Source organism: Microbacterium sp. Z6_144, assembly GCF_057197625.1.
The window spans coordinates 115,344-226,487 of the sequence record NZ_JBXVPT010000002.1; the positions used below are offsets into that span (position 1 = coordinate 115,344).

109 protein-coding genes, 4 tRNA genes and 1 pseudogene (2 of these 114 running past the window's edge) are annotated in these 111,144 nt (G+C 69.7%); 74 read left to right on the plus strand and 40 right to left on the minus strand.

All coding sequences use genetic code 11. The features are described 5' to 3' along the window. The 6 genes from AC2DGY_RS12655 to AC2DGY_RS12680 form a co-directional block, all read left to right on the plus strand. Nucleotides 1-414, plus strand: the 3' portion of a protein-coding gene (locus AC2DGY_RS12655; protein WP_484510111.1) for a PP2C family protein-serine/threonine phosphatase. Its footprint begins 447 nt before the window's first position; 414 of the gene's 861 nt are visible here — the last part of the coding sequence; its start codon lies beyond the left edge, outside the window; its stop codon occupies nt 412-414. After that, entirely contained in the window at nt 411-1,931 is a 1,521-nt protein-coding gene (locus tag AC2DGY_RS12660) for an FHA domain-containing protein (protein WP_484510112.1), read from the plus strand. The genes AC2DGY_RS12655 and AC2DGY_RS12660 overlap by 4 nt, the downstream gene beginning before the upstream one ends. Then, on the plus strand, nt 1,928-3,577 hold the full coding sequence (locus AC2DGY_RS12665) for a serine/threonine-protein kinase (RefSeq protein WP_484510113.1): 1,650 nt from the start codon (nt 1,928-1,930) through the stop codon (nt 3,575-3,577). Before AC2DGY_RS12660 ends, AC2DGY_RS12665 begins: the two co-directional genes overlap by 4 nt. A 540-nt stretch (nt 3,578-4,117) precedes the next feature. Further along, the gene (locus AC2DGY_RS12670) at nt 4,118-5,431 is read left to right on the plus strand and encodes a sensor histidine kinase (RefSeq protein WP_484510114.1); all 1,314 of its coding nucleotides are present in this window, start codon (nt 4,118-4,120) and stop codon (nt 5,429-5,431) included. Between the two features lie 49 nt (nt 5,432-5,480). Continuing rightward, entirely contained in the window at nt 5,481-6,158 is a 678-nt protein-coding gene (locus tag AC2DGY_RS12675) for a response regulator (RefSeq protein ID WP_484510115.1), read from the plus strand. Further along, nucleotides 6,155-6,988 (plus strand): hypothetical protein, encoded by an 834-nt coding sequence (locus AC2DGY_RS12680; RefSeq protein WP_484510116.1) that lies wholly within the window; start codon nt 6,155-6,157, stop codon nt 6,986-6,988. Before AC2DGY_RS12675 ends, AC2DGY_RS12680 begins: the two co-directional genes overlap by 4 nt. Before the next feature lie 80 nt (nt 6,989-7,068). Here the strand turns inward: AC2DGY_RS12680 and AC2DGY_RS12685 are convergent, their stop codons facing one another. Together AC2DGY_RS12685 and AC2DGY_RS12690 are read right to left on the minus strand one after the other, a co-directional pair. Continuing rightward, nucleotides 7,069-7,542 carry a dehydrogenase gene (locus AC2DGY_RS12685; protein WP_484510117.1) on the minus strand — a complete coding sequence of 158 codons (474 nt, stop codon included), beginning with the start codon at nt 7,540-7,542 and terminating at the stop codon, nt 7,069-7,071. Nucleotides 7,543-7,590: 48 nt separating this feature from the next. Beyond that, a complete protein-coding gene (locus tag AC2DGY_RS12690; RefSeq protein ID WP_484510118.1) occupies nt 7,591-9,339 on the minus strand; it encodes a cation:proton antiporter in 1,749 nt (582 codons plus the stop codon). A gap of 43 nt (nt 9,340-9,382) precedes the next feature. Between AC2DGY_RS12690 and ypfJ the strand changes: the two genes are divergently transcribed. Next, nucleotides 9,383-10,258 carry a KPN_02809 family neutral zinc metallopeptidase gene (gene ypfJ / locus AC2DGY_RS12695; protein ID WP_484510119.1) on the plus strand — a complete coding sequence of 292 codons (876 nt, stop codon included), beginning with the start codon at nt 9,383-9,385 and terminating at the stop codon, nt 10,256-10,258. Next, complete coding sequence (gene pip, locus AC2DGY_RS12700; protein ID WP_484510120.1) at nt 10,255-11,232, plus strand: prolyl aminopeptidase; 978 nt, start codon at nt 10,255-10,257, stop codon at nt 11,230-11,232. The genes ypfJ and pip overlap by 4 nt, the downstream gene beginning before the upstream one ends. A 96-nt stretch (nt 11,233-11,328) precedes the next feature. On the opposite strand, the gene AC2DGY_RS12705 is transcribed toward pip, so the two are convergent. From AC2DGY_RS12705 to AC2DGY_RS12730, 6 genes are all read right to left on the minus strand, one after another. Next, on the minus strand, nt 11,329-13,065 hold the full coding sequence (locus tag AC2DGY_RS12705; RefSeq protein ID WP_484510121.1) for an aldehyde dehydrogenase family protein: 1,737 nt from the start codon (nt 13,063-13,065) through the stop codon (nt 11,329-11,331). Between the two features lie 93 nt (nt 13,066-13,158). Next, nucleotides 13,159-13,416, minus strand: a complete 258-nt coding sequence (locus AC2DGY_RS12710; protein ID WP_484510122.1) for a glutaredoxin family protein — start codon at nt 13,414-13,416, stop codon at nt 13,159-13,161. Nucleotides 13,417-13,457: 41 nt separating this feature from the next. Further along, nucleotides 13,458-14,591: a glycosyltransferase gene (locus AC2DGY_RS12715; protein WP_484510123.1), complete on the minus strand. Its 1,134-nt coding sequence runs from the start codon at nt 14,589-14,591 to the stop codon at nt 13,458-13,460. Between the two features lie 104 nt (nt 14,592-14,695). Then, a complete protein-coding gene (locus AC2DGY_RS12720; protein ID WP_484510124.1) occupies nt 14,696-14,842 on the minus strand; it encodes a hypothetical protein in 147 nt (48 codons plus the stop codon). A gap of 206 nt (nt 14,843-15,048) precedes the next feature. After that, nucleotides 15,049-16,140: a polysaccharide deacetylase family protein gene (locus tag AC2DGY_RS12725; RefSeq protein WP_484510125.1), complete on the minus strand. Its 1,092-nt coding sequence runs from the start codon at nt 16,138-16,140 to the stop codon at nt 15,049-15,051. Nucleotides 16,141-16,403: 263 nt separating this feature from the next. Next, nucleotides 16,404-17,192: a class I SAM-dependent methyltransferase gene (locus AC2DGY_RS12730; protein ID WP_484510126.1), complete on the minus strand. Its 789-nt coding sequence runs from the start codon at nt 17,190-17,192 to the stop codon at nt 16,404-16,406. Between the two features lie 182 nt (nt 17,193-17,374). On the opposite strand from AC2DGY_RS12730, the gene AC2DGY_RS12735 reads away from it, so the two are divergent. From AC2DGY_RS12735 to AC2DGY_RS12745, 3 genes and pseudogenes are all read left to right on the plus strand, one after another. Continuing rightward, nucleotides 17,375-18,295: a helix-turn-helix transcriptional regulator gene (locus AC2DGY_RS12735; RefSeq protein WP_484510127.1), complete on the plus strand. Its 921-nt coding sequence runs from the start codon at nt 17,375-17,377 to the stop codon at nt 18,293-18,295. Between the two features lie 86 nt (nt 18,296-18,381). Further along, the gene (locus AC2DGY_RS12740; protein ID WP_484510128.1) at nt 18,382-18,867 is read left to right on the plus strand and encodes a DUF2975 domain-containing protein; all 486 of its coding nucleotides are present in this window, start codon (nt 18,382-18,384) and stop codon (nt 18,865-18,867) included. Continuing rightward, a pseudogene (locus tag AC2DGY_RS12745) lies at nt 18,868-19,074 on the plus strand (helix-turn-helix domain-containing protein); the annotation flags it as partial. A 296-nt stretch (nt 19,075-19,370) separates the two neighbouring features. Here AC2DGY_RS12745 and AC2DGY_RS12750 read toward each other — a convergent pair. Then, the gene (locus tag AC2DGY_RS12750) at nt 19,371-20,405 is read right to left on the minus strand and encodes a helix-turn-helix transcriptional regulator (protein WP_484510129.1); all 1,035 of its coding nucleotides are present in this window, start codon (nt 20,403-20,405) and stop codon (nt 19,371-19,373) included. Between the two features lie 102 nt (nt 20,406-20,507). On the opposite strand from AC2DGY_RS12750, the gene AC2DGY_RS12755 reads away from it, so the two are divergent. The 4 genes from AC2DGY_RS12755 (at nt 20,508) to AC2DGY_RS12770 (ending at nt 23,119) form a co-directional block, all read left to right on the plus strand. Continuing rightward, nucleotides 20,508-20,975 (plus strand): VOC family protein, encoded by a 468-nt coding sequence (locus tag AC2DGY_RS12755; protein ID WP_484510130.1) that lies wholly within the window; start codon nt 20,508-20,510, stop codon nt 20,973-20,975. Between the two features lie 116 nt (nt 20,976-21,091). Continuing rightward, nucleotides 21,092-21,526, plus strand: a complete 435-nt coding sequence (locus AC2DGY_RS12760) for a YciI family protein (RefSeq protein ID WP_484510131.1) — start codon at nt 21,092-21,094, stop codon at nt 21,524-21,526. Continuing rightward, a complete protein-coding gene (locus AC2DGY_RS12765; RefSeq protein WP_484510132.1) occupies nt 21,487-22,752 on the plus strand; it encodes an RNA polymerase sigma factor in 1,266 nt (421 codons plus the stop codon). Before AC2DGY_RS12760 ends, AC2DGY_RS12765 begins: the two co-directional genes overlap by 40 nt. A 103-nt stretch (nt 22,753-22,855) precedes the next feature. Further along, the gene (locus AC2DGY_RS12770; RefSeq protein WP_484510610.1) at nt 22,856-23,119 is read left to right on the plus strand and encodes a DUF4287 domain-containing protein; all 264 of its coding nucleotides are present in this window, start codon (nt 22,856-22,858) and stop codon (nt 23,117-23,119) included. A gap of 19 nt (nt 23,120-23,138) precedes the next feature. Here the strand turns inward: AC2DGY_RS12770 and AC2DGY_RS12775 are convergent, their stop codons facing one another. Beyond that, nucleotides 23,139-23,405, minus strand: a complete 267-nt coding sequence (locus AC2DGY_RS12775; RefSeq protein ID WP_484510133.1) for a hypothetical protein — start codon at nt 23,403-23,405, stop codon at nt 23,139-23,141. 59 nt (nt 23,406-23,464) lie between these two features. After that, nucleotides 23,465-23,725: an arginine deiminase-related protein gene (locus AC2DGY_RS12780; protein WP_484510134.1), complete on the minus strand. Its 261-nt coding sequence runs from the start codon at nt 23,723-23,725 to the stop codon at nt 23,465-23,467. Here AC2DGY_RS12780 and AC2DGY_RS12785 point away from each other — a divergent pair. The 5 genes from AC2DGY_RS12785 (at nt 23,607) to AC2DGY_RS12805 (ending at nt 28,292) form a co-directional block, all read left to right on the plus strand. Then, nucleotides 23,607-24,080, plus strand: coding sequence for an Lrp/AsnC family transcriptional regulator (locus AC2DGY_RS12785; protein ID WP_484510135.1), 474 nt, complete (start codon nt 23,607-23,609; stop codon nt 24,078-24,080). The two genes, AC2DGY_RS12780 and AC2DGY_RS12785, sit on opposite strands and share 119 nt — an antisense overlap. A 29-nt stretch (nt 24,081-24,109) precedes the next feature. Continuing rightward, on the plus strand, nt 24,110-24,511 hold the full coding sequence (locus tag AC2DGY_RS12790; RefSeq protein ID WP_484510136.1) for a DUF2255 family protein: 402 nt from the start codon (nt 24,110-24,112) through the stop codon (nt 24,509-24,511). 122 nt (nt 24,512-24,633) lie between these two features. Next, the gene (locus AC2DGY_RS12795) at nt 24,634-26,724 is read left to right on the plus strand and encodes a S9 family peptidase (protein WP_484510137.1); all 2,091 of its coding nucleotides are present in this window, start codon (nt 24,634-24,636) and stop codon (nt 26,722-26,724) included. A 132-nt stretch (nt 26,725-26,856) separates the two neighbouring features. Then, complete coding sequence (locus tag AC2DGY_RS12800; protein ID WP_484510138.1) at nt 26,857-27,807, plus strand: AAA family ATPase; 951 nt, start codon at nt 26,857-26,859, stop codon at nt 27,805-27,807. Nucleotides 27,808-27,893: 86 nt separating this feature from the next. Continuing rightward, nucleotides 27,894-28,292, plus strand: coding sequence for a hypothetical protein (locus AC2DGY_RS12805; RefSeq protein WP_484510139.1), 399 nt, complete (start codon nt 27,894-27,896; stop codon nt 28,290-28,292). Nucleotides 28,293-28,346: 54 nt separating this feature from the next. On the opposite strand, the gene AC2DGY_RS12810 is transcribed toward AC2DGY_RS12805, so the two are convergent. Further along, on the minus strand, nt 28,347-29,408 hold the full coding sequence (locus AC2DGY_RS12810) for an SDR family NAD(P)-dependent oxidoreductase (protein WP_484510140.1): 1,062 nt from the start codon (nt 29,406-29,408) through the stop codon (nt 28,347-28,349). Between AC2DGY_RS12810 and AC2DGY_RS12815 the strand changes: the two genes are divergently transcribed. After that, on the plus strand, nt 29,373-29,861 hold the full coding sequence (locus AC2DGY_RS12815) for a TetR/AcrR family transcriptional regulator (RefSeq protein WP_484510611.1): 489 nt from the start codon (nt 29,373-29,375) through the stop codon (nt 29,859-29,861). The genes AC2DGY_RS12810 and AC2DGY_RS12815 overlap by 36 nt on opposite strands. Here the strand turns inward: AC2DGY_RS12815 and AC2DGY_RS12820 are convergent. Beyond that, a complete protein-coding gene (locus AC2DGY_RS12820; protein WP_484510141.1) occupies nt 29,856-30,284 on the minus strand; it encodes a hypothetical protein in 429 nt (142 codons plus the stop codon). The genes AC2DGY_RS12815 and AC2DGY_RS12820 overlap by 6 nt on opposite strands. 268 nt (nt 30,285-30,552) lie before the next feature. On the opposite strand from AC2DGY_RS12820, the gene AC2DGY_RS12825 reads away from it, so the two are divergent. Both AC2DGY_RS12825 and AC2DGY_RS12830 read left to right on the plus strand, forming a co-directional pair. Further along, nucleotides 30,553-30,972 (plus strand): hypothetical protein, encoded by a 420-nt coding sequence (locus AC2DGY_RS12825; protein WP_484510142.1) that lies wholly within the window; start codon nt 30,553-30,555, stop codon nt 30,970-30,972. Nucleotides 30,973-31,028: 56 nt separating this feature from the next. Beyond that, nucleotides 31,029-31,802, plus strand: a complete 774-nt coding sequence (locus AC2DGY_RS12830; protein WP_484510612.1) for an SDR family oxidoreductase — start codon at nt 31,029-31,031, stop codon at nt 31,800-31,802. Here AC2DGY_RS12830 and AC2DGY_RS12835 read toward each other — a convergent pair. Further along, the gene (locus AC2DGY_RS12835) at nt 31,799-32,806 is read right to left on the minus strand and encodes an IS481 family transposase (protein ID WP_484510143.1); all 1,008 of its coding nucleotides are present in this window, start codon (nt 32,804-32,806) and stop codon (nt 31,799-31,801) included. The two genes, AC2DGY_RS12830 and AC2DGY_RS12835, sit on opposite strands and share 4 nt — an antisense overlap. After that, nucleotides 32,803-33,195: a DUF4345 domain-containing protein gene (locus tag AC2DGY_RS12840; RefSeq protein WP_484510144.1), complete on the minus strand. Its 393-nt coding sequence runs from the start codon at nt 33,193-33,195 to the stop codon at nt 32,803-32,805. Before AC2DGY_RS12840 ends, AC2DGY_RS12835 begins: the two co-directional genes overlap by 4 nt. A gap of 50 nt (nt 33,196-33,245) precedes the next feature. On the opposite strand from AC2DGY_RS12840, the gene AC2DGY_RS12845 reads away from it, so the two are divergent. After that, complete coding sequence (locus AC2DGY_RS12845) at nt 33,246-33,845, plus strand: TetR/AcrR family transcriptional regulator (protein ID WP_484510145.1); 600 nt, start codon at nt 33,246-33,248, stop codon at nt 33,843-33,845. Nucleotides 33,846-34,216: 371 nt separating this feature from the next. Here AC2DGY_RS12845 and AC2DGY_RS12850 read toward each other — a convergent pair. From AC2DGY_RS12850 to AC2DGY_RS12860, 3 genes are all read right to left on the minus strand, one after another. Continuing rightward, nucleotides 34,217-34,289: transfer RNA gene (locus AC2DGY_RS12850), tRNA-Phe, on the minus strand. A 67-nt stretch (nt 34,290-34,356) separates the two neighbouring features. Next, nucleotides 34,357-34,430 (minus strand) — tRNA-Asp (locus AC2DGY_RS12855). A gap of 29 nt (nt 34,431-34,459) precedes the next feature. Continuing rightward, a tRNA-Glu gene (locus AC2DGY_RS12860) sits at nt 34,460-34,532 on the minus strand. Between the two features lie 280 nt (nt 34,533-34,812). Between AC2DGY_RS12860 and AC2DGY_RS12865 the strand changes: the two genes are divergently transcribed. Further along, nucleotides 34,813-36,198, plus strand: a complete 1,386-nt coding sequence (locus AC2DGY_RS12865; protein ID WP_484510146.1) for a peptidoglycan DD-metalloendopeptidase family protein — start codon at nt 34,813-34,815, stop codon at nt 36,196-36,198. 60 nt (nt 36,199-36,258) lie between these two features. Here the strand turns inward: AC2DGY_RS12865 and AC2DGY_RS12870 are convergent, their stop codons facing one another. Beyond that, complete coding sequence (locus tag AC2DGY_RS12870; RefSeq protein ID WP_484510147.1) at nt 36,259-36,792, minus strand: inorganic diphosphatase; 534 nt, start codon at nt 36,790-36,792, stop codon at nt 36,259-36,261. 536 nt (nt 36,793-37,328) lie between these two features. Between AC2DGY_RS12870 and tilS the strand changes: the two genes are divergently transcribed. From tilS to lysS, 14 genes are all read left to right on the plus strand, one after another. Then, nucleotides 37,329-38,348 carry a tRNA lysidine(34) synthetase TilS gene (tilS, locus tag AC2DGY_RS12875; protein ID WP_484510148.1) on the plus strand — a complete coding sequence of 340 codons (1,020 nt, stop codon included), beginning with the start codon at nt 37,329-37,331 and terminating at the stop codon, nt 38,346-38,348. Nucleotides 38,349-38,358: 10 nt separating this feature from the next. Beyond that, on the plus strand, nt 38,359-38,910 hold the full coding sequence (hpt, locus tag AC2DGY_RS12880) for a hypoxanthine phosphoribosyltransferase (protein WP_484510149.1): 552 nt from the start codon (nt 38,359-38,361) through the stop codon (nt 38,908-38,910). Between the two features lie 182 nt (nt 38,911-39,092). Further along, nucleotides 39,093-39,842 (plus strand): SDR family NAD(P)-dependent oxidoreductase, encoded by a 750-nt coding sequence (locus AC2DGY_RS12885; protein WP_484510150.1) that lies wholly within the window; start codon nt 39,093-39,095, stop codon nt 39,840-39,842. 138 nt (nt 39,843-39,980) lie between these two features. Continuing rightward, nucleotides 39,981-41,984 (plus strand): ATP-dependent zinc metalloprotease FtsH, encoded by a 2,004-nt coding sequence (ftsH, locus tag AC2DGY_RS12890; protein ID WP_484510613.1) that lies wholly within the window; start codon nt 39,981-39,983, stop codon nt 41,982-41,984. 2 nt (nt 41,985-41,986) lie between these two features. After that, a complete protein-coding gene (folE, locus tag AC2DGY_RS12895; RefSeq protein ID WP_484510151.1) occupies nt 41,987-42,577 on the plus strand; it encodes a GTP cyclohydrolase I in 591 nt (196 codons plus the stop codon). Further along, nucleotides 42,574-43,374: a dihydropteroate synthase gene (gene folP / locus AC2DGY_RS12900; protein ID WP_484510152.1), complete on the plus strand. Its 801-nt coding sequence runs from the start codon at nt 42,574-42,576 to the stop codon at nt 43,372-43,374. The genes folE and folP overlap by 4 nt, the downstream gene beginning before the upstream one ends. Then, nucleotides 43,371-43,784, plus strand: a complete 414-nt coding sequence (gene folB / locus AC2DGY_RS12905) for a dihydroneopterin aldolase (protein ID WP_484510153.1) — start codon at nt 43,371-43,373, stop codon at nt 43,782-43,784. Before folP ends, folB begins: the two co-directional genes overlap by 4 nt. Further along, complete coding sequence (gene folK, locus AC2DGY_RS12910) at nt 43,781-44,272, plus strand: 2-amino-4-hydroxy-6-hydroxymethyldihydropteridine diphosphokinase (RefSeq protein ID WP_484510154.1); 492 nt, start codon at nt 43,781-43,783, stop codon at nt 44,270-44,272. Before folB ends, folK begins: the two co-directional genes overlap by 4 nt. Continuing rightward, entirely contained in the window at nt 44,269-44,760 is a 492-nt protein-coding gene (locus tag AC2DGY_RS12915; RefSeq protein ID WP_484510155.1) for a DUF3180 domain-containing protein, read from the plus strand. The genes folK and AC2DGY_RS12915 overlap by 4 nt, the downstream gene beginning before the upstream one ends. Continuing rightward, complete coding sequence (locus AC2DGY_RS12920; RefSeq protein WP_484510156.1) at nt 44,708-45,304, plus strand: PH domain-containing protein; 597 nt, start codon at nt 44,708-44,710, stop codon at nt 45,302-45,304. The genes AC2DGY_RS12915 and AC2DGY_RS12920 overlap by 53 nt, the downstream gene beginning before the upstream one ends. Continuing rightward, a complete protein-coding gene (locus AC2DGY_RS12925; RefSeq protein WP_484510157.1) occupies nt 45,301-46,866 on the plus strand; it encodes a PH domain-containing protein in 1,566 nt (521 codons plus the stop codon). The genes AC2DGY_RS12920 and AC2DGY_RS12925 overlap by 4 nt, the downstream gene beginning before the upstream one ends. Then, nucleotides 46,863-47,588: a Rossmann-like and DUF2520 domain-containing protein gene (locus tag AC2DGY_RS12930; protein ID WP_484510158.1), complete on the plus strand. Its 726-nt coding sequence runs from the start codon at nt 46,863-46,865 to the stop codon at nt 47,586-47,588. The genes AC2DGY_RS12925 and AC2DGY_RS12930 overlap by 4 nt, the downstream gene beginning before the upstream one ends. Then, a complete protein-coding gene (panC, locus tag AC2DGY_RS12935; RefSeq protein WP_484510159.1) occupies nt 47,585-48,442 on the plus strand; it encodes a pantoate--beta-alanine ligase in 858 nt (285 codons plus the stop codon). Before AC2DGY_RS12930 ends, panC begins: the two co-directional genes overlap by 4 nt. Nucleotides 48,443-48,517: 75 nt before the next feature. Beyond that, nucleotides 48,518-50,059, plus strand: coding sequence for a lysine--tRNA ligase (lysS, locus tag AC2DGY_RS12940; protein ID WP_484510160.1), 1,542 nt, complete (start codon nt 48,518-48,520; stop codon nt 50,057-50,059). 6 nt (nt 50,060-50,065) lie between these two features. Here the strand turns inward: lysS and AC2DGY_RS12945 are convergent, their stop codons facing one another. Then, nucleotides 50,066-51,241, minus strand: a complete 1,176-nt coding sequence (locus AC2DGY_RS12945) for a DUF4192 family protein (RefSeq protein WP_484510161.1) — start codon at nt 51,239-51,241, stop codon at nt 50,066-50,068. Nucleotides 51,242-51,384: 143 nt separating this feature from the next. Here AC2DGY_RS12945 and AC2DGY_RS12950 point away from each other — a divergent pair, with 143 nt between their 5' ends. The 4 genes from AC2DGY_RS12950 (at nt 51,385) to AC2DGY_RS12965 (ending at nt 54,914) form a co-directional block, all read left to right on the plus strand. Next, nucleotides 51,385-51,573: a hypothetical protein gene (locus AC2DGY_RS12950; RefSeq protein WP_484510162.1), complete on the plus strand. Its 189-nt coding sequence runs from the start codon at nt 51,385-51,387 to the stop codon at nt 51,571-51,573. Nucleotides 51,574-51,638: 65 nt separating this feature from the next. Continuing rightward, complete coding sequence (cls, locus tag AC2DGY_RS12955) at nt 51,639-53,105, plus strand: cardiolipin synthase (protein ID WP_484510163.1); 1,467 nt, start codon at nt 51,639-51,641, stop codon at nt 53,103-53,105. Between the two features lie 119 nt (nt 53,106-53,224). After that, complete coding sequence (locus tag AC2DGY_RS12960) at nt 53,225-53,947, plus strand: hypothetical protein (RefSeq protein WP_484510164.1); 723 nt, start codon at nt 53,225-53,227, stop codon at nt 53,945-53,947. Nucleotides 53,948-54,116: 169 nt separating this feature from the next. After that, a complete protein-coding gene (locus AC2DGY_RS12965; protein ID WP_484510165.1) occupies nt 54,117-54,914 on the plus strand; it encodes an alpha/beta fold hydrolase in 798 nt (265 codons plus the stop codon). Nucleotides 54,915-54,919: 5 nt separating this feature from the next. Here the strand turns inward: AC2DGY_RS12965 and AC2DGY_RS12970 are convergent, their stop codons facing one another. Continuing rightward, on the minus strand, nt 54,920-55,153 hold the full coding sequence (locus AC2DGY_RS12970; protein ID WP_484510166.1) for a helix-turn-helix domain-containing protein: 234 nt from the start codon (nt 55,151-55,153) through the stop codon (nt 54,920-54,922). Further along, on the minus strand, nt 55,150-55,758 hold the full coding sequence (locus AC2DGY_RS12975) for a hypothetical protein (protein ID WP_484510167.1): 609 nt from the start codon (nt 55,756-55,758) through the stop codon (nt 55,150-55,152). The genes AC2DGY_RS12970 and AC2DGY_RS12975 overlap by 4 nt, the downstream gene beginning before the upstream one ends. 244 nt (nt 55,759-56,002) lie before the next feature. Here AC2DGY_RS12975 and AC2DGY_RS12980 point away from each other — a divergent pair, with 244 nt between their 5' ends. The 3 genes from AC2DGY_RS12980 to AC2DGY_RS12990 all read left to right on the plus strand — a co-directional run bounded on the left by AC2DGY_RS12980 (nt 56,003) and on the right by AC2DGY_RS12990 (nt 59,864). Continuing rightward, nucleotides 56,003-58,528: an ATP-dependent Clp protease ATP-binding subunit gene (locus AC2DGY_RS12980; RefSeq protein ID WP_484510168.1), complete on the plus strand. Its 2,526-nt coding sequence runs from the start codon at nt 56,003-56,005 to the stop codon at nt 58,526-58,528. An 81-nt stretch (nt 58,529-58,609) separates the two neighbouring features. Continuing rightward, nucleotides 58,610-59,119, plus strand: coding sequence for an amino-acid N-acetyltransferase (locus tag AC2DGY_RS12985; protein WP_484510169.1), 510 nt, complete (start codon nt 58,610-58,612; stop codon nt 59,117-59,119). Between the two features lie 49 nt (nt 59,120-59,168). Continuing rightward, complete coding sequence (locus AC2DGY_RS12990; protein ID WP_484510170.1) at nt 59,169-59,864, plus strand: hypothetical protein; 696 nt, start codon at nt 59,169-59,171, stop codon at nt 59,862-59,864. 258 nt (nt 59,865-60,122) lie between these two features. On the opposite strand, the gene AC2DGY_RS12995 is transcribed toward AC2DGY_RS12990, so the two are convergent. Further along, entirely contained in the window at nt 60,123-61,679 is a 1,557-nt protein-coding gene (locus tag AC2DGY_RS12995) for an amino acid permease (protein WP_484510171.1), read from the minus strand. Between the two features lie 139 nt (nt 61,680-61,818). On the opposite strand from AC2DGY_RS12995, the gene AC2DGY_RS13000 reads away from it, so the two are divergent. Genes AC2DGY_RS13000 through AC2DGY_RS13025 form a run of 6 tightly spaced genes read left to right on the plus strand, consistent with a single transcriptional unit; the run spans nt 61,819 to nt 67,299 of the window. Further along, nucleotides 61,819-63,177 carry a glutamine synthetase family protein gene (locus AC2DGY_RS13000; RefSeq protein WP_484510172.1) on the plus strand — a complete coding sequence of 453 codons (1,359 nt, stop codon included), beginning with the start codon at nt 61,819-61,821 and terminating at the stop codon, nt 63,175-63,177. Nucleotides 63,178-63,193: 16 nt separating this feature from the next. Continuing rightward, nucleotides 63,194-63,937, plus strand: coding sequence for a gamma-glutamyl-gamma-aminobutyrate hydrolase family protein (locus AC2DGY_RS13005; protein ID WP_484510173.1), 744 nt, complete (start codon nt 63,194-63,196; stop codon nt 63,935-63,937). Beyond that, entirely contained in the window at nt 63,934-65,292 is a 1,359-nt protein-coding gene (locus tag AC2DGY_RS13010; protein ID WP_484510174.1) for an aldehyde dehydrogenase family protein, read from the plus strand. The genes AC2DGY_RS13005 and AC2DGY_RS13010 overlap by 4 nt, the downstream gene beginning before the upstream one ends. Before the next feature lie 35 nt (nt 65,293-65,327). Continuing rightward, nucleotides 65,328-66,107 carry a 3-oxoacyl-ACP reductase gene (locus tag AC2DGY_RS13015; protein ID WP_484510175.1) on the plus strand — a complete coding sequence of 260 codons (780 nt, stop codon included), beginning with the start codon at nt 65,328-65,330 and terminating at the stop codon, nt 66,105-66,107. A 34-nt stretch (nt 66,108-66,141) separates the two neighbouring features. Beyond that, entirely contained in the window at nt 66,142-66,858 is a 717-nt protein-coding gene (locus AC2DGY_RS13020; protein WP_484510176.1) for a FadR/GntR family transcriptional regulator, read from the plus strand. 36 nt (nt 66,859-66,894) lie between these two features. Further along, nucleotides 66,895-67,299, plus strand: a complete 405-nt coding sequence (locus AC2DGY_RS13025) for a dehydrogenase (RefSeq protein WP_484510177.1) — start codon at nt 66,895-66,897, stop codon at nt 67,297-67,299. A gap of 175 nt (nt 67,300-67,474) precedes the next feature. Here AC2DGY_RS13025 and radA read toward each other — a convergent pair whose 3' ends face one another. Beyond that, the gene (gene radA / locus AC2DGY_RS13030) at nt 67,475-68,839 is read right to left on the minus strand and encodes a DNA repair protein RadA (protein WP_484510178.1); all 1,365 of its coding nucleotides are present in this window, start codon (nt 68,837-68,839) and stop codon (nt 67,475-67,477) included. Between the two features lie 105 nt (nt 68,840-68,944). Here radA and AC2DGY_RS13035 point away from each other — a divergent pair, with 105 nt between their 5' ends. Beyond that, entirely contained in the window at nt 68,945-69,409 is a 465-nt protein-coding gene (locus AC2DGY_RS13035) for an SRPBCC domain-containing protein (protein ID WP_484510179.1), read from the plus strand. Nucleotides 69,410-69,419: 10 nt separating this feature from the next. Here AC2DGY_RS13035 and AC2DGY_RS13040 read toward each other — a convergent pair whose 3' ends face one another. Together AC2DGY_RS13040 and AC2DGY_RS13045 are read right to left on the minus strand one after the other, a co-directional pair. Then, complete coding sequence (locus tag AC2DGY_RS13040; RefSeq protein WP_484510180.1) at nt 69,420-70,766, minus strand: M20/M25/M40 family metallo-hydrolase; 1,347 nt, start codon at nt 70,764-70,766, stop codon at nt 69,420-69,422. A 90-nt stretch (nt 70,767-70,856) separates the two neighbouring features. Beyond that, complete coding sequence (locus tag AC2DGY_RS13045) at nt 70,857-71,471, minus strand: FMN-binding negative transcriptional regulator (protein WP_484510181.1); 615 nt, start codon at nt 71,469-71,471, stop codon at nt 70,857-70,859. A 179-nt stretch (nt 71,472-71,650) separates the two neighbouring features. Between AC2DGY_RS13045 and AC2DGY_RS13050 the strand changes: the two genes are divergently transcribed. Further along, nucleotides 71,651-73,627, plus strand: a complete 1,977-nt coding sequence (locus AC2DGY_RS13050; RefSeq protein ID WP_484510182.1) for an aldo/keto reductase — start codon at nt 71,651-71,653, stop codon at nt 73,625-73,627. Between the two features lie 42 nt (nt 73,628-73,669). Here AC2DGY_RS13050 and AC2DGY_RS13055 read toward each other — a convergent pair whose 3' ends face one another. Both AC2DGY_RS13055 and AC2DGY_RS13060 read right to left on the minus strand, forming a co-directional pair. Next, on the minus strand, nt 73,670-75,286 hold the full coding sequence (locus AC2DGY_RS13055; protein ID WP_484510183.1) for an aldehyde dehydrogenase family protein: 1,617 nt from the start codon (nt 75,284-75,286) through the stop codon (nt 73,670-73,672). Further along, nucleotides 75,198-76,814: a thiamine pyrophosphate-binding protein gene (locus AC2DGY_RS13060; RefSeq protein WP_484510184.1), complete on the minus strand. Its 1,617-nt coding sequence runs from the start codon at nt 76,812-76,814 to the stop codon at nt 75,198-75,200. The genes AC2DGY_RS13055 and AC2DGY_RS13060 overlap by 89 nt, the downstream gene beginning before the upstream one ends. Before the next feature lie 255 nt (nt 76,815-77,069). Here AC2DGY_RS13060 and AC2DGY_RS13065 point away from each other — a divergent pair, with 255 nt between their 5' ends. From AC2DGY_RS13065 to AC2DGY_RS13105, 9 genes are all read left to right on the plus strand, one after another. Further along, entirely contained in the window at nt 77,070-78,014 is a 945-nt protein-coding gene (locus AC2DGY_RS13065) for an ABC transporter permease (RefSeq protein ID WP_484510185.1), read from the plus strand. After that, entirely contained in the window at nt 78,011-79,834 is a 1,824-nt protein-coding gene (locus tag AC2DGY_RS13070) for a dipeptide/oligopeptide/nickel ABC transporter permease/ATP-binding protein (RefSeq protein WP_484510186.1), read from the plus strand. The genes AC2DGY_RS13065 and AC2DGY_RS13070 overlap by 4 nt, the downstream gene beginning before the upstream one ends. Next, on the plus strand, nt 79,831-80,664 hold the full coding sequence (locus AC2DGY_RS13075) for an ATP-binding cassette domain-containing protein (RefSeq protein ID WP_484510187.1): 834 nt from the start codon (nt 79,831-79,833) through the stop codon (nt 80,662-80,664). The genes AC2DGY_RS13070 and AC2DGY_RS13075 overlap by 4 nt, the downstream gene beginning before the upstream one ends. A gap of 94 nt (nt 80,665-80,758) precedes the next feature. Continuing rightward, the gene (locus tag AC2DGY_RS13080; protein WP_484510188.1) at nt 80,759-82,363 is read left to right on the plus strand and encodes an ABC transporter substrate-binding protein; all 1,605 of its coding nucleotides are present in this window, start codon (nt 80,759-80,761) and stop codon (nt 82,361-82,363) included. Between the two features lie 74 nt (nt 82,364-82,437). Then, complete coding sequence (locus tag AC2DGY_RS13085; protein ID WP_484510189.1) at nt 82,438-83,286, plus strand: sugar phosphate isomerase/epimerase family protein; 849 nt, start codon at nt 82,438-82,440, stop codon at nt 83,284-83,286. 213 nt (nt 83,287-83,499) lie between these two features. Further along, nucleotides 83,500-84,537: a LacI family DNA-binding transcriptional regulator gene (locus tag AC2DGY_RS13090; RefSeq protein ID WP_484510190.1), complete on the plus strand. Its 1,038-nt coding sequence runs from the start codon at nt 83,500-83,502 to the stop codon at nt 84,535-84,537. A gap of 169 nt (nt 84,538-84,706) precedes the next feature. Beyond that, entirely contained in the window at nt 84,707-86,092 is a 1,386-nt protein-coding gene (locus AC2DGY_RS13095; RefSeq protein WP_484510191.1) for an aminopeptidase P family N-terminal domain-containing protein, read from the plus strand. Nucleotides 86,093-86,106: 14 nt separating this feature from the next. After that, entirely contained in the window at nt 86,107-87,603 is a 1,497-nt protein-coding gene (locus tag AC2DGY_RS13100) for a M81 family metallopeptidase (protein WP_484510192.1), read from the plus strand. 78 nt (nt 87,604-87,681) lie between these two features. After that, entirely contained in the window at nt 87,682-88,341 is a 660-nt protein-coding gene (locus AC2DGY_RS13105) for an HAD family hydrolase (protein ID WP_484510193.1), read from the plus strand. Between the two features lie 48 nt (nt 88,342-88,389). On the opposite strand, the gene AC2DGY_RS13110 is transcribed toward AC2DGY_RS13105, so the two are convergent. Next, nucleotides 88,390-89,160 (minus strand): hypothetical protein, encoded by a 771-nt coding sequence (locus AC2DGY_RS13110; RefSeq protein ID WP_484510194.1) that lies wholly within the window; start codon nt 89,158-89,160, stop codon nt 88,390-88,392. Between the two features lie 4 nt (nt 89,161-89,164). Beyond that, nucleotides 89,165-90,118 carry an L-lactate dehydrogenase gene (locus AC2DGY_RS13115; protein WP_484510195.1) on the minus strand — a complete coding sequence of 318 codons (954 nt, stop codon included), beginning with the start codon at nt 90,116-90,118 and terminating at the stop codon, nt 89,165-89,167. A gap of 172 nt (nt 90,119-90,290) precedes the next feature. On the opposite strand from AC2DGY_RS13115, the gene AC2DGY_RS13120 reads away from it, so the two are divergent. Continuing rightward, complete coding sequence (locus tag AC2DGY_RS13120; protein WP_484510196.1) at nt 90,291-91,130, plus strand: class II glutamine amidotransferase; 840 nt, start codon at nt 90,291-90,293, stop codon at nt 91,128-91,130. Nucleotides 91,131-91,205: 75 nt separating this feature from the next. Further along, nucleotides 91,206-91,296 (plus strand) — tRNA-Ser (locus AC2DGY_RS13125). 109 nt (nt 91,297-91,405) lie between these two features. Here the strand turns inward: AC2DGY_RS13125 and AC2DGY_RS13130 are convergent. After that, nucleotides 91,406-91,828: a TetR/AcrR family transcriptional regulator gene (locus tag AC2DGY_RS13130; protein WP_484510197.1), complete on the minus strand. Its 423-nt coding sequence runs from the start codon at nt 91,826-91,828 to the stop codon at nt 91,406-91,408. Between the two features lie 9 nt (nt 91,829-91,837). On the opposite strand from AC2DGY_RS13130, the gene AC2DGY_RS13135 reads away from it, so the two are divergent. After that, complete coding sequence (locus AC2DGY_RS13135) at nt 91,838-92,788, plus strand: SDR family NAD(P)-dependent oxidoreductase (protein WP_484510198.1); 951 nt, start codon at nt 91,838-91,840, stop codon at nt 92,786-92,788. Between the two features lie 243 nt (nt 92,789-93,031). Here the strand turns inward: AC2DGY_RS13135 and AC2DGY_RS13140 are convergent, their stop codons facing one another. Further along, complete coding sequence (locus AC2DGY_RS13140; RefSeq protein ID WP_484510199.1) at nt 93,032-93,883, minus strand: enoyl-CoA hydratase/isomerase family protein; 852 nt, start codon at nt 93,881-93,883, stop codon at nt 93,032-93,034. A 42-nt stretch (nt 93,884-93,925) separates the two neighbouring features. Here AC2DGY_RS13140 and AC2DGY_RS13145 point away from each other — a divergent pair, with 42 nt between their 5' ends. The 3 genes from AC2DGY_RS13145 (at nt 93,926) to AC2DGY_RS13155 (ending at nt 95,732) form a co-directional block, all read left to right on the plus strand. After that, nucleotides 93,926-94,351 (plus strand): winged helix-turn-helix transcriptional regulator, encoded by a 426-nt coding sequence (locus tag AC2DGY_RS13145; RefSeq protein ID WP_484510200.1) that lies wholly within the window; start codon nt 93,926-93,928, stop codon nt 94,349-94,351. Between the two features lie 124 nt (nt 94,352-94,475). Further along, complete coding sequence (locus AC2DGY_RS13150) at nt 94,476-94,604, plus strand: ABC transporter permease subunit (protein ID WP_484510614.1); 129 nt, start codon at nt 94,476-94,478, stop codon at nt 94,602-94,604. A 27-nt stretch (nt 94,605-94,631) separates the two neighbouring features. Beyond that, nucleotides 94,632-95,732 (plus strand): nucleoside hydrolase, encoded by a 1,101-nt coding sequence (locus AC2DGY_RS13155; RefSeq protein WP_484510201.1) that lies wholly within the window; start codon nt 94,632-94,634, stop codon nt 95,730-95,732. Nucleotides 95,733-95,997: 265 nt separating this feature from the next. Here the strand turns inward: AC2DGY_RS13155 and AC2DGY_RS13160 are convergent, their stop codons facing one another. Then, nucleotides 95,998-98,202 (minus strand): LLM class flavin-dependent oxidoreductase, encoded by a 2,205-nt coding sequence (locus tag AC2DGY_RS13160; protein ID WP_484510202.1) that lies wholly within the window; start codon nt 98,200-98,202, stop codon nt 95,998-96,000. Nucleotides 98,203-98,267: 65 nt separating this feature from the next. Here AC2DGY_RS13160 and AC2DGY_RS13165 point away from each other — a divergent pair, with 65 nt between their 5' ends. Both AC2DGY_RS13165 and AC2DGY_RS13170 read left to right on the plus strand, forming a co-directional pair. Continuing rightward, nucleotides 98,268-98,636, plus strand: a complete 369-nt coding sequence (locus AC2DGY_RS13165; RefSeq protein WP_484510203.1) for a winged helix-turn-helix transcriptional regulator — start codon at nt 98,268-98,270, stop codon at nt 98,634-98,636. A 532-nt stretch (nt 98,637-99,168) separates the two neighbouring features. After that, nucleotides 99,169-99,771 (plus strand): DUF998 domain-containing protein, encoded by a 603-nt coding sequence (locus AC2DGY_RS13170; RefSeq protein WP_484510204.1) that lies wholly within the window; start codon nt 99,169-99,171, stop codon nt 99,769-99,771. A gap of 150 nt (nt 99,772-99,921) precedes the next feature. Here AC2DGY_RS13170 and AC2DGY_RS13175 read toward each other — a convergent pair whose 3' ends face one another. The 3 genes from AC2DGY_RS13175 to AC2DGY_RS13185 all read right to left on the minus strand — a co-directional run bounded on the left by AC2DGY_RS13175 (nt 99,922) and on the right by AC2DGY_RS13185 (nt 103,293). Next, on the minus strand, nt 99,922-101,430 hold the full coding sequence (locus tag AC2DGY_RS13175) for a CoA-acylating methylmalonate-semialdehyde dehydrogenase (RefSeq protein ID WP_484510205.1): 1,509 nt from the start codon (nt 101,428-101,430) through the stop codon (nt 99,922-99,924). After that, nucleotides 101,427-102,554, minus strand: coding sequence for an alcohol dehydrogenase catalytic domain-containing protein (locus AC2DGY_RS13180; protein ID WP_484510206.1), 1,128 nt, complete (start codon nt 102,552-102,554; stop codon nt 101,427-101,429). The genes AC2DGY_RS13175 and AC2DGY_RS13180 overlap by 4 nt, the downstream gene beginning before the upstream one ends. Nucleotides 102,555-103,053: 499 nt before the next feature. Next, nucleotides 103,054-103,293, minus strand: a complete 240-nt coding sequence (locus AC2DGY_RS13185; protein ID WP_484510207.1) for a hypothetical protein — start codon at nt 103,291-103,293, stop codon at nt 103,054-103,056. A 115-nt stretch (nt 103,294-103,408) separates the two neighbouring features. On the opposite strand from AC2DGY_RS13185, the gene AC2DGY_RS13190 reads away from it, so the two are divergent. Beyond that, nucleotides 103,409-104,737, plus strand: a complete 1,329-nt coding sequence (locus tag AC2DGY_RS13190; RefSeq protein ID WP_484510208.1) for an MFS transporter — start codon at nt 103,409-103,411, stop codon at nt 104,735-104,737. A gap of 93 nt (nt 104,738-104,830) precedes the next feature. On the opposite strand, the gene AC2DGY_RS13195 is transcribed toward AC2DGY_RS13190, so the two are convergent. The 4 genes from AC2DGY_RS13195 to AC2DGY_RS13210 are packed head-to-tail and all read right to left on the minus strand — an operon-like array spanning nt 104,831 to nt 109,114. Then, nucleotides 104,831-106,216 carry an MmgE/PrpD family protein gene (locus AC2DGY_RS13195; RefSeq protein ID WP_484510209.1) on the minus strand — a complete coding sequence of 462 codons (1,386 nt, stop codon included), beginning with the start codon at nt 106,214-106,216 and terminating at the stop codon, nt 104,831-104,833. After that, nucleotides 106,213-107,079, minus strand: a complete 867-nt coding sequence (locus tag AC2DGY_RS13200; RefSeq protein WP_484510210.1) for a cyclase family protein — start codon at nt 107,077-107,079, stop codon at nt 106,213-106,215. Before AC2DGY_RS13200 ends, AC2DGY_RS13195 begins: the two co-directional genes overlap by 4 nt. Further along, entirely contained in the window at nt 107,076-107,942 is an 867-nt protein-coding gene (locus AC2DGY_RS13205) for an HpcH/HpaI aldolase/citrate lyase family protein (RefSeq protein WP_484510211.1), read from the minus strand. Before AC2DGY_RS13205 ends, AC2DGY_RS13200 begins: the two co-directional genes overlap by 4 nt. Then, nucleotides 107,939-109,114: a CaiB/BaiF CoA transferase family protein gene (locus tag AC2DGY_RS13210; protein ID WP_484510212.1), complete on the minus strand. Its 1,176-nt coding sequence runs from the start codon at nt 109,112-109,114 to the stop codon at nt 107,939-107,941. Before AC2DGY_RS13210 ends, AC2DGY_RS13205 begins: the two co-directional genes overlap by 4 nt. A 235-nt stretch (nt 109,115-109,349) precedes the next feature. Here AC2DGY_RS13210 and AC2DGY_RS13215 point away from each other — a divergent pair, with 235 nt between their 5' ends. Next, entirely contained in the window at nt 109,350-110,729 is a 1,380-nt protein-coding gene (locus AC2DGY_RS13215) for an FAD-binding protein (protein ID WP_484510213.1), read from the plus strand. 47 nt (nt 110,730-110,776) lie between these two features. After that, on the plus strand, nt 110,777-111,144 hold the 5' portion of the coding sequence (locus tag AC2DGY_RS13220) for an IclR family transcriptional regulator (RefSeq protein ID WP_484510214.1). It continues 412 nt past the right edge of the window; the window shows 368 of its 780 coding nt (coding positions 1-368); it begins with the start codon at nt 110,777-110,779; the stop codon falls past the right edge of the window.

Below are 111,144 nucleotides of genomic sequence, written 5' to 3' on the forward strand. Positions count from 1 at the left end.
GACTCCGGCCAGCTCGACGCGGCCTCGGCCGCGCAGGATTCCCGCCGCAATGTCATCACGCGAGCGATCGGTGCCGGCAGCGACAGCGAGCCCGACTTCTGGCTGCTCCCCGCCGAAGAGGGCGACCGCATCCTCATCTGCTCCGACGGTCTTCCCACCGAGATCGACCCCGACCGCATCGACCTGATCCTGCGCTCCGAACGTTCCCCGCAGGCCGCTGCCGAGCGGCTGGTGCGCGAGGCCGTGGACGCCGGCGGACGTGACAATGTCACCGTGGTGGTCGTCGACGCGTTGTCGGTTCACATCCGGGGCGCGCGCGACCGCAGCGAGACCACCCCGACCGCGCCGCTCGTCGAGATCGAGGGCGACACCCTGCCGCGCGCGGGAGCGCGAGCCCGAGGAGGACTCTCATGACCGTCGTGCGATACACCATCGGAACCCTGCGCGCCGTCGTCGCGCCCTCGGCGGTCGCGCTGCTCGGCGAGGGGACCACGGATGCAGCCGCCGAGTCGGTCTGGCGGCAGCTCACCCGCGGCGCGGGCCTGGCCGGCGTCGTCGACGCCCTCGCCGCCGGCGGGCCCCTCTCGTCCGTGCCGTCCTTCGCCGTCGCTCTCGATGAGGACGGAACCTGGCGGGTGGCCGTGCGCGGCGCGCACTCCGTGTCGGTGGGCCCAGACGGGGAGCGGGTGGACGGCGCCGGCGCCTCCACGTGGACCGAGCGCAGCATCCGCGCGGCGGACGCGCTCATCCTCAGCGCCGACGCCGACGCCGACGCCGACGCGACGACGGCGTCGCTGCCGCTGAGAGACGGCGTCGTGCCGGCATCGGTGGTCACGATCTCCCGGGAGGAGACCGCGACCGAGGCGGCGGGCTCGGCGAGCGGTGCGCTGGCGCCGAGCGAGCCCGTGCAGCCGCACAGCGTCGCGGAGGTGCACGGCGCTCCGAGTGCTCCCGCCCCGGCGCCGGTCGACGGGGGTGCGGCGACCCCTCTGCCGGTCCCGGCTGCCCCCGTTCCCGCCGTACCCGTCGCGATTCCCGCCCCACCGGCTCCCGCGGCGCCGGTCGACGGGGATGCGGCGACCCCTCCGCCCGTCCCGGCTGCCCCTATTCCCGCCGCGCCCGCCGACACTCCGGCCCCTGCCCAAGCCGAGCCCGCCGACATTCCGGCCCCTCCGCCGGTCCCGGCTGCTCCGATTCCCGCCGCGCCCGCCGCGACTCCGGCCCCTGCCGAAGCCGAGCCCGCCGAGGCCGAGCCCGTCGATGTCGAGCCGACCGAGGCCGAGCCGACCGAGGCCGAGCCGACGGACGCCGACGCGCCGGACCCCGCCGGACCCGCGGAAGCCGACCCGACCGCCGCCGCCGCGCCCGACCCCGGACCGCCGAGCCCGGTCGCGGACGACCTTCCCACCCCGGCCGCGGGGAACGCGGTGCCCGAGCTGGCCGAAGATGTCGAGGCGACCATCATCCGCGGTGGTGCGGAGGAATCCGCCGCCGACGAGACCATCACCCTCGCCGAAGCGCGCGCGATGCGCGCCTCCGGGAAGCTGCCGCCGGTCGCGCCGCCGCTGTCGCCGCCGACCCCGCCGTCGGCCGCGGGCGTGCTGCGGGCCTCCACCGGGCAGAGCGTGCTCCTGGACCGCACGGTGATCCTCGGCCGGCGGCCGCGCTCCACCCGGATCAGCGGCGCCGACCTGCCGCACCTCGTGGCCGTCGACAGCCCGCAGCAGGACATCTCGCGCAACCACCTCGAGGTGCGCGTCGAAGGCGACAGCATCCTGGCCACCGACCTCAATACCACCAACGGCACGACCCTGCTGCGCCACGGATCCGAGCCGGTGCGGCTGCATCCCGGCGAGCCGACGATCGTGGTCGCCGGCGACGTGCTCGACCTGGGAGACGGCGTGACCGTGGCGGTCGAGGACGCTCCGTGAGTCCGCGCCGGTCGCCGCAGGCTCCGCCCGACCTCCCGGGTTTCACGTACCTCGAACTGCTCGGCTCCGGCGGATTCGCCGACGTCTTCCTCTACGAGCAGCAGCTCCCCAAGCGCCGCGTCGCCGTGAAGGTGCTGCTGACCGAGCGGATGACCAGCGGCTCCATCGCGGAGTTCACCGCCGAGGCGAACGTCATGGCCATGCTGTCGACGCATCCGGCGATCGTCACGATCCACCAGGCCGGGGTCGCCGGCGACGGTCGCCCCTACCTCGTGATGGAGTACTGCCCGCGGCCGAACCTGCAGGCGCGCTACCGTCGGGAGCCGTTCTCGGTCGCCGAGGCGCTGCGGGTCGGCGTGCAGGTCGGGGCGGCCGTCGAGACCGCGCACCGCGCCGGCGTGCTGCACCGCGACATCAAGCCCGCGAACATCCTCGTCACCGAATACAACCGTCCGGCCCTCACCGACTTCGGTATCGCCTCCACCACCGGCGCCGGCGATGCGGGGGGCTTGTCGATCCCGTGGTCGCCGCCCGAGGCGCTCGGGGCCGTGCCGTCGGGTGACGCGCGCGCCGACGTCTGGTCGCTCGCGGCCACGGTGTACAGCCTCCTGGCGGGGCGGTCGCCGTTCGAGCTCGTCGGTGAGCGCAACACCGGCGCCGACCTCATCACCCGCATCGAGGCTCTTCCGCTGCCGCCGCTCGGGCGGCCGGATGCTCCGCCGTCGCTCCAGCGCGCTCTCGAGCGCGCGATGGCCAAGTCGCCGGCCGACCGGTACGACACGGCGCTGGCCTTCGCCCGCGCGCTGCAGAAGGTGCAGATCGAGCTCGCTCACGCCGTGACTCCGATCGACATCCTCGACGACGGCACCCCCGACGGGGTGGTCGACGACGAGGACGACGGACTCACGCGCGTCCGGGGCGTGGTGAGCATCGACCCCGAGACGGTTCCGGCCGCCGGTGCCACCCGCCCGCCCGCGCCGCGCGCCGATCTGTGGGGACCGGAGTCGTCGACGCGCCGTTCGCCGCGCGATGACGACGAGACCCGCATCCGGCCGCCCGCGGTCATCGCACCCGAGTTCGGTACCGCCCCCCGCGTGCCACCGCCGGCGCCGATGGCACCGGCATTCGCCGGTCAGGTGCTCCCGTCTGCCTCCGTGGCTGCGCCTCCGGTCGCCGTCACGGGCCACGCCCCGGCCGCCACCGCGACGGATGCGGGCGCTCCCCGCCTGTCGCGCCGGGGCCTGTGGTTCGCCGTGGGGGCCGGGGCTTTCGCCCTCGTGGTCGTGGTCATCCTGGCCCTCGCTCTTCCCGCCGTCCTCGGGACCGCAGGTGAGCCGACCCCGACCGCGCAGCCCACCGACGAGCCCATCGACGTCGTCGGTGTCGCGGCGCCGCCGCCCGCCGACCTCGCCGGCACGGTCACCCCCGACGGCGTCGTGTTCACGTGGGTGAACCCCGACCCCGCCGACGGGGACGCGTACCTGTGGGGCGTCGTCACGCGCGGCGGAGGCGACCCGCCCCTGGAGCCGGTGGCGGACACGACCGTGACCGTCCCGGCGGACCCCTCGGGCACCACCTGCATCCAGGTGCTCACGCGCCGCGCGACCGGCCAGGCCTCCGAGCCGGCGTCGGCCTGCGTCCCCTGACCCGCGCGGAGCCCTCCCTGCCGAGCCGTACTCAGTCTCAATCGCGTGCCGCGCGAACGGCAGCCGCGCTATTCCGGGTGCACGCCGGGCCCGGCCCCGATTCAGACTGAGTACGTGCACACCCGGGTGCGCGCGGAGCCCTGCCCGCCCAGCCCGTACTCAGTCTCGATCGCGTGCCGCGCGACCGGCCAGGCTTCCGAGCCGGCGTCGGCCTGCGTCCCCTGACCCGCGCGGAGCCCTGCCCGCCCAGCCCGTACTCAGTCTCAATCGCGTGCCGCGGACACGGCAGCCGCGGTATTCCGTGGGTCTCGCCGGGCCCGGCCCCGATTCAGACTGAGTACGTGCACAGCCGAGGTGCGCGCCGGGCCCGGCCCCGATTCAGACTGAGTACGTGCACACCCGGGTGCGCGCCGGGCGCGGCCCCGTTCAGACTGAGTACGTGCACACCCGGGTGCGCGGGAGCGGGTCTTCGGGATAACCCGACATACGGGTCGGGATGACGCGGGGGACAGCGCCGAGCTGCGGTCCTACCGTGGGAGCATGACCTCGCAGACCGCTGCCGTCCCGGCACCCGAAGCCCCCTCCGCGGCTCCCTCCCCGGCGTCGACGAGCCGCCGCGCGGTCGCCTCGCCCGGGCGCATCCTCACCGCGCTCGCCCAGCTCGCCGCACTCGGTGTCGTGGGTCCGGTCGTCTTCACGGTGCTCTTCACCCTGCTGGGCACCGGGCTCGGGCTGGTGGTCGTCCTCGGGATCGGGCTGCTGTTCCTGGTCGCTCTCGTCTACGCGCTGTGGGCGGTGGCGTGGCTCGAGAACGCCCGCGTCGAGGGCCTGTACGGCTTCCGCATCCCGGCTCTGACCGTTCAGCGACCAGAGCGTACCGGCTTCGGGGGCGTGGTGCGGATGCTGGGGCGCCAGGCGATCGACCCGGCGGTGTGGCGGGGCATCGCGAACTTCGCCGTGGCGACGATCCTCGGCTTCGTGACGGTGCTGCTCGTCGGGCTCATCGCCTCCGGGGCGGCCCTCACCTTCGCCCCCCTGTACGCCGGCTCCGGTGTCGCCCGCCTGTGGCGAACCGGAATCGACGTTCCCGCGGGATGGGCGCTGCTGGTCGGTCCGATCCTGGTTCTCCTGGCCCTCGCCGGGCTGGTGGCGATCGCGATCCTGCACGGCGTCCTGGCCCGCCTCATCCTGGTGCCGTCGCAGGAGGCGCAGCTCACGGCGGAGGCCCGGCAGTCGGCGCAGCAGCGCGCCGGGGCGGTGCGCGCCGCCGATGTCGAGCGCACCCGGATCGAGCGCGATCTGCATGACGGGGTGCAGCCCCGACTGGTCTCCGTCGGGATGACCCTGGGCCTGGCCCGGCAGAAGATCGACGACGACCCCGCCGCCGCCAAGGCGCTCATCGAGGAGGCGCACACCTCCACGAAGGCGGCCATCACCGAGCTCCGCCAACTCGCCCGCGGCATCCACGCCTCGGTGCTGGATGACCGGGGACTGGATGCGGCGCTGTCGGCGCTCGCGGCCCGGTCGCACGTGCCCGTCCAGCTGGATGTCCGCATCGACGGCCGCTGCGAGCGCAGCGCCGAGGCCGCGGTGTACTTCTCGATCGCCGAGTCGCTCACGAACGCGGCGAAGCACTCCCGTGCCAGCGCCGTCCGGGTCGTCGTCCGCCGCCGGGACGACGGGTCACTGTGGGCCCGTGTCGAGGACGATGGCATCGGCGGTGCCCGTATCCTTCCCGGTGGCGGCCTCGACGGAATCTCCAACCGCATCCTCGGCGCCGGCGGAACCTACCGCCTCGACAGCCCGACCGGCGGCCCCACCGCCCTGGAGGTGAGCGTCCCGTGCGCATCCTGATCTGCAACGCCGTCAGCGACGTTCGCATCGAGCCGGCAGGAAGTGTCCCGTGCGCATCCTGATCTGTGAGGACTCCGTCCTCCTCCGCGAGGGCCTCGTGCGCCTTCTCGAGGACGCGGGCCACGACGTGGTCGCAGCCCTCCCCGACGCGTCCGACCTCGACGCCACGGTCGCCGAGGTCGCGCCCGACCTGTGCATCCTCGACGTGCGGCTCCCCCCGACCTACACCGACGAGGGCATCCGCGCCGCCGCGCGGCTGCGGGCAGCGCATCCCGACCTGCCGGTGCTGGTGCTCTCGCAGTACGTCGAGGAGCGCTACGCGAGCGATCTCATCTCCGCCGGCGGTGGGGCGCTCGGGTACCTCCTGAAAGACCGCGTCGCCGATGTCGCCGAGTTCCTCGACTCGGTCGCCCGCATCGGCGCCGGAGCCACGGTCCTCGACCCCGAGGTGGTGGCGCAGCTGCTCGGTCGGCGCAGCCGCGACGAACGGATGCAGCGGCTGACCGAGCGCGAGCGCCAGGTGCTCTCGCTCATCGCGGAGGGCAAGTCCAACCAGGCGATCGCCGGGACGCTGTTCGTGTCGGAGGCGAGCGTCGAGAAGCACATCACGGCGATCTTCCAGAAGCTCGGACTCGAGCAGGACGAGTCGGGCAACCGCCGCGTCCAGGCCGCGCTCGTCCACATCGAATTCGGCGGATCCGCGCCGCAGACAGGAGCAGCACGATGACCAGCACCCTGAACCCGCCGGTGCCGGCGGCCGGCCCGGAGGCCCCGCGGCCGGGGAACGCGGCCGGGCGCATGATCACGATTCTCACGGCCCTCCTGGGGGTCGGCGTGCTCGTCGCCGTCGCGTGGGCCGGGATCCGCTCGACCGTGGCGGCGTCGGTGGCCTCCTCGGATACCCGCACGCTGGCCGTCGACGGGGTGCGCGACCTGGACGTGGACGTGGCAGCGACCTCGCTCACCATCCGCTTCGACGACGTGCCCGAGGCATCCCTGGAGGTGCGTGACTCCAGCGGCGGCACGTGGACATTCGAGCGCACCGGCGACACGCTGAGCGTGGAGACGCCCCGCGCCGCCTTCGTGTCGTGGTTCGGCTCCGACAACGGCCGTGCCGTGCTCACCCTCCCGGCCGAGCTGGAGGGTGCCCCCACCGCCCTGTTCCTCGGCGCCGGCTCGCTGACCGCGGACGGTGACTTCGGAGATCTGGAACTCGGGATGGGTGCGGGTGGGATGGACATCAGCGGCACCGCCGAGTCGGTCGTCGCCGATATCAGCGCGGGCCGGGCCGAGCTCGATCTGGAGGGCGTCCGCGACGCCGACCTGCAGCTGTCCGCCGGGGAGATGGTCGCCCGGCTCGAGGGCGAGGCGCCGTCGGAGGTCGCCGTCTCGGTCAGCGCCGGGTCGCTGGAACTGACCCTGCCCGACGACGACTACGACGTCACCTCCGACGTCGCGGCGGGCGAGCTGGACAACAACCTCCGCACCGTGTCGGGAGCATCCTCGCGGGTCTTCGTCGAGGTGGCGGCGGGAAGCGCACGCCTGATCGCCGGCTGACCCGCGTCGAGCCTCCACGACACGCGGCATGCGCTGCGGCGCCCCGGGTGTCGTGGACGTTCGCGTGTGGATGCCGCGGCTCAGCGCCCCGTGTCGTAGAGGTGCCGGCCACCGTGGCCCAGCACCTTCACCACGACGCCGCGCTGGTGGAGTTCGGCGACGGCGCGGGTCTCCTCCTCCAGCGTCGTGCCGAGGGCGTGCACGTTCGCGACGACGAGCACGTCGCCGCGGCCGAGGGTGTCGTAGAAGCGACAGAGCCGTTCCGACCAGTCTTCGAGCGTCTCCGGCGCCGGGTGCCGGAAGTCCGCGATGGCCACGCCGAAGCGGGTCAGGTCCTCCCGCTGCTGGACGACCGAGGGCATACCCGGGCGGGACACGACAAGACCCACCAGTCGGGCGCCGGCGGGGCGGGCGAGCCACCAGTGGCGGTCGCGTTGCAATTCGGTGAAGCACTTCGGGCAGTCCGCGGCCGGGTGGGGCAGATAAAGGGGGCTCGTATCGGTCGGTGCGGCGTGCGCGTGCGTCATCGCCGCCGGATCCTGCGTCTCGCTCATGGCACCTCCCGCCCCCATTGTGCCTGGTTCCGCGGGTGGGCCGAGACCTCAGTCCTCGCCCTCGAGCCGCAGTTCCAGGCTCAGCTGGTCGGCGTCGAGCTCGGAGAGGGCGTGCCGAAGGGTCGCCGTGCTGTACCGGCCGCCGCGCGAGAGCTCCACCAGGCGGTCGCGCATCACCTCGATGAGGGCGAGCCGGAGCTCCAGGTGGTCGCGCGCGCGGGTTCCCGAGTCGTCCTCGGGCGGTCGGGTGAGGCGGTCGTTGACGCGGGTCACGACGTCGTCGGGGAAGGCATCGCCATCCCGCCGGCGCAGGCGACCGCCGGCCACCGCCTCCGCCGCCGCGCGCTGCATCTCCGCCGCCAGCGACCGCTGCTCCTCGTGCGGGGGACGGTCACCGCCCTGGCTCTGCAGCCCGAGCGCACGCACGACCCACGGCAGCGTGAGGCCCTGCAACAGGAGGCTGAACACGGCGACGAGAAACGCGATGAAGATCAGCAGCGGGCGGTTCGGGGCATCGGCGGGCAGGGTCTGCGCCGCCGCCAGAGTCACCACCCCGCGCATCCCCGCCCACACGATGACCGCGCCGTGTCGCCAGTCCAGGGGGGAGTCGCGGTAGTAGTCGAGGTCGGCCACCATGCGGGCCAGGCGTGCGCGGAAGGCGCTGAGGCGTCGCTCCACCCGCTCCGGATCCGCGGCACGGCCCGGATGGCCGGGGGCGCCGGGAGGGGACGCGAGGCGTCGTTCGGCGTCATCCGCTCGTGATCGGGCGCTCTTCGGGCGGTCGCGCAGACGCGAGCGTGAGCGCGAGCGCGCACCCTGCGCCCAGATCAACGCCGAGACGTAGCCGGCCCGGATCGCGAGGACGACGCCGAGGGCCAGGAGAGCCAGCCACGTGCCGTACCAGAGCCCCTCGTGCTCTTCGACGTTCGCGCGCACGATCTCTTTGAGCTCGAGGCCCATGATGAGAAAGACGGCGCCCTCCAGCAGGAGCTCGATCGTGCGCCAGTTGAGGTGGTCGCTCATCCGCTGATCGGGCGTGAAACGCCGGGTGGCTCCCTGCCCGGTGACGATGCCGGCGACCACGGCGGCGACGAGCCCCGAGCCCCCGAGGGCCTCGGTGGGCAGGTATGCCAGGAACGGAACGGTGAAGCTCAGGGCGGTGTTGGCCGCCGGATGACGCACCCACTGCCGAACGCGCAGGTTCGCCCAGCCGACGGCCGCGCCCACCGCCAGCGCGACCGCGACGCCCTGCACGAACGCCCAGACCGTGTCGCCGAAGGCGAAGCCACCGGCGATCGCGGCGATGGCCGTGCGCAACAGCACGAGCGCGGTCGCATCGTTGAGCAGGCTCTCGCCCTCGAGCATCGTGACCACGCGCGGAGCGAGGCCCAGGCGCTTCGCGATGGAGGTGGCCACCGCATCCGTCGGGCTCAGGATCGCACCGAGGGCGATCCCCAGCGCGAGGCCCAGCCCCGGGATGAGCAGGGCGAAGACGAGGCCCAGCGCCACGGAGGAGATCACCACGAGCAGCACCGAGAGGCCCGCGATCGGGGCGAAGTCGCGGCGGAACTCCACGGCGGGCAGCTGCACCGCGGCGGAGTACAGCAGCGGCGGCAGGACGCCGACGAGGATCCACTCGGGGTCGAGCTCCCACGCGGGGAAGAAGGGCAGGAGGCTCACGGCGAGGCCGATGCCCATGAGCACGAGGGGCCCGGCGATGTTGACGCGGGGAGCCAGAGCCGTCGCGAGCGAGATGACGACGACGCCGATGACGACCACCACAAGGGTCTCCAGCACGCAACGAGCATATTGCGGGCGGGCGGAACGGTACCGTGAACATGTGACCTTCAACGACGGTGCCAAGGTCGGCGGCAATCGTGCGCGCCGGCGCGGACGGGGCGCGGCCATCGCCGGCGGCGGTGTCGCCGGTGTCGGCGTGATCGTGGTGCTCCTGCTCAACGCCTTCACAGGGGGAGATTTCTCGAGCCTCCTCGGCGGGGGTGCCGGGGGGCCGGTGCCCCAGGGCGAGGGGTCAGAGATCTCGAACTGCCAGACCGGCGAAGACGCCAATGCGCGCGACGACTGCCGCCTGGCCGCCGGCTCGCTCGCCCTCGACGAGTACTGGGCCGGCGAGCTGGAGGGCTACCGCGAGCCGCAGCTGATCATCGTCGACGGGTCGACGTCGACGCAGTGCGGCACCGCCTCCAACGCCACCGGGCCGTTCTACTGCCCGCCGGAGGAGACCGTGTACGTCGACCCGACGTTCTTCGCGCTCCTGCGGGAGCGCTTCGACGCCACGGGCGGCGACCTCGCGCAGCTCTACGTGCTCGCGCACGAATACGGACACCACGTGCAGAACATCACCGGCGTCTTCGAGCAGTATCCCGACAACGGCACCGGGCCCGACAGCAACGGCGTGCGCACCGAGCTGCAGGCCGACTGCTTCGCCGGGGCGTGGGTGGCCGGGATGACGATCGCCGACGACGCGGACGGCACCCGGTACCTCGAAACGCCGACCTCTGCCCAGATCTCCGACGCGCTCAACGCCGCAGCATCCGTCGGCGACGACCACATCCAGCAGCAGTCCGGCGGCGCCGTCAACTCCGACACGTGGAGCCACGGCTCCAGCGAGCAGCGCCAGCGGTGGTTCGACACCGGCTACGACGGCCGCCCCGGCGCGTGCGACACCTTCTCGATCGCGGGGTCGCAGCTGTGAGCGCCTTGGCACACCTCGACGACATCCTGTACCCCGAGATCGAACCGTACGAGACGGGGATGCTGCTGGCCGGCGACGGTCAGCGGATCTACTGGGAGCAGAGCGGCAATCCCGAGGGCACCCCCGTCGTGTACCTGCACGGCGGCCCGGGCGGCGGGACGAGCCCGTGGCAGCGGCGCTTCTTCGATCCGGAGAAGTACCGCATCATCCTGTTCGATCAGCGCGGATGCGGGCGGTCGACGCCGCACGCGAGCGATATGACGACCGACCTGCGGTTCAACACCACGTGGCACCTCGTCGCCGACATGGACCTCCTCCGTCGCAACCTGGGCATCCGGAAGTGGCAGGTCTTCGGTGGCTCGTGGGGCAGTTCGCTCGCGCTCGCCTACGCCGAGGCGCACCCGGACACCGTCACCGCGCTGGTGCTTCGCGGCATCTTCACCCTGCGCCGCCACGAACTGGAGTGGTTCTACGAGGGCGGTGCGTCGGCGCTGTTCCCCGACCTGTGGGAGGAGTTCGTCGCGCCGATCCCGGTGCTCGAACGTTCGCGCATGATCGAGGCCTACCATCGCCGCCTCACCGACCCCGACCCGGCGGTACACGGCCCGGCGGCGCTGGCGTGGACCCGGTGGGAGGCGGCCACCGTCACCCTCATGCCGGACGCGGGCTTCATCGCCGAGATGAGCGAGCCGGAGTCGGCCATCGCCTTCGCGCGCATCGAGAACCACTACTTCGTGCATGGCGGGTGGTTGCGGGAGGGGCAGCTCATCGAGGACGCGGGGCGGCTGCGCGGCATCCCGACGGTGATCGTCCAGGGCCGCTACGACGTGTGCACGCCCATGATGACGGCGTGGGACCTGCACCGGGCGCTCCCCGAGGCCGAGCTGGTCGTGGTTCCCGGCGCCGGGCACGTGGCGCTCGAACCCGGCATCGCCCGCGCCCTGCGCGACGCCGCCGACTGCTTGGTCTCCTGAGCGGTGCGCGAGAAACAACGTTCCGGCTGAGAAACGGCGCGGCGCGGGGTGTCTCGGCCGGAATGTCGTGTCTCGCGGGCGGGGGCGGGCGGGGCGTCAGGCGCGGAAGGCCTTCAGCAGCGTCCCCGCGAGTGTCGCGAGGTTGCCGTGCGCGCGGAACAGGGTGAGCCCCTTGCTCACCGCGGCACCGGTGCGCGCCGTCACGAACCACGGCGGCTTGGGCAGCACCGTGAACGTGCTGCGCCGGCCGATTCCGCGCACCATCCGGGGGAACGGGCGGAACGGACCGCGCAGCACCGAGCGCTCGACCCGATCGATGAGGCGCGCGTTGTGCACGACGCCGATGCCGCTGCCGACGTTCTGCAGCGTGCCGCCGGGGAACGCGCCCCACGACAGGGTCGGGACGGTGAACGACACGCCCGTCCAGGTGTTGATCGCGATTGCGCCGTAGCGCAGCTCGGCGATGGCGCGCTCGAACCCCGCGCCGAGTTCGGCTTCGCTCACCGGGTCGATCAGGACGTTCGCGCCGAGGGTGCCGGTGAGGCGGTCGTTGGCGTGCGCGACGGCCGCGTCGAGGAACTCCTGACCCGATCCCGGCAGCGTCAGCACTCCGAGCACGGGTGCGAAGTACTCCGTGGTCTCCACGGCGTCGGCTGCCGCATCCCGGTCGACCTCCACGATCGCGCGGGTGTCGTCGGCGTACCACGTCGCGTCCGGGTAGGCCGCCCGCGCCGCGGCGAGCGCGTCGTCGCTCCGCGGGTACCAGGCCGGGCGGGCCGGGGCTGCGGCGTACGCGCGACGGAGGGCGGCGAGGAACGCGCCCCGTTGCGGCCAGTCGGCGCTGAGGAGCACCACCTGTCCGGCGATGCAGTTGTGCCCGCCGTTCTGGAGGCGCATCGTCGCGATGTGCTCCGCCTGGTACTTGAGGTCGGCGGTGGTCCACTTCCCCGGCACCACGATGATCGGGGCGACGCCGCCGAGTTCGGCCGTGATGGGCACGGTGAGGGCTGGGCGGTTCTCGGCACGTCGCGCGGCCGCATCCTCTCCCCACACGATCGCGTCGAAGGTGGCGGCCGAACCGGTGACGTGCACGTGGGAGAACGCGGGATGCCGCGTCAGCTGCGCACCGAGGTCTCCGCCCCCGCGCACGATCCGCAGGAATCCCGCCTCGATCAGCGGGGCGAGCGCCCGCTCGAACACCGGGACGAGGGCATCCTGGGTGGGGTTGAGCTTCAGCAGCGACACGCGGTTGGCCGACAGCAGTTCGTACAGCACGTCGAGGACGGGGATCGAGGTGACGTTGCCCGCGCCCAGGACGAGGCCGACACCACCGGATGCGGTGGGGGTCCGCTGCCCGAGCCCGGCAGAGGTGATCGCCTGCGCCCGCGTCACGCCGGGCTCCAGCCACACCTCACCGCGGAAGCCCGAGAGCAGCACGCGGTCGATCGGTGCGGCAGGCAGGACGCGCACGCGCAGGCGCCCGCCGGGCGCCGGGTCGAAGCGCGCGGTGCCGAGCGGACTGAGGCCGGTGTGCAGCGCGCGCAGTGAATCCCGCGCGGTGTCCAGGGCGGCGAGGGTCGTGTAGGGCCCGGCGAGCCATTCCTCGCCGGCCAGAGGAGAGTCCAGAGCGAGGCCCTTGGATGCGACGGCCGCTGCGACCCACTCCTCGGCCGACGCGCCCACGGTGTCGTGCAGGCGATCGAGGAGCCGCGCGCGCTCATCGAGGGTGAGCGTGGACCACAGGCGCGAGCCGGCGGCGAGGGCGTCGAGATCGGCGTCGATCGCTGCCTGAGCGGCGTCGGGAAGCGCGGAAGAGGGGAGATCGAGGGTCACGACACACTCCTTCGGACAGGGCTCCAGCCTAGGTCGGCCGCGGAGCCGGATCGTGCTGTGGTAGGCCTTGCGCGCGCACCCGGGCCGGGGCGGTCAGATGAGCGCGAGTTCGCGGAGCTTGGCGATGAGGTCGGCGTCGGACGGCTCCACATGGTGCGAAGAGTCCGGATATACGACAACGGGAATGTTCGTGCGGCCGGAGATGTCTCGCGCGACATCGGCGGCCGCGGGATCCGCCTCGAGGTCGACGTACTCGTACGGCACGCCCAGGCTGTCGAGCGCGGCCTTGGTGCGGCGGCAGTCCCTGCACCACGCGGCGCCGAACATCGTCACGGCAGCGGAGGAAGTCATCCCTCCAGGTTATGCCCGGGCGGAGGGCCGCCTCGCCACTGCTAAGCGGCCAGGTTGTCGGCGGCGGCGGCCGCGGCACGTGCGGCGGCAGGCGCTGCCGCGCGCTGCTTCTCCGGGCCGTAGACGACGAGCGCGTGGAAGACGAACCGGACGACGAAGGCGGCCACCAGGGTGAGGCCGGCGGCGAGGACGCTGGGGATATGTGTGGCCTCGACGAGGATCCACAACACGGGGATGCGGATGACGGCTTCGAGGTTGTTGAAGGTGAACGACTTGAGGAACCGGTGCCGCATCAGACCGGAGTCGGCCCGCAGGTCGGCGAAGACGAGATACTCCAGGAGGAGGAAGTTGCCGAGGATCGTCACTTCGCTGGCGATGATCGCCGCCCACACGTATTCCATGCCGAGGGCGATGAGCGCCCACATGATGGCCAGGTTGGCCACGGCACCGGCCCCGCCGACCAGCGCGAAGGCCGACATGCGCCCGAATCGGAGCATGGTCAGCTGCGTGAGGAACCGCACGCCCTGGGTGAAGGAGGCCTTGGATCGTCCTGCGTATCGTTCGGCGAAGTCGAAAGGAACCTCGGCCAGGCGCAGCTGACGGCGCGCGAGGATCTCCAGGAGGATCTTGAATCCGCGAGGGCGCAGGCCGTCCAGCTCGACGGCCGACCGGCGCAGCAGGAAGAAGCCGGTCATCGGGTCGGAGCATCCATGGAGCCTGCGCGGGAACATCGCCTTGGTCAGCAGGGTCGACAACCGCGACACGGTGGTGCGCACGGAGCCGGCGAGACCCGTGGACGTCCCGCCGGGGACGTAGCGCGAGGCGACCACCACGTCCACATCGCCTCGCGTGGCTCGGGCGAGCAGCTGCGGGATGACCTCGGGGGGATGCTGCAGGTCGCCGTCCATGACGAGGCACCAGTCCGCACGCGCGGCCCGAACGCCCTCGAGGACCGCGCCGCCCAGTCCACCCGTGGCCTCCTCGCGGTGGATCAGCCGGACGGGCGCTTTGCTCTCGCGCGCCGCAGCACGGATGATCTCCGGGGTGTCATCGGTGGAGTCGTCGACGAAGACGACCTCATACGCGGAGCTGTCCAGCGTGAGGGCCAGACGGCGCAGCAGTTCCCGGACGTTCGGACCTTCGTTGAAGGTCGGAACGATGAGGGAGAGGTCCATGGGCGGCTCGCGATTTCGTCGGGCTGAGGCCTTTCAGCCTAATGTCCGCACCTTGGCGTGGGCCGGGGGATCCGGGAAGCGGTACGCCGGAATTCACTCCGCGTTCAGGGGTCGGAACCGATGCATGCGGCGTGCTGCACGGGAGCCTTGGTCGCTGCCTGCGGCAGTTTGCCTGTTCGTCGCTGGTAGTACTGCAAGCCGGTCGGGACCTTCGCCGTCGTGGCCGCGGCGAGGGCAGCGGAGTACGCCACCTGCGCGATTTTCGGTCCTCCGTATGCCGCGAATCCGAAGTAGCGTCCCTCGACATCCGCCTGCACGAAAGGTGTGCGGTCAGCAGGTACCCGTGCAGGTGTGCCATCGCAAACGCCAACTCGACCCCACGGGTCCGTGGGTCGGCGCAGAAGCCGAGTCGTACCGGCAGGGATGCAGGTTCTCGAGCAGGTGCTCGCGCCGACGACTACCCGATGAGGCCTGCCAGCGCCTCGACGCCCATGCCGTAGTTGATGCGGATGCAGGGGAGGGAGAGCTTGTCCGTACCGATCCGGACGTACCCCTGCTCGATCGTGCGCGCCAGCTCGAACCCGGCCTGAGTGACGCCGCGCCGGGCTTCGTCGTTGTAGTCACCGAACGGGTAGGCGACCACCTCCCGCGCCCCGAGGATCTGGGCCGATTGCTCGAGGTCGGCGGCGATGGCGTCCGCGGCATCGTTGACCATCCGCCCGTCGCCGTTCACGCCCGCGCGGTGCATGTCGTGGGTGTGGGAGCGCTGCAGCACGAACGGGTTCGGCGCCGGCTCGGTGCGGGCGGACGTGATCACGAACGACGTGGTGAGCAGGCCCCTGCCGTGCACGATGGGTGCGGCCAACTCCAGCCACGAGGAGTCGGCGTCGTCGTCCGTGATGATCACCGAGCGCTTCGGGAGGAACAGAGCGCCGTCGATGAAGGCGCTCAGCTCGTCCCAGGTCGGCAGATAGAAGCCGGAGTCGGCGATGTACGCCATCTGCGCGTCGAAGTCTCCGATGAAGGCGTAGTTGAGCCGCAACCAGCCCGGTTCCCCCTCGGGCTTGGTGGTGAACTGGTGGTACATGAGGACGGGGATGCCGGCGTCTTCGGCGGCGTTGTCTCCGGGCGTCTTCCACCCGGCATGCAGAGTGACTCGCCTCGCGGTGCAGGTCACGAGGTCGGCACCGTTCACCCGGGCGGGGACGGCGAAGCCCGCCGCATCCGCCGCTGTCGCGTACCAGCCGGCGAACACCCGTCCGTCCTGGCGGGGGATCGGGAGGCCCGCGTAGAGCACTCCCTGTGTCTGGAGCTGCGGTTCGAGGGCGATGCCGTCGCCGAGGAACGACACGGCGCAGGCGGACGGGTCGGGCGTCGCAGCCAGCAGCGCCTCGGCCGGGCTGAGCGGCGTGGGCGAAGGGGTCGGCGTCGGGGTCGGGGAGGGCCGCGGTGACGCAGCGGCCCTCCCCTCCGGCGGTGCGGTGCCCCGCGCGATCGCGAACGCCAAGATGGTGCTGACGACGGCCACGCTCAGGATCGCCGCGGCCACACCGATCGCCCGCCGGCGACGCCGCCGCCGGGATGAGGACGCCCGCGGTCCGTGCGACGAGTGTCGGCGTCGCATCCGAGATCCCGTTCCGGCCGTCATGACTCCCCCTGGTACCGATCCGCCCCCGCGCCTCGGTGGGCGGCAGCCTAGCCGGACGCGAAGGAATACCGTCTCAGCGAGCAGGCGCGCCGACGGGGCGGCCGAGACAGGCGCGCGAGAAGTCGCGCACGGGGTGCCGGCGGATCCAGACCGCAGGGATGCGGTCAGGCGGCCCGTGCCGTGACCAGGTTGTAGGTGAGCGCGGGCCGCTCCAGCTCGCCGCGCTCCACCCGTTGTGCGCGCGCGATCATCGCCGATTCGAGTTCGGCACGGCGGTGGGGCGGCATGGCGCGGAAGAAGGGCATCATCACGAAGAACGGCTGGAACTCCCAGTACACCTCGTCGGCGGGCGGGAACGCGTAATCGCTCTCGCGCTCCGTGACCTCGATGTCGCTGAAGCCGGCAGCGGCGACGGCGCGGACGAGGTCGTCGTGCGCCGTGTAGTCGAGGGGGAACGGGAGCTCCTCGCCGATGTCTTCGGACGCCTCCAGCAGCGCCCGGATCACGGACGACGCCTTCGGTGACGGCCAGTGAGTGATCGCCACGGCGCCCCCGGGCCGCAGGACGCGCCGCGCCTCGGCCAGCGCGGCGGGCACGCCGTCGCGCAGGTACATGACCGTGAAGATCGAAAAGACGGCATCGAATGCGGCGTCCGGGTAGGTCAGCGTCGTCGCGTCCATCAATTCGGCGGATGCCGCGGGCCAGTGTCGCAGACGCCCGGCGACGTAGTCGGTGAGCATCGGGGCGGTGTCGATCGCGGTGGGGACGTATCCCCGTTCCGCCGCGGCAACGGCGAGGGATCCCGTGCCTGTGCCGAGGTCGAGGACCCGTGCGCCGGCGGGCAGGTCCAGCTCGTCCAAGAGGCGATGGGCGATCGCGCTGGTCGTGGGTTCGACCCACCGGGCTGTTGCCGCCAAGGAGTCGTCGAAGGGGTTGCCATTTACTAGGGCCATGGCCATCGTTTGTCGTCCAATCATTCGGGAGCGAACGGGCCGCCTCGGATCGGGCGGCGCCTTCCATGCAAGCGGCGGCGCGGGCCAGGCGCCATGTGCGCCCGGTCTTGACACATACGCGCTCTGTCATTCGGTACCGGGGCGCCGCCCCAGTACCCCCAGAGGCGGCATAGCCTGGCGGGATGGTCCCCCCCGATGCCCTGAGCGCCGCCGTCGCCGGTGTGCGTGTCGGCCGGGCCGAGGCCTGCCGCGTCAGTGCGGCCGGCCCCTGGGGTATGCGCTATACCGGCCTCGAGGTCAGCGGATTCCACGTGCTCGTGCGCGGGACGGCGTGGCTGGTGACCCCTGATGAACCACCGAGGCAGCTCGCCCCGGGAGACGTTGTGCTCGTTCAGCCCGGCGTCGAGCACGGCTTCTCTCCCGCGCCGGCGCGGCTGGCGTCACTGCCCCCGGCGATCCTGGGTTCCGGGGGAGGCGAGGATGCCGACGTGGAGTTCGTCTGCGGTGCCTACTGGATGGATCGCGGACGGTTCGCGAAGAACCTCACGCCGGTGCCCGGTGTGATCGTCTCGGCGGCGGAGGACACGGATGCCCATCTCCGCGGCATCCTCGCGCTGCTTGCGGCAGAACTCGACGCCACCCGCCCAGGTGCGGCCATCGCAACCCGCGCCCTGCTTGATCTGCTACTCACCCAGGTGTTGCGGCGGTGGTTCGAGGAAAACGGCGACATCACGCTGCCCGAGCAACGCGATCCCGAGATCGCCTACGTCATACGTGCCCTGCTCGCCGCCCCGGAACGACCGTGGACGGTGCGCGAGCTCGCAGATCTCGTGCACTTGCCGTCGCGCCGATTCTCCCGCCGATTCGCCGCGGTGACGGGCAGTCCGCCGATGAGCTATTTGACGTCCTGGCGACTTGCCCGGGCTGCGCAGCTTCTCCGGGAGAGCTCGCAGCCACTCGCCGCGATCGCACCCGCCGTCGGATACGCGAGCGAGTTCGCCTTGAGCGCTGCGTTCCGGCGCGAGTTCGGGCTCGCCCCCGGTCGCTATCGAACGAACGCGACCCTCGCGCCGGGCGCATCGCTGATGACCGGGCACGGGTAGGTCCATCGCCGCGCACCCTGTGCAGGATGGCAATATCTATCGAAAAACGATAGCCTCAGCACCGTCCACTCTTCAGAGGGGGTGCCATGGGCACCATATCGATCGTTCTTCTGCGCGTGGTCATCGCGCTTTCGCTGGTCGGGTCGCTGTTCGTGCAGGTCGTGATCGTGCCCCTGGTGTGGGCCGACCTGGAGGGCGAACCGCTGTGGGGACGGATCACGCTTGTCACCATCGCCGTGCTCGGCATCGTCACGATGCAGGTGTTCGCGGTGTGCGTCTGGCGGCTCTTGACCCTCGTGCGTCGCGGCGCCGTGTTCTCCGAGGCATCCTTCCGATACGTGGACGTCGTCATCGGCGCCGTCGCGTCGGCTGCCGGGCTGACCTTCCTCCTCGCGGTGATGCTCGCGCCGGGCGGGATCGCCCCCGGCGTGGTGGGGTTGATCTGCGCCGCCGCTCTCGTCCTGGCGGGGATGGCGCTGCTGGTCGTGGTGATGCGCCGACTCCTCTCGCAGGCGATCGATCGCGAGAACGAGGCGCGAGCCCTGCGCTCAGAGCTGGACGAGGTGATCTGAATGCCGATCGTCGTCGACATCGACGTGATGCTGGCGCGACGGAAGATGAGCGTCGGCACCCTGGCAGAACGCGTCGGGATCACGCCGGCGAACCTCGCCGTCCTGAAGAACGGACGAGCCAAAGCCGTGCGGTTCTCCACGCTCGACGCGCTCTGCGACGTGCTCGAGTGTCAGCCGGGTGATCTCCTGCGGTGGGAACCGGCCGATGCCGATGCGGATGCGGATCCGCTCATCCCACCGTCCGGCGCTGGGCCGGGTCGGGTGCGGGATCGTGGTGGTGTCGATGCCGCTTGCGCTCTCGCGTCTTCCGGTCCCGTGGCACGATCCCGTCACCCAGGGCGGCGCTGATCGCGCTCGTCCAGATGGCGCTGCCGTTTCCGTGGGAACCGAAACCGTCGTAGCCCGCCATGATGCTCCTCTCGTCGATGAGGTCGCCTCATTCCGGGATACGCCCTGCACGCGTGCCGCTGGAGCGGCTTGACGAGCGGGGCGCGGTGTGCAGGTCATCCGTTGGCGGCGGGCTGCCCCTCGGGCCCCGTGCTCGCGGTTCGCGCGTTCCGCGTGGCGAGCCGCGCGAACGCGGCGGTGAGTTCGGGCGGCCCGACGACGTCGATATCGGCGTCGAACCGGAGGAGGGATGCGGCAAGCGCCGCCCACGACCAGGAACCGGCTTCGAGACTGCAGCGGTGGGGCCCGAGGTCCTCCACGATCCCGTCGCCGGCGAACGGGACCACGTCCGACGCGGGGAGGTGCAGGATGACCTTCCCGGAGCAGGGCCAGCGGTTACGCAGGTCGGAACCCTTGAAGCGGGCGCCCACGTACGCGGCCACGTCGCCACCCGGTATGCGTCGCGGCGTGAACCGCGGGCCGGTGGGGGTACGCGGAGCGATGCGGTCGGCGCGGAAGATGCGCCAGTCAGTGCGCTCGAGATCCCACGCGACGAGGTACCAACGACCCGAGGACGTGACGAGGTGGTGCGGTTCCACCCGGCGCGGTGGAACCGCCTCCGCGCTGTCACCGGTGGTGCCGCGGGGATCGGGGGCATCCCGGCGCGCGTAGTCGAAGCGCAGCACCTCGCAGGACCGCGCAGCGGCGGAGATCGCGAGAAGCACCTCCGGCGACACCGTGTCGCGCCCGGCTTCGCCCACGCCGGCGGGCATCGCGGTGAACTCGAGAACGCTGAGGCGATGGCGAAGACGCGAGGGCATCACCTGCCGCACCGTGGTCAACGCCCGCAGCGCCGCTTCCTCGATACCCACGCCGGTGACCGTCGCCGTCTGCAGGGCGAGGGCCAGCGCGACGACCTGGTCGTCGTCGAAGAGCAGGGGAGGCAGCTCGCTGCCGGCGTCGAGGCGATAGCCGCCCTCCGGCCCCATCGTCGACTGGATGCGGTAGCCCATCTCGCGGAGCCGGTCGACGTCGCGGCGAACCGTCCGGGGGCTGATCTCCAGTCGCTCCGCGAGCACCGTGCCCGGCCAGTCGCGCCTGGTCTGCAGCAGCGAGAGCAGCTGAAGCAGCCGGGACGTGGTCGTCGTCATTCCACGATGCTAATTCGAGTGTAGGACCGAAGCTGACCTATACACCCGGAAGCGTGGATGCTGTCAGGGAGACGCCCCGGCACCGTCACACCAGGAGCGAACATGAGCATTCAGACCACCCCCCACCTCAACTTCCACGGCGAAGCCCGCGCGGCTTTGGAGTTCTACCGGACCGTCTTCGGCGGCGAAGTAACGATCGCCACCTACGCCGAGGTCGGCATGCCCCCCGAGGCGCCGGGCGCGAGCAACGTCGTCTTCGGTCAGGTCTCCAGCGCCGACGGCTTCCGGGTCATGGCGTACGACATCCCTGGCGCGTCCGACAGCGCCGCGACCCACGCGGGCTCGACCCGCCGCGAGAACAGCGTCACGATCACCGAACAGCCGTTCTTCCTCTCCGTGCGCGGAGAGAGCCTCGACGAGGTCCAGGTCTACTGGAATGCGCTCGCCGTGGGAGCCTCGATCGTCGAGCAGTTGGCCGCATCCGCATGGAGCCCCGGCTTCGGCATGCTCACCGACCGTTTCGGAGTGACCTGGAGTATCGACGTCGCCGCGCCCCACAGCGCTGCGTAGTCGCGCCGGGCGGGGCCCCACAGCATCCCGGTCTCGCGTCGATGTCGATTTCGCCCGGCGCCGTTCGACGCGATAGTAGAGGGGCGATCCGAGCCCCGAGACCGAAGGAGCATCTCATGGCCAAGTACATGCTGATCATGCGCAACAGCGGATCCGCCGAGAACTATGAAGACATGGACGTCGAGGCGGTCCTCAACGCCATGGGGGCATACAACGAGTCGATGATCAAAGCGGGCATCCTCCTCGGAGGCGAGGGGCTTACGGATGCCGCGGAGGGGTCGGTGGTGGAGTTCACCGGCGAAGCGCCCGTGGTTACCGACGGCCCTTACGGCGAGACCCACGAGCTGTTCAACGGCTTCTGGATCATCCAGACCGCCACGAAGGAGGAGGCCATCGAGTGGGCGAGCCGTGCACCCCTCGGCGCCGGTAACAAGATCGAGGTGCGCCGCGTCACCGACGAGTCGGACTTCGCGGACTACTCCGACAACGAGTACGTCCAGAAGGAGAAGGGATGGCGCGCCGAGGAGGAAGCCGCAGCGAAGCGGCCATGAGCGACGACATCCGCCGCACGGTCGACGGCGTCTGGCGTATCGAGAGCGCGCGCATCGTCGCCACGCTCGCGAAGGCGACCGGCGACGTCGGCCTCGCGGAGGATCTCGCGCAGGAGGCGGTGGTGGAGGCGCTCGAGAAATGGCCCGAGACCGGCGTTCCGCGAAACGCGGGTGCCTGGCTGACGACGGTCGCCAAGCGGCGCGCGATCGATCACTGGCGGCGGCGCGCTGCGCTGGACGACCGGCACCGGGCCCTCGCGTCCCAGCTCGAGGAGGCAACCGACGACGACGGGGAGCCGATCGACGACGACGTGCTCCGACTGGTGTTCATCGCGTGTCATCCGGTGCTGTCCCGCGAGTCGCAGATCGCCCTCACCCTGCGCGTGGTGAGCGGTCTGTCGACGCAGGAGATCGCGCGGATGCTGCTGGTGCCCGTGCCGACCGTGCAGGCGCGCATCACGCGGGCCAAGAAGACGCTGGCTGCCGCGCACGCACCGTTCGAGACGCCTGAGCCGAGCGAGTGGGCGCAGCGGCTCGCCGGGGTGCTCGCGGTGGTGTACCTCATGTTCACCGAGGGGTATGCCGCGACCGCCGGCGACCGGTGGATCCGCACCGACCTCGCCCACGAGGCGCTGCGCCTCGGACGCGTTCTCGCCGCGCTCGCGCCCCGCGAACCGGAAGCCCACGCACTGGTCGCGCTCATGGAGTTCCAGGCATCCCGCTTCGGCGCGCGGATCGCCTCGGACGGTTCGCCCGTGCTGCTGGCCGATCAGGACCGCACGCGATGGGACCGGGGGCAGATCGTCCGTGGGAGCGCCGCGCTGGGGCGCGCGGATGCCCTCGGCCGTGGCCGTGGGCCGTATGCCCTGCAGGCGGCCATCGCCCAGTGCCACGCCACGGCGCCGAGCGTCGACGACACGGACTGGGAGCGCATCGTGCTCCTGTACGAGGCGCTCGGACGACTGGCCCCGAGCCCGGTGGTCGAGCTGAACCGCGCCGTCGCCGTGTCGATGGCCTCGGGGGCGGATGCGGCGTTGCCGATGGTCGACGCGCTCGCCGACGCCCCCGCCCTGCAGGGCTCCCACCTCCTGCCGAGCGTGCGCGGGGAGCTGCTTCTGCGCCTCGGCCGCACGGAGGAGGCACGCGCGGAGCTGCTCAGCGCGGCGCAACGGGCCGCCAACGCGCAGCAGAGCGCCGTACTGCGGGCGAAGGCCGCCGCACTCTGACGAACCGGGGGCTGTCGAGCGTCGGGGGGCACGCGTATCGTGCACCCAACGCCCGAACTCAACCCAGGGAGCCGCCACGTCGTTCCAGGCGTACCTCGACACCATCGAAACCAAGACCGGCCTGACGCCGCGGCAGTTCATCGAGCTGGCCGGGCAACGCGGCTTCGGCCCCGATACCAAAGCCGGTCCGATCCTGGAGTGGCTCAAGGACGACTTCGACCTCGGACGTGGTCACGGCATGGCGCTGGTCCAGGTCATCACCAAGGGCGACCGGATCGCGGCGAAGCACGTCGGAAGCGGCGGGTCGCACAGCGACCCGAGCGATCGGCTCTGGCTCGACGGTCAGGCGACCCGGCCCAAAGAATGACGGCCGCCTGCGGGTGACGTCAGAGGGTGTAGCTGATGCTGAAGAGCCACTTCCGCGCTGCGCCGCCGTAGAGGCATCCCTCGCCGCCGTAGATCTTCCCGCCCTTGCGGATGATGTGCGCGCGCCAGGTGTTCTGGACGTACTGGCAATCCGCCTTCGTTGCCATGCCGTCGATCGCGACCCGATGAGAGGTGGCGGCAACGGCGGGCGCTGCGGTGACCAGCGTTCCTCCCGCGAGGGTGGCGACGGCGACGACAGTGGCGGCGAAACGGGTCTTCCAACGCATGACAACTCCCTTGTCCGAAACGCGTACATGCTGAGCTTGGCATGAAGGCCATCCGCGTCTCAATTCCGTTCCGCCGCATGATCCCCCGACACGATTCTCCCGATGACCGAAGCGCTCTGTGGGTCGCTCTCACGGCCCGGTCGATGCCCCTGACCGTCGCGCGGAGGGCGGGGCCGCCGATCTAGGTGCACGCCGGCGATCATGCAGCGGACCGACCCGCCGGCGAGTTCGATCGTGGGAACGGGCACCGCGACGATCCGGGCGCTCTTCTCGATGGTGCGGCGCTGCGCCGTGGTCAACGCGTCGCGCGCGTCGGACATCGCGCGGCGTCTCGGTATCGCGCGGGCGACGGCGAACAGCCGGCTCGCCCGCCTGGTCTCCTCGGGCGCGATCGTCGGCTTCAGCGTCCGGGTGCGCGACGAGGTCGCGGTGGATCAGATCCGCGCGATGTCGCTCATCGAGGTGGAGGGGCGCACCACGGATGCCGTCATCCGGCGCCTCCGCGGGTTTCCTGAGATCACGGCGCTGCACACCACGAACGGGGGATGGGACCTGGTTGCCGAGCTGCAGGTCGACAGCCTCGCCCGCTTCGATCAGGTGCTCGGCCGCATCCGGTCGACCGACGGCGTGGTCAACAGCGAGACGAGCCTGCTCCTGAGCTCCGTCCTACGCTGAGCGGCCGCCGCGCCGAGTACCCTCGGTGCATGGCCTTCGACGACCTCGTGCGCGTTCTCGACCAGACCCGCGTGGTCGCCGTCATCACCCGCCGCGCCGACGGCACCCGAATAGCCACCCCCATCTTGGCGATGGTGGTCGACGGTGTCCCCTACGTGCGGTCGGAGTACGGGAGGTCGTCCTGGTGGTATCGGCGCGCGATTTCCGGACGCGAGGTCGAGTTCGTCCTCGGCGACGGGATGATCGCCGCGCGAGACCGCGACGCCGCACTCGATCTGCCGACCGAACGCGTCGCGCTGGAGCCGGTGGCCGCGGATGACCCGGTGCAGCGCTCCATCGACCGCGTGATCGACACCAAGTACGCCGCGGCGCCCGCCGCCATGAAGAGCCCCGGAGCAAGGCAGTGCACGCTCCGGGTCGTCGCGCCCTGACCCACCTCCCGCGCGGTGGGTCACCGGCTGAACCGTGACGCCGCCGCGCCCCATCCCACGGGCAGCGCCACCCGCCTTCGCCGAACCACGCGCCGCCCGCGGAAGCGGTTAGCGTGAATGGCATGCCCCCCACACCCTTCGGCTCCCTCAACGAGTACGTCTCGCTTCCCCGCATCGAGGCGCTGGCGCTCTCGCCCGACGGCCGGCGCGTGGTCCTCACCGTCGCCACCCTCACCAAAGACCGGACGGCGTACGAGCGCTCGCTGTGGGAGGTGCCCTCCGACGGTACGGGCGCTCCACGGCGCCTCACGCGCTCGGCGAAGGGGGAGTCCGGCGCCGCGTTCACCGCCGCCGGGGATGTGCTCTTCGTCAGTGCGCGGCCGGATTCCGAGGCTGACGACGACGAGGAGTCCGGCCAGCTCTGGTTGCTGCCGGCGGGCGGCGGCGAAGCGCGACCGATCACGCGGCTCGCCGGCGGTGTGGGTGCCATCGCGGCCGTGGCCGAGGCATCCCCGCGCCTCGTCCTGTCGGCCGACCTGCTGCCCTCCGCCGACACGGTCGAAGACGACGCGCGGCTCCGCGCCGAACGCAAGAAGCGCGAGGTCTCGGCGATCCTGCATTCGAGCTACCCCGTGCGGTTCTGGGACCACGATCTCGGCCCGGACGAACCGCACCTCCTCGCCCTCGACCTCGACGCACTCGCCGACACGATCGGGGCGGTCGCGGAGGAGTCGGAGGCGGTCGAGGAGGAGGAGAAGGATGCGGCAAAGCCGTACCCCCGCGCGCTACCGCGTCCGCGCGACCTGACCCCACAGCCCGGGCGCACCGCCGACATCGCCGGAGCCGCGCTGACGCCCGACGGCGCCACGCTGGTCGCGTCGCTGCAGATCCCCGAAGGGCGCGACGCTCGCCGCATCCTCGTCGCGATAGACACCGCCACCGGAAAGCGCACGACGCTTTTCGATGAGCGGAGCACGTACTTCGAGTCGCCCGCGATCAGCCACGACGGCGAGACCCTGGCGTATGTGCGGTCCGGCTTCGGTTCGCCCGAGGGTCCGGCCGACCAGGAGCTCTGGGTGTCGGAGCTCGACGGATCGAACCCCCGCCGCCTTGCGGGGGGATGGGACCGCTGGCCGAGCTCGGTGGCCTTCGACGCGGACGACCGCGCGCTCATCGTCACCGCCGATCAGGATGGGCGCGGGCCCATATTCCGGGTGCCGCTCGACGGCGGCCCTGCCGAGCAGATCACGCGCGACGAATTCGCCTACACGCACGTCGGGATCGACCGGGGAACCGGCGATCTCATCGCGCTGCGGTCATCCTGGATGGCCCCACCCCACCCCGTGCGCGTCACCCGCGACGGGGTCGCGACCGCCCTCGCCTCGCCCGCCGCGCTGCCCGACTCCGCAGCGACCATGACGGAGGTGGACACGACAGCTGCCGATGGCGCACGTGTACGCGGCTGGCTGCTCCTTCCCGCCGGTGCCTCGCCGACGGCGCCGGCCCCGCTCCTGTTGTGGGTCCACGGTGGTCCGGTCTACAGCTGGAACGCGTGGAGCTGGCGGTGGAACCCGCAGCTCGCGGTCGCCCGCGGCTATGCGGTGCTGCTCCCCGACCCCGCCCTGTCGACGGGATACGGCCTCGACTTCATCGCCCGCGGCTGGAACGACTGGGGCGGCAAGCCCTATACCGACCTGATGACGATCACCGACGCCGTGGTGGCGCGGGATGACATCGACGAGACGAAGACGGCCGCTCTGGGCGGCTCGTTCGGCGGCTATATGGCGAACTGGGTGGCCGGGCACACCGACCGGTTCCGGGCGATCGTCACGCACGCGGGCCTGTGGGCGCTGGACCAGTTCGCCGCCACCACCGACTCGTCGGCGTATTGGCAACGGATCTTCACGCCCGAGGCGATGGTCGAGAACTCGCCGCACCGGTTCGTCCGCGACATCCGCACACCGCTGCTCGCGATTCACGGCGACCGCGACTACCGGGTGCCGGTCGGCGAGGGGCTTCGGCTGTGGTCGGAACTGAACGAGCATTTCGCCGCGGACGACGGCACGATCGTGCACCGCTTCCTGTACTTCCCCGACGAGAACCACTGGGTGCTCAAGCCGCAGCACGCCGTGGTCTGGTACGAGACGGTGTTCGCGTTCCTCGCCGAGCACCTGCACGGCGAGAGCATGAAGGTGCCGGAGGTCCTCGGCTGAGGTCACCGCGGTGACCGCCGAAAGAAAGAACTTCTCCGGGCCTGAGTCGCGTGGCGTCCGTCCCCCAGCGGGTGGCCTTCCGGCCTGGGGGTCGTCGCGGCGCACGTCGTGCTCCTCGTTAAGCTGCACCCGATGGACCTCTTGCGCCTGGCAGGTGGGGCCGGCGTCGGCAAGTCGACGACGGCGTGGGCGATCGCGCAGCGGCTCGCCGCGGAGGGCGTGGCGTCCGGTTACGTCGATATCGACCAGCTGGGCATGTGCTATCCGCCGCCGGAGGACGATCCGGATCGGTGGGGCCTCAAGGAGCGGGCCCTCGCCGGTGTCGCCAGGGAGTTCGTGCGGGCGGGCGCGGATCGGTTGATCGTCTCCGGCGTCGCCTTTCCGGATGCTCCGCCGCCGGGGATCCACGGGATCCGGGTGCACTCCCTTTGGCTCGATGCATCCGAGGAGACCCGACGCGAACGCTTGGCCGCGCGGAGGCTCGGGGAGGAACAGGTCGCGCAGTTCCTCGCTGCCGGCACTGCGGAGGCCGAGCGAGTGCATCCGGGGTGGGAGCGCGTCGATACGGAGCACCGTTCGGAGGCGGAAACCGTGGACGACGTGCGGGCGACGTGGCACCCGGATGCCGCGGGGAGCGGGCCCGGCCGCGGCGACGCAGTTCCGTCCCAGGCATCCGCCCCCTCTGCACGGCTGCTCTGGATCACCGGCCCGCGGCTCGCGGGCGCATCCCGGGTCGGCTGGGAAATAGCGAAGCAGGAGTGGGACGCGGGTCGGCGGGCCGGATTCGCGGATCTCGCGCAGCTCTCCTTCGCCTGGAATATCCGGGGCGCCGTCGGGCTCGCGAACCTGGCGCGCCTGTGTGCCGCCTTCACGGGCGTGGGGGCAGGCAGGATCGTGGTGACCGCACCGCTCGGGGTCGATCCTTCTGCAGCGCGCGCGGCCTTACCCGCGTCCGAGGTCACGTTCGTGCGGCTCGTGACCTCCGACCATGAGCCTCTCCGCGCTCACGAACTGTCCGTCGACATCGCAGGTCTCGCGCCTGCCCAGGCCGTTGCCGCGCTGCAGCGTCGTGCTGGTTGGTGACGTAACAAGATGCCACTTCCGCCCTCCCACCGTCGCCGCGAGCTAGCATTTGGGAAATTGTCCCCCAGACACGAAGGACGTTGTCCATGAGCACCAGCACCAGCACCAGCACCCGCCCCGCTCCACCGACCACCGTCACCGTCGCATTCGTTCTCTGGCTCCTGACCGTGCTCCTCGGCATCGTCGGCTCCGTCCTCCTCCTGGTGGTCGCCGGCGAGGCTGGGGTCGAGGGCGTCATCATCGCCGTCGTCGCGCTCGTCATTGCGATTGCGGAGTTGATCGTCCTGTTCAAGATGCGCGCCGGCCGAAACTGGGCGCGCATCGTGCTCACCGTTCTCGCCGTGCTGCAGATCGGCGGCACTGTGAGCGGGTCGGCGACCAACAGCTGGGTGCAGTGGGTGGGCCTGGGCGCCGTCGTGGTGTCCACCATCCTCATGTACCTCCCCGCCTCGAACGCGTACTTCAAGGCGAACGCGACTCGCTGACGCGGGCGGGTGCCGCGCGGGTCATGCGACTCCGCGGCGCCCGAGCCCGGTCGCTCAGCGGGAGAAGACCCGGTCCATCAGCCGGTCGGGCAGGATGCGGTTGAGCGGGAGCGTGAACGCAGCGTCCGGTCCCAGGCTGTACCTGGTTCGGGGGCGTATGGTCGTCGCGATTCTCGCGATCTTGGCGGCCGCCTTCTCGGCAGTGATCGCGCGCTCGAGAAATGAGGACTGAAACTTCACGGTCGAGGAGATTAACTCGCCGTAGAGGTCGGTGTGGTCTGGACCCATCCTCTCGGCGAGTTGCAGGGAGAGCGGGCCGCTCTTGTCCGCCATCGGTGTCTTCACGCCCCCGGACTGGACGATGACGACCTGGATACCTTGGGACGACACCTCCCGACGCAGGGCGTCGCTGGCGGATTCGAAGGCGGCTTTGCTGCCGGCGTAAGCGCCGTAGATGGGGAGGGTGGCCTCCGCGCCGACGGAGCTGATGTTGACCACCCGGCCCCGGCTGCGCCGTAGGGCCGGTAGCAACGCCTGGATGACAGCGATGTGTCCGAAGACGTTGACTTCGAAGTGCTCCCGCCAGATGTCAAGAGGGAGCACCTCGACGGGGGCGTTGATCTCGATCCCGGCGTTGTTGATCAGCGCCCGCAGCGGACGCTGATGGCGATCGTCGGCGATCCGGGCGGCGAGGGCCGCAACGTGTCGGGGGATGGTGATGTCCAGCGTGACCGGCTCGATGCGGTCGTCGCGGATCGCGTCCGCCTCCGTGTCGCTACGAACGCCGGCGAGCACGTGATATCCGCGGGAGGCAAGCGTGCGAGCGGTTGCCGCTCCGATGCCGGTGGAGGCCCCCGAGATGGCGATCAACTCGTGCTTCAGCAGTGTCATCGTTTCGTCCTCCCGCGGCACAATGTAGGCGCTGGCTACACATGTTGTCAACGTCAACTTTGCCTCGGTAGGCTGCTGAGCATGAGCGGGGGTCCGGGTCAGCGCCGATACCACCACGGCGACCTTCGAGCCGCCCTGCTCGAAGCGGCAGAACGCAGTGTCCGCACTCATGGCGTCGCCGACCTGTCGCTGCGCGACCTTGCCAGAGAGGTGGGGGTCAGCCATGCAGCCCCGCGCCGGCACTTCCCGGAGAGACAGGACATGCTCGACGCCCTGGCCGAGGCGGGCTATGCGCGGCTCGGCGACCGGATCCGCGACGCCGTCGCCGACGAGGACGCAGAACTCGCCACGCGAGTGCGTCGCGCCGCATCCGCATTTGCTCACTTCGCCACAGAGAACGCCGCCTTGCTGGAACTGATGAACGCGAGCAAGAACCGTCAGGACGCATCAGAGGTCCCGCGCTCCGCCGAGGAGGCGTACGCGCCGCTGCTGAACCTCATTCGTCAGGGTCTGGCCGAGGGGGTGCTCGGTGAGGGGGAGCCCGAGAAAATCGGACTCATTCTGTATGCCACCATCAACGGGATCTCCACACTCGTCAACACCGGGGCGATCGAAGCGGAACGACTCGACGACCTCACCATCACGGCGGTCGACCAGTTCCTCAAAGGGGCCTCATAACCGCACCGGCCGTGGTGTTCCTTTGAAGGCCGACCAGTGCACGCCGATCCAGACGTCCGCCTTCTCGGGCCCGACGCTTTCCACTCGGAGGCCCGCCGCGCTCGACCGAGGCGGCTCCACGAGTCCGCTGAGGTCCCTGCGCAGTGCGGTCCAGGGCTCGTCATCAACCCACCCCCTGCATCGAAGCCGGGTCTGCAGCGCGCGAGCGCCGCGAGCTTCGACCACGGTCTCGCTCGACGTGATCACCCCCGTTGCGGGGTCTGCGAGGTCGCCTGCGATCCGGGCGGCGACTCCCTCATCGTCGACCGCACAGGGGCCGAGGGCCATCCGGAAGGCGTTGCCGTCGAGCATGCCGACAGCGACGAGTGAGGCGTCACTCGTCCAGAAACGCAGGTGCGTAACGGTCTGCTCAGCGCCGTCCATCGAGTGCCACCCCACGTCGCCGGGATGGAGGTGGCCGGGTCAGTCATCGTCCTGCCAGCGGCTCAGTATCGCGACCATGCGCGGCAGGTCCGCCAAGACCGGAGTAACCGACGTCGTCACACGCTCTATCTAAGCCGACCTCTTCGAAGAGCTTTCGCTTCTCGCGCCCCGCGCAGAGCGGCCAGGCGGCCAGAAGACGACTGACCTGTCCTCGTGGAAGACAAAGCAAAGGTGGACCGCGGGGCTACGTCGCGCGAGACTGCTGCCCATGGGCATGGTCCGAACGCTGGTATTCATTCCTCTGACTGTCGTGGGGGTGCTGACCCTCGCAGGTTGCGCAGCCTCGTCCGGCGTCGAGTATGCCGACCTGCGTGGAGAGCGTGCGTCCCGCGACGATCTGCCGGACCTCGGCGGCGAATTCCTGGACTCGGTAGAGGAGTCGACGAGCCACTACCTCGGAGAGCACGACGGCACGTCGGTGTGGTTGGTCGAAGGTGCGGAGCAAGGCGCCATCTGTCTTTTGCTGGACGGGGGATCCTCCGGGTGGACCGCCGGCTGTGGCGGTCGGGGCGGGGTTGCTGTCAGCGGGATAGCGGGAAACTTCGTCGCGCAGCCCGACGGCCTACCCGCCCCTGAACGTGCGACGCAGATCTCGGAGAACGTGTACGCGCTCCCCACACCGCCTTGACCACCGAATCGGACGCCGCGATCCGGTGACGCGATCATAGGATTGGCGTCATGAGCATGGCCCGAGGATCGCGGGTTGCCCTCATCACGGGGGTCGGGCGTCGGCGCTCCATCGCCGCGGGCCTTGCGGTCGGGTTGGCGCAGGACGGCTGGAACCTCGCCCTGAACTATTGGCGACCCTACGACGACCGCCTCGGAATGGAACAAGGCCGCGACGATCCAGAAGCGGTGGCCGACGAATGCCGCGCTTTCGGCGTCACCGTGAAACTCATCCCCGGTGACCTCAGCGCACCGGAAACCCCGGCCGAGCTCGTCGAGGCCGCACGTGAGATCGGCCCCGTCTCCGGCCTGGTCATGTCGCATGCCGAGTCCGTCGACAGCTCGATCCTCGACACGAGTCTCGAAAGCTGGGACCGGCACTTCGCCGTCAACGCGCGAGCCACCTGGCTCCTGATCAAATCGTTCGCCGAGCAGCTCCCGCCCGCTCCTGCTGCAGGCGAGGTCACCGGCAACATCGTGGCCCTCACCAGCGACCACACCACCCATAACCTCCCCTATGGCGCCAGTAAAGGCGCACTCGATCGCATCGTGACGGCGGCAGCCGTCGAGCTCGCCGAGCGCGGAGTTCGCGCGAACGTCGTAAACCCCGGCCCCATCGACACCGGATGGATGAGCGACGACGTCCGCGCGTGGGCCATCAGCGCCACTCCGGCCGGCCGACTCGGAACGCCGAAGGACACGGCCGACCTCGTCCGGTTCCTTCTCTCCCCGGAAGGCTCATGGCTCAATGGACAACTCCTACACAGCAACGGTGGATTCAACGCGCGCTAGCTGTAGGAGGCCAAGACGTTGTTGACGCGTGATCGAGTCACGGATGCTGGCGGCATTCCGTCGTGCGCGCCGTGAGGTCGGTGGTAGTTGTAATGCAGGTTCCACGTGCCGACCGCGTCGGTCCGCTCTTGTTCTGAGTGCCAGGTGTGGGCGTAGAGAAATTCCTCGGCGAGGATCCGGTTGTAACGCTCGACCTTGCCGTTGTGCTTGGGGGTATATGGCCTAGTTCGGCGGTGCTGACTCCCGTTCAGGGCGTCGGCGAAGGCGTGGGATCGGTAGCAGGCCCCGTTGTCGGTGACGATGCGCTCGATCTTCACAATGCCGTGCGCGCGGAACCAAGTGCGGGCTCGACCCAGGAACGCGACAGCTGTCGTGGCCTTCTCGTCCATAAGGGCTTCGGTATAAGCCAAGCGCGTGTACCCGTCAATCGCGGAATGCAGGTAGACGTAACCAACCCGTGTGCTCTTCTTGGCGCGGTCCACGGCTTTCGCTTCCGGGCTGCCGCGTCCGTGAACGCGCCAGCCTCCACCGTCGGGGATGTGGCCGACCTTCTTCACGTCGATGTGGATCATGTGACCGGGATACTTCGCAACGATCTTCTGCGGTTCCCGGTTGCTCTCCCCATTCGGGTCGATGAACTGTCGCCGATTCAGCCCGAGCTGCGCCAGCAGCCGGGACACGGTGCGGCGACTGATCCGGATGCCTTCTGCGTCAAGCTCGAACACGATCCGCGATGCCGACCACTTGTGCTCCCGCCGCATCACCTCGATCCGCTCCACGATGCCCGCCGCAGTCGCCGTCGGTTGCCGGGCCGGCGTCGACGATCGATCCATGAGGCCGATCTCACCGAACTGCTTGTAGCGATTCACCCACTTCGATGCCGTCGCACGAGAGATACCCATCTCCGCCGCAACATGCGTAATCGGACGGGTCCTGCAGCGCTCTACCAGCCGTCGACGCCCTTCTGGGGAAAGCGGTGCGTTGCGATGGACAAATGGAGTCATTGGGCCTTATGGACGCCAACTACGTGAGCGTGCCACCAAAGGACCATGGGAACGATCACGAGTTCGAGGACCATGCTGGCAATGAAGACAGGGTTGGGCCATCCCACGACGAATACCGAGATGAGGCGGATGAAGCCGCCGACGAATGCGAGTACGAGCATCGCGCGCAACACCGTCGCTCGTTCACGCAGGCGGAAGAGCGACCACCATACGGCAGCGCCCGCTGCGAGCCAGAACACATTGACGAAGCGATACTCACTGTCCACGCTGGCGGATATCGCCGAACCGCCCGGGATAAATGCGGGCCCGAGGATGATCGCATACAGCCCCGAACCGACCGCGACCGCGCCGAGCACCGCCAAGACGATGATGAGCACTCGCTGCTGCATGATGCCCCGTTCCTTGCCAAAGCAAATGAGAGTGATTACTCTCTCACCATATGGGAACAAGACGAGACGCGCTAGTCGCCGCTGCCATGAACCTCTTCGCCGAACGCGGCTATGACGGGACCTCAGTGGCTGACATCCAGATCGCCGCAGGGCTGACCGGCGGATCAGGCGCCCTCTACAAACACTTCGCCAGCAAAGAGGCCGTCCTCGAAGCTGGAGTGGATGCCTATCTCGAATCCCTGGCCGAGAACAGCCGCGCGACCGTCCGTGAGCTGCCAGCAGACCCCAGAGAGGCCCTGCTGATCATCGCGTCAAGCACGATCGAATCGATGACAGCGGACGAGAACGTGCTCCGCGTGCTCCTTCGTGACCTCGATCGACGCCCCGAACTCGCTCAGCGACTCTGGAATGGTGTGACGGCGAACGTCTACACAGAGATGGCTGACTGGATCAGAACTCAGGTGGACAGTGGAAAGGTCAGCGCACCGGACCCGGACGCCGCTGCAACGATCTTAATAAGTGCCCTGACACAGTGGCCCATCCTCCAGGCCCTCATCAAGAAGACGCCGGGCGATCTCACACGTACGGCATTCATCTCGGCCTGGATCGACACCGCCGCCAGCATCCTCCAGATACCGTCCGCGAACTGAGCGCCTTCCGGTCGCTCGTGTCAGAACGTCAACAACCTTCTGGCCAGCAACAGCTAGCAGGTGTCAGTGCGGGTGAGGCGACCAACGGGGGACGCACCTAGTCGTGCGTCCCCCGTTGGTCTATCTGTGCCGCGTAACGGCTGTTGCATCAAAGCCGGTTCCCCAGTCGCCGGCCCGCTTCGATTCTGGACGGCACCCCCGAATCGGCCCAGGGCCGGAAGTCCCGGTGCAGAGTCCCAATGTCTACCGGTCACGCGCGATCGCACGCCGCGTAGTAGTTCGCGGCGGCCGGACCCGCTGGGGCACACTCCGCGAATCGCGCCGGCCAACGAAAAAGGCCCCTTCCCAGTAGAAGCCTGAGAAAGGGCCAGTGGCTCCGACGGGCGTCGATCCCGTGACCTCACGATTTTCAGTCGTGCGCTCTACCAACTGAGCTACAGAGCCGCGTGGCATCCGAAGCTGCCACGTCCTAGACGAAGGGCCTCCTCGAAAGAAGGCCCGTCGCTCGGAGCGACCCTGACGGGACTTGAACCCGCGACCTCCGCCGTGACAGGGCGGCACGCTAACCAACTGCGCTACAGGGCCATGCTTATTCAGTTGTGCCGGTGGAAATGTGACCCCAACGGGATTCGAACCCGTGCTACCGCCGTGAAAGGGCGGCGTCCTAGGCCGCTAAACGATGGGGCCGAAATGAACCCCTTCGCCACGCGGGCTCAGTGCTCACTTGCCGACGCTCAAGCATACGCAATCCCCCGCTGATCCGCCAATCGGGGGCGAGTCCAGCAGGGATATCCCCGCTCGGGGGGCCAGCATGGATGTCGCGGCGTTGGCACAGCGAACCTGTTGCGCTTGTGACTCCTGTTGCTACTGTGGTCGAAGTTACCGCGGAGAGGGAAGGTGCTGTGTGACGCTCGACCGCCTCGACACTGAGGAGTGCGACTGTGCACCCAGTCCCCGGGAACGACGGATGCTCTGGCCATCGGTCGACCGCCGCGGTGCCCTCACCCTCGGAGCACTCGGCGCTGTGGGCATCGGGCTCTTCGGGGCCACAGCCGGACCGCTCGTACCCGCCGCCTTCGGCGCGGGGTACCCGTCGTGGGCCGACGTCGAGCGCGCACGCGCGAATGAGGCATCCAAGGCCGCGGAGATCACCCGCATCCAGGCTCTGATCCAGGGGCTCGCCGCCGACGTGCAGCGAACCCAGGCCGAGGTCGTCGCGCGGTCGAACGAGTACTACGAAGCGCAACAGGCGTATCTGCAGGCCGCGTACGACGCCGATCAACTGCAGGCGCAAGCCGACGCGCAGTCTGCCAAGGCCACGGATGCGGCCAACAAGGCCGGCCGCGTTGCTGCGCAGCTGTACCGCAGCGGTGGGGACAGCGCGTCCCTGGACCTCTTCTTCGCCGGCTCCGCGGCCTCCGCTGACGACCTGCTCAACCGCCTGGGGACGATGGACAAGCTCATCGAGCGGAACCAGTCGGTCTATGCCCAAGCGGTGACCGCGCGTGACAGCGCGCAGAGTCTCAGCGACCAGGCGGAGGTCATGCGCGCGGAGCGCGACCGGCTGCAGAAGGTGGCCGAGGAGAAGATGGTCGCGGCGCAGCAGGCCGCCGACGCCGCCCAGGCCGCGCTCGCTGCTCAGCAGGCCAACCAGGTGACGCTCGAGGCGCAGCTCGCCGCGCTCAGGGACACCACGGCCAAGACGGTCGCCGACTACCAGGCCGGCGTGGAAGCCGAACGCAAGGCCCGTGAGGAGCGGGAGCGCAAGGCCCGCGAAGAGGCCGAGCGCCGTGCCCGCGAAGAGGCCGAGCGCCGAGCCCGCGAGCAGGCCGCCAGCAAAAACAACGGCGGTGGCGGCGGCGGCGGTGGCGGCGGTGGCGGTGGCGGGGGATCCGGCGGTGGCGGCGGTTCCGGCGGTGGCGGTGGGGTCGTCGCATCGGGCTGGGCGAGGCCCTCCTCCGCGAGCGTCACTTCCGGGTACGGCCGTCGCTCCCAGCAGTGCACGCCCGGCTACTGCTCGACCAAAGACCACCTGGGCATCGACTTCGGCGCCGGGTGCTGGGCGCCGATCTTCGCAGCCTCCGCCGGAAGAGTGACCTATGCCGGATACAACGGCGGCTACGGCAACTACATCAAGATCGATCACGGCAACGGCGTCTCGACCGGCTACGGCCACATCATCGGCGGCGGCATCTACGTCCACTCCGGGCAGTGGGTGAACGCGGGACAGCAGATCGCCGGCACCGGCCAGACCGGCAACTCCTTCGGCTGCCACCTCCATTTCGAGGTGTATACCTCCAGCGGCACGATCAACCCGGCGCCGTTCCTCCGCGACCGCGGCGTCTGGGTCTGACCCGCTCCGACACGAAGAAGCCCGGCCGATGCGGCCGGGCTTCTCGTATGTTCGTGAAGGTCAGAGCGAGTTCGGGGCCTCGCCGGCACCCTGCGTGCGGGTCTCGCCCTCGTGCTCTTGGAAGCGCGCGAACGCTTCGCCGACGAGACGCTCGGCTTCCGCCGCATCCGCCCAGTCATCGACCTTGACCCACTTGTTCGGCTCGAGATCCTTGTAGTGCTCGAAGAAGTGCGCGATCTCCTTCTTCGTCCACTCGTCGATGTCGCCGACATCCTGGATGTGATCCCAGCGCGGATCCTTCGACAGCACCGCGACCACCTTGTCGTCGCCGCCGGCCTCATCGCTCATCTTCAGGACCCCGACGGGCCGCACCTTCGCGAGGATGCCGGGGTACAGGTCGCGGTCCAGGAGCACCAGCACGTCGAGCGGGTCGCCATCTTCGCCGAGCGTGTTCTCGAAGAAGCCGTAGTTCGCCGGGTAGCCGAACACCGTGTAGAGGATGCGGTCGAGGAAGACCCGGCCGGTGCCGTGGTCGACCTCGTACTTCACGCGGCTGCCGCGCGGGATCTCGATGACGGCGTCGTACGCGCCCATACGTGTGCTCCTTCAATCGTGGGGAGACTTCGTTAGCTGACGCTCGGCCAGCGGAAGTGCCGCGCACCAGCCTAATGGGGGCCCCTCGCGCGCACTGGCCACGCCCGATCTCCGGTCGCGGATCGGCCACGCTCGCCGTTTCGCTTGCGCATCGGCCACCCCCGGCCACGCCCGGCCTCCGGTCGCGGACCGTACTCAGTCTGAAATCGCGCGACGTCCGGGACACGCCGGTGAGGGGTGCTGCGGGCACGATCCGGACTGAGTACGGTCCGGGCGCGCGTACCCCGGTCGCCCGCTGGCCGTACTCAGTCCGGACAGCCCCGGTCGCGCTGGCCGTAGTCAGGCCGCGCTGGCCGCTGACCGTCCCCAGGCCGCGCGCTGGCAGCGCCCGTCCTCGCCCCCGGACCGTACTCAGCATGAAATCGCGCAACGCCCGCGACACGCCGGTGAAGGGGCGCTGCGGCCACGATCCGGACTGAGTACGGCCCGGGGGCTGTGGGCGGAGGGGCTGAGCGCGGCCCCGGTAGCGTGGGGACGTGGACCGCCGACCCTCGCTCGCCCCCGCCGTCGCCGAGGTGCGCCGTGCCGTGCGGGAGGCGCTCGAGCCGCCCGCGGCCGCCGCCGACCCGGGCGTCATCGTGGCGTTGTCGGGAGGCGCGGACTCGCTCGCCCTTGCCGCAGCCACCGCGTTCGAGGCACCCAAGCTCGGCCTCCGCGCTGTCGCGATCGTCGTCGACCACCAGCTCCAGGCCGATTCAGCCGAGGTCGCAGCGCGAGCGGCGGATGCGGCGCGGAGCATGGGGCTCGAGGCGCATGTCGTGGGCGTGACGGTGGGGGGCGCCGGCGGCCCGGAGGCGGCCGCGCGCACCAGCAGGTACCGCGCGCTGGCCGAAGCCGCCCGGGCACACCGCGCCGCCGCGGTCCTCGTCGGGCACACTCTCGACGATCAAGCCGAAACCGTGTTGCTGGGCCTTGCCCGGGGATCCGGGGCGGCGAGCCTCCAAGGCATGGCCCCCGTCAGCGAGTTCGACGGCGTCTCCCTCCTCCGCCCCCTGCTCGCCGTACGGCGGAAGACCACCCGCGCGGCGTGCGCGGCCGAGGGCCTCGAACCGTGGGATGACCCGCACAACGCCGACCCCCGGTACGCCCGGGTGCGGGTGCGCGACCGCGTGCTGCCGGTGTTCGAGGCGGAACTCGGCCCAGGGGTGGCCGAGGCGCTGGCCCGCACCGCCGAGCAGCTCCGGGAAGATGCCGAGGCGTTCGCCGACATGATCGACGAGGTGATCGAAGACCTCGTCGAGCACGCCGAAGCCGGGATCTCCATCTCGGCGGCCGCGCTCGCCGCCAACCCCGCGGCCCTCCGGCACCGCATCATCCGCCACGTCGTGGCCAGCGAGTTCGGCCAGAGCCTCAGCCGTGCCCAGACGCTCGAGGTCGCGCGGCTGGCAACGGCGTGGTCGGGGCAGGGCGCGATCGACCTGCCCGGATGCCGCGCCCGTCGGGTGGGCGGGGCCATCGAGTTCACCGCCTCAGGCCGCGCCGGCGCATCCGCTTAGGATCGAGAACATGCGCGCCGCCGACATTCCGGATGACATCACCGACATCCTGCTCACCGAGGAGCAGATCCAGGAGAAGCTCAGCGAGCTCGCCGGGCAGGTGGCGGTCGACTACGAGGGCAAGAACCTCCTCCTCGTCGGCGTGCTCAAGGGGGCGGTCATGGTGATGGCCGATTTCGCCCGACAGCTTCCGGGGCATATCGAGATGGACTGGATGGCCGTGTCCTCCTACGGCACCGGCACCCGCTCGAGCGGTGTCGTGCAGATCCGCAAAGACCTCGACACCGACCTCCACGGCCGGCACGTCCTCATCGTCGAAGACATCATCGACTCCGGGCTGACGCTGAGCTGGCTCCTCGAGAACTTCGCCTCGCGCGGCGCCGAGTCGGTCGAGGTGCTCGCGCTCCTCCGCAAGCCCGACGCCATGAAGGTGCACGTCGATTGCCGGTACGTCGGCTTCGACATCCCGAACGAGTTCGTCATCGGCTACGGCCTGGACTACGCCGAGCGCTACCGCAACCTGCGGGATGTCGCGGTGCTCGCGCCGCACGTCTACAGCTGAACCTGCCCGCCCGAGTGGCCGCACGGTCGAGCACGCGGAGAGTCGATCGACCGTCATCTTCGGACGAAAGATCACGAACTGCGGACGGAAAGTGATTCCGGTTTCGCCCCGCAGGCAGCAGACTGGCTCGACGGGGCCGCCTGAGCGACCCGGGACCCTGAGCGACCCGTGGGAGGAACACCGTGGAGAGCAGTCCTGTCGCCCTGGTCACCGGCGCGAATACCGGGATCGGCCTGCAGGTCGCGAAGGAGCTCGCCGAGCGCGGGTTCGTCGTCCTCGTCGGCTCTCGTGACCTGGGTCGAGGGCAGGCCGCGGTCGAGGAGATCACGGGCCGCGCCTATGCCGTCCGACTCGACGTGACCGACGCCGAGTCGATCGCCGCGGCCGCGGAGTGGGTGCGCTCGGAGTTCGGGCGGCTCGACGTGCTGGTCAACAACGCCGGGGCCTCGTTCCTCGGCGATCCCCGCATGCCCCTGGAAGACCGGGCGAAGGCCGGGCTGCTGACCGAGGTGCCCATCGACGTGGTGCGGCAGTTCTTCGAGACGAACGTCATCGGCCCGATCGCGGTGACGCAGGCGATGCTGCCGCTGCTGCGGGAAGCCCCCGCGGCGCGGATCGTCAGTGTCGGAAGCTCGGGGAGCTCGCTCACCCTCAACTCCCACCCGGACAATCCCGAGCGGCCGTTGTTCGGCATCTACCCGACGACGAAGTCGGCGCTGCACGCGGCGACGCTCGGATTCGCTATCGCGCTGGAGTCGACCGCGATCAAGGTGAACGTCGCCGATCCGGGCTTCACCGCAACGGCGCTGAACAACTTCCAAGGCACGAAGACGGTGGAAGAAGGCGCCCGCCACGTGGTCGAGATGGCCCTTCTCGGTCCCGACGGGCCGACGGGCACGTTCTCCAGCGAGGACGGACCCGTCCCCTGGTGACCCGCAGCGCTCGCGCCATCCGGTCGCGGTACGCCGTGGGCGAATGCACAGTCCCGGCATAGGGAGCCCGCGATACCCTGAATCCACCGCCTCATCGGCGGGTCCTCAGATGGAAGGGTCATGGGCGCCGCCCGAACCATGGACTTCAAGAAGCTCACGCGCAACCCGATCCTGTATGTGGTCCTGATCGGGATCTTCCTGATCGTCGGGTTCTCCCTCATCACCAACCTCAACGGTGCTCGACAGATCACCACGCAGCAGGGGCTCGAGCTCCTCCGCGGCGACACCGTCAGCGAGGTGACGAACACCGACGGCGACCAGCGCGTGGACATGGTGCTGTCGGAGGCCTTCGAGGGCGCCACCGACGTGCAGTTCTACTACGTCACCGCCCGTGCCGACGAGGTGGTCCGCGCGATCGACGCGGCCGAACCCTCCGACGGGTTCAACGACCTGGTCCCGCGACCGAGCTGGTTCGACGGGTTCCTGTCGCTCATGCTCCCGCTGATCCTGCTGGGTCTGCTGTTCTGGTTCCTGCTCTCCAGCGCCCAGGGCGGCGGAAGCCGCGTCATGCAGTTCGGCAAGTCACGGGCCAAGCTCGTCACCAAGGAGAGCCCGACCGTCACGTTCCAGGACGTCGCCGGCGCGGATGAGGCGATCGAGGAACTGCAGGAGATCAAGGACTTCCTGAAGGACCCCGTGCGGTTCCAGAACGTCGGCGCCCGCATCCCGAAGGGCGTCCTCCTGTACGGCCCTCCCGGAACGGGTAAGACCCTCCTCGCGCGCGCCGTCGCCGGCGAGGCGGGCGTGCCCTTCTACTCCATCTCCGGGTCGGACTTCGTCGAGATGTTCGTGGGTGTCGGCGCCAGCCGCGTGCGCGACCTGTTCACCCAGGCCAAGGAGAACTCCCCGGCGATCATCTTCATCGACGAGATCGACGCCGTCGGGCGTCACCGCGGTGCCGGGATGGGCGGCGGCCACGACGAGCGCGAGCAGACGCTGAACCAGATGCTCGTCGAGATGGACGGCTTCGACCCCAAGGTCAACGTCATCGTCATCGCCGCGACGAACCGTCCCGACATCCTCGACCCCGCTCTCCTGCGGCCCGGCCGCTTCGACCGGCAGATCGGCGTGGATGCTCCGGACCTGCAGGGTCGCAAGAAGATCCTCGAAGTACACGGCCGTGGCAAGCCGCTGGCCGACAGCGTCGACCTCGAGGTCGTGGCCCGCAAGACGCCGGGGTTCACCGGCGCCGACCTGGCCAACGTGTTGAACGAGGCCGCTCTGCTGACGGCGCGCTCGAATGCGCAGCTGATCGACAACCGCGCACTCGATGAGGCCATCGACCGCGTCATCGCCGGACCCCAGCGCCGCACGCGCGTCATGCGGGACAAGGAGAAGCTCATCACCGCGTACCACGAGGGCGGCCACGCCCTCACCGCCGCGGCGATGAACCACACCGACCCGGTGACCAAGGTCACCATCCTGCCCCGCGGCAAGGCCCTGGGCTACACGATGGTGCTGCCGCTGGATGACAAGTACTCCGTCACCCGCAATGAGCTTCAGGATCAGCTGGCCTACGCGATGGGCGGCCGCGTCGCGGAGGAGGTCGTCTTCCACGACCCCACCACCGGCGCCTCCAACGACATCGAGAAGGCCACGGGCATCGCTCGCAAGATGGTCACCGAATACGGGATGACCACGGACGTCGGGCCGGTCAAGCTCGGTTCCTCCTCGGGCGAGGTGTTCATGGGCCGCGACATGGGTCACGGCCGCGACTTCAGCGAGCGCATCGCCGAACAGATCGACGGGCAGGTGCGTGCGCTCATCGAACAGGCGCACAACGAGGCGTACGAAGTGATCAACGCCAACCGCGAGATCCTCGATCGGCTCGCCCTGGAGCTCCTGGAGAAGGAGACGCTCGACCACATCGAGCTCGCCGAGATCTTCGCCGACATCAAGCGACTGCCGCCGCGTCCGCAGTGGCTGTCCAGCAGCGAACGGCCCGTGTCGGCTCTTCCGCCGGTGGACGTGCCGCGTCGCGGCGAGCCCGCCGGGGTCGCCGCCTCCGTCGAGGCGGAGCCGAAGGCCGAGAAGGCCCCGCGCCGCCGTCCGAGCGGACAGGCGCGGCCGGCCACGGCGTAGGCGTGGCCGTCGATCGCGACCGCGTCGCCGAACTCGTTCACGACCTGCTGGAGGCGATTGGGGAGGATCCCGATCGCCCCGGCCTACGTCAGACACCGCAGCGCGTCGCCGACGCCTACGCCGAGTTCTTCTCCGGGGTGGGGGAGGATGCGGCGAGCCCGCTCGCGCACACCATCTCGGTGACCCGGGGGCCGGCGCCCGATACCCTGCCCTCCGGTGCCGTGCTGCTGCGCGATGTCGCGTTCCGTTCCATCTGCGAGCACCACCTCCTGCCCTTCCGGGGCCGTGCGCACCTGGCCTACCTGCCGGGGGAGCAGGTGGTGGGCCTCGGGGCGCTCCCCAAGGTGGTGGACATCCTGTCTTCGCGACCCCAGGTGCAGGAGCGCCTCGGCGAGCAGATCGCCGACGTCATCGCGTCGTCGCTCGACGCACGCGGCGTGCTCGTGGTTCTCGACGCCGTGCATGAGTGCGTGACGATGCGTGGCGCACGGCAGACCGAGTCGTCCACGGTCACGATCGCCGCCCGCGGCGAGCTGGCCGAGCCCGCGGCCCGGGCCGAGCTCATGACGCTGATCGGAAGCCCCCGCGCATGACGCTCGTGATGGGGATCGTCAACGTCACCCCCGACTCGTTCAGCGACGGCGGCCGGTTCGCCGACCCCGACCAGGCCATCGCGCACGGCCTCGAGCTGCGTGCGCAGGGCGCCTCGATCATCGACGTGGGCGGGGAATCCACGCGGCCCGGCGCCGGGCGCACCCCCGTACGCACCGAGCAGGAGCGCGCGCTGCCGGTGATCGCGGCGCTCGCGGATGCCGGCGTCACCGTGAGCATCGACACGATGAACGCCTCCACGGCCCTGGCGGCGGTCGACGCCGGCGCGCGGATCGTGAACGACGTCTCCGGGGGCCTGGCCGACGCGGAGCTTCTTCCGGCGGTCGCCTCGACCGGAGCGGATGTGGTGCTCGGGCACTGGCGGGGCCATTCCGACGACATGTACGCCGATGCGACCTACCGCGACATCGCCCGCGAAGTCGCCGACGAGTTGCTCGCCCGGATGGCGGCCGCCGCGGCGGCGGGCATCCCGCCGTCCCGGATGATCCTCGACCCCGGTGTCGGGTTCGGCAAGCGCGGCGCGCAGAACTGGGACGTCCTGCGTGCCCTGCCGCAGCTGACGGGCCTCGGACCGCGCGTCCTGGTCGGCACCAGCCGGAAGGGGTTCCTCGCGGAGGCGCTCGGTGGGGACGCGTCCCTGCCGCGTCGTGACCTCGCCACGGCCGTGACGAGCGTCCTCGCCGCGCGGGCGGGGGCCTGGGCCGTGCGCGTCCATGACGTGGCGGCCACCCGCGACGCCCTGCGCGTCGCGGAGTACTGGGAAGGCAGCGGAGCATGAGCACGCACGACGTCGTCGACGAGATCACCCTCACCGGCCTCCGGGCATTCGGGCATCACGGGGTGTACCCCGACGAACGGCGCGACGGTCAGGAATTCGTCGTCGACCTGACCCTGGCCATCGCCACAGCCGCCGCGGCGGCATCCGATGACATCGCCGACACGGTGCATTACGGCGAACTGGCGGAGCGGGTCGTCGCCGTCGTCGCGGGGGAGCCGGTCAACCTGCTCGAACGCCTGGCGCAGCGCATCGCCGACGTCGTCCTGGCCGATGACCGCGTGCAGGTGGTGACCGTCACCGTCCACAAGCCCGCGGCGCCGATCGCCGTACCCTTCGCCGACGTCTCGGTCACCCTCCGTCGCTCACGCCCGCGCACGCGGCCGGCCGGATTCTCCACGGAGCGGGCATGAGCGCACAGGACGGGACGGTGGCGGTGGTGGCACTCGGCTCCAACCTCGGCGACCGCGCCGAGACCCTCGGAGCGGCGCTGTCGGCACTGGCCGCGCTGCCGCTGACGCCCGAGGTCCGGGCATCGGGAGCGATGGAGACCGTCGCGATGACCGCGTCGGGCGAAGACGAGGATGCGCCGCGATACCTCAACGCCATCGCCCTCGTGCGCACGCGCCTGGCACCGTCGGTGCTGCTGGGCGCCCTGCATGAGATCGAGTCGGCGCACGGGCGCGTGCGCCGCGAACGGTGGGGCGACCGCACCCTCGATCTCGACCTCATCGCGTACGGCGACATCATCTCGACCGATCCTCGCCTCACGCTCCCGCATCCGCGCGCCGCCGAGCGCGACTTCGTGCTCACTCCCTGGCTCGACATCGACCGCGACGCACAACTTCCCGGGGTCGGCTCCGTCCGCGAACTCCATGACCGGCTGCGGGGCCAGTCGTGAAGCGCACGAGCGCCGGGGGCCTGATCCTCGCCGCCGTCATCGGGGCGGGTGCGGGCTTCCTCCTCGACAACATCCTCAGCGCCACCGGCCGACCCACGTTCACGCCATCGGTGAGCCTCCCCATCCTGCTGCTGCTCCTCGGCGCCACGGTGATCGTGCTGGCGATCCCCGTCTTCCGGGCCACCCGGGGGCGCATTCCCGGTCCGGTCAATCCGTTCCGCGCGCTGCGCATCGCGATCCTCGCCAAGGCCTCCAGCATCGTCGGCGCCGTCGTCGGCGGTCTCGGGGTCGGGCTCATCGTCTTCCTCCTCACCCGACCGGTCGTGCCGTCGCTAGGCTCGATGGGGACGGTCATCGCGACGGCGGTCTGCGGGGCGCTCCTCGTGGCCGGCGGCCTCGTCGCCGAACAGCTCTGCACCATCCGGAAGGACGACGATGACGATCAGCCCGGGAACACCTCCCCCGGACTCGAACCCTCCGGCCGCTGAGCTCACCGAGGACGACGTGCTGGACAGCGGGACCTTCCCGCAGATCCGCGAGCCGCGCGCGCCCGGCCGGCTTCCCTTGGGCGACGGCGTGTGGCATCAGCTCGCCCGCGCCTACGTCTGGGTGCAGCTCATCTCCACGGGCGTCTTCGTCCTGCTCGTGCTCGTCGCTGCGCTGGTGCTCCAGCTGTGGCTCTCGCAGACATGGGTGTGGATCCCCGCCGGAGTGCTCACCGTCATCGCGGTGGCGTCGCTGGTGATCACCCCGCGCCAGGCGCGCTCGTACGGCTACCAGCTCCGCCGCGACGACCTGGTGTTCCGCCGCGGCATCCTGTGGCAGCGGATGGTCGCCGTCCCGTACGGGCGGATGCAGCTCATCGACATCACCCACGGACCGCTCGACCGCGGCTTCGGCATCGCGCAGCTCAAGCTCGTCACCGCCGCGGCCACCACCGGCGTCACGATCCCCGGACTCCCGCAGGATGCGGCCGAGCAGCTGCGCGACACGCTCGTCGAGGTCGCCGAAACCCGCCGGACGGGCTTGTGAGCGACGCCCCCGTCACCGCCCCGCCCGTCGCGGAGGTGCGCTCGCCGCTGAGCGACGGCGAGTGGCATCGCATGCATCCCCTCAGCCCGCTCCTGCGCGGCGGGCTGTTCCTCCTCGTGATCGTCGGCATCATCGTGGCGAACCTGCGGGAGCGACTGGTCGAGATCTTCGTGCCCGGCTTCCCCCGCGGCGACGACGCGCCCGCCGACCCGGTCGACTACCTGCTCCGCAACAACCTCCTCCTGCTGGCGGGCGGGGTGCTGCTGGCCGTCCTAGTGGTCCTGGTCGTCGTGTTCTGGATCTCGTGGCGCTTCCACACCTTCCGCATCACCGGGGAGGACGTCGATGTGCAAAGCGGCGTGCTCTTCCGCACCCATCGCCGCGCCCCGCTCGACCGCGTCCAGGGTGTCAACCTCACCCGCCCCCTCGTCGCGCGGCTGTTCGGCCTGGCCAAGCTCGAGGTGATCGGCGCGGGGCAGGATTCGAACGTCAAGCTGGAGTACCTGTCCATCCCGAACGCCGAGACGATCCGCACCGACATCCTTCGCCTGGCCTCGGGCCGCCGTCTGGCTGCAGCTGCGGGCACTCCGGGTGCCGAGCGGCCGCGGGGGTCGCGCATCCAGCAGGCCGCCACGGTCGTCGGTGCCGGGATCACCGGACTCATCGAGGGCGAGGATGCGGATGGGACCGAGGTCGAATCGGTCGTGCACATCCCGCCCGGCCGGCTCGCCGCATCCCGTGTGCTGAGCGGGTCGACGCTGGCACTGCTGGGGTTCCTCGTCGTCGTGATCGTCGGCGCCGTCGCGGGAGTCCCGTGGCTGCTGTTCGTCTTCGTCCCGGCCGTGATCGGCTTCGCCGCGTACTGGGCGAGGTCGTTCGTCCGGGCGCTGCGGTACTCCATCGCCCCCACCCCCAGCGGCGTCCGCGTCACATTCGGGGTGTTCACGACCGTGAGCGAGATCCTGCCGCCCGGCCGCGTGCATGCGCTCGAGGTGCGCCAGCCTCTCCTGTGGCGGCCGTTCGGCTGGTGGTCGATCACGGTCACCCGCATCTCGGGGCGTGCGATGGCGGAGGCCGCAGCCGATCAGTTCACCACGGTGCTGCCGGTGGGCACGCGGGCCGACGTCGAGCGGGTCTTCCGGCTGCTCCTGCCGGCGCTCCCCGAGGAGCAACTCGCCCACGTGTTCGAGCAGGGCATCCTCGGGCCGGCGGAGGAGGACCCCTACGTGACCACGCCCCACCGCGCGCGGCTGCTGCGCCCGCTGTCGTGGCGGCGCAACGGCTACCTCCTCACCCCCGACGCGCTGTTCCTGCGTCGCGGCTTCGTGTGGCGGGCGCTCGGGGTCTTCCCGCTTGCCCGCATGCAGAGCATCGGGATCACGCAGGGTCCCGTCGACCGAGCACTGAGCCTGGCGAACCTGACCGCGCACGTGGTTCCCGGAACCGTCACTGCGACTGTCGGCATCCTCGACCGCGACGATGCGCTGCGGGCGTTCGCCGGGGCCGCCGAGGGCATCGTCGCCGCCGCGGCCGGCGACCGCAGCCACCGGTGGGCGCAGTGAGCCCGGCCCGCGACGGACGGCTCGGCGTCGGGATTCTCGGTGCCGGACGCGTCGGCCCGGTCGTGGGCGCGGCGCTCCGCAACGCCGGCCACGCCGTGGTCGGCATCACCGGGGGCTCCGACCCCGACCGCGTGGATGCGCTGCTGCCGGGCGTCCCCACGCTCGACGCCGACGAGGTGGTCCGTCGCGCCGAGCTGGTGGTGATCGCCGTTCCCCACCTCGAGCTCCCGACGCTCGTGGCGGGGCTCGCCGAACTCGGCGCGTGGCAGATCGGCCAGCTCGTCCTGCACGTCGACCCCGGGTACGGCGTGGAGGTGCTGGGGCCGGCTCTCCGCGGAGGCGCCATCCCGCTCGCCATCCACCCGGCGATCTCGTTCACCGGGACATCCATGGACCTCCGCCAGCTCACCGAGAGCTATGCCGCTGTCACCGCTCCGGCCCCGGTGCTGCCGATCGCCCAGGCGCTCGCGGTGGAGCTCGGCTGTGAACCCGTCGTGATCGCGGAAGCCGACCGGCCCGCATACGCCGAGGCCATCGCCACCGCGACGCACTTCTCCCGCTCGATCGTCCGGCAGGCATCGGGGCTCCTCGCGGGCGTCGGGATCGACAACCCCGGCGGGTACCTGTCCGCGCTGGTGCGATCGACGGTGGACCAGGCGCTCGCCGAGGGGGCGCCCGCCGGCCCGGACACCCTGCCGCCGGAGGCTACGATCGACGGATGATCAGCACCGTCGACGGGTTGCGCACCCGACTGGCCGAGGCCAGAGCCGCATCCCGCACCGAGGAGCCGGCGCCCACGGTCGCTCTCCTTTCCACCCTCGGCGCCCTGCACGACGGGCACATCGATCTGGTCCACCTGGCGCGCGAGCGCGCCGATGTCGTCGTGGTGTCCACGTTCGTGAACCCGCTGCGCTTCCGCACGTCCGACGACGCCGCGGCGTACCCGCGGAGCCCGGCGGAAGACCTCGCGCTGCTCGAGTCGTTGGGGGTCGACATCGTCTTCGCCCCCGATGCGGCGGAGCTGCTGCCGGCGGGCCTTGCCACGACGCGGATCAGCGCGGGCGACCTGGGGCTGCGCTACGAGGGACGCTCCCGGCCGTACTACTTCGACGGGCTCCTCACGGTGGAGGCGCTGCTGTTCCACCTCGTGCGGCCCGACATCGCCCTGTACGGGGAGCGCGACCTGCAGCGGGTCTTCCTCGTGCAGCGCATGATCCGCGACCTGAAGTTCGGCATCGAGGTCGCCACGGTGCCGACCGTGCGCGCCGATGACGGCCTGCCGGTCTCCAGCCGGGTGGGGCTCCTGGACGACAACGACCGTCGCGCGGCCGCGCGACTGACCGAGGCGCTGGATGCGGCGGCATCCAACGCCGATCGGGGCGTGGATGCCTGCATCGCCGCGGCCCAGTCGACGCTCATGGGCGAGTCGCGTATCCGGCTCGACTACCTGAGCATCGTCGACCCCGCCACGTTCCTGCCGGTGGACGAAGGGCATGCCGGCCGGGCGACGGTGCTGATCGCCGCGACCGTGGGCGGCCACCGCTTCGTCGACAACACCGACATCTACGTTCCCTGACCGCGCTGTCTGCAGGGCGAAGGCCGGGAAACCGGCCCACCTAGACTGGATGCGAATCCCGAGGAGCCCCCGCCGATGACCGACGTGCCCGCATCCGCCGCCGACACCCCGAACGATGACGCTCAGCAGAACGAGCTGGACGACGCCTTCGAACAGAAGGCCGTGCGCCTGGCCAAGCGCGAGCGCCTGCTGCACGAACGCGCGGATGCTGCCGGAGGGCCCTACCCGGTCGTCGTGCCGGTGACCGACACGATCCCCGCCGTCCGGGCGCGCTTCGACGCGCTCGAAGCGGGCGAGGAGACGGGTGTCACCGTCGGCGTCGCGGGGCGGGTGGTGTTCAGTCGCAACACCGGAAAGCTGTGCTTCGCGTCCCTCCAGGCCGGCGACGGCAGCCGCATCCAGGCCATGGTGTCGCTCGCCGTCGTCGGCGAGGAGTCCCTGCAGGCGTGGAAGGAACTGGTCGACCTCGGCGACCACGTGTTCGTATCCGGGCAGGTGATCTCCAGCCGTCGCGGCGAGCTGTCGATCATGGTCGACGAATGGCAGATCGCGTCCAAGGCGGTGCTGCCGCTGCCGAACATGTACACCGAGCTCAGCGAAGAGAGCCGCGTCCGCAGCCGCTACCTCGACCTGATCGTGCGCGACCGCGCCCGCGAGACCGTCGTGGCGCGGGCCAAGGTCAACGCGAGCCTGCGCGCCACCTTCGCCGAGCGTGGCTTCCTCGAGGTCGAGACGCCGATGCTGCAGGTGCAGCACGGCGGGGCCAGCGCCCGTCCCTTCATCACCCACTCCAACGCCTTCGACACCGACCTGTACCTGCGCATCGCCCCCGAGCTGTTCCTCAAGCGCGCCGTGGTCGGCGGCATCGACCGGGTCTTCGAGATCAACCGCAACTTCCGCAACGAAGGCGCCGACTCCACCCACAGCCCGGAGTTCGCGATGCTGGAGGCCTACCAGGCCTACACCGACTACTCCGGCATCGCCGATCTGACGCAGGCGCTCGTGCAGAACGCCGCCGTGGCCGTCACCGGCTCCACCACCGTCACGTGGGCGGACGGCACGGTCTACGACCTCGGCGGCGAGTGGGACCGCCTCTCGATGTACGGGTCTCTTTCGGATGCGGCCGGGCGGGAGATCACGCCGGAGACCCCCGTCGAGGAGCTTCGCGCGCTCGCCGCTGACGCCGGTGTCGATGAGCCGCCGCACCCCACCCACGGCAAGTGGGTCGAGGAGCTGTGGGAGCACTTCGTCAAGGGCGGCCTCACCCGCCCCACCTTCGTCATGGACTTCCCCGTGGACACCAGCCCGCTCGTGCGGGAGCACCGCTCGATGCCGGGGGTCGTGGAGAAGTGGGACCTGTACGTGCGCGGGTTCGAACTGGCGACCGGATACTCCGAGCTCATCGACCCGGTCATCCAGCGCGAGCGCTTCACCGAGCAGGCGCTGCTGGCCGCGCGCGGCGACGACGAGGCCATGCGCATCGACGAGGAGTTCCTGCGCGCGCTCGAGCACGGGATGCCCCCGACCGGCGGCATGGGCATGGGGATCGACCGCCTGCTCATGGCGATCACCGGGCTCGGCATCCGCGAGACGATCCTCTTCCCGCTCGTGAAGTGATCCCGCTCACGACTCGATGCCTCGCGAGTCGATGAGCCGCGTGACCGGGTCGCGCGGCACCGAACGCCGGTAGACCCATTCGGGTAGGTGCCCGTTCGCGGCGAAGGTCAGCACGATGCCGGCCATGACGTGGTCGGGATCGATTTCGCGGGCCAGTTCGGCGTAGCGTCCGGCGTGCGTGGAGCGTCCCAGTGCCCAGGCCAGCCACGCGGCGGCGGCGAGGATCCCCGGCCGCGCGTCGCGGGGCGCCGCGGCCGCGAGCCTGCGCGTGAGAGACAGCGCCGCCTGCAACCGGTCGGGGTCAGGGGAGGGCGCGTCGCCCCAGATCGGCGCCGCCAGATGTTCGGGGTACGTCTCGCCCTCGGTGAAACGCAGTTGCGCCTCAAAGGCTTCGTCGCCGGCATCCAGGTCTCGCGTCCACTGGACCAGGGCCACGTCGCGGAGGCCGGGACGCATGAGGCACCACACGAGCGCGGCGGCCTCATACGGGTCGAGCTCCCCCGGGTCGCGCGCGAGGGCCTCTTCGAACAGCAGCGGTACGTCGTCCATGCGGCACACGGTGACCAGGGCCGGCGGCGGGATCCGCGGATCGGCCCGCCGCTCATCCGCCCCGAACAGCGCCTCCATCGCCGCCTCGATCTCGGCGAACGCGCTCCCGACCCGCTCCTTCTCGGCGAGGTCGACCGCCGGGAGGTCGGCGCCGCTCGCCTGGTCGTGCGCGGGCATCGGCTCGTTCCCGAACCCCTCATGGTCGTACGGGATCTCCGCCAGCGGACGTCCGCCGCCGGGGCATCCTGGGTCCAGGTACGACCCCCATCCGTCCGCGGCCACGCACAGCGCTTCGCTCACGCGCAATCCGCACCGGTCCGCGGAGGACAGGAGCGCCCCTGCCACGGCATCGTGCGGCAGCCCCTCGGCGCCGGCGAGCGTCGCGTCGGTGTAGGCGACCACGGCTACGGCGTCGGCATGGCTGACCTTGCAGACCATCCCCATGATGGTCGAACTCATCCGCTCCAGCTCGACCGGATCGGAGCGGGCGGGCAGGTCCAGGCGCAGTGCACCGAGGGTGCGGTTGCCGTCGAAAGGGATGAGCACGAGGCTCCGGGTGGGCCGATACCCGAGCAGGCGCGGCACGAGGGCCAGGAAGTCGGCGGCGCTGGCCGCCCGGAAGATGGTCGTCATGCCCACCACGATGGGGCGCGGCCCCGCTCGAGGAAGGCGAGCGGGAGTGATCGGTGGATGCATGCTCCGTCGACGCGCCTGGGGAGGAAGGGTGCGGCCGCTCTCCGGGCGAGTGGACAGCCGAGTCGGCGTATCCTGGGGGTGTGGATAGCTACTGGACCGCCGTGGTGTGGGCGCTGCTGCCGACCGTCGTGGTGACCGTGCTGTTCTTCTTCATCCTCCGGAGCATCCTGCGCATGGATCGCACCGAACGGAAGGCGTACGCGCGCGTCGAGGCCGCGGAGCGTGCCAAGCGCGGACTTCCCCCGGCTCCCGCACCCTCAGAGCGCTGACGGCGCCTCGCAGGTCGCGTCTCCGGGATTCGGTACGCTGGGAGGGTTTCCGGCGGGGGGTTTCGGTGGTCGAAGTCACCTTCGATGCCACGTGGTGGGTGGTCGTGGCTCTCATCGTGGACGTCACGATCCGCATCACCGCGATCATCGTCGTCCCCCGTAACCGGCGCCCCACCGCGGCGATGGCGTGGCTGCTGGCCATCTACTTCATCCCCTACGTCGGGGTGCTGCTGTTCCTGCTGATCGGCAACCCGCGCCTTCCGCGCAAGCTCCGACGCAAGCAGTCGGCCCTGAACGACTACATCCGGGAGACGAGCGCTTCGCTCGACTTCGGAACGCTCCGGCCCAACGCCCCGCACTGGTTCCGGGACCTCGTCCAGCTCAACCGCAACCTGGGTGCGATGCCGATCGCCGGTGATAACGGCGCCACCGTCATCTCCGACTACCAGACGAGCCTGGATGCGATGGCCGACACCATCCGGCAGGCCGAACGCTACGTGCACGTCCAGTTCTACATCTTCCAATCCGATGCGGCGACCGACAACTTCTTCCGCGCGCTCGAAGAGGTCGCGGCGCGGGGAGTGGTGGTGCGCGTGCTGCTTGACCACTGGGCTAACCGGGGAAAGCCGAACTACCGCCGTACACTGCGTCGACTCACGGCCATGGGCGCGCACTGGCACCTCCTGCTGCCGGTGCAGCCGCTGCGCGGCCGCTACCAGCGACCCGACCTCCGCAACCACCGCAAGCTCCTCGTCGTTGACGGACGGGTGGCGTACATGGGGTCGCAGAACGTCACCGACTCGAGCTACAACCTGCACAAGAACATCCGGCGCGGACTGCACTGGGTCGACCTCATGGTGCGCGTGGAGGGCCCCGTGGTGGCCAGCATCAACGCCGTGTTCCTCTCCGACTGGTACGGCGAGACCGACGAGATCCTCTCCGACGAGATCGACCTGTTCCGCGTGTCTCCCGGGCCGGGAGACCTCGACTGTCAGATCGTGCCGTCCGGGCCCGGATTCGATTTCGAGAACAACCTCAAGCTCTTCCTCGGGATGCTCTACGCCGCCAAGGAGCGGATCGTCATCGTCAGCCCGTACTTCGTGCCCGACGAGGCGCTGCTCCTGGCAGTCACCACCGCGTGCCAGCGCGGGGTGGTCGTCGAGTTGTTCGTCTCGGAAGAGGGCGATCAGGCCCTCGTGTACCACGCCCAGCGCAGCTACTACGAGGCGCTGCTGCGAGCGGGGGTGAAGGTGTGGATGTACCGCCGGCCCTACATCCTGCACGCCAAGGGCATCATGATCGACCGCGAGATCGCCGTCATCGGCTCGAGCAACATGGACATGCGCTCCTTCGGTCTGAACCTGGAGATCTCGCTCCTGGTGCGCGGGGAAGAGTTCGTGCGCGACCTCGAGTCGGTCGCCGACACCTACCGCAGCCTCAGCCGCGAACTCAGCATCGAGGAGTGGATGAACCAGCCGTTGCGTTCGACGCTGCTCGATAACCTCGCCCGCCTCACGTCCGCCCTGCAGTAGCGTTCCCGCCCGGATCGTGATCCGGGTGTTACCGGATCCGGCGGGTTCGCACAGCCGCGTTCGGAAGGATGGGAAGGTGCTTCCGCTCGCGAGGCACACGCTGCATCCGGAGGTCGTTCATGTCCCGTCGCATCCACTCGGTCCTCGCCGTTCTCGGGGGTTCGGTGCTGATCGCCGGCGTGCTCGCGGGCTGCGCCTCATCCGGAGAGGTCGAAGCAACGCCCACGGCAACGGCCGGGACGGGAACCGCCGAGACGGCACAGGTCGCCGCGGCGTGGCTGGACGGCGGGGCGATGGTCGGAGTTCTCCTCGAGGGGACCTCGACCTGTCGTCCGTTCGCCGACGATGTGACGTACGAGGACGGGGTTCTCCGGGTCTCGGTCATGGAGCCGGACGGGGCGTGCACCTACGACCTCGTGCCGCAGGGGCTGGCCGTGCCGCTTCCGGCCGGTGTCGACTCCGCCCAGGACCTGCGCGTCGAGGTCGAGGCGGCCGGCTACCGCGGCGAGACCGAGCTGGCCGGAGTCCCGGGCCTCACCCCCGGGACGGGCCTGGACGGCGGCCAGCCGAGCGCAGGATGGGCGGGGTCCGACGTCTTCGCGCTGCTCACGTGGGGATCGTCGAGCTGCCGACCGCAGGTGGAGAGCGCCGCGGTCGCGGCGCCGGGCGAGATCTCGGTGACCTTCGTCAGCCCGCCGGCCGATCAGATCTGCACCGCCGACATGGCGCCGCGCGTGACCGCGGTGGAGGTGCCCGGCGTCCCCGCCGGCGCCGCATACGAGGCCGTGCTCTCGGGCAACACGTACGACGGCGCCCGCGTGGCCATCGTCGGCCACCCCTGACCCGGATCGCCATCGGCGGGCCGGCTCCTCGTCGCCCCCGTGCACAACGGCGGATGCGGGCCGCGACACGCCGCCTCGCGGGCCGTCCTCACGGCGAGTCGTCGAGCATCTCCGCAGTTGTGCCGTCGGATCGGTCGCTGACGGCCGCTGATACGCCACGATGAGAGGCATGGATGCTGCCATCGCCGCGCTCACCGAAATTCCCCGGCCCCAGATCGTCATGGCCGAGGACGGGGTGCGCCTGGCGACCTACTCCTGGGGCGACCCCGATGCGCCCACCGTCCTCGCCGTGCACGGGTTCGGGTCGAGCACGCGCGACAACTGGGTGAACACCGGGTGGGTGCGCGAGCTCCTCCGGCGCGGCCTGCGCGTCCTCGCCGTCGACCAGCGCGGACATGGCGCGAGTGACAAACCGCACGATGCAGCCAGCTACGCGATGCCGGTGCTCGTGCGCGACCTCACGGGCGTGCTCGACACCTACCTTCTCGATGACATCCGGTACCTGGGGTACTCCCTCGGCGGGCGGGTCGGCTGGCAGCTCGCGGTCGATGCGCCCGGGCATGTGGAGCGTGCCGTGCTCGGCGGCATCCCCGACGGGCGGCCGCTCGCTCGCCTCAAGGTCGATCAGGCACGCGCGTTCGCCGACACCGGCGAACCCGTCACCGACGCGGTGACGCAGCGCTATGTCGGCCTGGCCCAGCGTGTGCCGGGCAACGACCTGCGTGCGCTCATCGCCGTGGCCGAGGGGATGCGCATCGGCGACAACGATCCCGACCCCGCATCCCCGCCGCATCAGCCGGTGCTGTTCGCGACGGGCAGCGACGACGCCATCCTCGAGGAGTCGCGGCGCCTGGCCGGCCTCACCCCCCGCGGGGGATTCTTCGAGATCCCGGGGCGCCACCACACCAACGCCCCGGGTGCTCGCGCGTTCCGGCTCGCCGGCGCGGACTTCCTCGCCGCCGACTGACGCGGTCAGTCGCGGGCGAGAACCAGCAGGTCGCCGATCTCGCAGTCCAGCGCGCGGCAGATCGCCGCCAGCGTCGAATAACGGATGGCGCGGGCCCGGTCGTTCTTGAGCACCGACAGGTTCACGATGGAGACGCCGACCAACTCCGACAGCCGGGTCAGCGTCATCCCGCGGTCGGCCAACAGCTCGTCCAGTCGGCAGTGGATGCCGCTGGGCCCGTCGTCCTCGGCGGGGCTCACACCAGACCCTCCGAGTCGCGCTGCAGGCGGATGCCGCGACGGAACGCGAGCGACAGCAGCCCGAGCACCGTCGCAGCGATCCAGACGGCGAAGAACGGCCCCATCAGAGCCCACGAATCCGGATCGAAGTCGGCGAGGCCCGCGGCCGCGAGAACCCCGTTGCGTCCGAGCATGTCGAAGAAGTACACCGCGAGCGCGCCGGCGAACATGGTCCATCCCGCCGCGTCGAGCAAGCGCGGGTTCGTCGCGTCGAAGAAGCGACCGCGCAGGAACCGCAGCGCGAGCACGGCGAACAGGGCGATCACGGTGAGGGCGGCCGCTGCGCTCACCACGATCGACAGAGCCAGCGACGTGACGGAGACCGCGTTGGTGCCTTCGGCGATCACGTTCGCCCACGTGACGTCCACGACGGTGGACGGGAGCCCGTCCCGGGGGGTGAGCTCCGCCCGAGCGTGGTCGAACGGTACGGGCACGGAGGTGCCCTCGGGGGTGAACGTCTCCAGCCACCGGATCACGGAGGCGACTGAGACAACGACCCCCAGGATGCCGCTGACGCCGAGCGTCGAGAGGATGTCGTTGCGTTCCTTCTTGGTGGTCTGCTCCATCACACCAGTTCCCCCGTGCGTCATTGGTACTCCTTAACGATATTCGTTGTTATCGAATATCGTTACATCACCAATGAGCGCCGTCAATACCTTGCCCGCGGAAGCGCGGAAGCCGCTCCGGCGCAAGGGGGAGTGGCTGCGCTATGCCGACGGCGAACACCGCCGCCGGGCCCCGGAGCGCTGGTTAGTCTCGATATACGGCGCGCGCAAGCGTGCCCAACGACCCATTCTGGAGGGTTTGAGGATGTTCGAAAGATTCACCGACCGTGCCCGTCGCGTGGTTGTGCTCGCCCAAGAAGAGGCGAAGATGCTCAACCACAATTACATCGGTACCGAGCACATCCTGCTCGGGCTGATCCACGAGGGCGAGGGTGTCGCCGCCAAGGCCCTGGAGTCCCTCGGCATCTCCCTGGATGCCGTGCGTGAGCAGGTGCAGGACATCATCGGCCAGGGGCAGCAACAGCCCACCGGCCACATCCCCTTCACCCCTCGCGCCAAGAAGGTGCTGGAGCTGTCGCTGCGCGAAGCGCTGCAGCTCGGCCACAACTACATCGGTACCGAGCACATCCTGCTCGGTCTCATCCGCGAGGGTGAGGGCGTCGCCGCGCAGGTGCTCGTCAAGCTCGGCGCCGACCTGAACAAGGTGCGCCAGCAGGTCATCCAGCTCCTGAGCGGATACCAGGGCAAGGAGCCCGCCGGGGTCGCCTCCGGTGCCGGCGAGCAGACCGCCGCATCCGCGCAGGGCGGTTCGGCGGTGCTGGACCAGTTCGGCCGCAACCTCACGCAGGCCGCCCGCGACAACAAGCTCGACCCGGTCATCGGGCGCGAGAAGGAGATCGAGCGGGTCATGCAGATCCTCTCGCGTCGCTCCAAGAACAACCCCGTGCTGATCGGTGAGCCCGGCGTCGGCAAGACCGCCGTCGTCGAGGGGCTCGCGCAGGCGATCGTCAAGGGCGACGTGCCCGAGACGCTCAAGGACAAGCAGGTCTACTCCCTCGACCTCGGCTCGCTCATCGCCGGGTCCCGCTACCGCGGCGACTTCGAAGAGCGTCTGAAGAAGGTCACCAAGGAGATCCGCACGCGCGGCGACATCATCGTGTTCATCGACGAGATCCACACCCTCGTGGGTGCCGGTGCCGCCGAGGGCGCGATCGACGCGGCCAGCATCCTGAAGCCGCTGCTCGCCCGCGGCGAGCTGCAGACCATCGGTGCGACCACTCTCGACGAGTACCGCAAGCACTTCGAGAAGGATGCTGCGCTGGAGCGCCGCTTCCAGCCGATCCAGGTCGCCGAGCCGAGCCTGCCCCACTCCATCAACATCCTGAAGGGGCTGCGCGACCGGTACGAGGCGCACCACAAGGTGCAGATCACCGATGGCGCGATCGTGGCCGCCGCGAACCTCGCCGACCGCTACGTCAGCGACCGCTTCCTTCCGGACAAGGCGATCGACCTGATCGACGAGGCCGGCGCACGCCTGCGCCTGTCGATCCTGTCCAGCCCGCCGGAGCTGCGCGAGTTCGACGAGAAGATCGCGAAGGTGCGCGAGCAGAAGGAAGTCGCCTCCGAGGAGCAGGACTTCGAAAAGGCCGCGTCGCTGCGCGACGAGGAGAAGTCGCTCCTGGCTGAGCGTCTCCGTCTCGAGAAGCAGTGGCGCAGCGGCGACGTCGCGAGCCACGCGGTCGTCGACGAAGGTCTGATCGCGGAGGTGCTCGCCCAGGCCACCGGCATCCCGGTGTTCAAGCTCACCGAGGAGGAGTCCAGCCGACTCGTCTTCATGGAGAAGGCGCTGCACCAGCGGGTCATCGGACAGGAAGAGGCCATCTCGGCGCTCGCCAAGACGATCCGCCGCCAGCGTGCCGGTCTGAAGGACCCCAAGCGCCCGTCGGGATCGTTCATCTTCGCCGGCCCCACCGGCGTCGGAAAGACCGAGCTCGCCAAGGCGCTCGCCGAGTTCCTCTTCGACGACGAGGGCGCGCTGATCTCCCTCGACATGTCGGAGTTCGGTGAGAAGCACACCGTCTCGCGTCTGTTCGGTGCCCCTCCCGGGTTCGTCGGATTCGAAGAGGGCGGCCAGCTCACCGAGAAGGTGCGCCGCAAGCCGTTCTCGGTCGTGCTCTTCGACGAGATCGAGAAGGCGCACCCCGACATCTTCAACTCGCTCCTGCAGATCCTCGAAGAGGGTCGTCTGACCGACGGTCAGGGCCGCATGATCGACTTCAAGAACACCGTCATCATCATGACGACGAACCTCGGTTCGTCGGCGATCGCCGGTGGTCCGGTCGGGTTCCAGGTCGAGGGCAACAGCCAGACGAGCTATGACCGGATGAAGGGCAAGGTCGACGAGGAGCTGAAGCGTCACTTCAAGCCCGAGTTCCTCAACCGCCTCGACGACGTCATCGTCTTCCCGCAGCTGTCCAAGCCCGAGCTGGTGCAGATCGTCGATCTGTTCACCAAGCGCCTGGCCGACCGGCTGCTCGACCGAGATATGACGATCGAGCTGTCGCAGGCGGCCAAGGAGCGGCTCATCGAGATCGGGTTCGACCCGGCCCTCGGTGCGCGGCCGCTGCGGCGGGCCATGCAGCGCGAGGTGGAGGATCGCCTCAGCGAGAAGATCCTGCACGGCGAGCTCGAAGCGGGCAACCACGTGAAGGTGGACTCGCAGAACGGCGAGTTCGTGTTCGAGACCACCGCACGCGACGAGAAGGTCGCCGTGGGCGTCACCACCGGTGGCGAGATCACCGCGACGCCGGACATCGTCGCCGGCGCCTGAGACACCACGAAAGGGCGGATGCTTCGGCATCCGCCCTTTCGTCGTTTCGGCGCAGACGAATGCCGACTCTAGGCTGGGGGCATGAGCGAGTTCACCGTCCGACCGGCCCGCACGGCCGATGTCCGCGGCATCCATGAGCTGCTCGAGCCGTACGTGCAGCAGCGCATCCTCCTCGGCAAAGACATCGTGGTGCTCTACGAGTCGGTGCAGCAGTTCCTGGTGGCCGAGGCCGACGGCACGCTCATCGGATGCGGTGCCCTCCACGTGATCTGGGAAGACCTCGGCGAGGTCCGCACCCTCATCGTCGTGGACGAGTGGCTGCACCGCGGGGTGGGTCGCGCCCTCGTCGAGGGGCTCGAGGACTCCGCACGGGAGCTGGGTCTCTCGCGCCTGTTCTGTCTGACCTTCGAGGTGGACTTCTTCACCAGTCGCGGGTTCGAGCCGATCGGAGAGCAGGTCGTCGATCCGGACGTGTATTCGCAGCTCGTGCGCAGCCCCGATGAGGGCGTCGCCGAATTTCTCGACCTCGCCCACGTGAAACCGAACACCCTCGGGAACACCCGGATGCTGAAGACGCTGGAGCGCACCTGATCGGGCGTGCCGCCCGGCCGGTGCGGGATACCGCGCCTACCCTGGAGGCATGAGCGGCACTCCTCCGCGTCGGCGGCACTCCCCGGCGGTCTACCGTCGTCGCCGGCTGGTGCTGGTGCTCGTCGCGCTCCTCGTCATCGGGGGACTGGTGTGGTTGTTCGTGGCGCAGCCGTGGCGAAGCGCCGCCGAATCCGTCACGGAGCCGACGCCCACAGCGACTCCCACGTCATTGGCGACCCCGTCGGCGACGCCGACCGAGACGGCCCCTGCGGAGGCTGAGCCGGAGGCCGAGGCCGAACCCGCGGAGGAGGCGCCCGACCCCGAGGCCCCGCCCCCCGCGGAGGGCTGCCTTCCCGGTGACCTGACCATCGAGGCGCTGTCCGATCAGCAGTCCTACGCGACGGGACAGCACCCGCAGCTCTCCATCCGCCTCACCAATCACAGCGATGCCGACTGCACGCTCAACGTCGGCACGAGCGCCCAGGCCTTCACGATCTCCAGCGGGTCGGACGTCTGGTGGCGATCGACGGACTGCCAGAGCGAACCGAGCGACATGATCGTCCTGCTCGCCGCGGGTCAGCAGACCACGAGTGCGGCGCCGCTGACGTGGGATCGCACACGATCGTCGGTGGACAATTGTTCAGGCGATCGTCCCACTGCGCCCGGGGGCGGGGCCACGTACCATTTGAGCGTCGCCATCGGCGGAATCTCCTCGTCGAACACCGCCGCGTTCCTCCTGTATTGACCCGGTCTTGTCCCCCAAATGGCGGACAGACGTGCGTCGCGCGTGAAGCTACAGTGGATACGTTCTTGCATCGAGGATTGTAAAGCTGTCCCCAGCAGCCGGTCGCAGCGTTCCCCAAACGCGAAGGCCCACGTACCCGCAGGAACCGCGAGGCCCTCTCGAATCCGCCAGCCCCTAACTGGAGGATCCGAGAGGGCCTCTTTCCTTCTCCCTCGACGGGCCGGCGCCGCCACCGTGGAGGCATCCGGATGTGACGGCTCAGAGCTTGCGATCGGGCTCGGCTCCGAACACCTCGCTCTCCATCGCGTCGTACCCCTCCGCCTGCGGGTCGCCGTGCGTGCCGCCGGACAGGGCGTACTCCTCCTCCGGGGAGAGGACGAGACGGTGACGGAAGAAGGCGCCGAAGCCGACGAGCAGAACCGCGTAGACGATCGCGATCGCGATGATCGCGGGAAGGAACGTCGGGTTGAGCAGGAACCCGAGGAAGATGAGCGCCGCCACGACGATCGCGATGACGGCGCCGGGGATGCCCCACGGGCTGCGATACGGGCGGTCGGCGTTCGGGAACCTCCGCCGCAGGATGATGAACGAGATCATCTGCAGCAGGTAGGCGACGACCGCGCCCCACACCGCGATGTTCAGCACGATCGCGCCGGCCACCGCCCCGGCATCCTCGTTGAGCTGCGTGAGGACGTCGAGCACGACGAGAGCGACGAACCCGATGGCGGCACCCACGACGAGCGCGACCCACGGCGTCTGCCGCTTGCCGGTCAGCGAGAGGAACCGTGGGTAGTACCCTGCGCGCGACAGCGAGTACATGTTGCGCCCGTACGCGAACATGATGCCCTGCAGGGAGGCCAGCAGTCCGACCAGGGCGAACAGGGCCAGCACCGCCGCCGCCCCGTCGCCGACGATCGCGCGGAACCCGTCCAGCAGCGGCTCGCCGGCAACACCGGTGGCCTCGGCCCCCAGCACGCCGGTGTTGAGGAAGAGCACGAGCAGGCCCGTGACGATGAGGGTGCCGCGGGCCCAGAAGCCGGCCCGGGGGATGTCGCGGACGGGGTTGTGCGACTCCTCCGCGGCGAGGGGGAGCTCTTCGATGCCGAGGAAGAACCACATTGCGAAGGGCAGCGCGAACAGGATCGGGAGGACGCCGTGCGGGAGGAACGCCGTCTGGCCGGGGTCGGGCGCGATGTCCCACAGCGCCGCCCACGAGAAGGCCCCCGAGAACACGGCCATGGCCGAGTACACCAGGATGATGCCGATGGAGATGATCGAGACGACGATCGCGAAGCGGAACGAGATGGCCGCGCCGGCCGCGTTCAGCGCGATGAACACGGCATAGAGGATGATCCACCACACCCACGCGGGGATGGTGACGCCGAGGAGTTCTGCGGTGATCGCGTCGGCGTAGGACGCGGAGAAGAAGACGATCACGGCCGTGGTCGCGACGTACTCGATGGTCTCGGCGGCGCCGGTGACCAGGCCGCCCCACGGCCCCATGGCCGATCGGGCGAAGGAGTACGCGCCGCCGGTGTGCGGCATCGCGGCGGCCATCTCCCCGATCGAGAAGATCATGCCGTAGTACATCGCCACCAGGATGACGAAGGCGATCAGCATCCCGCCGAAGCCGGCGAAGTCGATGCCGAAGTTCCAGCCGGAGAAGTCGCCGGAGATGACGGCGGCGACCGCGAGTCCCCACAGCCCCCACACCCCCGCCGACCGCTTGAGCGTGCGCTTTTCGAAGTAGCCGTCGCCGGCTCGGGTATAGGTGGCGCCGGCGACCTTTCGCGCGGCACCGCTGGGCTGAGACATACGACCTCCGCAGGAATCGGGTGGGCGCACGGCCGCGCCTTGCGGATGATTGTGGCGGCCTATTGGTCGGGCTGTCTACCTTTGCATGTAAGTTCCTGATTACAGTTGGAGCGGCGCGACGGCGAGGAAAGGACCACCCATGGCGGGCAATCTCACGACGGCGCAGCTGGATGCGGCGATCGAGGCGGGCGAGATCGACACGGTGATCGTGGCCTTCCCCGACGCGCAGGGTCGGCTCGTGGGCAAGAGGGTCGCCGGCCGCTTCTGGCGCGACGAGGTGCTCCCCAACGGTGCCGAGGCCTGCAACTACCTCCTCTCGGTCGACGTCGACCTGAACACGGTGGACGGGTACGCGATGTCGGGCTGGGACCAGGGGTACGGCGACATGGTGCTGCGCCCCGACGTGTCGACGCTGCGCCGCCTTCCCTGGCAGCCGGGCACGGCGCTCGTGATCGCCGACCTCGGGTGGGTGGGCGGTGGTGCCGACGTCGGGCCTTCGCCGCGGGCGGTCCTGAACGCGCAGCGCGAGCGGCTTGCCGCTCAGGACCTCGTGGCCTTCGCCGGTACCGAACTCGAGTTCATCGTGTTCGACGACTCCTTCCGCGCCGCGTGGGCGAAGAAGTACGCGGAGCTGACGCCCTCGACCGACTACAACGTCGATTACAACCTGCTCGCCACGACGCGGCTCGAGCCGCTGCTGCGCGACATCCGCGTGGGCATGGAGGGCGCCGGCCTCTACTGCGAGGGCGTGAAGGGCGAGTGCAACTTCGGGCAGCAGGAGATCGCGTTCCGCTACGCCGAGGCGGTCGAGACGGCCGACAACCACACGATCTACAAGAACGGTGCGAAGGAGATCGCCGACGCGCACGGCAAATCGCTGACCTTCATGGCGAAGTTCAACGAGAAGGAAGGCAACAGCTGCCACATCCATCTGTCGGTGCGCAGCGCCGACGGCTCGGCGGTCATGTCGGGCGACGGTGACCACGGGTTCAGCCCGTTCATGGAGCATTGGATCGCCGGCATCCTGGCGACGCTCCGCGAGTTCACGCTGCTGTACGCGCCGACCATCAATTCGTACAAGCGCTTCGCGAAGGGATCGTTCGCCCCCACGGGGGTCGCCTGGGGCGTGGACAATCGCACGTGCGCACTGCGCGTGGTCGGGCACGGCGCGTCGCTGCGCGTGGAGAATCGCGTGCCCGGCGGCGACGTCAACCCGTACCTGGCCATCTCGGCGATCATCGCCGGCGGCCTCTACGGGGTGGAGAACTCCCTGCCGCTGCCGGCACCGCTCACCGGGAACGCGTACGACTCCGACGTCGAGCACCTTCCGACGACCCTGCGCGACGCCGCGCGGCTGTTCTCGGAGTCGGCGATCGCCCGTGCCGCGTTCGGCGACGAGGTCGTCGAGCACTACCTCAACCAGGCGCGCATCGAGGTGGAAGCCTTCGACGCTGCCGTGACCGATTGGGAGCGCATCCGTGGCTTCGAGCGGCTCTGACTCTTCGACAGGCTCAGTGACCCGCACGCCGGTGGTCGGCCTGACCACCTACCTCGAACAGGCAAAGCAGGGGGTGTGGGACGTGCGGGCGTCGTTCCTCCCGCACCAGTACTTCGACGCGGTCACCGCCTCCGGCGCCGCCGCAATACTGCTGCCGCCGCAGCCGCGTCCGGATGCCGCCGCCGACGCCGTCCTGGACGGGCTGGACGGCCTCATCCTCACCGGAGGGGCCGACGTCCAACCCGAGCTCTACGGCGCAGAACGCCACCCGCTCACCGACCCCGCGCGTCCCGACCGCGACGCGTGGGAACTCGCGCTGCTCCGAGGGGCCCGTGCACGCGGCCTCCCGGTCTTCGGCATCTGCCGCGGTCTGCAGCTCATCAACGTCGCGTTCGGCGGAACCCTGCACCAGCACCTTCCCGAGGCCCTGGGCACCGAGCGCTACCGGCTGGGCGGGGGAGTGTTCGCCGAGAACACCGTCGCCGTGACCGACGGCACGCGCCTGGCCGCACTCGTGGGCACCGGTGAGCTGGCGGTGCACAGCTACCACCACCAGGGCGTCGACCGGCTCGGACGCGACCTCATCGTGACCGCCCGCACCGACGACGAACTCGTGCAGGGCGTGGAACTCCCCGGAGACGACTACCTCGTCGCGGTGCAGTGGCATCCCGAGGAGGATTCCGCCGACCGGCGCCTGTTCCTCGGGCTCGTCGCCGCCGCCTCCGCATACGCCCAGCGAAAGGACCCGGTGACGGCGTGAGCTTCACCCTGATCGATCCGTCCACCGGCACGCCGTTCCGCGAGGTCCCGCGTGCATCCCTCGCCGATGTGGATGCGGCCGTCGCCCGCGCCGTCACGGCGCAGCGATCCTGGGCCGCGCTCCCACCCGCCGCCCGCGCCGACGGGCTGCGGGCCTTCGCGCGCGTGGTCGAGGCGCACGTGGAAGAACTCGCCGCGCTGGAGGTGCGCAACTCCGGGCACCCGATCTCCTCGGCCCGGTGGGAGGCGAACCACGTCGCCCAGGTGCTGAACTTCTCCGCGGGAGCGCCCGAGCGACTGTCCGGCCGGCAGATCCCCGTCGCCGGCGGGCTGGATGTCACCTTCCACGAGCCGTACGGCGTCGTCGGGGTGATCGTGCCGTGGAACTTCCCCATGACGATCGCGTCGTGGGGCTTCGCGCCCGCGCTCGCCGCCGGCAACGCCGTCGTCCTCAAGCCCGCCGAGCTCACCCCGCTCACCGCTCTCCGGCTGGGCGAGCTCGCCCGGGAGGCCGGTCTTCCCGAGGGCCTCTTCCAGGTGATCTCCGGGCCGGGCTCCGTCGTCGGCCAGAGGTTCGTGTCGCACCCCGATGTGCACAAGGTCGTCTTCACCGGCTCCACGGAGGTCGGGACCGAGGTCGCGGCCGGGTGCGCGCGGATGCTGAAGCCGGTCACGCTCGAACTGGGAGGCAAGAGCGCCAACATCGTCTTCGACGACGCCGACCTAGAAAGGGCTGCCGCCAGCGCCCCCGGCGCGGTGTTCGACAACGCCGGGCAGGACTGCTGCGCCCGCAGCCGCATCCTCGTGCAGCGGAGTGTCTACGACCGGTTCCTCGAGCTGCTCGCACCGGCCGTACAGGCCTGGCGTGTGGGCGACCCCGCCCTGGAGACGACGGAGATGGGGCCGCTCATCTCCGCCGCGCATCGCGAGAAGGTCGCGTCCTACCTCCACGACGCCCGCATCGCGTACCGCGGCTCGGCTCCGGAGGGCGACGGATTCTGGTTCGCGCCCGCGGTGGTCCTCGCTGACACCGAAGACGCGATCGCACGGGAGGAGATCTTCGGCCCGGTCGTCGCCGTGCTTCCCTTCGACGACGAAGCCGACGCCATTCGACTGGCCAACGACACGATCTACGGCCTCGCCGGGTCCATCTGGACCGAGAACCTGGGCCGCGCGGTGCGCGTGTCGCGGGGTGTGCGAAGCGGCGTCCTGTCGGTGAACTCGCATGCCTCGGTGCGGTACTCCACGCCCTTCGGCGGAATGAAGGCGTCGGGCCTCGGCCGCGAGCTCGGACCCGACGCGGCCGAGCACTTCACCGAGACGAAGAACGTCTTCTTCGCCACGGACGCGTCATGACCGCCGCATCCGGCACCACCGAGAGGACTGCACGCATGACCGTCGATCTCACCCAGCGCCTCAAAGACCGGGTGGCCATCATCACCGGTGGGGCGAGCGGCATCGGTCTGGCCACCGCCCGCCGGTTCGCCGCCGAGGGCGCGCGCGTGGTGATCGCCGACGTCGATCCGGAGACGGGAGAGGCCGCGGCATCCGAGGTGGGCGGGGTCTTCCGATCCGTGGACGTGGCCGACGAAGCACGCGTGAACGCGCTGTTCGACGGGGTGGCCGACGACTTCGGGCGCGTGGACATCGCGTTCAACAACGCCGGGATCTCCCCGGCCGATGACGACTCGATCGAGACGACGGAGCTGCCGGCGTGGGATCGCGTGCAGGATGTCAACCTCAAGAGCGTCTACCTGTGCTCGCGCGCCGCCCTGCGGCACATGGTGCCTGCCGGGTCGGGGTCGATCATCAACACCGCCTCGTTCGTCGCGCTCCTGGGTTCGGCGACCTCGCAGATCAGCTACACCGCATCCAAGGGCGGGGTTCTCGCGATGACCCGTGAGCTCGGTGTGCAGTTCGCGCGCCAGGGGATCAGGATCAACGCCCTCTGCCCGGGGCCGGTGAACACGCCGCTCCTGCAGGAGCTGTTCGCGAAAGACCCCGAGCGCGCGCAGCGCCGTCTCGTCCACGTGCCGATGGGCCGGTTCGCCGAGCCGGAGGAGCTCGCCGCAACGGTCGCGTTCCTCGCCTCCGACGATGCGTCGTTCATCACCGCCACCGCCTTCGTCGTCGACGGTGGCATCAGCAACGCGTACGTGACCCCGCTGTGACGATGCGCTCGTCCCACTCGCAGCATCCGAAGCGATGACCGGCACCCCGCTGCCGGATGTGAGCCGAGCCGTGTACCGGCCGGTGCGGCAGGGCAACGCGCTGGAAGACACCGTGGCCCGCCTGGTCCAGACGGTCCGCCTCGGCGTGCTCGCGCCGGGCGAGTCGCTTCCTCCCGAGCGCGAGCTCGCCGCTCTGTACCGGGTGAGTCGCGACACCGTGCGCGAAGCCATCCGCGAGCTCGCCGACGCCGGGTTCCTCGAGTCGCGCCGCGGCCGATACGGCGGCACGTTCATCGCCGACCCGCTGCCGCGCCCCGCCGGGCCTCCGGCGGTGGATGCGGCGGAGCTCGACGACGTGCTCGGGATGCGTCGGGTGCTCGAGGCGGGCGCTGCCCGGGCGGCGGCTGTCCGTGCGCTCGGCCCGGCAGACCGCGATGCGCTGTGGGCCCGCCATGAGGAGGCGGCGTCGGCCGGCGCCACCGAGTACCGCCGCGCCGACACGCTGCTGCACCTCACGGTGGCCGAGTTGGCCGGGATCCCATCGCTCGTGCCGCTCGTGGTGGACAATCGCGCGCGCATCAACGCGTGGCTCGACACCTTTCCGCTGCTGCCGCGCAACATCGAGCACTCCAACAGCCAGCACGAGCGGATGGTCACCGCGATCCTCGCGGGGCGGGCGGATGCGGCATCCGCCGCCGTCCTCGATCACCTCGCCGGTACGGAGGCGTTGCTGAGGGGTTTCCTGAGCTGAGCGCGGCCGGTTCGGGGGCCCCGTTAGGCTGGAACGATGGCGGGGAAGAAGGGCCGGAAGGGCGCGGAACTGGAGTTCCGCAACGTCGTGCTGACCGACGCTCTGCAGACCCAGGACATGGCCGCGGTCGCTTTCGCCCTCCGCAACGGGCCCACCGTCGTTCCGCTCATGCGCGCCGGCGACCGCGATAACCCGCGGGACGCGGGCGAGGTGTGGACCTACCGCGACCCGAACACCGGCGACATCGCCCTGCTGCTCTTCAGCGACGCCACCCACAAGCCCGAGACGCTGCCCCCGCACGTCGCGCTGCAGTCGCCCGCGTGGCTGCGCCTGTTCCTCGAGACGCACCGCGACGACATCACAACGGTGTTCCTCGACATCGCCGGGCCGCACCCGATGCAGGCCTCGCCCGCCGACCTCCTGGCTGCGCTCGACGCCTGACGCAGATCGGGAACGCCCGTGCCCGAGTCGCGCTTCCGGGTCGTCAGTGGCAGACTCGGCCGAATGGAGTACCTCATCGTCGGCGCGGTATGTGCGGCAGGCCTGGTCATCCCGGTCGTTCTCGGCTTCTCGCAGCAGCGTCGCCGCTCCGGCCCTCCGGGTCGCTGACCCGGGGTCAGAACCCCGGGGGATCGCCCCGGTCGAGGCGCTGTCGAACGGGCAGGTCGCGCAGCGCTCGCTCGATGGAGCGGGAGGTCGCATCGACCACCGTCTGGTACCCGAGCCGGGATGCTTCGCCCGCACGCTGCGCGGACTGCGTGACGGGCCGGATCTCCCCGGTGAGCGTGAGTTCCCCGATCGCCGCCGTCCGGTGCGAGATGGTGCGGTTCAGCACCGCGTTGGCCACGGCGATGGCGATCGCGAGGTCGGCGGCCGGCTCGATCAGCCGGACACCGCCGACGGTCGAGACGTACACATCCTTGTCCGACACCTTCACGCCCGCGCGCCGCTCCAGCACCGCCAGGACCATGGCCACGCGCGCGGAATCCACACCGTTGACGACGCGGCGCGGGTTGGGCGCCGTCGTGTCGATGGTCAACGCCTGCACCTCCACCGGAAGGGCGCGCCGGCCCTCGAGCGCGATCGTCACGCACGTGCCGGGAACCGGGTCTCCGTGCCCGAGGAACAGCGCGCTCGGGTCGGGCACTTCGGCGATCCCCGCGCCCGTCATGTCGAAGCATCCGACCTCGTCGGTCGGCCCGAACCGGTTCTTGAGTGCGCGCACGAAGCGCAGGGATGTCTGCCGGTCGCCCTCGAACTGGCACACGACGTCGACGAGGTGCTCGAGGATGCGCGGGCCCGCGATCGAGCCGTCCTTCGTGACGTGCCCGACGAGGATGACCGGCAGCGACCGGTCTTTCGCGACCCGGATGAGGGTCGAGGCGACCTCGCGCACCTGGCTGGGCTGCCCCGCCGCGCCGTCGCTGAGCGCCGAGGACACCGTCTGCACCGAGTCGACGATCAGCAGGTCGGGCTCGACCTCGTCGATGTGTCCGAGGATCGTCGCGAGGTCGGTCTCGGCCGCCAGATACAGCTCGTCGTGGAGCGCCCCGGTGCGCTCGGCGCGGAGCCGGACCTGCGCCGTGGACTCCTCCGCGCTGGCGTACAGGACGCGGCGGCCAGCGCGTGCGCTCTGCGCGGCGACCTCCAGGAGCAGCGTCGACTTGCCCACCCCCGGTTCGCCGCTGAGGAGGATCGCGGCTCCGGGCACGATGCCGCCACCGAGCACGCGGTCGAACTCGCCGACCCCGCTCGTCCGGCGCGGAGCATCCTGGGTGTCGATAGCCGTGATGGGGCGCGCGGCACGGGTCGCACCCGGCGCGATCGCGGTCACCGCGCGGTTGATGCCCGTCTTCTCCGCGCTTTCGACCACCGTGCCCCACTGCTGGCATTCTCCGCAGCGGCCGGCCCACTTCAGGGTCGTCCACCCGCACTCGGTGCACCGGTAGGACGACGCGGTGACGGGCTTTCTCGCGGGCATGTCCTCAGGGTACGCGCGGCCCCCGACACCCTCCGGGGGCCGCGCCGCCGTGGTCGCGGGTATCGTTCGGCGGGCGGACGCACCGGCGCCGCGTAAGGTGGCGCCATGCGAGCCGAGCGGGCCACCCGACACATCACCGCCGATCCCGACCGGGTCTTCCGGGCGTTCACCGATCCCGACGTGTTCGTGGCCTGGATTCCGCCGGAGGGCATGACCGGGCGGCTGGAGGGGTTCGACGCCGAGCGCGGCTACCGGATGGTGCTCACCTACGACCGTCCGCCCGAAGGGGGCGGCAAAGCGTCACGCGAGACCGACGTCAGCGTCGTTCGCCGCGTCGTGCTGGACCCGCCGCGTCGGGTGGTGGAGGAGGTCGACTTCCCCTCGGGCGACCCCGCCTTCGCCGGCACGATGCGGATGACGTGGACCTTCGAGCCCGAGGCCACCGGCACGCTCGTCACGGTCGAGGCGGCCGACGCACCCGAGGGCATCGACCAGGACGTGCACGTGGGGGCGATGATCTCTTCGCTCGCCCAGCTCGCCCGGGCCGTCGAGCCCGGGTCGAGCCGGTAGCGCCGCCGAATCAGATGCGCCGGAGCAGGTCGCTGTAGAACCTCAGACCCTCCGTGAACGAGGAGAGCCGGAGCCTTTCGTCCACCGCGTGGATGCTGCGCCTTTCAGCCAGCGTCATCGCGTACGGATTGAACCGGTACACGTGGTCGCTGATGACGCTGTAGTTGCGGCTGTCCGTCCCGCCGTTGTTCACATAGGGCACGACGAGGACGTCGCCGTACACCGCCGTGATGGCTTCTTCCAGTCGTTCCCAGACGGGCCCGTCCGACTGTGACGGCACCACCGGATCCAGGCACTGTACGACCTCGACCACCACCTCGGGGTCGCTGATGGCGGAGATCACCCGGTCGACCATGTCCTCGGCGCGGTGGCCCACGGCCACGCGGACGTTCACGACGGCGCTCGCGCGCTCGGGCACGGCGTTGGGAGCCTCGCCGGCGGTGAGCATCGTGACCAGGGATGCCGAGTGCACCATCGCGTGCGCGTCACGGCTCACGGAGGCGAACTCCGCGATGGCGGCCGGTTCGTCGCTGTCCAGCAGCTCGGCTGCCCGGCGGACTGGACCGTCGGCGGCCGGTCCGATGGCGGAGATCATGCGCCGCGTGACCTCGTTCAGGACGGGAACGCCACCCGCTTCGTCGATCTGGGTGATGGCACGCGCCATCCGCGCGGTGGAGGTCACCTCGGGGGGCACCGACGCGTGGCCTCCGGGCGCGGTGAAGGTGAGCCGGATCGTCGCGACGCCCTTCTCGCTCACTCCGACGAAGACGACGTCGTCGGGGACACCGGGAAGGATGCTCTCGCCGACGATGCCTCCTTCGTCCAGGACGAACCCCGGGCGGATGCCTCGCCCCTGAAGCAGGTCGACGATCGCGGGGGTGGCATCGCCGAGGATCTCCTCGTTGTGGCTGAACGCGAGGAAGACGTCGTTGCGCGGGGTGCGCCCGGCCCGCACCGCCTCCTCGACGGCTTCGAGGATCCCGACGAGGGATGCCTTGTCGTCGATGACGCCGCGTCCGACGACGGTTGCGTCGGCGCCCTCGCCGATCACCTCGGCGGCGAAGGGCGGGGTGCTCCACCCGTCGTCGCCGGCTCCGACGACGTCGTAATGGGCCATCAGAACCGACGGAGGCCCGTCGTCGGTGCCGCGCCATCGGAAGAGCAACGAGTGCCCCTTCACGACCTCGTGCTCGAGCGCCGAGTACAGGGCGGGGTAGAGCTCGGGGAGAACCCGGAGGAACTCGTCGAACGGCGCCCAGTCCACGTCCGCAGCGTCCAGCCGCGACATCGTCGGGATCCGCACGAGCCGTCGGTAGTTCGCGATGGCGCGCGCGTGGTCGGGGAAGGCAGGATCCATGGGCGCCAGTGTACGCATCACTACAGATCTATTGCGCAACAGCGGGCCTCGCGGGCGAGCGCTCCGACGGGGGGCGGATGAAGGCGCAGGTCAGCCGTGGACGCGGCGCATCTCCCCGGCGAGGGGGAGGTTGGCGTACGGCCCGGTCCCCTCGAGCCCGGCGAGGACTCCCTGCACGTCGTCGGCCGACTTGTTCTGGCTGAGCTTGAGGCGCGCGTCGAAGCGGGTGATCGGAATACGGATCCCGACGGTGCCGCGCGCCATCCCGTGGGCGAAGTCGAGATCCTGCGAGAGGCCACGGGGGTTGGCCACCGGCATCTCGAAGTGCTCGACGAGTCGGTTCAGCGACCGGAAGTTCTCCTCCGGCGAGAGGATCTCCGGGCGCCCGTAGAGGTGGGCGGTCACATGGTTCCACGTCGGAATGAACCCGCCGGACGGATACCAGCTCGGCGAGATGTAGCCGTGAGGCCCCTGCACGATGATGAGCACATCTGCGTGCCCGAGTTCGTGGAGCTCTTCGTCCGGCCGCCCGACGTGGCTGACCAGAGTGATCGTGTCCTCGCCGCTTTCCTCGAGGAGAGCGGGGTAGTGCGACGCGACGACCGACCCCCCGACGGGGGACACGATGGTGACCCACGGGTTCTCCCGAACGAGGCGCTTGACCTCGGCAACGTCCTCGAGCATGAAGTGCGGCGTGTGCTTCATCGGGGGTCCCCTTCGCGGCGGTCTACGGCCTGGTCGACATTCTTGCACGCAACACATACGCACTGATTGTGTAAAGTTGTGTGGATAATGCGCTCGATGCAGCCCACCGCTTTCACGCCGAGCACGTCATGGCTGCCTGCGCGGCGAGGGCGAGAACCCGACATGACGGAGGACACACGATGACGAACGACGTACTGGGCTGGGGAATCATCGGACCGGGCACCATCGCGCGCAGCTTCGCGGGGGAACTTCCCCAGAGCCGGCGGGGCCGACTGGTGGCCGTGGCCAGCCGTGACGGTGATCGTGCGAAGCGATTCGCGGACGAGTTCGGCGCGGAACGCAGCTACGCCGACTATGAAGAACTTCTCCGCGACCCCGAGGTCGACGCCGTCTACATCTCGACCGTCCACACGTCGCATCCCGAGTGGGCGATCAAGGCGGCAGAAGCGGGCAAGCATGTGCTGTGCGAGAAGCCGCTCTCTCCGAACGCGCCGTTCACGATGGCGATCATCGAAGCGGCCCGCCGCAACGGCGTGGCGCTGCTCGAGGGCTTCATGTACCGCTTCCACCCGCAAACGGTGCGCCTGCTCGAACTCGTCCGCGAGGGCGCCGTCGGCCGGGTCGCGCACGTCGAGGCGTCGTTCTCCTTCCACACCCCGGCGACGAGCGGACGCCTTCTGGACGCGGATCTCGCCGGCGGCGGCATCCTCGACGTGGGCGGCTACCCGCTCTCGCTGGCACGCGCTGTCGTACTGGCCGCGGGCGAGTCGCCCGTCCCCACCAGCTTCGCGGCGTCCGGCACCGTCGGATCCACGGGCGTGGACGAGTGGGCCACGGCCACCGTCGGGTTCGGCCCCATCTCCGCCCACCTGACCACCGGAGTGAAGCTGCGCGAACCGCACCGCGTGCGCGTGGTCGGTAGTGGGGGCACCATCACCGTCGCCGCGCCGTGGGTTCCGAGTTCCGACGAAGACTCGGTGATCCTGGTGTCCCGCAGCGGCGAACCAGTCGAGGAGATCCGCATCCCGCCCGCTGCGGCGTACGCTCTGGAGGCGGACGCCCTCGCCGAGGCCGCGTCCGGCGGATCCGGTCAGGCACCGGAGATGCCGTGGAGCGAGACGCAGGGTGTGGCCGACCTGCAGCAACGGTGGCGGGATGCGTTGTCCGTGCAGTATCCCTTCGAGCGCGGTGATGCGTCGATGCCGCCGGTGAGCGGACGCGTGCGCCCACCCCGACGGGGCGCGATGTCCTACGGCCGCGTCCCCGGTGTGGACAAGGACATCTCCCGCCTCGTGATGGGGGTGGACAACCAGCGGACGCTCGCGCAGGCCACCGTGATGTTCGACGACTACGTCGAGCAGGGTGGCAACACCTTCGACACCGCCCACGAGTACGGGCGGGGGATCATGGAGACTCTGCTCGGCCAGTGGATGCGCACCCGCGGCAACCGCGACGACCTGGTGGTGATCGCCAAGGGCGCCCACACACCGAACTGCAATCCCGAGGCCGTCACGACGGAGTTGCTGACCAGCCTCGATCGGCTCCAGACCGACCACGCAGACCTGTACTTCCTGCACCGGGACAACGCCGACGTGCCGGTGGGCGAATTCATCGACGTCCTGGATGAGCACTACCGCGCCGGGCGGATCCGTGCCTTCGGGGGCTCGAACTGGAGCATCGAGCGCATCGACGAGGCGAACGCGTACGCCGCCGCCCAGGGCAAGCAGGGGTTCACCCTGCTCAGCAATCACTTCGGATTGGCCGAGGCCTACGACCTGCCGTGGGCGGGGTGCCGCCATGCGACGGACCCCGCGTCCAAGGAGTGGCTGGAGCGGACGCAGACCGCGCTGTTCCCGTGGTCCTCCCAGGCGCGTGGGTTCTTCAGCAGAGGGGACTGGGCCGACCTCTCGGACCAGCAGCTCGTGCGGTGCTACTACGGCGAGGGCAACTTCGAGCGCCTGCGCCGCGCGCGCGAGCTCGGGGAGGGCCGGGGGGTGCAGGCCACGGCGATCGCGCTGGCCTACGTGCTGCACCAGCCGTTCCCCACCTTCCCGCTCTTCGGCCCGCGCACGCTGACCGAGACGCGCACGTCGATGGATGCGCTCGGCATCGAGCTCACGGCCGACGAGGTGCGCTGGCTGGATCTGCGCGAGTGAGGCCGGTGCCCGCGCGCCGGGGGGCGCGCGGGCACCGGGGTGTCACACCGGCCAGGTCGCGCTCTCGCCGGGTCGACTGATCCGCTGCGGCACGCCCCACGGGTTCGCGCTCTGAAGGGGCGCGGGCAGCAGCTCCTCCGGGGCGTCCTGCCACGCGGACGGGCGCAGGAAGCGGCGCACGGCCAACGGTCCCACCGATGTCGACACCGAGGAGTCGTTGGTCGAGGCGGGCCAGGGGCCGCCGTGCTGCTGGGCCCACGTGATGTGCACGTCCATCGGCCAGGCGTCGAAGACGACCCGCCCCGCGCGCGCCTGCATCGTCAGGGTGAGAGCGCGCAGCTGCTCGAGGTCGTCGGACGGGCTGCGCATGATCGTCGAGGTGAGGTTGCCGGTGAACAGCTGAGCGAGGGCGGCATCCACCTGGGCGATGTCGTCGTACTCGACCACGAGGCCCAGCGGACCGAACGCTTCGTCGGGGAGCGCGGGGTCGCGCAGGAGGGTGTCGATGTCCGTGCCCAGGACGGTCGGGCGCACCCACCCGTGGCCGTCCTCGTCCGCACGGTAGTCACCCGCCGCGATGATGCGGATGCCGCGGACGCCGGACATGTCGACGCGACGCTCGGCGAAAGCCGAGGCGATGCCGGGGTGGAGGAGGCGGTGCTCATCGGCGCCCACCGCCGCCGCGTGGAACTCGGCGTCGAAGTCGAATCCGCGCGGAACCATCAGCACACCGGGTTTCGTGCACACCTGCCCGGCCGACCAGCTGAACGCCTCGACGAATCCGCGGGCGATGTCACCGCCGCGTTCCGCCGCAGCCGCCGCAGTGACGACGACGGGGTTCACGCTTCCCAGCTCGCCGAAGAACGGGATCGGCCGAGGACGTTCCGCCGCGATGCGCGCCAGGTGCGTCCCCGCTCGAACCGATCCGGTGAAGCTGGCGGCCTGGATGCTCTCATGCCGAAGCACGAACAGTCCCGCCTCCTGCCCGAACACCACCTGCACCGAGTGCTCGGGGAGCCCTGCTCCCACCAGCGCGGCAGCGAGGAGATCGAAGGTGCGCAGCGATGTCTCGGGGTGGCCCGGGTGAGCCTTCACGATCACGGGGCAACCGGCCGCGAGCGCCGCGACGGTGTCGACGCCGGCGACGGAGAAGGCGAAGGGGAAATTGCTCGCGGCGAAGTTGAGCACGGGACCCACCGCCACCAGGTAACGGCGGAGATCCGGACGCGGCCCGAGGCCGTAGTCGTCATCGGGCAGGTCGATCCGCGCGTCGAGGAACTCGCCCTTCTTCACGGCGCCGGCATGGATCTTCAGCTGCACCGCGGCCTGAGTGACCTCGCCGGTGAGCCGGTCCAGGCTGAGGCCCGTCTCGGGGGCAGCGATCCGCGCGAGCTCGTCACGATGCGATTCGAGCGCGTGCGCTGCTGCGGTCAGTGCGGCCGCACGCAGGCCAGGGCTGGTCTCGGCCATCCCCGCCGCTGCCGCCGCGGCCCGCGCGACGACTCGCTCCAGTTCCGCCTGGTCGGTGTCGTTGATCATCGTCGCCTGCTTCCGGGTGTGGTCGAGAAGGTCAAATGTCGATGAGATGCCAGGGGCTGGGGAATTCCCCGACCGCGACTTCGATGAGGTGCGGCCGCCCCGACCTCGTCGCTCCCGCAATCGCCTCCCCCAGATCGGCGGGCCCGTGCACGCGCTGAGCCTCGATGCCGAACGCGCGGGCCAGGTCGACGTAGTCGGGGTTCGTGAGGTCGGTCGCGATGTGGTGGGCGTCGAAGTTCTCCCGCTGCATCCGGTGGACGTTGAAGAAGTAGCCGTCGTTGAAGACGACCACCGTGAGGGGAATGCCGTACTTCTTGGCGGTGGACAACTCCGAAAGGGTCCACGAGAACCCTCCGTCGCCGTTGATCGAGACGACGGGGGAGGAGCCGGCGGCGACCTGGGCGCCCAGCGCGGTCGCGAAGCCGTAGCCGAGCGTGCCCTGGTATCCCGGGGAGATGAAGCCTCGCTGGCGGTGGGTGGGGAAGGCGATGCTCGCGACGTATCCGACCTGCGTGTACTCGCTGACCAGCACACCGTCGTCCGGGAGCGCGGTCCGGATGGCGGCGAGGTACTCCATCTGCGGTGCGATGACCTGGAACTGCTCCGTGGTCCAGGCGCCGATCTGCGCGGGGATGTCGCCCCATTCGAACTCGGTCTGCGCGCCCGAGGCGTCGATCTCCGCGCGGAGGGCCTCGGCCGCCAATGCGGCATCCGCGTACAGCGGCACGTCCACGGGGCGTGGGAAGCGGAACGCCCCGTGATCGACGTTGACCATGACCAGAGGTGCGTCGCCCATCTCGGAGGCGCCTCCGTCGCCGCTTCCCAGGCGCGTGCCGAAGGCGATGACGAGGTCGGCGTCACGGGAGAAGCGACGGAGGGAGAGCGGGTCGAAGACGAGCGGATGACGCGTATCCAGCACGCCGCGCCCGTTTCGCGTGGTCACGATCGGGATGCCGAGTGCTTCCGCCAGGGCGATGAGGGGAGTACCGGCATCCGAGGCGAGCGCTCCGCCGCCGGCGTACAGGAGAGGCCGCCGGGACCGACCGATCATTTCCGCGATGTGGCGGACGGCTGCGGGGTCGGGGGCGATGCGGTGGGGCGTCCGGGGAGAACCGGTCTGCGCGGTGGTCGTCGCGCGCATGACGTCGGGCGGCACCTCCAGCGCGACGGGTCGAGGGTGCCCGGAGCGCAGGTGGAAGAACGCCTCGTGCACCAGCTCGGGCACCTCGTCCGGATGGCGGGCGATCGCCGACCACTTGGTGAGGGAGGACAGCAGCTCGCTCTGCCCGGGGATCTCGTGCAGCGCTCCCAGCGCCCGGCCTCGCATCGACGACTCGATGGAGCCGGCGATCAGGAGCACGGGGGAGGAGCAGGCGTACGCGGTCGCCAGGCCGGCCCCGGCGTTGAGCACGCCCGGCCCCGGGACCACCATGGCAACACCCGGCTCCCCGGAGACGCGGGCGTACCCATCGGCCATGTAGGTCGCCGACTGCTCATGACGGACGGCGAGGAAGTCGATGTCCTCACGCTGCTGGTACATCGCCTCCATCACCGGGTCGAGCTGGATGCCGGGAAGGCCGAAGACGGTGGAGACGCCCTCACTGCGGAGGGCGGAGACGAGCAGATCGCCGCCGGTGGAGGTGGGCATAGTGGCCTTTCGCGACGCAGCGGCGCGAGGACCAGCCGCTCTCGGACGGAAACACAAGTCTAGCGCAACGCATTGCTAAACGTTGCGCTGCGGCGCTACAAAAGGTAGCGTGCTCGACGGCGGGTCCGTGTCCTGCTCGCCTTCAGGCGACCCCGAGTTATATCGCCTCACGCACGAAACGTGCGGGAAACCTGAATCGGGTGGAATAGCGCAACGTAGCGCAACGGCGCTCGCGCCGGAGAAATGGGAGAGTCAGTGGTAGGGATCATCCTCAGACGAATCGCCCTGGCGATTCCGGTCCTCTTCGTGATGACCGCGCTCACCTTCGTGCTGGCATCGATGGTCCCCGGAGATGCAGCCACGTCGATCCTCGGTGAGAATGCGACCGCCGAGCGGGTCGCTGCGCTGAACGAGGAACTGGGACTGAACCGTCCCATCTGGGAGCAGTACTTCGATTGGTTGGCCGGCATCTTCCGCGGCGACCTGGGAGTCTCGCTGTACACCGGTGAGTCGATCGTGCGCAGTCTCGATCAGCGCATCTGGCCCACGCTGTCTCTGGCGCTGTTGTCGACGCTCGTGGCCACCGTCGTGGGCGTCGCGTTCGGCGTGTACGCCGCCGTCCGCAAGGGGTGGGCCGCACGTGTGCTCGACTCCATCGGGATGCTCGGCATCTCGCTGCCGAACTTCTGGGTCGGACTCATCCTGATCGTGTTCTTCGCCGGCACGCTGCAGATCCTGCCCTCGGTCGGCTATGTCTCCCCCAGCGTCTCGGTCGGCGAATGGCTCCTGCACCTGGTGATGCCCGTGATGGCCCTCTCCTTCGCCGGGCTCGCCCTCATCGCCAAGCAGGCGCGCGAGTCCATGTCGGAGGCGCTGAGCCGGGACTTCATGCGCTTCATGCAGGCCAATGGCATGCCGCCGCGGACGCTCATCATGAAGTACGGGCTCCGCTATGCCGCGATTCCGATCCTTTCCGCCGTCTCGGCCACGTTCGTCACGCAGATCGGCGGCACGGTCGTCCTGGAGTCGGTCTTCGCCATCCCCGGTATGGGATCGCTCGTGGCCCGCGCGACACTGAACCACGACTTGGCCGTGCTGCAGGGGGCCGTCCTCGCCTTCACCGTCATCATCCTGATCGCCAACGTCCTCACCGACGTTCTGTACTCGTTGCTCAATCCCAAAGTGAGGGCACTCGCGTGAGCCTGACCAACCCGAACTCCACGGTCGCGATCGCCCTCGCGACCCGCCGGCGCCCGCGGCGTCGCCCATCCGTCGGACTGATCCTCTCCGTGAGCTGGCTCGTCCTCGTGGTCGGAGCGGCCGTGCTCGCGCCGATGATCGCCCCGTACTCCCCGCTGGAGAACGACCTGGCCAACGGGTCGCAGGGTCCGACAGCGGCCCACTGGCTGGGAACGGACCAGCTCGGCCGCGACGTGCTGTCGCGCCTGATGTTCGGTGCCGGCCCCACTCTCATGGCCGTGGGAGCGGCGGTCGTCGTCTACGTCGTGCTGGGCCTCGTCTTCGGTCTCATCGCGGGATACTTCAGCAACTGGACCGACCGTGTCGTCATGGCCGTCGTCAGCATCGTCATCGCGCTGCCGAACATCATCGTGCTCTTCGTCGTGCTCTCGGTGTACCGAGGCAACACGTTCCTGGCGATGATCGTCTTCGGCGCCCTCGCGTCCCCGGTGCTGATCCTGATGGTCCGTGCGAGTGCGATCGCCGTGCGGAACGAACTCTTCGTCGACGCCGCCCGGGTCTCGGGGCTGTCGCCGCTGTACATCATCTTCTCCCACGTCCTTCCGCGCTCGCGCGGCGTGATCATCGTCCAGGCCGGAGTCTTCGCCGCGCAGGCCCTGATCGTGGAGAGTGCGCTCAGCTTCCTCGGCTTCGGCGTGCAGATCCCCGACCCGAGCTGGGGAAACATGATCGCCCAGGCAGCCCAGGTGATCGCTTCCACCCCGTGGATGCTGTTCCCCTCCGGGCTGGTCATCGCGCTCACCGCCCTCGCCTTCGGCGTCATCGGCGACTCCGTGCGCGACGCCAGCTCATTCGGCTGGGGGCAGTCGAAGCTCACCAAGGCACCCTCGCGCGCTCGGCGCGTCCCGCAGCCCACGGGGGAGGACCCGGCGGACGGCGTTCTCCTGTCGGTGCGGGGGCTGGACGTGGGCTACCGGGCGGGCGACGACATCGTTCCCATCGTGCGGGAGGCCTCCTTCGACATCCGGCGAGGGGAGACCCTCGGCGTCGCCGGCGAGTCGGGTTCGGGCAAGACGACGGTGGCCTTCGGCATCCTCGGCGTCGTCGGTGAGGGCGCGGTCGTTACCGCCGGGTCGGTGCGATTCGACGGCACCGAGCTCGTCGGGCAGACCGAGAGCGTGCTGTCGAAGTACCGGGGCAAGCGCATCGCCTACGTCGCGCAGGAGCCCATGGTCGCCCTGGGACCGAACCACCGCGTCGGCGACCAGCTGCGCGAGGCCGTCCGGCTCAACGACGGGTTGGACAAGGCGCAGGCCGGCGAGCGAGTGATCGAGCTTCTCCGCCTCACCGAGCTGCCCGACCCCGAGTCGGTGGCGAGGAAATACCTGCACGAACTCTCCGGTGGGATGGCGCAGCGCGTGTCCATCGCCTTCGCCCTCGCCGGCCGCCCCGAACTGCTCGTCGCGGACGAGCCGACGACGGCGCTGGATGTCACCGTCCAGGCCGGCATCCTCAGTCTCCTCCGTCGCCTGCAGGAACAGACCGGTATGTCGCTCCTGCTGATCACGCACGACTGGGGCGTGATCGCGGACCTCTGCGATCGCGTGATGGTCATGTACAAGGGCGAGATCGTCGAGACCGGCGACACCGCGGACATCTTCGCGCGCCCCCGGCATCCGTACACCGCGGCTCTGCTCAAGTCGAACCCGCACGGGGCCGAGCCTGGCAAGGAGCTGCCCGTGATCGAGGGCTCCTTCCTCACCCCGATCATGGAGCGCGAGCAGGCCAGGGCCGCCGAGCAGGAAAAGGTGACGACATGACCGCGCCACTGTTGACCGTAGAGAACCTGGACGTGACGTACGGCTCCGGCCGGAAGGCATTCACCGCCGTCCACGACGTGAGCTTCACCGTCGGGGTGGGCGAGACGCTCGGAATCGTCGGGGAATCAGGATCCGGCAAGTCGTCCGTAGGGCGGGCGATCCTCGGGCTCGCTCGCCCTACCGGCGGCCGGATCGTCTTCCAGGGCGAGGACATCACTCACATCGGGCGGCGAGAGCGCCGCGCGATCAGCACCGAGCTGCAGGTGGTGTTCCAGGATCCCCGGAGTTCGCTCAACGAAGCGAAGAAGGTGGGGCAGATCCTCATCGAACCGCTCGTGGCGAACCGCATCATGAAGCGCTCCGTCGCGATCGACCGCGCCCAGGAACTGCTCACCCGGGTCGGGCTCGGGGCCGCGGCCATGGATCGGATGCCCGGGAGCTTCTCGGGCGGGCAGAAGCAGCGGATCGCCATCGCGCGCGCCCTGATGGCCAGCCCCAAGCTCGTGATCTGCGACGAGCCCGTCTCGGCGCTGGATCTGTCGGTGCAGGCGCAGATCACCAACCTCTTCCGGGCCATTCAGGCCGAGACGGGCGTCTCCTATCTCTTCATCGCCCACGATCTGTCCATCGTGCGCCTCCTGTCCCAGCGGGTCGCCGTCATGAGTCGTGGTCGGATCGTCGAACAGGGCGTCACCGAAGACGTCTACACCCGCCCGACAGAGCTCTACACGCAGCGGCTGCTCGCCGCTGAGCCGTACCCGGATCCCGAAGTGCAGCGGGAACGGCGACGCGTCTGGGAGACGCTGGCTCCTCCTGTTCCCGCGACCTGAGAGCACCACGAGCACCGAAGGGAGGTTCGGTACCTCGTTCCCACACCCCCGTCACCCGCCGGGCGACCATCACAATCACATGGAGCAACCACCTATGTTCGCATCTCCGAAATTCCGCCCACCGAGCCGGCGCAAGCGCGGCCTCGCCGTCGTCGGTGCCGTCGGCGCCGTCGCTCTTCTTCTCACCGCGTGCGGGGGTGGCGGCAACGCGGGCAGCACCGAAGGCGAAGAGGACGACAGCCCGAAGGTCCTGACCGTCGCCTCCACCGTTCCGCCGGTGAGCCTGGACCCGTACCTGCAGAACGTCGATCCGCAGAACAACTGGTTCGTCAACCTCGCCTACGACTCCCTCATCCGCATCTCGCCCGAAGGTGAGCTCATTCCCGACCTCGCCACGGAGTGGGAGTTCCTGGACGAGAGCAACCAGCAGCTCGAGCTCACTCTGCGCGAGGGAGTCACCTTCTCGGACGGCGAAGAGATGACCCCCGAGGGTGTCATCGCATCGCTGGAGTACGCTCGCGCGAGCGGCGTCAACGCTGCCACGTACTGGGACTCGCTCGAGTCCATCACGGTCAGCGGAGAGAACACGATCCTCTTCGAGAGCTCGGCTCCCAACCCCGCGCTGCCCGCCATGCTGAGCAACCGCGTCCTGCTCGGCTCGGTCGTCAGCCCGGCTGGACTGGAAGACCCCGAGGCACTCAAGAGCAACACCTTCGGTGCCGGTCCTTACGTTCTGGACAGCGAGCGCACGGTCGCCAACGACACGTACGTCTACACGCCGAACGAGGAGTACTGGGACCAGGACCGCATCGCCTGGGACGAGGTCGTCATCAAGGTCGTCGCCAACTCCGCCGCCGCGCTTCAGGCAGTGCAGAACGGTGAGGCCGACCTGACGCGCGGTGACGCCGCGACCTACGAAGCGGCCACGGCAGCGGGCCTACACGTCGAGCTGGTGGGTCTCGGCCTGCTGGGTGTCAACTTCGTCGACCGCGCGGGTGAGCTTGTTCCCGAGCTCGCCGACGTGCGCGTGCGCCAGGCGCTGAACTACGCCATCGACCGCGAGAGCATCGCGAAGGCAGCGTTCGGTGACACGGCAACGGCGGGTTCGCAGCTGGCGCTGTCCGGCACTCTCGGTTTCGATGAGGATGTCAACGCGGCCTACCCGTACGACCCTGACCGTGCCCGCGACCTGCTGGCCGAGGCGGGAGTCGACGGACTGAGCTTCACCGTCGGCGTGGACCAGACGAGCCCCACGGCCGACATCCTCATGCAGGCCGTCGTCCAGAACTGGGCCGACATCGGGGTCGACGCGACCCTCGAGGTCTACTCGGACAAGGGCCAGGCCATCAGCGACATCCTGGCCAAGAAGTTCCCGGTGACGTACTACGGCTACGGGCAGCTCACCCCCTTCACCGTGATGAACAGCTTCTACGGTGGGGCGAACCAGCTCAATCCGTTCGAGGTCCGCGACGCCGACCTGGACGCACTGCGTCAGGCGGCTCTGGCAGCACCGGTGGACGAACAGCAGGAAGCCATCGCCGACGTGTACCGCTACGCGACGGAGGAGCTCGCCTGGACGGGCAACATCCTGCACAGCTCCTACCCGTACATCTCTGACGACACGAAGATCACGGGAACCGCGCACGTGCCCACCGCGGGAACCGCGGACCTCGCGTGGTTCGTCGTTCCGGCGAGCTGACAGTCGAGTAGCCGGTGGGGTCGGGCGATCCACTCGCCCGACCCCACCTCCACGCACCTGTTCGGAGTGCCGGTATGTTCACCGTCCTCAGTGCTCGACGCCTGCTGTTCGAGGCCTCATTCGAGCGTCTGATCGACCTCGCCGTCCGATACGACTACTCGGGCGTCGACCCCTCTGTGCACCTCCTCTCCTCCATGACGAGTCGCGAACGCCGGGCCCTCACGGCAGCCGTCGGCGATGCCGGTCTCGCGTGGGGTGTCGGAACCCTGCCGATCCGGGTGGGCGACGGCTCCCACGACGAATTCCGCTCCCGCCTGGCGGGTTTCCGCAGCGTCGCCGCGGTGCTGTCGGAGGTGGGGGTGACGACCGTGGGAACGTGGTTCGCCCCCGCCGGGGATCTCCTCCCCTACGAGGAGAATCTGGCGTTGCACGTGAACCGGCTGAACCTGATCGCGCCGATCCTCGAGGAGAATCGCCTTCGGCTCGCCCTGGAGTACGTCGGACCGTCTACGTGGCGCCGGGGGCGGCGGTATGAGTTCATCCATGACCTCGCCGGGATGCGGGAGGTCATCGCTGCGACCGCACGCCCGGCTGTCTTCGGCCTGCTCCTGGACGCGTTCCACTGGTACACCGCACAGGACACGGTGGACGACATTCTCGCTCTGCTGCCCGGCGAGGTGCTGGGGGTCGACCTGGATGACGCGCCGGCCGGAGTGCGGGTCGACGAGCAACTCGACCTCGAGCGTGCGCAACCGGCGTCGACCGGCACGATCGACACCGCGGGCCTCGTGGGAGCACTGCGCCGGATCGGCTATGACGGCCCGGTCATGGCCGAACCCTTCAGCACCGCCCTGTCGGCGCAGCCGGAGGAGGACCGCGTGCGGGAGGCGCGTAACGCCCTGCGGATCGCGCTGGCCGAGTAGCGCACCTCCACCACGGTGTCGCCCGAGGGGTGTTTCACCCCCATGGGGTATTATTCGGCGACGCGCCCCAGGCGCGTGGGCCGGCTCCTTTGCTCGGCGTCACGCATGCGCCTCCGACCGCTACGCATTCACGACCGACACTGTTGCGCAACACTGCGCTACGATCGGTGGGCGCGGGCACGTCCCGCACTCGAGATGGAGGTTGAGAGGCCCTTGAGCGACAGCCGCGCCGGTGAGCGACAGCCGAGTCTGCACGACATCGCCGCCTCGGCTTCGGTGTCGGTGTCGACTGTGTCGAGGTATCTCGCCGGTCAGCTCGCCCTGAAGCCGCAGACCGAGGCGAGGGTGCTGCAGGCCATCCGCGAGCTCGGTTACACCAGGCCCGCTCGAGCCGGCCGCAACGTCGAATCGCGCCGCGGCGTCATCGGTCTCGTGGTCCCGCAGATCGGCAACTCCTACTTCGGCCGGATCGCCGACGCCGTGGTCAAGGTCGCCGAGCGACAGGGCGCGTCCGTGCTCATCTGCTCGACCCTCAATCACGCGCGAAAGCAGCTCGACTACGTCGATACGCTGGCGGGCATCGGCGTTGCCGGCATCATCTACGCCGGCAACTTCAGCTCCAACCGGAGGCTCGCCGAACTGATCGGCGACGGGCGGCCGGTCGTCGTGATCGACGAGGCCCTGGACGATGCGCCGCCGGTGGACTCCGTGCTGGTGGACGACTATGCCGGGGCATACCAGGCGGTGACGTACCTCACGAACCTCGGGCACCGACGCGTGGGCCTCGTCACCGGCCCCGAGTACCTGCGCTCCGTGCAGGAGCGGACCCGCGCGTTCCGGGACGCGCTCTCGCGCGCGGGACTTCCCGTTGAGACGCAACTGGTGCTCCACGGATCCTTCAACACCGAGTGGGGGGTGACGGCCCTGTCCCACCTGCTGGCCGCCGACGAGCCGCCCACCGCGGTGTTCGCCGCGAGCGACACGATCGCACTGGGCGTCATGAGCGCCGCGCGATCCCTCGGCGTTCGGGTGCCCGAAGATCTCTCGATCGTGGGGTTCGACGACATCCCGGACGCCGCCCTGGTCACGCCCGGTCTCACCACTGTGCGGACGCCGGTGGACAGCATGGCCGCCAACGCGGTGGAGCTGTTGATGAACCGGATCGATGACGCCGAGCGCCCCGTCACCAACGCCGTGATCGGTGTGGCTCTCGTGCAGCGCGACTCCAGCGCCGCGCCGCCCGTGGCATGATCTGAGCCCACCGCGCGCGGTGTTGTGTGCTGGCGCTCTACATTGCGCAATGTTTTGACAACACTTCGGTTCTCGACAAGACTGAAGCATCAGGACTGGCGTCCCAGGCCGACCCGCATCGACGGTCGGCGGCCCCGGTCGGCTGCGGTCGCGTGGAACAGGAGTGGTTATGGCGTCATGGGGTTTTGAACTCAAGGAGGTCGCCCTTCCGGCTTTCGAAGCGCCGCGACACGTGCCCGTGGTTCCGGCAGCGACGTACGAGCAGCGGCTGTCCCGCGTGTACGCGGCGATGGAGGAGCGCGGCCTCGACGCTGTCGTCCTGTATGCCGACCGCGAGCACTTTGCGAACATGGCGTTCCTGACGGGGTTCGACCCCCGGTACGAGGAAGCGTTGCTCGTGCTCATCCCCGGACGCACGCCGCGGTTGATCGTCGGCAACGAAGACGTCGCCTATGCGGACATCGTCCCGTTCGACATCGACGTGGTGCGCCTGGCCAAGCTCAGCCTCGTCGGCCAGCCCGACCCGGGCGACGTGACGATGAGCTCGTTGCTGCGCGAAGCCGGCCTCGGGGACTCGTCCGTTCGCACCGTCGGGCTCGTGGGATGGAAGTACTGGACGGGGGCGGAGGCGACGGGATGGATCGACGTCCCGCACTTCGTCGTGACCGAGATCGCCGCCTTCGTCGATTCGTACGTCAACGCCACCGATATCTTCGTCGGGCTGGACAGTGGAATCCGCTACGACAACGACGTCCATCAGCTGGCCTACTTCGAGTTCGCCGCCAGTCACGCCTCTCAGGCCGTCTCCCGCGTCATCAACGGCGTCCGCCCCGGTATGACCGAGCTGGAGGCTTCGCAGCTGCTCAACCCGGTGATGCTGCCGTTCAACTACCACCCGACGATGCTCGGCGGGCCGAACACGAGGTTCGGGGTGGCCAGCCCCGGTGGGCGTGAACTGCAGGTCGGCGATCCGGTCGCGACCGGATTGGGGCTGTGGGGAAGCAACACCGCCCGCGCAGGATTCCTCGTCGAGAGCGCGGACCAGTTGCCCGACGGGGCAGCCGATTATCTCGAGAGGCTCGTCGTTCCCTACTACGCGACGGCGGCGGCCTGGTACGAGACCATCCGCATCGGCCTTACCGCGGGAGAGCTGTACGACGTCACCTACTCGCGCATCGGTGACCCGTTCTTCGGCGTGTACCTGAACCCGGGGCACTTCATCGGACTCGACGAATGGCCCGGATCGCCGGTGCGCGCGGGCTCGACGTTCGCCTTCGCATCCGGTTCCGCGGTGCAACTGGACATCATCCCGATGCCCGCTGCTCCGTACCACACGGCCCAGATCGAGGACGGAATCGTCCTGGCCGATGCCGAGCTGCGTGAACAGCTGGCCGGCATCTACCCCGACGCCTGGGCCCGCATCGCGCGGCGCCGCACGGTGCTGGCCGAGACGTTCGGCATCACCCTGCACGAGGAGGTCCTCCCCCTCTCCGACACCGCCGGTTGGCTGACGCCCTTCTGGCTGGCCCCGCACCTGGCCATGGCGCGCAGCTGACGGCAGGCGCCCCGATGCGAATCGCGATCGCCGGTATCGGCACCGAGTCGGACACGTTCTCCCTCGATCGGGCGGGCGAGCAGTACTTCCTGCAGCAGCGGGGGGCGGAGCTGCTCGAGCAGTACGAGTGGCCTACGCGGCTGGGCGACATCGTCGACGGCGTGACGTGGGTGCCGCTCCTCCGCGCGATGGCGGCAGCGGCCGGCCCCGTCGTCCCGGAGGTGTACGACCGGTTCGAGAAGGAGATCCTCGACGGGCTGCGCGAGAACGGCCCCTTCGACGGGGTGTACCTGGACCTGCACGGAGCCATGACCGTGGAGGGCCGCGACCGGGCGGAGGAGCGCTTCGTCCGGAAGGTGCGTGAGATCGTCGGAGCGGACACGATCCTGTCCGCGTCGATGGATCCGCACGGGAACATGTCGGAGGAGCTCGCCGGCCTGCTCGACCTGGCTGCGGTGCACCGGCACGCCCCGCACATCGACACGTGGGCCACGCGCGAGCGGGCGGTCCGCGTGCTCATCGAGACGATCCACCGGGGTCGGTCGCCGCTGAAGGCGTGGGTGCGGGTGCCGGTGCTGCTGCCGGGGGAGCGGACGAGCACGGTCTACGAGCCGGCAGCTTCGGTGTTCGGTTCGCTCATCCCCACCATCGCCCGTCACGGCGTGGTGGATGCCGGGATCTGGGTCGGGTTCGTCTGGGCGGACGAGGCCCGGTGCACCGCATCCGTGCTCGTGACCGGTTACGACGAACGCGCCGTCCTCGCCTGCGCGGCCGAGCTCGCCGAGAAGTACTGGGGGGCACGGCGCGACTTCGGGATCGTCAGCGAGCGCTTCGGGTCGTACGACGAGGCGATCGACCATCTGGTCCAGGCGAACCCGCGTGCGCCGCTGTACATCAGCGATTCCGGCGACAACATCACCGCGGGCGCCTCCGGCGACGTGAGCTACGCGCTCGCCCGGACCGTCGGGCGGGATGACCTCGCCGCATCCGGCAAGCGCATCCTGATCGCCGGGCTCTGGGACCCGGCCGCCGTCGATGCCGCCGAAGCGGCGGGCATCGGCGGGATGATCGACCACCGCCTGGGCTCGATGGTCGACGACCGGTTCTCCAAGCCGGTGCCGGGGCCATGGCGCGTCGAACGGTTCATCGACGGCGCCTTCGACGACGGGGTCGTCGGTGCGCTGCTGTCGCGGGGCACCATCCACGTCACCGCGCAGCGCTTCCGCAGCCCGTTCCTTCGCGCCACCGAGCCCGCATTCGTGAAGCGTCCGATGCAGGGGCAGGCCTTCATCGAGCCCAGCGGCTACGACGCCGTCGTGGTCAAGAACGGCTACCTCTTCCCCGGCCAGGTGCAGGATGCGGGCAGCCAGTTCATGGCGATCACCCCCGGTGCCACGGACCTCGACTTCACCCGGCTCGACTATGCGCGGTTGGAGCGGCCGATATACCCGTTCGACGACGAGTTCGAGGCCGACCTCACGCCGCGGCTCATCCCCTCTCCCCGGTCGTGACAGCCCACCTCCGCCGCCCCATCCGTGGCCATGCCGACGGCTCCGTTGCCCCGGGATGACGTCGCCGCCCGGGGTGGGGTGCCCCGGTCCGTAGCGGGAGCGGCGCTGTGGGATCTGGACGGCACCATCCTGGACACCGAACACCACTGGGCGGCGGCGAAGGTCGATGTGGCGCGGACCCTGGGAATCGCGTGGTCGGATGCGGACGCCCAATGGTCGATCGGCCGCCCGACGACCGCGTACACCCAGCGCATGGCCCACCGTTCGGGCGAGCGGACGGCGGCGGAGATCGGCGACCTGATCTCCGCGCAGGTAGCCGCGCTCATCCAGTCGGACCCCGCCCTGCGCCCGGGAGCGGTCCGCCTCCTGCGGGAGTTGCGGGAGTGCGGGTGGGCGTGCGCTCTGGTGACGATGGCGCACCGCGAGGTGGCCCAGGCGGCGGAGGCGGTCATCGGATTCCGCTTCGACGCCATCGTCGCGGGCGAGGACGTGGCCGAGTCCAAGCCGCATCCCGAACCCTATCTCCGGGGGGTGCGGATGCTGGGAGTGGCGGCCGCCGGCTGCGTGGCGATCGAGGATTCCGAGCGGGGCGTGTCCAGCGCGGAGGCGGCCGGCCTCGCGGTGGCGTGCGTGCCGTCGTATGCCCGCGCGATCGCTCCGCGGGACGGTCGCCGCTTCTTCGCGAGCTTGGCGGAACTCTCCGTCGAGATCCTTGCGGGGATGCGCGCTCGCCGCTGAGAAGGGCGCGGTGGGGCCGGGGCCCCCGGCCTCGGCGCCCAGGTGCGGTCAGCCGGGTCGCCCGGCCTGGTCCTGGAACAGGCTGTCGAACATCCGCCGGCGCTCGTCGGTGCGGAGATACAGTTCGGTCTGCGCTTCCTCGACGAGCACCGGGTCGAGCGGGACGCGGTCCGTCCGGCTCCGCCCCGATCGTTCGGCGATGTACGCCTCCAGTTCGGGCCCCGACTCCCACGACGTGATGAGGCTGTAGCGCGGAGCATCCCCGCGGTGCCACACCGCGTGCCAGAAGCGCTGGGTGTCGATGACCACCCGCGATCCGGCGGGAAGGGGCAGACGCACCTCGGTGGCTGCGTCGAAACGGTCTTCGCGCAGCAGCAGCAGGGAGTCCGGGTCGTCGGTGAGGTTGAAGGAGCCGCGCACCACCCACCCCGTGCCCTCGGGATTCATGCGGTTGTTGTCGTCGTGGTGCAGATTCCACACCGCATCCGCGTAGGTGTTCGGCTGGAGTTCCACGACCCGGCAGCGGCCGACGTTCGCCCGGGGTTCCCGTGCGCGCGCGGTGAGCCGCGGCGCTTTCTCCACCTGGGAGGGGATCCACACGCCGTCCTTGTCGGTGCGCGGGGGAGTGTGGTTCCAGAACCCGTTGCATTCGATCTCGCCGGCGTAGCTGGTCAGAGGCGCGAAACGCGTGATGCCGGAGGAGCGCCAGTCCACGTACTCGAGGTCGAGCCATTCCGGCGGGTCGGCCGACTGATCGTAGGGGTCGAGCACCGCGTACCCGGTCTCCTCCAGGATCGGCAGCCTCACATGCGAGGACATCTCCTCACTCCCGAAGCGTTGCCGCCACGGTGCGCAGCGCATCCGCGGACCGCTGAAGCGACGCGAGCTCATCGGGCGAGAACGACGTCTCCCGGATCGGGACCGCCCCGGACGAGCTCACGATCGACGGCACGGACAACGCCACCCCGTCGAGGTCGTGGAAGTCCCGCAGCACGGTGCTCACCGGGATGACGGCGTGCTCGTCACGGAGGACCGCTTCGACGATGCGGGCGCTGGAGAGGCCGATGGCATAGTTCGTGGCACCCTTGCCCTGAATGACCTTGTACGCCGCGTCGCGCACCTCCACGGCGATGGCGTCGAGCTCCTCGACACTCATGCGGGGATGACCCGGCGCCTCCCAATCGAGGATGGGCACGGTGCCGATGGTGGCACGAGACCACAGCGGGAACTCCGTGTCGCCGTGCTCGCCCACGATGTACGCGTGCACGTTGGCGGTGGATACGCCCGCGCGCTGCGCGAGCTTCCACCGCAGCCGCGATGTGTCCAGGACCGTGCCCGAGGAGAAGATGCGCTCGGGGGGCAGGTTCGTGGCCTCTTGGGCGAGGACGGTGAGCACGTCGCACGGGTTCGTGACGATGACGTAGATCGCGTCGGGAGCCACCTCGAGGAGCTGCGGCATCATGGAGCGGAGAATCTGGGCGTTCACGCCGGCGAGCTCGAGACGGGTCTGACCGGGGTTCTGTTTCGCCCCCGCGGTGATCACGACGACGTGCGAGCCGGCGGCCACGGAGATATCGCTTCCGCCCACGATGTCGCTCGTGCCCGTGAACTGGGTGCCGTGGCCAAGGTCGAGCACTTCGGCCTCGACCTTGGCGGTGGCGATGTCGTAGAGGGCGACATGTCGCGCGGAGCCACGGATCAAAGCGGCATACGCCACGCTCGATCCGACGCTGCCCGCGCCCACCACCGTCAGCTTCGAGTTCTCGATAACGCTCATACGGCAAGTCTCGCAGGGGCGCCATCGTCCGGCTACGGGGGTTCAGACGCCGAGCGATGCCCGACGAGGCGGAGGGCGGCATCCTGAAGCCATGGCGGCGGGGGCATGCCCGCCGTACGATGCCCCCGAGCGGGCGGCCGTCCGGCGCACGCGACCGCCGAGAGTCGGAGCGATGATGTGCCGCTGGCTGGCCTATTCGGGGGAGCCCCTGGAGCCCTCGTCCCTCGTCCTGGACCCCCAGCACTCCGTGGTGGCGATGTCGCTGAACTCGCCCATGGGGACGGAGACCGTCAACGGCGACGGCTTCGGGCTCGGGTGGTACCCCGCGGATGCTGATGGCCCGCCGCATCCGTGGCTCTTCCGGGATGTTGAGCCGGCGTGGCACGACGAGAACCTCCGCGAGATCTGCCAGGCCGTGCGCAGCCCGCTGTTCTTCGCACACGTGCGAGCGGCCCCCGGGCCCCCCATCCAGCGGACCAACTGCCACCCCTTCCGGCACGACCGATGGCTGTTCATGCACAACGGGGCGATCGACGGGTTCTCGCGCATCCAGCGCGAACTCGTCCTCGCCATCGACCCGCTGCTCTATCCGCTGATCCTCGGAACCACGGACTCCGAGGTGCTGTTCCACCTCGCTCTCACGTACGGGCTCGCCGATGACCCCATCCGGGCGATGGCCGAGGCGATCCGGACGGTCGAGGAGACCGGTCGGGCCGCCGGGGTGTCGTCTCCCCTGCGCGGCACGGTCGCGATCGCCGACGGTGAAAGGCTCTGGGCGTTCCGGTACTCCTCGGACGGCCGATCGCCGACCCTGTTCCACTCCGCGGACATGCCGACCCTCCGCCGCATGTTCCCCGGCCTCGACCGTCTGTCCCGGTTCGGCGACCAGGCCCGGATGATCGTCTCGGAGCCGCTCAACGATCTCCCCGGCGCCTTCCTGGAGGTGCCGGAGGCGACGGTGATCGTCGTGGACCGTTCGGGATATCACCACGAACCGTTCCTCGCGGCGTGACCGGTGGCGGGTCGGCATCGGCGACCTGACCCGGCCGATTGGCGGGGCGGGGGAGTGTGGCATAAACTCGTCGGCGGTGACGTGTCCGAGCGGCCGAAGGTGCAACTCTCGAAAAGTTGTGTAGGGTAACCCCCTACCGTGGGTTCAAATCCCACCGTCACCGCCAGCGTAGAAGCCCCGCGAACCCATGTGAACATTGGGATCGCGGGGCTTTCGTCTTGGCCGGAAACGCCTCGTGAGCAAGATTTGAGCAAGACCGTTGCGTGAACGGAAAGCTAGCGGGGCCCTCGCCCGCCGGGGCCTAGCCCGGGCGGCCTGAGTGCTGGGGGCTCGCCTGTCGGGCTTACGGACAGGCTGTCCACCTTCCTGGACGCGCACGCCCGCGACGGATCGCGCGCGGCGGAGGGCTGGGGCCGCGTAGTCCAGACACGGGGTGGGATGTCGGCGGCGATCGTGCCGATGGTGTGGCGGAAGCAGGCATCGAAGAGGCCGCTCTTGTCCCCGAAGCAGGCGTAGATCATCCGCACGTTGCAATCCGCGGCTGGGGCGATGCGATCGACCCGACTGCCGGCGTACCCGGCGGCGGTGAACTCGGTGCACTCGGCCTCCAGGATTCGAGCACGCGTGGCGGCGGCATCGCGCGCCCGGGGCACGGCTGAGGGTCTCGTCACGGCAAGCCCCTCCGATCGTTTCGTCATGGGGTTGACATGATCGACGATAAAGTAAATGATTACTTACCGGAGATGGTTGTGGACGATGCAGTGAGGCGGGCGATCGATCCGACGACCTGCGCTGGACGACCGCCGAACGCATCGAAGTCTCCGGCGGCGCCTTCATCTGACCATCTCCCGCACCGCAACCCCTACAAAGAAAGCAGAAACACCATGTCGCGATTCGCTGGCAAGACCGTCTTCATCACCGGTGCCGCGCGGGGCCAGGGCGCCTCCCACGCGCGCGCGTTCGCTGCCGAAGGAGCAAACGTCGTCCTCGCCGACTTCCGCACAGAGCAAGGCAACGCCACCGCCCAGCAGCTCGACAACGCGCTGTTTGTCGAGCTCGATGTCCGCGACCCCGATGCCTGGCAGGCCGCCGTCGACGCGGCGGAGGCGCGGTTCGGACCGATCTCGATCCTGATCAACAACGCAGGCATCGTCCACACCGCCCACACCATTGCCGACTCCGACCCCGACGAGTGGGACCGTGTCCTGGATACGAACTTGAAAGGCCTGTTCCTCGGCATCCGCGCCGTTGGGCCGTCGATCGTCCGCGCCGGTGGCGGCGCGATCGTGAACGTCGCCTCAAACCAAGGCCACGTCGGAACACCAATGTTCGCCCCCTACGTCAGCAGCAAGTGGGGTGTCCGTGGGCTGACCATGACAGCCGCGATGGAGCTCGCGCGCGACAACATCCGTGTGAACTCCATCAGCCCCGGAGTGGTGGACACACCCTTGATCACCGAGCCCGTCGCGCCCGGCGAGCGGCCCGCCATCCAGAACGTGTCGCTGGACCAGTTCGCCACCACCCGCACCGCGCAGCCTGAGGAGATCAGCAAGCTCGTGCTGTTCCTGGCGTCCGACGACGCCGCATTCATCACCGGCGCGGACTACCTCGTCGACGGAGGCATGCTCCTCGGCCCGGTCCTTCAAGCCGACAACTGAACTGAGCGGTCTCTACACAGATCGAGCGCCCTGCCGAATCGGATCGGCCGGGCGCTCGTCGCTCACGCGGCGTAGCCGCAGCGCACTCTCTCGCCGTTGTGGGCCCCGCGAACCCCCGAGCTACGGGTAGCGCAGGGCTTGTGTCTCAGATCGGAACGGCTCCTGAGCAAGACGTCCCAGAAGCCGACACCGACTCCGACTTCGACGCCTCCAACGCCAGCCGACCAGCGGCAGAGCGGATCGTCACGAGTGGCGGACGAGGTTCGCCCGCAGGACCTCTTCGAGGTTCAGCTCTACCTCGCGCGTGTGAACCCCGGCCGCGAGCGCTGCCGCGGCAAGCTCTCCAGACGCGGGGGTGAACGTTTCCCCGAGCAGGCGGTCTTCCGCGCGCAGTGCGTCCTCGAGCGTGCCGTCGGCCGCGTCGATTGCTTCGGTCGCCGCGGCGCGGACACCCTCCGGCAGGGTCGCGATGGTCAGTGCGACCCGGTCGACGAATTCGTCCAGCTCTGCGGCGGGCAGAGCTCGGTTCACCCATCCCCACCGCTCGGCAGTCGCCGCGTCGACGAGCCCGCCCGTCAGCACGATCTCGAGGGCGCGAGCGCGACCCACAAGGCGGGGTAGATGAGCAGCTGCACCAGATCCGGGAACGATGCCGATCAGCGCCTCGAACTGGCCGAAGGCCGCCGTCTCGAGGGCAGCAAATCGCAGATCCAGGCTGGAAGCCAGCTCGGATCCACCGCCGCGGGCGAGTCCCGCCACTTTGGCGATGGTGGTCTGAGGTAGACGCCGCCAGCGCTCATGGAGCCGCATCATCGGGCCCGTCCCGACAAGCGTCTCCTCGGCGATCGGGAGGGCGGCGTACGTCGCGGGGTCCGCCACGAACGACAGGTCACCGTGTGCCATGAAGAACTCCGGATTGGCGCTCTGGACCACGATGACGTGCAGGTCGGGATCGTTCTCGGCCGATGCAGCGACGGCGTCCAGGTCGACCAGGAGCTGGGCGGTGATCAGGTTGACGGGCGGAACATCCATCGAGACCCACAGCACTCCGTCCTGGCGCTTGAGATGGAGGCTGGGCAGGGACTGTTCGGTCATGGGATTCCTTTGGATTGGGGGTATCTCGGGTATACCTGGTACATGGCAGGTACTTCAAAGAAACCTGGTATCCGCGAGGATCAGACTGACCTCGGGACCATCGTCGGCCCGCAGCGGGAGCTCCTGGATCAGCTCCTGGACAAGTGGGGTCAGCTGCTGCTGACCGCGTTGTGCCAGCAGCCGCAACGCTTCAACGAGCTCAGGCGAGAGCTCGAGGGGATCACTCAAAAATCGCTGACGCAGGCGCTACGACGGTTGGAACGCAACGGCCTCGTCGAGCGTCGGGTGCTGAAGCAACGCCCGGTTGCCGTGGAGTACCGGATCACGCCGCTGGGTCGCACGCTCGAGGAGCCCTTCTTGACCCTGCGCGCCTGGACGGTCGACCACCTCGCCGAAGTCGAACGACACAGGGATGCATATGACGAGGAAGCCAGCGCCACCCCCACTGAGCCCAGCTCGATCAGCTGACTCCACCCAGGGCGTGCCCTGACAGATCACGCTCGGGCCCGGCCGCCCTGCTGCTCAGTGCGCACCTGCCGCTTCGCGTGAATCATTGCGTGGCGTCTTTCCGCCCCGCCTGCCGTAAACCGGGATCCCCGCGGGATGGGGCGAAGCGGCGCGAATGGACGGCCTGTCCTGGTGGGGCATTTTCTGGCGCATCTATCTGCCGCTTTCGCGACCGGCCCTGATCGGCGCGGGCTTCACGCTCTTCCTCTCCTAACGGGGCACCTATCCGTGGCCGCTGCTGGTGGCGACGCGGCCGTCGGTCATGCTCGGGCCCATCGCGCTCGCTAACCTGGCCACCTCGCAGCAGGTGGACTTCAGCGCGATCTTCGCCGGCGCCGTTCTCCTCACGATCGTGCCGCTCGTATTGCTTCTCGTCTTCCAGCGCCACTTCACCGCCTCCCTCGCTTCCACCGGGAGCAAGGGCTGTAATCACAGAACGGACACTATGACACTCTTTCTCGACACCGACATGGGCTCTGACGTCGACGATGCGCTGGCGCTGGCGCTCATCCTGGGTTCGCCCGAGCTGCACCTCGTGGGTGTTTCCACGGTTTACGGGAACACCCGGCTGCGGGCCCAGCTCACGCGTCGGTATCTGAGGATCGCGGCGGTCGAGGATGTTCCTTCCATCGCCGCCGGGACAGAGTCGACCCGCAGCGGCCGAGCCGTCTGGTGGGCCGGCCATGAAGGAGCGCTGTTCCCAGACCTGGAGCACGAGACCGTGGACGACGACGGAGTGGGCGCGCTCGTGGCGGCTGCGGCGGCCAATCCCGGGTCGCTCGACGTGCTCGCCATCGGTCCGCTGACGAATATCGCCGCAGCACTCGACGAAGACCCGGAGTTCGAGCGCAACGTGCGGCGGCTCGTCGTCATGGGGGGAGACTTCCGAGTGGGTGCGGCCGCTGAGCACAACATCCTGAGCGACGTCGACGCGGCGCGACGTGTGTTCGTCTCTCGCATGCGCATCGTTGCGGGCGGGCTCGACCTCACGACCAAAGTGTCGCTCGATCGGCACGACGTGCAGCAGATCGCGGACGCCGGCCCCTTCGGGCAGGTCATCGCCGACGAGATCGGCGTGTGGTGGAAATTCAATGGCGAGGACCGGAATACACCGCACGACCCGATCCTCGCTCTGTGGCTCGCGCGACCTGAACTGTTCACCGAGCGATCGGCGTCGGTTCGCGTCCAGGAGGACGGGGTGACGAACCCAGACTTCGAGACCACCGGGAACGTCGTCGTGCTCGATACCGCCGATCCTGAGTCGGTCCGGAGTGAGATCGTTCGACGCATAGTCTGCGCCGGAAGCGCGAACGCGCGGCAAGAGAGCGGGGTGCAGCGGTGAGAAGAATCGGGTGAAGCGAGGTGTTCGCGCGGCACCTCGCGGTTGCGGCGGAACTGGATGGAGATCTCCCTCCACCCGTGAGCAAGCTCGTGGGCAAAGTTGACGAAAGTTCGCGTGCTGCTGCCGCGGAATGACAGCAGAACCCCGGGTTTCGAGATCAATGCACGCGCTCACGAGTCGTCACCTTAGGCACCTTCGCCCCCACCCCCACCGGAGGTGACCTGTCACCGGATGGTCGCGGCCCGTGGGGCGGATGGGGGTCAGCTCAGCCCTCCGCGGGCACGATGTAGAAGTTGTCTCGGAACAGGCCCGTCGGGTCCCAGCGACGCTTGAGGTCACGCAGCCGCTCTAGGTGCGCGGGAGGGAAAGCGCGGGCGACAACCTCGGGGCCGGTGTCAGTCTCAAAGCTCAAGTACATTCCCTCCGCGCGGTCGCGTACTCGCCTCCACCGTGCCTCGAAGTCGGGAGTGCGTCCACCGAGGGTCGCGATGAGGAAGTTCGCGCTGCGCCAGGCGTAGGCGGTGGCATCCGGCGCGGTGTTCCCGGCCGCACCGCCGGCGGAGCGTACCGAGAGGATGAACGGCGAATCCGCTCCGAGCAGGTCGGCGAGAGCGGCGGCGACTTCTTCGCTCAGATGACGGGACAGCGCGGAGTGCGAGTGCGGTTCGCCGCGGCCCTGCTGCTGGTCACCGGGGGGCGGCTCCAGCAGGGCGGAGTAGGGCACCAACTGCACGGACTGGCTCGCCAGCGGTGCCAGCGGGGCGAAGGGCTGCAGTCGCTCTACGACAGTGTGGGGGTCGTCCGAGTCGACCACGAGCAGTGCCTGCACGGCGATTTGGCCCGCTCCCCGCCCGCGCGCGGCGATCATGAGCGTTCCGGTGACGCTGGGATGCGCCGATTCCAGCGCCGTCCCCCAGTCCTGTAGGAACCCGGCGATGTCGTCGACCGCGTACGTGAGCATCGCGAAGCCGACCGACGGGCCGAGGGGGTGCGCCTCGAACTCGAACGACACTCCGATGCCGAAGTTCGCGCCCGCCCCGCGCATCGCCCAGAACAGGTCCGGGTTCTCATCCGCGCTGGCCCGCACGAGCGCGCCGTCCGCAGTGACGACGTCGACGGAGCGCAGGTGGTCGATCGTCAGTCCGTGTTCGCGCACGAACCAGCCGATGCCGCCGGCGGTGGCGAGGCCCCCGATCCCCACGCCGCCGTAGTCTCCCGCCGTGAGCGCGAGCCCGTGCGGAGCGAGCGCACGGGCCACCTCGGCCCAGTCGGCGCCCGGCCCGGTCCGGAAATGCCCGCCTCCCAGCATCTCGATGCTGTTCAGCGCGTCGACGGCGATCACGATGCCGTCGTTGTTGAGCGAGCGGCCCGACAGTCCGTGGCCGCCGCTGAGGATGCCCAGCGGCACGTCGCGGTGACGGGCAGCGAAACGCACAGCATCCTGCACCTGCGTCGGCGTCTTCGGCCGCAGTACGAGACCCGGGCGGGCACCGCGGAAGTACCCGGACGTGTATCGGGTGTACCCCGTTTGGCCCGGGGCGAGCGCGGACGCGGCGAGCGACTCCGGTACGTCGTCACCCTCGAAGCTCGGCACCGGCCGACCGCCGCCTCCCGGCGTCGCCTCGCGCGCCCGGTGCTCTTCGAGACGCTCGCGCACCTCGGGCGCGACCACCTGTGCGAAGTGGCGGATCTCGGCGGGGTCATCGCTCGCAACGATGAAGGTGCTCACACCGTCCTCGATCGCGAGCCGGGCAAGCTCGTCGGTGGTGGTCTGGGGGAATATGTTCAGCAGCCGCACGATGTCGCGCGGGTCGCGCCCGGCGCCGCGGGCCGCCTCGTCGATGATCTCGTTCGCCCGCGTTACGCCCATCTCCAGCCACGGCAGGCTCGGGAGCCAGCCGTCGGCCTTGCGTCCGACGAGCCGAAGCATGCGCGGCTTGTAGGCGCCCACCCAGATCGGCAGGTCGTGGGCCGGGTTCGGCCCACGCTTGGCGCCTGTGATCTGGTAGTACTCGCCGTTCACGTACAGCGGCGTCGGGTCGTTGCCGGCCCAGATACCGCGGATGACATCGATGGCCTCGTCCAGGGCGCTCACGGCCTGACCGACGGTGCGATCGGGGCCACCCATCGCCGCAATGGGGCCGCCGAACCCTCCCGTCCCCAGTCCGAGAACAGCGCGGCCGCCGCTGAGCAGGTCCAGGCTGGCGCTCGCGCGCGCGAGCACGGCGGCGGGGCGCAGCGGCAGGCTGTGCACGTTCGCTGAGACGTGGATGCGGGAGGTGCGCGCCGCGACCCAGGTCAGCAGTGTCGCGGTGTCGAGGAACGTGGGCTGGTACGGATGATCTTGGAAGGTGACGACGTCGAGGCCCACCTCCTCGCTCAGGATCGCGAGGTCGACGGGGAGCTGGGGGATGTCGTTTCGGGGAGTGATGAAGCTCCCGAACTTCAACGGGTGACCGTAATCAGGCATGCGGCCATGCTGTGCTTCTTCGCGGAATCGATGCAAACATCGTGTAAGTCACTTACGATGAGTAAGTGACTGCGACATCCGCCTCCCCTGCCAAGCCGACGACCGCATGGGAACACGCCGACGAGCGGGACTGCCAGCGGGCCGGTGAGATGCTCGAGGTCGTCGGTCAGCGCTGGTCGGCAGGCATCCTCCTCGCATTCGCCCGCGGGGCGGAACGGTTCAGCGAGATCCTCACCGCGGTCCCCGGTCTGTCCGCCCGCATGCTCACCGTGCGCCTGCGGCAGCTCGGTGCGGCGCAGCTGGTCGAGCGAGAGGTCATCCCGACCATCCCCGTCAGCGTGCGGTATCACCTGACCGAGCGTGGCAACGACCTTCTGTCGGCCATCGAGCCGATCTCGGGGTTCGTGCAGCGCTGGGACGACTTCGAGGACTAAGCGCCTATCCGCAGTTGCGTCAGCCGGCAACAGTGCACCCGGTGGGCGGCGAAAGTCGTCGCGCTTGACGGAATCACGCTGACGTGGGTGTCGTTAGTGCTCGTAGATCATGACGAGGTACGAACTCCTACGCTCGGCCGGAGCTTCCGCGAACGCGGTCGTCATAATGCATCGCGACTGGGAGTTTCTTTCGACGGCGAGGTCGGTGTGGCATCGAGGGTCGGCTCGGGGCAGCGTCAGCCGATCGCGGCCCGCGTTAGCAGAAGCCGCGCGCAGGTTCTTTGCCGTGAGCAAGCCGTGGGCAAAGCTGAGGACATTCCAGCGCTACCATTGCGTACCGGCGAAAGGTCGCGAGTTGCGGAACGACACGGAAGTAACGTCGGCGCGAACCGCTGAAGTTCGATCCGATAAGAGTTCAAATCCCAGCGTCACCGCAATAATCCCTGATCAGAGGGTGGTTTCCATCCCGTTCAATGGGAGTTGGAAGAGCGCAGCGGATACGCGTGGTCGCTGAAGGGGTGGCTGTCCGAAAGTGAGCGTCGCAGCCATCGCCGCCGTCACGGTGTTCGTCGCCGGCGGGATCACAGTGGGGCTGATTGCGGTCCTCCACGTCTTGGAGCCCGGGTACGACCCCTCGTGGCGGATGATCAGCGAGTACTCCCTCGGGCGATTCGGGTGGGTGATGCGCCTCGCGTTCGTCACGATGGCCATCGGCCTTGCGGCGACGTGCATCGCCTTGTGGCCGTTCGGCGGCGCGTGGACCATCGGCCTTGCCGCTGTGGCACTGGGCGCGCTCGGTGCCGCGTTCATCGACGCCGATCCGATCATGACTCCGCGCGCTCAGGCCACGCCCGTGGGCAGGGCGCACACGGTGCTGGGCGGTGTGTTGCTCGCCGGCTTTCCCCTTGCCGCGCTGTTGGCCGGGGTCGGGGTGGCGTCCGCGCGCGGCTGGACGCTCGCGATCGCATCCGTTGTTCCGTTGGCCGGCCTGGTGTGGTTCCTCATCGCCGCTGCCCCCGCCCGCGGGCAGGGCGGCTCGCCTGAGATCCGAATCGGATGGCCGGACAGGTTCTGCGTTCTCGCCTACCTGGGATGGGTGGTGCTCGCGGCTGCCGACGTGCTGTCCACGGTGTGACGAGCACCGTTTCAGAACCTCGGTCCCAGTCGACGGAGAACCCCCCCCGGGTCAGCCTCCGTGAGGAGGGTGATCAGGGTGGATTCGTCCCGCTTCTCGCAGTCGAAACTACGCGGACTATTCGCAGCGCGTTCGATGAGCGTTCGAGAGCTATGCCTGCTGAGGGAATCCGAGGTCGATCCCGCCATGGAGAGCGGGGTCGAGCCAGCGCGATGTGATCGCCTTCTCGCGCGTGTAGAAGTCGAAGCCGCGGGGGCCGTACGCCTTCGCGTCGCCGAACAACGAGTTCTTCCAGCCGCCGAAGGAGTGGTACGCGACGGGGACCGGGATGGGCACGTTGATGCCGATCATGCCGACGTGCACCTCGCGCTGGAACCGCCGCGCCGCTCCACCGTCGTTGGTGAAGAGGGCGGTGCCGTTGCCGAACTCGCCCGAGTTGATCAGCTGGACTCCCTCTTCGAAGCTGGAGATTCGGATCACGGAGAGCACCGGTCCGAAGATCTCCTCGCGGTACGCGCGACTGGTCGTCGGCACCCGATCAAGCAGGGTCGGACCCAGCCAGAAGCCGTCGGCGTCACCGTCGACCTGCGTATCCCGCCCGTCGACCACCACGGACGCGCCGTCCTGCTCCGCGATGTCGATGTAGGAGGCGACCTTGTCGCGGTGCTCGCGAGTGATCAACGGCCCCATGTCGACCGATCGCCTCCCGTCGCCGGTCCGCAGGCCCGACATCCGTTCGCGGATCTTGGCGATGAGGACATCAGCCACCGGTTCGACGGCGAGCACGACTGAGATCGCCATGCACCGTTCGCCGGCCGAGCCGTAGCCGGCGTTCACAGCCTGATCGGCCACGAGGTCGAGGTTGGCGTCGGGCAGCACGAGCATATGGTTCTTAGCGCCGCCCAGAGCCTGCACGCGCTTGCCGTGGCGGGCGCCCTCGGTGTAGATGTAGCGGGCGACGGGGGTGGACCCGACGAATGAGAGGGCCTCGATCTGTGGATGCTGCAGCAAAGCATCCACGGCGGACTTGTCGCCGTGCAGCACATTAAACACGCCGTCGGGGAGCCCTGCCTCCTTCCACAACTCCGCGAGCCACATGGCGGCGGAGGGATCGCGTTCGCTGGGCTTGAGGATCACCGTATTGCCAGCAGCGATCGCGATGGGGAAGAACCACAACGGCACCATGGCCGGGAAGTTGAACGGGCTGATGATCCCGACGACGCCCAGCGGCTCCCGCAACGTGAAGACATCCACCCCGGTGGAGACGTTGTCGGAGTAGTCGCCCTTGATCAGGTGAGGAAATCCCGTGGCCAGTTCCGCGACCTCCAGTCCGCGCTGTACCTCGCCCTCGGCGTCGTTGAGCACCTTGCCGTGTTCGCCGGTGATGATCGCGGCGAGGTCGCGCTTGCGCGCAGCCAGCAGCTCCCGGAAGCGGAAGACGATCGCCTGCCGGCGTGCCAGCGACGTGTCGCGCCATCCCGGAAAGGCGCGGGCGGCGGCCTCGACGGCGGCCTCCGCATCGGCGTCGTCACTGAGTACCACTCTGCTGGTGACGACCCCCCGCGCGGGGTCGTACACCGGCGCGGTGCGGTTCGAGCTCGACGGGTGCGGAGCCCCGTCGATCCAGTGGCTGATGGTCTGCGGTTCTGGTGACGTCATGAATTGTCGCTTTCGGGGTCAGGGTGAACGGCGCCCATCACCACGATGGCGCGCCCCGTGATGCGTCCGGCGGCGAGGTCCTGGTAGGCCGCGTCGGCGTCGGCGAGGGAGTACGTGCGGGTGACGACCCGCTCGACGTCGAATCCGCCGTCGGCGGCGACGGCGACCACCGCGGGGAGATCGCCGCGGGTGCGCGCGCCGAAAGAGCCGCGGATGGTCTGCCCGCGACGCACGAGCTGGGTGATTGGGATGGCCGCCGTCGCCTGTCCCGCGGCGATGCCGACGGCGATCATCCGTCCCCCGTCCGCCAGGAGGGAGTGCGCGAGCTCGAACGTCTCCGGGCGGCCGAGCGCCTCGAAGACGACGTCCGCACCCCCGGGCGAGATCGCGCGGACCGCCGTGACAGGGTCCTCGACGCGGATGTTCACCGTGTCGGTGGCTCCGAGCGCGCGGGCGCCCTCGAGCTTGTCGTCGGCGACGTCGAGTGCGATGACCGGAGCGCCACCGACGTGAGCGGCCATCTGGACGAGACTCGACCCCACGCCGCCGACCGCGACAACCGCCACGGACTCACCCGCCTCGAGGCCTGCGGCGGCGATTGCGCCGTAGGCGGTGAACGCGGCGCACCCGAGCACGCAGGACTGCTCCAGCGCCAGCGCGGGGTCTAAGGCGGCCAGCGCCGTCGCAGGCACGACGGCGTACTCGGCCATCCCTCCCATCGAGTACATCGACAGTCGGGAGCCATCCGATCGCGTCAGGCGCGACGTGCCGTCCAGGAGATTGCCCTTGAGCCGGTTCTCGCCGAAGAATGTGGTGCACAGATCGTCGCGACCGCGGAGGCACTGATCGCACCACCCGCAGGGCATGATGAAGGCGCCGACGACCCGGTCGCCCACGGCGAACCCGTCCACCGACGCGCCGACCTCCGCGACGATTCCGCTGATCTCGTGTCCGATCACGGCGGGCGCGGGGAATGCCACTTCGCTCTTGAGGACGTGCAGATCGGTGTGGCAGACGCCGCAGGCGGCAACCTGGACGAGCACTTCGCCTGCGGAGGGGCGCGGTACCGGAATCTGTTCGATACGGAGCGATGCGGAGTCGCCGTTCCAGATGGCAGCGCTCATGGTGGCAGGCAGGGGATGCACGGCGTCGGGCACGTCGAGTCCTTCCAGGGGCAATCGTTTGATCTAGTGGAGCGCCAGTCGAGCTGGATATGACGCGGGAGCGATATTTATCCTGGCGGACGGCGAAGTATTAGTTCGACAAGCTCCGCGAGAACAACCCCAAATCTCTACCTCCTGAGCGTCGACGGCGGGCACCTGTCCCACGTTCACGCCATCCACGTCGGCATCCTCGGGAATCTGCACCGGGCTCGGAAGCGCACCCGGTAGTAAGCGCACTCACCCGGACCAGGCCGATTGCACGTGCCACCTTTCGTCGCATAGCTTCAACCCGTGAGGAGCTTCCGCGGCGCCTCAAGCGCGAAGCCCTATCCCCATTTCGCTGAAGATGTCGTCGCACGAGGCTTGCGCCATGCGGCCGGAACGAGTCGCTATCGCGGCTCGTAGACCCAACCCTGACGCATCTCTGAAACGGGATCCGATAAGGGTTCACATCCCACCGTCACCGCCAGAGGGCAGGGGAGCCGCCAGCTTCTTTGGCGAGTTCGGCGACGCGGCGCTGGAAGGAGGCCTTGTGTTCGCGGACGGCGGCGGCAACGTCCTCGTCCTGCCCGCCGAGTTCGCCGAACGCGTTGATGAAGCCACACTCGCGGAAGTCGCCCGCGTGGAACCACGTGCGACCATCCAGGCGGTGCGGGTAAGAGCGACTCGTTTCGCTGGAAGAAACGAGATTGCTTAACATTCGATTCTTGGGACCATACACTCCGACGCGGTCAGGTATGTGCTAGCTTTTCCTCGGATCTCAGCGGGGACTAGCGTTCCTCTGAACGGAACAATGAAGTTCGAAAGGAAGTCCCATGAGCGCAACGAGGTCGGCGACGCAGGGACGTCGCGCCGTGGTCTCGAGCCTGGTCGGCACCGCCATCGAGTGGTACGAGTTCTTCATCTACGGAACCGCCGCGGCTCTCTACTTCCCCGCCGTGTTCTTCTCGGGTTCCGACCCGGTGCTCGGAACCCTCATCGCATTCGGCACCTTCGGAGTCGCCTTCTTCGCCCGCCCGATCGGCGCCTTCGTGTTCGGTCATCTCGGCGATCGCGTCGGGCGCAAGGCGACGCTCATCACGACACTGCTGCTGATGGGCATCTCGACCGGTCTCATCGGTGCGCTGCCGACGTACGAGCAGGTCGGCCTGCTCGCACCCGCGCTGCTCATCGTCCTGCGCCTCGCGCAGGGGCTCGCCGTGGGCGGCGAGTGGGGCGGCGCCGTGCTGGTAGCTGTCGAGAATGCTCCCGCCGCGCGTCGGCGCCTGTACGGCGCGGCGCCGCAGATGGGCAGCCCCATCGGTCTTGTGCTCGCCACCGGAGTCATGACGCTCGTCTCGCTCCTGCCCGAGGAAGCGCGGCTGGAGTGGGGGTGGCGCATCCCCTTCCTCGCCGGATTCGTGCTCGTGCTGATCGGCTTCGTCATCCGCATGGGCGTGGCCGAGTCCGACGAGTTCCAGAAGGTCAAGGCCTCCGGCCGCCAGGCGCGCACCCCGCTGCTGGAGGTGGCCAAGCGGGCGAAGTTCCCGCTGCTGGTGGGTATCGGTCTGAACGCCTCGGTGAACGTGGTGTTCTACATCGTCGGCACCTACTTCGTCTCCTATGGCACGGCGGTGCTCGGCCTGCCGCAGGGCACGGTGCTGCTGGTCATCATGATGGCCGCGCTCGTCGATACCGTCGCGCTAGCCGTCGTGGCGAACATCGCCGACCGCGTCGGACCGGCGAGGATCTTCACCATCGGAGCGGTGGCGGCGCTCGCGCTGGGGTTCCTCTTCTTCCCCCTCGTGAACACTGGCAACCTCGTCCTCGTCTTCGTCGCGGTGCTCGCCACCCTGCTGATCGGCCACGTCACCACCTACTCGGTGCTCTCGAGCATGGTGGCCGACCTGTTCCCGGTGGAATACCGCTACTCAGGCGTGGCCGCATCCAACGCCTTGGGCGCGCTCGTCTTCAGCGCGCCGGTGCCGCTGGTCGCGGCGGCGCTGTTCGCGGCGACCCAGTCGTGGGTCCCGGTAGCCCTCATGGCGACGGTCGCCGGAGTCGCCTCGATCCTCGCGGTCGTCGGGTACACCCGCATCCGTGCCAGTCAGGCCGCCACCGCCGACGGCGCCTCCCGCGAGACGGCGGCGCTGCTCAACCGCTGACGCGCAGCATCCACCCCCACGAGAAGCGGGGCGGGACCGGTGACGAACCGGCCCTGCCCCGCTTTCCGTCGGCCCCGGCGGGGCCGGTCGACGTCAGACGCCGATGCCGCGCAGAAGGCCGGCCGTGCCGGGCAGCTCGGGGAGAGCGTCAAGGCGCTGCGCGAGCTCGTCACGCTGGTCGTCGGGCAACCCGACGACGGTGGAGGCGTACTTGGCGTCCACCGTCCCCTCCTCCCACGGGCGCGAGCGCGTGCCCTGGTTCGCCAGCACGCGCTCGTCGATGCGCGAGCCGTCGTCGAGCGTGACGTGTGCCACGGTCGGCAACTGCCCGGGGTAGAGGGAGTCGACTTCGGCGTCGACCCGGTACTCGACGCGCTCGGCCAGTGCTCGAAGGCCCGGGTCGGCGGCGGTCTCGTCGGTGAAGTCGCCGAGTGTGACGTGCCCCCGCGTGAGGGCGAGAGCGAAGGTGAAAGGGCCGCTGAACTGCGCGTGGTAACCGCCGCGCGGCCGAATTTTTTCGATCCGCGGCTCCGAGATGGTGCGCATCACCGGTGACGGCACCGACAGCACCACACCGGTGATCTGCTCGGGCCGGATGCCCCGCTCGCGCAGCCGCAGGGCGACGTCGATGCCCGTGTGGGTGAACACGTTGGCGGGGTACGGCTTGATGAAGCAGTCCTCCAGCGCCCAGCGCTCGCCGAGGCCGTCCATCCACCCCGCGGTGGGCGGGTGCGCACCGGTGTAGGCGTGGACAAATCCGAAGCGGCCTTCGAGCGCGGACGGGGGAGCGGTGATGCCCTCCTGGGCCAGCAGTGCAGCGCTCACGCCCGCGTGGGCCGACCAGCCGCAGTGCACCCGCTTGATCGACCCCCCGGCGCGGTTGGCCTCGAGGATGCCGCTGCCCATGGATGCGGCGATCCCGATCGCGTGGGCGATGCCCGCGGCATCCAGCCCGAGCAGGGTGGCGGCGGTGCCGGCGCTCGCGAGGGCACCGCAGATCGAGGTCGCGTGGAGGCCCCGCTCGAAGAAGGCGTTGTTGCTGGCGGCCGCGTCGTCGCCGGCCATTCCGAGTCGTATGCACACCTCCAGGCCTGCCGACACCGCTCCCAGCAGCTCGCGACCGCTCGGGTCGGTGAGGTCGGCGACGGCGAGAGCGGCGGGGACCACCGTGGCGCTCGGATGCAGGATCGAGGGAAGATGCGTGTCGTCAAAGTCGAGCGCGTGCGCCAGGGTGCCGTTGACCAGTGCCGCCGAGGGTGCCGGAAGGGGGTCGGCGATCCCCAGTGCGAACGCCTCTGGCGCTCCTCCCCAGCGTCGAGAGAGGGTAGATACGGCCCGTGCCGGGTCGGTGTGGAGCGCCGCCACCGAGATGCCCACCGTGTCGCGCACCCGCGACCGGGCATCGGCGACCGCCCCGTCGGACGGGGCGTCGGCAGTGCGGCGGAAGAAGTCGGCGAGATGGGCCGTCGCGCCGCTCACCGGGCGATCCCGCTGTCGTGCACGAGCGCGACGGGGCGCACCGGCGACCCGGTCGCGCCGACGAGCGGCAGCGGCAGCAGCACGAACGTGAACTGACGCACGCCCGAGCGTGAGAGATCCTCGAGGGCGAGCATCTCGATGATCGGGATGCCGGATTCGACCAGTAGCACGCGGTGCCCGGGAAGCCGAGCATGACCGAGCCCAGCGGGGATGTGCTCGAACGCCGTGGTGTCCGAACCCACGAGCGCGGCACCGTGATCGGCGAGCCATCGTGCCCCGGACTCGTCGGGGCCGGGCACGCCGCCGTCGTGCGAGAGGAAGGTCGCGGGGTCGTGCCACAGCGCACCCCATCCGGTGCGGACGAGCACGGCGTCACCCTCGGCGATCTGCGTCCCTTGAGCGAGGGCGGTGGCCGCGAGGTCGTCGGCGGTGAGCGGCGTGCCCGGTTCGAGCCGGGCGACGCCGCGCGCTGCCGGGACGTCGAGGAGCACACCGGGGCAGAGCGCCGGGGCGATCCGGTGGGCGCCGAGCTCGTCGAATCCGCCGCCCTCCTGCGCCGTGCGGGCATCGGCTCCGCCGTGGAGCCGGCCTTCGTGACTGATGTGGGCGAGCGCGTCGACGTGGGTGCCGGTGTGCGTGCCGAGCACGAGCAGGTCGTTGGCCCCGCTGGTGCCGTCCTCGCGCACGGCATCGCCGTGGCGGCGCATGAGTGTGTGACGGTAGCCGGGGTGGCTGGGCGAGGAGGGGACGCCGGTGAAGAGCGGTTGCCCGAGGTCGATCACCCGCACGCGCTCGCCGGTGGCGAGGGTGCCGAGGGTGCCCAGGGTGCCCAGGGCATCCTGGGTCGTGGAGGCGAGGGTCATGAGGATGCTGCTTCCCGCTGAGCAGCGATCGAGCGCGCGTGCGCGACGATCGCCGGGTCAATGAACGAGCCGTCGGCGAGGGCCCGCGAGGCGTCGCCCACGCCGTCCATCGCGTCGGCCTCGACGATGACATTGTCGGCCCACTCGGCCTCGGCATCGGGCGGGCGGAAGGCCTCGCGTACCACGGGGATCTGCCGCGGGTGCAGGCAGCTGCGGCCGAAGTATCCCAACGCCCGTAGTTCGAGGGAGCTGCGTCGGAGGCCGTCGAGGTCTGAGACGTTGGTGAAGGCCGCGGCGATCGGGGCGCCAAGGCCCGCCGCACGTGAGGCGAGCACGACGGTCTGTCGCGACAGCAGCAGCCCCGGGTCGCCCGCGGCACCGGCGGGGAGGCCGAGGTCGGCCCGCAGATCGCCTTCGCCGATCATGACGCCCGTGACGCCCGAGGTCGCCGCCACCGCCGAGGCCGCCTGGATCGCCGCGGCCGACTCGAGTTGGCAGACGACCAGGGCCTCCTCGGCGAAGTCCCGCACGGCCGTGACGACACGCGCGGCGTCGTCCGCGCCGGCCACCTTCGTCACACGGACGCCGGCGATTCGCCCGGCGGCGATCAAGGGGCCGACACACGCGATGTCGCGGGCGAAGTCCTCGGTACCCACGGGGTTCACCCGAACCACGACGAGGGCGTCGGATGTGACGCCCGCCGCCTCGACGGCATCCACCAGCAGTTCCCGTGCCTCCGCGCGGCGGCTCGGGTGCACGGCGTCCTCGAGGTCGATGACGACGCCCGGCGACGCGGCGAACGCCTTTGCGAACAGCTCGGGGCGGATCGCCGGGACGTACAGCCAGCTGACGATGGGGCTCACGCGGCACCCTCCTCGCGTAGTCGTCGGATCTGTTCGTCGTCGTACCCCGCCTCGTGGAGGACGTCGTCGGTGTCGGCGCCGTGCGCCCGGCCGGTGTGCCGGATCGTCCCGGGCGTGTCGGAGAGACGGAAGAGAACGTTCTGCATGCGCACCGGGCCCAGGTCGGGGTCGTCTACCGTCGCGATGGCGCCGATGGCGTTGAGCTGCGGATCGGCGACGACCTGCGAGATGTCGTACACCGGCGCGATGGCGGCCTGCGCCCCTTCGAACGCGGCGAGCACATCGCTCGTCCCACGCGCGGCGATCCATGCGGCAACGGCGCCGTCGAGCAGGTCCGCGTGCGCCGCACGACCCCCGCCGGAGTCGAACCAGTCCGCCTCGATGACCTCGGGCATTCCGACAAGGGTCATCACGCGCGAGGCGATCGAAGTGCTCGAGGACGAGATCGCGACCCAGTCGCCGTCCTTCGTCAGGTAGGTGTTGCGGGGCGCGTTGTTCTCGGACCTGTTGCCCTGGCGTTCGGTGATCACGCCGAGCTGGTCGTACAACGCGATCTGGGGTCCGAGCATCGCCAGGATCGGCTCGATGATCGCGAGGTCGACGACCTGCCCGCGCCCCGAGGTGACGCGCGCGTGCACGGCGGTGAGGGTGCCTATGACGGCGGCGAGGGCGGCGATGTTGTCGGCGAGGGCCAGCGGCGGAAGCGTCGGCGGCCCGTCCGGAGAGCCGGTCGAGTAGGCGAACCCGCTCATCGCCTCCGCGAGCGTGCCGTAGGCCGGACGACGGGACGCGGGGCCGAACTGGCCGAACCCGGTCACCCGCACGAGGATCAGGCGCGGATTGCGGGCGCTCAGTACGTCGTAACCCAGCCCCCAGCGCTCCAGCGTGCCGGGGCGGAAGTTCTCTACGACGATGTCGGCATCGTCGACGAGGCGCAGGAAGGCCTCTCGGCCAGCATCGATCGACAGGTTCAGCGTCGCGGTGCGCTTGTTGCGACCGAGGCTCGTCCACCAGAGGCCGTGCCCGTCGCGGGAGCGCCCGTGCGTGCGCGCACCGTCGGGTTTGGCGGGGTGCTCTATCTTGATCACGTCCGCGCCGAAGTCGGCCATGACGGTGGCGGCCCCCGGGCCGGCGAACAGCGTCGCGACGTCGACGACCTTGAGATCGCTCAAAGGCCCGCGGCGATCCTGGCTGTCCATATGAGCCCTCCGACATTCCGATCAGAGAAACGCATTTTGCGTCGTCCCCAATGAGGATGTCACGGGGAGCGCCGATCGGGCAACCCGTCGTGGCCGTAGATCATTGACATATCGGGATCTTTGGTGGTTATGTCGTTGTCAGGTCGCAACCGTCATGAGGTTCCGCTAGCCGGAATGGCAATTCAAGGATGAGATCAAGGAGCAGTCAATGACCGAACTCACCACAATCGACGTCGTGGTCGTCGGATGCGGATCCGCAGGTCTGTCCGCGGCGGTCGCAGCGATCGAGGCGCACCCCCATGCGCGGGTCGTCGTGTTGGAGCGGTCCGGTCGCGAGGATCGCGGCGGCAACACCGGCTGGACCAAGGCGTTCTTCCGCCTGCACGAAGACGGCACCCCCACGGATGACTTCGCCTCGCGGATCATCGACTACAGCCTCGGCCAGGCCGACCCCGCGATCGTCGAGCACCTGACGGCCGCCGCCGCCGATTCGGTCGCGTGGTTGCGCGAGCACGGCGTTGAGATGGCCGCCGACAAGACCTACTTCCTCACGTCGCACGGTACTCGCCTGATGCCCCGCGGGGGCGGGCGTGCCATCGTCGACCGCCTGGCCGCCTCGTTCGAGAGCAGCGGGGGCAAGATCGTCTACGACGCCGAGGTGTCGCACCTCATCACCGAGGGGGAGCATGTCGTCGGCGTCGCTGGCACGCTCGACGGCGCCCCGCACGAGTGGCGCGCCGGCACGGTCATCCTCGGGACCGGCGGATTCCAGGGCGACACCGCCATGCTCGCCGAGCACCTCGGTGAGCGTGGGCGCTCCCTCACCCCCATCTGCGAGGGCGGGCGGTACGACCGCGGCGAAGGAATCCGTATGGCGCTGGGTGCCGGTGCGGCACCGGCCGGGCAGTTCGACATGTTCCACGGCGAACCCGCCGACCCGCGCGCCACCAAGAGCGAGGCGCTCGTGATGGTCTACCCCTACGGCATCCTCGTCAACGAGAACGCGCGGCGGTTCCTCGACGAGGGGCGCGACACCCCCGACGAGACGTTCGAAGACGTCGCGTACCACATCTGGCGCGACGCGAATCAGACGTCGTTCCTCATCGTCGACCAGCGTCTGCTCACCTCGGACTGGCGGCCCGGTGTGCTCTCCGAGACCGAGCCGATCCTGGCCGACAGCATCGATGAGCTCGCCACCCTGCTCGGGCTGGACCCCGATGCGCTCCGCGCCACCGTGGACGAGTACAACGCCGCTGCCCAGCCGGGCGAGCTCGACGTCTCCCGTCTCGACGGCGCCGCGACCACGGGGCTGCGCGTGAAGAAGTCCAACTGGGCGCGCCCGATCGACCGCGGGCCGTACGGCGCGTGGCCGATCAGCGCCGTCATTACCTTCACCTTCGGCGGCGTGCGCACCGACACGACCGGTCGCGCGCTGCGTGAGGACGGGTCGCCCGTGTCCGGATTGTTCGTCGTGGGCGAGGCCGCCGGGCTCTATCACCACAGCTACCCCGGCGCCTCCTCGGTGCTGCGCGCGGTGACGTTCGGCATCCGCGCCGGGCGGGCCGCTAGCGTCCCCGCCCTCGCGTGAGCGGGACGCAGACGCGAAAGGCCGCCGGACGCGGGAGAGTGGTGGGCATGACACGTGAAGAAGGCACCGAGTCGGCACGCCGTGTCGCCGACATCCTGCTCGCGCTCGCCGAATCGGGTCAGCCCGTGGGTGTGAACGACCTCGCCCGCCGGGTCCGCGTGGGCCCCGCCACAGTGCACCGGGTGCTGCGCGCCCTGATGTCGCGCGGACTTGTCGGGCAGGACAGCAAGCAGCGGTACCTGCTCGGGACCGCCGCCCTACTGCTGGGCAATCAGAGCACCCAGGCTAGCAGGCTTGCCGAATCGGCCGGTCCTTCGCTCGACCGTCTCGTCGAGCTCACCGGTCTCACGGCGACCGTGTCGGCCCTCGCCGGCACCCGCCGCGTGTACGTCGACCAGCGCATGTCGAGCTCGGA

Excerpts from the sequence above, each read along its gene's own strand:
- ftsH (WP_484510613.1), top strand. The coding sequence starts at position 39,981 with ATGGACTTCAAGAAGCTCACGCGCAACCCGATCCTGTATGTGGTCCTG.
- AC2DGY_RS12975 (WP_484510167.1), bottom strand. The coding sequence starts at position 55,758 with ATGGAGCAGACCACCAAGAAGGAACGCAACGACATCCTCTCGACGCTC.
- AC2DGY_RS13185 (WP_484510207.1), bottom strand. The coding sequence starts at position 103,293 with ATGTTAAGCAATCTCGTTTCTTCCAGCGAAACGAGTCGCTCTTACCCG.
- AC2DGY_RS13140 (WP_484510199.1), bottom strand. The coding sequence starts at position 93,883 with ATGACCGAACAGTCCCTGCCCAGCCTCCATCTCAAGCGCCAGGACGGA.
- panC (WP_484510159.1), top strand. The coding sequence starts at position 47,585 with ATGATCAGCACCGTCGACGGGTTGCGCACCCGACTGGCCGAGGCCAGA.
- folK (WP_484510154.1), top strand. The coding sequence starts at position 43,781 with ATGAGCGCACAGGACGGGACGGTGGCGGTGGTGGCACTCGGCTCCAAC.
- AC2DGY_RS12685 (WP_484510117.1), bottom strand. The coding sequence starts at position 7,542 with ATGAGCGAGACGCAGGATCCGGCGGCGATGACGCACGCGCACGCCGCA.
- AC2DGY_RS13200 (WP_484510210.1), bottom strand. The coding sequence starts at position 107,079 with ATGACCCTCGCCTCCACGACCCAGGATGCCCTGGGCACCCTGGGCACC.
- AC2DGY_RS13120 (WP_484510196.1), top strand. The coding sequence starts at position 90,291 with ATGATGTGCCGCTGGCTGGCCTATTCGGGGGAGCCCCTGGAGCCCTCG.
- AC2DGY_RS13015 (WP_484510175.1), top strand. The coding sequence starts at position 65,328 with ATGACCGTCGATCTCACCCAGCGCCTCAAAGACCGGGTGGCCATCATC.
- AC2DGY_RS12760 (WP_484510131.1), top strand. The coding sequence starts at position 21,092 with ATGGCCAAGTACATGCTGATCATGCGCAACAGCGGATCCGCCGAGAAC.
- AC2DGY_RS13180 (WP_484510206.1), bottom strand. The coding sequence starts at position 102,554 with ATGAGCGCTGCCATCTGGAACGGCGACTCCGCATCGCTCCGTATCGAA.
- AC2DGY_RS12765 (WP_484510132.1), top strand. The coding sequence starts at position 21,487 with ATGGCGCGCCGAGGAGGAAGCCGCAGCGAAGCGGCCATGAGCGACGAC.
- AC2DGY_RS12805 (WP_484510139.1), top strand. The coding sequence starts at position 27,894 with ATGAGCACCAGCACCAGCACCAGCACCCGCCCCGCTCCACCGACCACC.
- AC2DGY_RS12835 (WP_484510143.1), bottom strand. The coding sequence starts at position 32,806 with ATGACTCCATTTGTCCATCGCAACGCACCGCTTTCCCCAGAAGGGCGT.
- AC2DGY_RS12680 (WP_484510116.1), top strand. The coding sequence starts at position 6,155 with ATGACCAGCACCCTGAACCCGCCGGTGCCGGCGGCCGGCCCGGAGGCC.
- AC2DGY_RS13000 (WP_484510172.1), top strand. The coding sequence starts at position 61,819 with ATGGCGGGCAATCTCACGACGGCGCAGCTGGATGCGGCGATCGAGGCG.
- AC2DGY_RS12840 (WP_484510144.1), bottom strand. The coding sequence starts at position 33,195 with ATGCAGCAGCGAGTGCTCATCATCGTCTTGGCGGTGCTCGGCGCGGTC.
- AC2DGY_RS12825 (WP_484510142.1), top strand. The coding sequence starts at position 30,553 with ATGGGCATGGTCCGAACGCTGGTATTCATTCCTCTGACTGTCGTGGGG.
- AC2DGY_RS12920 (WP_484510156.1), top strand. The coding sequence starts at position 44,708 with ATGACGATCAGCCCGGGAACACCTCCCCCGGACTCGAACCCTCCGGCC.
- AC2DGY_RS13050 (WP_484510182.1), top strand. The coding sequence starts at position 71,651 with ATGACGAACGACGTACTGGGCTGGGGAATCATCGGACCGGGCACCATC.
- folB (WP_484510153.1), top strand. The coding sequence starts at position 43,371 with ATGAGCACGCACGACGTCGTCGACGAGATCACCCTCACCGGCCTCCGG.
- AC2DGY_RS13115 (WP_484510195.1), bottom strand. The coding sequence starts at position 90,118 with ATGAGCGTTATCGAGAACTCGAAGCTGACGGTGGTGGGCGCGGGCAGC.
- AC2DGY_RS12670 (WP_484510114.1), top strand. The coding sequence starts at position 4,118 with ATGACCTCGCAGACCGCTGCCGTCCCGGCACCCGAAGCCCCCTCCGCG.
- AC2DGY_RS13085 (WP_484510189.1), top strand. The coding sequence starts at position 82,438 with ATGTTCACCGTCCTCAGTGCTCGACGCCTGCTGTTCGAGGCCTCATTC.
- AC2DGY_RS12795 (WP_484510137.1), top strand. The coding sequence starts at position 24,634 with ATGCCCCCCACACCCTTCGGCTCCCTCAACGAGTACGTCTCGCTTCCC.
- AC2DGY_RS12865 (WP_484510146.1), top strand. The coding sequence starts at position 34,813 with ATGCTCTGGCCATCGGTCGACCGCCGCGGTGCCCTCACCCTCGGAGCA.
- AC2DGY_RS13175 (WP_484510205.1), bottom strand. The coding sequence starts at position 101,430 with ATGACGTCACCAGAACCGCAGACCATCAGCCACTGGATCGACGGGGCT.
- AC2DGY_RS12945 (WP_484510161.1), bottom strand. The coding sequence starts at position 51,241 with ATGACGACCATCTTCCGGGCGGCCAGCGCCGCCGACTTCCTGGCCCTC.
- AC2DGY_RS13080 (WP_484510188.1), top strand. The coding sequence starts at position 80,759 with ATGTTCGCATCTCCGAAATTCCGCCCACCGAGCCGGCGCAAGCGCGGC.
- AC2DGY_RS13045 (WP_484510181.1), bottom strand. The coding sequence starts at position 71,471 with ATGAAGCACACGCCGCACTTCATGCTCGAGGACGTTGCCGAGGTCAAG.
- AC2DGY_RS12715 (WP_484510123.1), bottom strand. The coding sequence starts at position 14,591 with ATGGACCTCTCCCTCATCGTTCCGACCTTCAACGAAGGTCCGAACGTC.
- AC2DGY_RS12740 (WP_484510128.1), top strand. The coding sequence starts at position 18,382 with ATGGGCACCATATCGATCGTTCTTCTGCGCGTGGTCATCGCGCTTTCG.
- lysS (WP_484510160.1), top strand. The coding sequence starts at position 48,518 with ATGACCGACGTGCCCGCATCCGCCGCCGACACCCCGAACGATGACGCT.
- AC2DGY_RS13145 (WP_484510200.1), top strand. The coding sequence starts at position 93,926 with ATGGCAGGTACTTCAAAGAAACCTGGTATCCGCGAGGATCAGACTGAC.
- AC2DGY_RS12800 (WP_484510138.1), top strand. The coding sequence starts at position 26,857 with ATGGACCTCTTGCGCCTGGCAGGTGGGGCCGGCGTCGGCAAGTCGACG.
- AC2DGY_RS13215 (WP_484510213.1), top strand. The coding sequence starts at position 109,350 with ATGACCGAACTCACCACAATCGACGTCGTGGTCGTCGGATGCGGATCC.
- AC2DGY_RS13190 (WP_484510208.1), top strand. The coding sequence starts at position 103,409 with ATGAGCGCAACGAGGTCGGCGACGCAGGGACGTCGCGCCGTGGTCTCG.
- AC2DGY_RS12775 (WP_484510133.1), bottom strand. The coding sequence starts at position 23,405 with ATGCGTTGGAAGACCCGTTTCGCCGCCACTGTCGTCGCCGTCGCCACC.
- AC2DGY_RS13040 (WP_484510180.1), bottom strand. The coding sequence starts at position 70,766 with ATGGATCCTGCCTTCCCCGACCACGCGCGCGCCATCGCGAACTACCGA.
- AC2DGY_RS13060 (WP_484510184.1), bottom strand. The coding sequence starts at position 76,814 with ATGCCCACCTCCACCGGCGGCGATCTGCTCGTCTCCGCCCTCCGCAGT.
- AC2DGY_RS12755 (WP_484510130.1), top strand. The coding sequence starts at position 20,508 with ATGAGCATTCAGACCACCCCCCACCTCAACTTCCACGGCGAAGCCCGC.
- AC2DGY_RS12750 (WP_484510129.1), bottom strand. The coding sequence starts at position 20,405 with ATGACGACGACCACGTCCCGGCTGCTTCAGCTGCTCTCGCTGCTGCAG.
- AC2DGY_RS12660 (WP_484510112.1), top strand. The coding sequence starts at position 411 with ATGACCGTCGTGCGATACACCATCGGAACCCTGCGCGCCGTCGTCGCG.
- radA (WP_484510178.1), bottom strand. The coding sequence starts at position 68,839 with ATGCCCGCGAGAAAGCCCGTCACCGCGTCGTCCTACCGGTGCACCGAG.
- AC2DGY_RS13135 (WP_484510198.1), top strand. The coding sequence starts at position 91,838 with ATGATCGACGATAAAGTAAATGATTACTTACCGGAGATGGTTGTGGAC.
- AC2DGY_RS13035 (WP_484510179.1), top strand. The coding sequence starts at position 68,945 with ATGCGAGCCGAGCGGGCCACCCGACACATCACCGCCGATCCCGACCGG.
- AC2DGY_RS12960 (WP_484510164.1), top strand. The coding sequence starts at position 53,225 with ATGTCCCGTCGCATCCACTCGGTCCTCGCCGTTCTCGGGGGTTCGGTG.
- hpt (WP_484510149.1), top strand. The coding sequence starts at position 38,359 with ATGCGCGCCGCCGACATTCCGGATGACATCACCGACATCCTGCTCACC.
- AC2DGY_RS12790 (WP_484510136.1), top strand. The coding sequence starts at position 24,110 with ATGGCCTTCGACGACCTCGTGCGCGTTCTCGACCAGACCCGCGTGGTC.
- AC2DGY_RS12870 (WP_484510147.1), bottom strand. The coding sequence starts at position 36,792 with ATGGGCGCGTACGACGCCGTCATCGAGATCCCGCGCGGCAGCCGCGTG.
- AC2DGY_RS13025 (WP_484510177.1), top strand. The coding sequence starts at position 66,895 with ATGGCGGGGAAGAAGGGCCGGAAGGGCGCGGAACTGGAGTTCCGCAAC.
- AC2DGY_RS13100 (WP_484510192.1), top strand. The coding sequence starts at position 86,107 with ATGCGAATCGCGATCGCCGGTATCGGCACCGAGTCGGACACGTTCTCC.
- AC2DGY_RS12730 (WP_484510126.1), bottom strand. The coding sequence starts at position 17,192 with ATGGCCCTAGTAAATGGCAACCCCTTCGACGACTCCTTGGCGGCAACA.
- folP (WP_484510152.1), top strand. The coding sequence starts at position 42,574 with ATGACGCTCGTGATGGGGATCGTCAACGTCACCCCCGACTCGTTCAGC.
- AC2DGY_RS12980 (WP_484510168.1), top strand. The coding sequence starts at position 56,003 with ATGTTCGAAAGATTCACCGACCGTGCCCGTCGCGTGGTTGTGCTCGCC.
- AC2DGY_RS13075 (WP_484510187.1), top strand. The coding sequence starts at position 79,831 with ATGACCGCGCCACTGTTGACCGTAGAGAACCTGGACGTGACGTACGGC.
- AC2DGY_RS12965 (WP_484510165.1), top strand. The coding sequence starts at position 54,117 with ATGGATGCTGCCATCGCCGCGCTCACCGAAATTCCCCGGCCCCAGATC.
- AC2DGY_RS13110 (WP_484510194.1), bottom strand. The coding sequence starts at position 89,160 with ATGTCCTCGCATGTGAGGCTGCCGATCCTGGAGGAGACCGGGTACGCG.
- AC2DGY_RS13020 (WP_484510176.1), top strand. The coding sequence starts at position 66,142 with ATGACCGGCACCCCGCTGCCGGATGTGAGCCGAGCCGTGTACCGGCCG.
- AC2DGY_RS12735 (WP_484510127.1), top strand. The coding sequence starts at position 17,375 with ATGGTCCCCCCCGATGCCCTGAGCGCCGCCGTCGCCGGTGTGCGTGTC.
- AC2DGY_RS12830 (WP_484510612.1), top strand. The coding sequence starts at position 31,029 with ATGGCCCGAGGATCGCGGGTTGCCCTCATCACGGGGGTCGGGCGTCGG.
- AC2DGY_RS12990 (WP_484510170.1), top strand. The coding sequence starts at position 59,169 with ATGAGCGGCACTCCTCCGCGTCGGCGGCACTCCCCGGCGGTCTACCGT.
- AC2DGY_RS13130 (WP_484510197.1), bottom strand. The coding sequence starts at position 91,828 with ATGACGAAACGATCGGAGGGGCTTGCCGTGACGAGACCCTCAGCCGTG.
- AC2DGY_RS12780 (WP_484510134.1), bottom strand. The coding sequence starts at position 23,725 with ATGTCCGACGCGCGCGACGCGTTGACCACGGCGCAGCGCCGCACCATC.
- AC2DGY_RS12985 (WP_484510169.1), top strand. The coding sequence starts at position 58,610 with ATGAGCGAGTTCACCGTCCGACCGGCCCGCACGGCCGATGTCCGCGGC.
- AC2DGY_RS12810 (WP_484510140.1), bottom strand. The coding sequence starts at position 29,408 with ATGGCTGACCCCCACCTCTCTGGCAAGGTCGCGCAGCGACAGGTCGGC.
- AC2DGY_RS12995 (WP_484510171.1), bottom strand. The coding sequence starts at position 61,679 with ATGTCTCAGCCCAGCGGTGCCGCGCGAAAGGTCGCCGGCGCCACCTAT.
- AC2DGY_RS12820 (WP_484510141.1), bottom strand. The coding sequence starts at position 30,284 with ATGGACGGCGCTGAGCAGACCGTTACGCACCTGCGTTTCTGGACGAGT.
- AC2DGY_RS12710 (WP_484510122.1), bottom strand. The coding sequence starts at position 13,416 with ATGACTTCCTCCGCTGCCGTGACGATGTTCGGCGCCGCGTGGTGCAGG.
- AC2DGY_RS12845 (WP_484510145.1), top strand. The coding sequence starts at position 33,246 with ATGGGAACAAGACGAGACGCGCTAGTCGCCGCTGCCATGAACCTCTTC.
- AC2DGY_RS13160 (WP_484510202.1), bottom strand. The coding sequence starts at position 98,202 with ATGCCTGATTACGGTCACCCGTTGAAGTTCGGGAGCTTCATCACTCCC.
- AC2DGY_RS13095 (WP_484510191.1), top strand. The coding sequence starts at position 84,707 with ATGGCGTCATGGGGTTTTGAACTCAAGGAGGTCGCCCTTCCGGCTTTC.
- AC2DGY_RS12785 (WP_484510135.1), top strand. The coding sequence starts at position 23,607 with ATGCAGCGGACCGACCCGCCGGCGAGTTCGATCGTGGGAACGGGCACC.